The sequence below is a fragment of the Chloracidobacterium sp. genome (assembly GCA_016715795.1).
GTDB lineage: Bacteria > Acidobacteriota > Blastocatellia > Pyrinomonadales > Pyrinomonadaceae > OLB17.
Genome location: JADJXP010000002.1, coordinates 1,895,017 through 2,010,359, shown reverse-complemented (window position 1 = coordinate 2,010,359; position 115,343 = coordinate 1,895,017). Strand labels below are relative to the sequence as shown.

Annotated in this window: 96 protein-coding genes and 2 pseudogenes (1 of these 98 running past the window's edge); 63 read left to right on the top strand and 35 right to left on the bottom strand. The window is 56.4% G+C overall.

Annotation, left to right across the window (positions count from 1 at the left end; translation table 11 throughout):
- The 9 genes from ctaD to IPM59_14240 form a co-directional block, all read left to right on the top strand.
- A protein-coding gene (ctaD, locus tag IPM59_14280; protein MBK9216734.1) for a cytochrome c oxidase subunit I crosses the window boundary here: on the top strand, positions 1 to 10 show its end. Its footprint begins 1,658 nt before the window's first position; 10 of the gene's 1,668 nt are visible here — the last part of the coding sequence; the start codon falls outside the window, past its left edge; it ends in the stop codon at positions 8 to 10.
- A gap of 246 nt (positions 11 to 256) precedes the next feature.
- Positions 257 to 970: a cytochrome c oxidase subunit 3 gene (locus tag IPM59_14275; protein ID MBK9216733.1), complete on the top strand. Its 714-nt coding sequence runs from the start codon at positions 257 to 259 to the stop codon at positions 968 to 970.
- A 9-nt stretch (positions 971 to 979) separates the two neighbouring features.
- The gene (locus IPM59_14270) at positions 980 to 1,303 is read left to right on the top strand and encodes a cytochrome C oxidase subunit IV family protein (protein ID MBK9216732.1); all 324 of its coding nucleotides are present in this window, start codon (positions 980 to 982) and stop codon (positions 1,301 to 1,303) included.
- Positions 1,304 to 1,473: 170 nt separating this feature from the next.
- The gene (locus tag IPM59_14265) at positions 1,474 to 2,550 is read left to right on the top strand and encodes a hypothetical protein (GenBank protein ID MBK9216731.1); all 1,077 of its coding nucleotides are present in this window, start codon (positions 1,474 to 1,476) and stop codon (positions 2,548 to 2,550) included.
- Positions 2,551 to 2,553: 3 nt separating this feature from the next.
- Positions 2,554 to 3,225, top strand: coding sequence for an ABC transporter ATP-binding protein (locus IPM59_14260; protein ID MBK9216730.1), 672 nt, complete (start codon positions 2,554 to 2,556; stop codon positions 3,223 to 3,225).
- A gap of 22 nt (positions 3,226 to 3,247) precedes the next feature.
- Positions 3,248 to 3,445 carry a hypothetical protein gene (locus IPM59_14255; GenBank protein MBK9216729.1) on the top strand — a complete coding sequence of 66 codons (198 nt, stop codon included), beginning with the start codon at positions 3,248 to 3,250 and terminating at the stop codon, positions 3,443 to 3,445.
- 7 nt (positions 3,446 to 3,452) lie between these two features.
- Positions 3,453 to 4,145 carry an outer membrane lipoprotein carrier protein LolA gene (locus IPM59_14250; GenBank protein ID MBK9216728.1) on the top strand — a complete coding sequence of 231 codons (693 nt, stop codon included), beginning with the start codon at positions 3,453 to 3,455 and terminating at the stop codon, positions 4,143 to 4,145.
- A gap of 64 nt (positions 4,146 to 4,209) precedes the next feature.
- Entirely contained in the window at positions 4,210 to 5,235 is a 1,026-nt protein-coding gene (locus IPM59_14245; GenBank protein MBK9216727.1) for a radical SAM protein, read from the top strand.
- A 2-nt stretch (positions 5,236 to 5,237) separates the two neighbouring features.
- The gene (locus tag IPM59_14240; GenBank protein MBK9216726.1) at positions 5,238 to 5,930 is read left to right on the top strand and encodes a VIT family protein; all 693 of its coding nucleotides are present in this window, start codon (positions 5,238 to 5,240) and stop codon (positions 5,928 to 5,930) included.
- On the opposite strand, the gene pyk is transcribed toward IPM59_14240, so the two are convergent.
- The 3 genes from pyk to IPM59_14225 are packed head-to-tail and all read right to left on the bottom strand — an operon-like array spanning position 5,927 to position 9,980.
- Positions 5,927 to 7,441, bottom strand: coding sequence for a pyruvate kinase (gene pyk, locus IPM59_14235; protein ID MBK9216725.1), 1,515 nt, complete (start codon positions 7,439 to 7,441; stop codon positions 5,927 to 5,929). The two genes, IPM59_14240 and pyk, sit on opposite strands and share 4 nt — an antisense overlap.
- Before the next feature lie 10 nt (positions 7,442 to 7,451).
- On the bottom strand, positions 7,452 to 9,404 hold the full coding sequence (locus IPM59_14230; GenBank protein MBK9216724.1) for a glycoside hydrolase family 15 protein: 1,953 nt from the start codon (positions 9,402 to 9,404) through the stop codon (positions 7,452 to 7,454).
- 3 nt (positions 9,405 to 9,407) lie between these two features.
- Positions 9,408 to 9,980, bottom strand: a complete 573-nt coding sequence (locus IPM59_14225) for a TlpA family protein disulfide reductase (protein ID MBK9216723.1) — start codon at positions 9,978 to 9,980, stop codon at positions 9,408 to 9,410.
- A gap of 144 nt (positions 9,981 to 10,124) precedes the next feature.
- Here IPM59_14225 and IPM59_14220 point away from each other — a divergent pair, with 144 nt between their 5' ends.
- The 7 genes from IPM59_14220 (at position 10,125) to IPM59_14190 (ending at position 16,282) form a co-directional block, all read left to right on the top strand.
- The gene (locus IPM59_14220) at positions 10,125 to 11,528 is read left to right on the top strand and encodes an HlyC/CorC family transporter (protein MBK9216722.1); all 1,404 of its coding nucleotides are present in this window, start codon (positions 10,125 to 10,127) and stop codon (positions 11,526 to 11,528) included.
- Between the two features lie 67 nt (positions 11,529 to 11,595).
- A complete protein-coding gene (gene eno / locus IPM59_14215; protein MBK9216721.1) occupies positions 11,596 to 12,882 on the top strand; it encodes a phosphopyruvate hydratase in 1,287 nt (428 codons plus the stop codon).
- 34 nt (positions 12,883 to 12,916) lie between these two features.
- Complete coding sequence (locus IPM59_14210) at positions 12,917 to 13,423, top strand: hypothetical protein (GenBank protein MBK9216720.1); 507 nt, start codon at positions 12,917 to 12,919, stop codon at positions 13,421 to 13,423.
- A 41-nt stretch (positions 13,424 to 13,464) separates the two neighbouring features.
- Complete coding sequence (locus IPM59_14205) at positions 13,465 to 13,731, top strand: type II toxin-antitoxin system ParD family antitoxin (protein MBK9216719.1); 267 nt, start codon at positions 13,465 to 13,467, stop codon at positions 13,729 to 13,731.
- Positions 13,724 to 14,011, top strand: coding sequence for a type II toxin-antitoxin system RelE/ParE family toxin (locus IPM59_14200; GenBank protein ID MBK9216718.1), 288 nt, complete (start codon positions 13,724 to 13,726; stop codon positions 14,009 to 14,011). The genes IPM59_14205 and IPM59_14200 overlap by 8 nt, the downstream gene beginning before the upstream one ends.
- 117 nt (positions 14,012 to 14,128) lie before the next feature.
- Positions 14,129 to 15,646 carry a 2,3-bisphosphoglycerate-independent phosphoglycerate mutase gene (locus tag IPM59_14195; protein ID MBK9216717.1) on the top strand — a complete coding sequence of 506 codons (1,518 nt, stop codon included), beginning with the start codon at positions 14,129 to 14,131 and terminating at the stop codon, positions 15,644 to 15,646.
- A gap of 18 nt (positions 15,647 to 15,664) precedes the next feature.
- The gene (locus IPM59_14190; protein MBK9216716.1) at positions 15,665 to 16,282 is read left to right on the top strand and encodes a thymidine kinase; all 618 of its coding nucleotides are present in this window, start codon (positions 15,665 to 15,667) and stop codon (positions 16,280 to 16,282) included.
- Between the two features lie 96 nt (positions 16,283 to 16,378).
- Here the strand turns inward: IPM59_14190 and IPM59_14185 are convergent, their stop codons facing one another.
- Complete coding sequence (locus tag IPM59_14185; protein ID MBK9216715.1) at positions 16,379 to 17,035, bottom strand: hypothetical protein; 657 nt, start codon at positions 17,033 to 17,035, stop codon at positions 16,379 to 16,381.
- 320 nt (positions 17,036 to 17,355) lie between these two features.
- On the opposite strand from IPM59_14185, the gene IPM59_14180 reads away from it, so the two are divergent.
- The 4 genes from IPM59_14180 (at position 17,356) to uvrA (IPM59_14165) (ending at position 24,425) form a co-directional block, all read left to right on the top strand.
- A complete protein-coding gene (locus IPM59_14180) occupies positions 17,356 to 20,031 on the top strand; it encodes an SBBP repeat-containing protein (GenBank protein ID MBK9216714.1) in 2,676 nt (891 codons plus the stop codon).
- 316 nt (positions 20,032 to 20,347) lie between these two features.
- Complete coding sequence (locus IPM59_14175; GenBank protein MBK9216713.1) at positions 20,348 to 21,136, top strand: M50 family metallopeptidase; 789 nt, start codon at positions 20,348 to 20,350, stop codon at positions 21,134 to 21,136.
- Position 21,137: 1 nt separating this feature from the next.
- Positions 21,138 to 21,413 carry a hypothetical protein gene (locus IPM59_14170; protein MBK9216712.1) on the top strand — a complete coding sequence of 92 codons (276 nt, stop codon included), beginning with the start codon at positions 21,138 to 21,140 and terminating at the stop codon, positions 21,411 to 21,413.
- Positions 21,414 to 21,482: 69 nt separating this feature from the next.
- On the top strand, positions 21,483 to 24,425 hold the full coding sequence (gene uvrA, locus IPM59_14165; protein MBK9216711.1) for an excinuclease ABC subunit UvrA: 2,943 nt from the start codon (positions 21,483 to 21,485) through the stop codon (positions 24,423 to 24,425).
- Here uvrA (IPM59_14165) and IPM59_14160 read toward each other — a convergent pair.
- A complete protein-coding gene (locus tag IPM59_14160) occupies positions 24,422 to 24,727 on the bottom strand; it encodes a DUF2695 domain-containing protein (protein ID MBK9216710.1) in 306 nt (101 codons plus the stop codon). The two genes, uvrA (IPM59_14165) and IPM59_14160, sit on opposite strands and share 4 nt — an antisense overlap.
- A 143-nt stretch (positions 24,728 to 24,870) precedes the next feature.
- Here IPM59_14160 and IPM59_14155 point away from each other — a divergent pair, with 143 nt between their 5' ends.
- From IPM59_14155 to IPM59_14145, 3 genes are read left to right on the top strand one after another with little or no spacing between them, the layout of a single operon-like run.
- Positions 24,871 to 28,062 (top strand): 6-bladed beta-propeller, encoded by a 3,192-nt coding sequence (locus tag IPM59_14155; GenBank protein ID MBK9216709.1) that lies wholly within the window; start codon positions 24,871 to 24,873, stop codon positions 28,060 to 28,062.
- Positions 28,063 to 28,077: 15 nt separating this feature from the next.
- Positions 28,078 to 29,139 (top strand): glycosyltransferase family 2 protein, encoded by a 1,062-nt coding sequence (locus tag IPM59_14150; GenBank protein ID MBK9216708.1) that lies wholly within the window; start codon positions 28,078 to 28,080, stop codon positions 29,137 to 29,139.
- A 19-nt stretch (positions 29,140 to 29,158) separates the two neighbouring features.
- Positions 29,159 to 31,459, top strand: coding sequence for a hypothetical protein (locus IPM59_14145; protein MBK9216707.1), 2,301 nt, complete (start codon positions 29,159 to 29,161; stop codon positions 31,457 to 31,459).
- A 33-nt stretch (positions 31,460 to 31,492) separates the two neighbouring features.
- Here IPM59_14145 and IPM59_14140 read toward each other — a convergent pair whose 3' ends face one another.
- The 3 genes from IPM59_14140 to IPM59_14130 all read right to left on the bottom strand — a co-directional run bounded on the left by IPM59_14140 (position 31,493) and on the right by IPM59_14130 (position 34,729).
- Positions 31,493 to 32,467, bottom strand: coding sequence for a glycosyltransferase family 2 protein (locus IPM59_14140; GenBank protein MBK9216706.1), 975 nt, complete (start codon positions 32,465 to 32,467; stop codon positions 31,493 to 31,495).
- A 1-nt stretch (position 32,468) separates the two neighbouring features.
- Positions 32,469 to 33,359, bottom strand: a complete 891-nt coding sequence (locus IPM59_14135; protein ID MBK9216705.1) for a class I SAM-dependent methyltransferase — start codon at positions 33,357 to 33,359, stop codon at positions 32,469 to 32,471.
- A gap of 80 nt (positions 33,360 to 33,439) precedes the next feature.
- A complete protein-coding gene (locus IPM59_14130; GenBank protein MBK9216704.1) occupies positions 33,440 to 34,729 on the bottom strand; it encodes a putative DNA binding domain-containing protein in 1,290 nt (429 codons plus the stop codon).
- Between the two features lie 221 nt (positions 34,730 to 34,950).
- Here IPM59_14130 and IPM59_14125 point away from each other — a divergent pair, with 221 nt between their 5' ends.
- The 9 genes from IPM59_14125 to IPM59_14085 all read left to right on the top strand — a co-directional run bounded on the left by IPM59_14125 (position 34,951) and on the right by IPM59_14085 (position 46,763).
- On the top strand, positions 34,951 to 39,117 hold the full coding sequence (locus IPM59_14125) for a M36 family metallopeptidase (protein ID MBK9216703.1): 4,167 nt from the start codon (positions 34,951 to 34,953) through the stop codon (positions 39,115 to 39,117).
- Positions 39,118 to 39,475: 358 nt separating this feature from the next.
- A complete protein-coding gene (locus IPM59_14120) occupies positions 39,476 to 40,450 on the top strand; it encodes a TRAM domain-containing protein (protein MBK9216702.1) in 975 nt (324 codons plus the stop codon).
- Positions 40,450 to 41,142: a 2-C-methyl-D-erythritol 4-phosphate cytidylyltransferase gene (gene ispD, locus IPM59_14115; GenBank protein MBK9216701.1), complete on the top strand. Its 693-nt coding sequence runs from the start codon at positions 40,450 to 40,452 to the stop codon at positions 41,140 to 41,142. The genes IPM59_14120 and ispD overlap by 1 nt, the downstream gene beginning before the upstream one ends.
- A gap of 39 nt (positions 41,143 to 41,181) precedes the next feature.
- Entirely contained in the window at positions 41,182 to 41,655 is a 474-nt protein-coding gene (locus IPM59_14110; GenBank protein MBK9216700.1) for a 2-C-methyl-D-erythritol 2,4-cyclodiphosphate synthase, read from the top strand.
- A 101-nt stretch (positions 41,656 to 41,756) separates the two neighbouring features.
- Entirely contained in the window at positions 41,757 to 43,070 is a 1,314-nt protein-coding gene (locus IPM59_14105; protein ID MBK9216699.1) for a thymidine phosphorylase, read from the top strand.
- A gap of 40 nt (positions 43,071 to 43,110) precedes the next feature.
- Entirely contained in the window at positions 43,111 to 44,169 is a 1,059-nt protein-coding gene (locus tag IPM59_14100; protein MBK9216698.1) for a BMP family ABC transporter substrate-binding protein, read from the top strand.
- On the top strand, positions 44,170 to 44,811 hold the full coding sequence (locus IPM59_14095) for a histidine phosphatase family protein (protein ID MBK9216697.1): 642 nt from the start codon (positions 44,170 to 44,172) through the stop codon (positions 44,809 to 44,811). It begins immediately after the preceding gene.
- Complete coding sequence (locus tag IPM59_14090) at positions 44,804 to 46,297, top strand: ABC transporter ATP-binding protein (GenBank protein ID MBK9216696.1); 1,494 nt, start codon at positions 44,804 to 44,806, stop codon at positions 46,295 to 46,297. Before IPM59_14095 ends, IPM59_14090 begins: the two co-directional genes overlap by 8 nt.
- Positions 46,298 to 46,388: 91 nt before the next feature.
- Positions 46,389 to 46,763, top strand: a complete 375-nt coding sequence (locus IPM59_14085) for a GxxExxY protein (protein MBK9216695.1) — start codon at positions 46,389 to 46,391, stop codon at positions 46,761 to 46,763.
- Positions 46,764 to 46,853: 90 nt separating this feature from the next.
- On the opposite strand, the pseudogene IPM59_14080 reads toward IPM59_14085, so the two are convergent.
- From IPM59_14080 to coaD, 3 genes and pseudogenes are all read right to left on the bottom strand, one after another.
- Positions 46,854 to 46,934, bottom strand: a pseudogene (locus IPM59_14080) (antibiotic biosynthesis monooxygenase).
- Entirely contained in the window at positions 46,931 to 48,136 is a 1,206-nt protein-coding gene (locus IPM59_14075) for a pyridoxal phosphate-dependent aminotransferase (GenBank protein ID MBK9216694.1), read from the bottom strand. Before IPM59_14075 ends, IPM59_14080 begins: the two are co-directional and overlap by 4 nt.
- Positions 48,137 to 48,235: 99 nt before the next feature.
- Positions 48,236 to 48,727 carry a pantetheine-phosphate adenylyltransferase gene (coaD, locus tag IPM59_14070; GenBank protein ID MBK9216693.1) on the bottom strand — a complete coding sequence of 164 codons (492 nt, stop codon included), beginning with the start codon at positions 48,725 to 48,727 and terminating at the stop codon, positions 48,236 to 48,238.
- A 186-nt stretch (positions 48,728 to 48,913) separates the two neighbouring features.
- Between coaD and IPM59_14065 the strand changes: the two genes are divergently transcribed.
- From IPM59_14065 to IPM59_14010, 12 genes are all read left to right on the top strand, one after another.
- Entirely contained in the window at positions 48,914 to 49,588 is a 675-nt protein-coding gene (locus IPM59_14065) for an HAD-IB family hydrolase (GenBank protein MBK9216692.1), read from the top strand.
- A 64-nt stretch (positions 49,589 to 49,652) separates the two neighbouring features.
- Positions 49,653 to 51,254, top strand: a complete 1,602-nt coding sequence (locus IPM59_14060; protein MBK9216691.1) for a DUF2088 domain-containing protein — start codon at positions 49,653 to 49,655, stop codon at positions 51,252 to 51,254.
- Between the two features lie 52 nt (positions 51,255 to 51,306).
- Positions 51,307 to 51,537, top strand: a complete 231-nt coding sequence (locus tag IPM59_14055; GenBank protein ID MBK9216690.1) for a type II toxin-antitoxin system Phd/YefM family antitoxin — start codon at positions 51,307 to 51,309, stop codon at positions 51,535 to 51,537.
- Entirely contained in the window at positions 51,524 to 51,886 is a 363-nt protein-coding gene (locus IPM59_14050; GenBank protein MBK9216689.1) for a type II toxin-antitoxin system VapC family toxin, read from the top strand. The genes IPM59_14055 and IPM59_14050 overlap by 14 nt, the downstream gene beginning before the upstream one ends.
- A 20-nt stretch (positions 51,887 to 51,906) precedes the next feature.
- Positions 51,907 to 52,731, top strand: coding sequence for a methyltransferase domain-containing protein (locus tag IPM59_14045; GenBank protein MBK9216688.1), 825 nt, complete (start codon positions 51,907 to 51,909; stop codon positions 52,729 to 52,731).
- A gap of 4 nt (positions 52,732 to 52,735) precedes the next feature.
- A complete protein-coding gene (locus IPM59_14040; protein ID MBK9216687.1) occupies positions 52,736 to 53,374 on the top strand; it encodes a hypothetical protein in 639 nt (212 codons plus the stop codon).
- Positions 53,371 to 57,792, top strand: a complete 4,422-nt coding sequence (locus IPM59_14035) for an AMP-binding protein (protein MBK9216686.1) — start codon at positions 53,371 to 53,373, stop codon at positions 57,790 to 57,792. The genes IPM59_14040 and IPM59_14035 overlap by 4 nt, the downstream gene beginning before the upstream one ends.
- A 54-nt stretch (positions 57,793 to 57,846) precedes the next feature.
- Positions 57,847 to 58,113 (top strand): type II toxin-antitoxin system Phd/YefM family antitoxin, encoded by a 267-nt coding sequence (locus IPM59_14030; GenBank protein MBK9216685.1) that lies wholly within the window; start codon positions 57,847 to 57,849, stop codon positions 58,111 to 58,113.
- A gap of 3 nt (positions 58,114 to 58,116) precedes the next feature.
- Complete coding sequence (locus IPM59_14025) at positions 58,117 to 58,380, top strand: Txe/YoeB family addiction module toxin (GenBank protein ID MBK9216684.1); 264 nt, start codon at positions 58,117 to 58,119, stop codon at positions 58,378 to 58,380.
- Between the two features lie 3 nt (positions 58,381 to 58,383).
- Positions 58,384 to 59,412 (top strand): NAD-dependent epimerase/dehydratase family protein, encoded by a 1,029-nt coding sequence (locus tag IPM59_14020; GenBank protein MBK9216683.1) that lies wholly within the window; start codon positions 58,384 to 58,386, stop codon positions 59,410 to 59,412.
- Positions 59,413 to 59,634: 222 nt separating this feature from the next.
- Entirely contained in the window at positions 59,635 to 60,216 is a 582-nt protein-coding gene (locus IPM59_14015; protein MBK9216682.1) for a sigma-70 family RNA polymerase sigma factor, read from the top strand.
- On the top strand, positions 60,217 to 60,981 hold the full coding sequence (locus IPM59_14010; protein MBK9216681.1) for a hypothetical protein: 765 nt from the start codon (positions 60,217 to 60,219) through the stop codon (positions 60,979 to 60,981).
- Here IPM59_14010 and IPM59_14005 read toward each other — a convergent pair.
- Positions 60,978 to 62,486 carry a hypothetical protein gene (locus IPM59_14005; GenBank protein ID MBK9216680.1) on the bottom strand — a complete coding sequence of 503 codons (1,509 nt, stop codon included), beginning with the start codon at positions 62,484 to 62,486 and terminating at the stop codon, positions 60,978 to 60,980. The genes IPM59_14010 and IPM59_14005 overlap by 4 nt on opposite strands.
- Before the next feature lie 39 nt (positions 62,487 to 62,525).
- Here IPM59_14005 and IPM59_14000 point away from each other — a divergent pair, with 39 nt between their 5' ends.
- The 8 genes from IPM59_14000 to IPM59_13965 are packed head-to-tail and all read left to right on the top strand — an operon-like array spanning position 62,526 to position 68,656.
- Positions 62,526 to 64,193 carry an amidohydrolase gene (locus IPM59_14000; GenBank protein ID MBK9216679.1) on the top strand — a complete coding sequence of 556 codons (1,668 nt, stop codon included), beginning with the start codon at positions 62,526 to 62,528 and terminating at the stop codon, positions 64,191 to 64,193.
- Complete coding sequence (locus IPM59_13995) at positions 64,193 to 65,632, top strand: amidohydrolase (protein MBK9216678.1); 1,440 nt, start codon at positions 64,193 to 64,195, stop codon at positions 65,630 to 65,632. The genes IPM59_14000 and IPM59_13995 overlap by 1 nt, the downstream gene beginning before the upstream one ends.
- A gap of 47 nt (positions 65,633 to 65,679) precedes the next feature.
- On the top strand, positions 65,680 to 66,234 hold the full coding sequence (locus tag IPM59_13990; GenBank protein MBK9216677.1) for a DUF4920 domain-containing protein: 555 nt from the start codon (positions 65,680 to 65,682) through the stop codon (positions 66,232 to 66,234).
- 4 nt (positions 66,235 to 66,238) lie between these two features.
- On the top strand, positions 66,239 to 66,466 hold the full coding sequence (locus IPM59_13985; GenBank protein MBK9216676.1) for a hypothetical protein: 228 nt from the start codon (positions 66,239 to 66,241) through the stop codon (positions 66,464 to 66,466).
- Positions 66,467 to 66,511: 45 nt separating this feature from the next.
- Positions 66,512 to 66,790, top strand: coding sequence for a hypothetical protein (locus IPM59_13980; GenBank protein ID MBK9216675.1), 279 nt, complete (start codon positions 66,512 to 66,514; stop codon positions 66,788 to 66,790).
- Positions 66,771 to 67,148, top strand: a complete 378-nt coding sequence (locus IPM59_13975; GenBank protein MBK9216674.1) for a type II toxin-antitoxin system VapC family toxin — start codon at positions 66,771 to 66,773, stop codon at positions 67,146 to 67,148. The genes IPM59_13980 and IPM59_13975 overlap by 20 nt, the downstream gene beginning before the upstream one ends.
- Complete coding sequence (gene dusB / locus IPM59_13970; protein MBK9216673.1) at positions 67,145 to 68,227, top strand: tRNA dihydrouridine synthase DusB; 1,083 nt, start codon at positions 67,145 to 67,147, stop codon at positions 68,225 to 68,227. The genes IPM59_13975 and dusB overlap by 4 nt, the downstream gene beginning before the upstream one ends.
- Positions 68,228 to 68,656 (top strand): hypothetical protein, encoded by a 429-nt coding sequence (locus IPM59_13965; protein MBK9216672.1) that lies wholly within the window; start codon positions 68,228 to 68,230, stop codon positions 68,654 to 68,656.
- A 44-nt stretch (positions 68,657 to 68,700) separates the two neighbouring features.
- Here IPM59_13965 and IPM59_13960 read toward each other — a convergent pair whose 3' ends face one another.
- Together IPM59_13960 and IPM59_13955 are read right to left on the bottom strand one after the other, a co-directional pair.
- The gene (locus IPM59_13960) at positions 68,701 to 69,846 is read right to left on the bottom strand and encodes a hypothetical protein (GenBank protein ID MBK9216671.1); all 1,146 of its coding nucleotides are present in this window, start codon (positions 69,844 to 69,846) and stop codon (positions 68,701 to 68,703) included.
- Between the two features lie 111 nt (positions 69,847 to 69,957).
- A complete protein-coding gene (locus IPM59_13955) occupies positions 69,958 to 71,010 on the bottom strand; it encodes a peptidyl-prolyl cis-trans isomerase (GenBank protein ID MBK9216670.1) in 1,053 nt (350 codons plus the stop codon).
- Between the two features lie 200 nt (positions 71,011 to 71,210).
- Between IPM59_13955 and IPM59_13950 the strand changes: the two genes are divergently transcribed.
- Complete coding sequence (locus IPM59_13950; GenBank protein ID MBK9216669.1) at positions 71,211 to 71,813, top strand: hypothetical protein; 603 nt, start codon at positions 71,211 to 71,213, stop codon at positions 71,811 to 71,813.
- A 3-nt stretch (positions 71,814 to 71,816) separates the two neighbouring features.
- Here IPM59_13950 and mfd read toward each other — a convergent pair whose 3' ends face one another.
- On the bottom strand, positions 71,817 to 74,822 hold the full coding sequence (gene mfd, locus IPM59_13945; GenBank protein ID MBK9216668.1) for a transcription-repair coupling factor: 3,006 nt from the start codon (positions 74,820 to 74,822) through the stop codon (positions 71,817 to 71,819).
- A gap of 791 nt (positions 74,823 to 75,613) precedes the next feature.
- A pseudogene (locus IPM59_13940) lies at positions 75,614 to 76,764 on the bottom strand (ISNCY family transposase).
- Between the two features lie 336 nt (positions 76,765 to 77,100).
- Here IPM59_13940 and IPM59_13935 point away from each other — a divergent pair.
- On the top strand, positions 77,101 to 78,810 hold the full coding sequence (locus tag IPM59_13935; GenBank protein MBK9216667.1) for a lysine--tRNA ligase: 1,710 nt from the start codon (positions 77,101 to 77,103) through the stop codon (positions 78,808 to 78,810).
- Positions 78,797 to 79,522 carry a hypothetical protein gene (locus IPM59_13930; GenBank protein MBK9216666.1) on the top strand — a complete coding sequence of 242 codons (726 nt, stop codon included), beginning with the start codon at positions 78,797 to 78,799 and terminating at the stop codon, positions 79,520 to 79,522. The genes IPM59_13935 and IPM59_13930 overlap by 14 nt, the downstream gene beginning before the upstream one ends.
- Positions 79,523 to 79,558: 36 nt before the next feature.
- Here the strand turns inward: IPM59_13930 and IPM59_13925 are convergent, their stop codons facing one another.
- Together IPM59_13925 and IPM59_13920 are read right to left on the bottom strand one after the other, a co-directional pair.
- Positions 79,559 to 80,302 carry a pyridoxine 5'-phosphate synthase gene (locus IPM59_13925; GenBank protein MBK9216665.1) on the bottom strand — a complete coding sequence of 248 codons (744 nt, stop codon included), beginning with the start codon at positions 80,300 to 80,302 and terminating at the stop codon, positions 79,559 to 79,561.
- A gap of 70 nt (positions 80,303 to 80,372) precedes the next feature.
- A complete protein-coding gene (locus tag IPM59_13920) occupies positions 80,373 to 81,122 on the bottom strand; it encodes a glycosyltransferase family 2 protein (GenBank protein ID MBK9216664.1) in 750 nt (249 codons plus the stop codon).
- 82 nt (positions 81,123 to 81,204) lie between these two features.
- On the opposite strand from IPM59_13920, the gene IPM59_13915 reads away from it, so the two are divergent.
- Positions 81,205 to 82,854 (top strand): S41 family peptidase, encoded by a 1,650-nt coding sequence (locus tag IPM59_13915; GenBank protein MBK9216663.1) that lies wholly within the window; start codon positions 81,205 to 81,207, stop codon positions 82,852 to 82,854.
- A gap of 164 nt (positions 82,855 to 83,018) precedes the next feature.
- Positions 83,019 to 85,994, top strand: a complete 2,976-nt coding sequence (locus tag IPM59_13910) for a VCBS repeat-containing protein (GenBank protein MBK9216662.1) — start codon at positions 83,019 to 83,021, stop codon at positions 85,992 to 85,994.
- Between the two features lie 192 nt (positions 85,995 to 86,186).
- Here the strand turns inward: IPM59_13910 and moaC are convergent, their stop codons facing one another.
- Genes moaC through IPM59_13890 form a run of 4 tightly spaced genes read right to left on the bottom strand, consistent with a single transcriptional unit; the run spans position 86,187 to position 88,484 of the window.
- Positions 86,187 to 86,639: a cyclic pyranopterin monophosphate synthase MoaC gene (moaC, locus tag IPM59_13905; GenBank protein ID MBK9216661.1), complete on the bottom strand. Its 453-nt coding sequence runs from the start codon at positions 86,637 to 86,639 to the stop codon at positions 86,187 to 86,189.
- A gap of 38 nt (positions 86,640 to 86,677) precedes the next feature.
- Positions 86,678 to 87,865: a molybdopterin molybdotransferase MoeA gene (locus IPM59_13900; protein MBK9216660.1), complete on the bottom strand. Its 1,188-nt coding sequence runs from the start codon at positions 87,863 to 87,865 to the stop codon at positions 86,678 to 86,680.
- On the bottom strand, positions 87,862 to 88,266 hold the full coding sequence (locus tag IPM59_13895) for a type II toxin-antitoxin system VapC family toxin (GenBank protein ID MBK9216659.1): 405 nt from the start codon (positions 88,264 to 88,266) through the stop codon (positions 87,862 to 87,864). Before IPM59_13895 ends, IPM59_13900 begins: the two co-directional genes overlap by 4 nt.
- Positions 88,263 to 88,484, bottom strand: a complete 222-nt coding sequence (locus tag IPM59_13890; protein ID MBK9216658.1) for a hypothetical protein — start codon at positions 88,482 to 88,484, stop codon at positions 88,263 to 88,265. Before IPM59_13890 ends, IPM59_13895 begins: the two co-directional genes overlap by 4 nt.
- A 98-nt stretch (positions 88,485 to 88,582) precedes the next feature.
- Here IPM59_13890 and IPM59_13885 point away from each other — a divergent pair, with 98 nt between their 5' ends.
- On the top strand, positions 88,583 to 89,803 hold the full coding sequence (locus tag IPM59_13885; protein ID MBK9216657.1) for an acyl-CoA dehydrogenase family protein: 1,221 nt from the start codon (positions 88,583 to 88,585) through the stop codon (positions 89,801 to 89,803).
- Here IPM59_13885 and IPM59_13880 read toward each other — a convergent pair whose 3' ends face one another.
- Positions 89,804 to 90,334, bottom strand: a complete 531-nt coding sequence (locus IPM59_13880; protein MBK9216656.1) for a DUF4878 domain-containing protein — start codon at positions 90,332 to 90,334, stop codon at positions 89,804 to 89,806.
- Positions 90,335 to 90,387: 53 nt separating this feature from the next.
- Here IPM59_13880 and IPM59_13875 point away from each other — a divergent pair, with 53 nt between their 5' ends.
- Positions 90,388 to 90,942: a hypothetical protein gene (locus IPM59_13875; protein MBK9216655.1), complete on the top strand. Its 555-nt coding sequence runs from the start codon at positions 90,388 to 90,390 to the stop codon at positions 90,940 to 90,942.
- Between the two features lie 2 nt (positions 90,943 to 90,944).
- Here IPM59_13875 and IPM59_13870 read toward each other — a convergent pair whose 3' ends face one another.
- The gene (locus tag IPM59_13870; protein MBK9216654.1) at positions 90,945 to 93,176 is read right to left on the bottom strand and encodes a bifunctional diguanylate cyclase/phosphodiesterase; all 2,232 of its coding nucleotides are present in this window, start codon (positions 93,174 to 93,176) and stop codon (positions 90,945 to 90,947) included.
- 211 nt (positions 93,177 to 93,387) lie between these two features.
- Positions 93,388 to 95,943: a S8 family serine peptidase gene (locus tag IPM59_13865; GenBank protein MBK9216653.1), complete on the bottom strand. Its 2,556-nt coding sequence runs from the start codon at positions 95,941 to 95,943 to the stop codon at positions 93,388 to 93,390.
- 654 nt (positions 95,944 to 96,597) lie between these two features.
- On the opposite strand from IPM59_13865, the gene IPM59_13860 reads away from it, so the two are divergent.
- Together IPM59_13860 and IPM59_13855 are read left to right on the top strand one after the other, a co-directional pair.
- Entirely contained in the window at positions 96,598 to 96,774 is a 177-nt protein-coding gene (locus IPM59_13860) for a DUF4160 domain-containing protein (protein MBK9216652.1), read from the top strand.
- Between the two features lie 6 nt (positions 96,775 to 96,780).
- Positions 96,781 to 97,077, top strand: a complete 297-nt coding sequence (locus tag IPM59_13855; protein ID MBK9216651.1) for a DUF2442 domain-containing protein — start codon at positions 96,781 to 96,783, stop codon at positions 97,075 to 97,077.
- A 119-nt stretch (positions 97,078 to 97,196) separates the two neighbouring features.
- Here the strand turns inward: IPM59_13855 and IPM59_13850 are convergent, their stop codons facing one another.
- From IPM59_13850 to IPM59_13830, 5 genes are all read right to left on the bottom strand, one after another.
- Entirely contained in the window at positions 97,197 to 99,341 is a 2,145-nt protein-coding gene (locus tag IPM59_13850; GenBank protein ID MBK9216650.1) for a S9 family peptidase, read from the bottom strand.
- Positions 99,342 to 99,468: 127 nt separating this feature from the next.
- On the bottom strand, positions 99,469 to 100,614 hold the full coding sequence (locus IPM59_13845) for a citrate synthase (protein MBK9216649.1): 1,146 nt from the start codon (positions 100,612 to 100,614) through the stop codon (positions 99,469 to 99,471).
- 306 nt (positions 100,615 to 100,920) lie between these two features.
- On the bottom strand, positions 100,921 to 101,973 hold the full coding sequence (locus IPM59_13840; GenBank protein ID MBK9216648.1) for a hypothetical protein: 1,053 nt from the start codon (positions 101,971 to 101,973) through the stop codon (positions 100,921 to 100,923).
- Positions 101,974 to 102,148: 175 nt separating this feature from the next.
- Positions 102,149 to 104,686 (bottom strand): carbohydrate binding family 9 domain-containing protein, encoded by a 2,538-nt coding sequence (locus tag IPM59_13835; protein MBK9216647.1) that lies wholly within the window; start codon positions 104,684 to 104,686, stop codon positions 102,149 to 102,151.
- 120 nt (positions 104,687 to 104,806) lie between these two features.
- Positions 104,807 to 106,615: a hypothetical protein gene (locus IPM59_13830; protein ID MBK9216646.1), complete on the bottom strand. Its 1,809-nt coding sequence runs from the start codon at positions 106,613 to 106,615 to the stop codon at positions 104,807 to 104,809.
- 186 nt (positions 106,616 to 106,801) lie between these two features.
- On the opposite strand from IPM59_13830, the gene IPM59_13825 reads away from it, so the two are divergent.
- The gene (locus IPM59_13825; GenBank protein MBK9216645.1) at positions 106,802 to 107,638 is read left to right on the top strand and encodes a hypothetical protein; all 837 of its coding nucleotides are present in this window, start codon (positions 106,802 to 106,804) and stop codon (positions 107,636 to 107,638) included.
- Entirely contained in the window at positions 107,639 to 108,736 is a 1,098-nt protein-coding gene (locus tag IPM59_13820; protein MBK9216644.1) for an ABC transporter permease, read from the top strand.
- A gap of 111 nt (positions 108,737 to 108,847) precedes the next feature.
- Here IPM59_13820 and uvrA (IPM59_13815) read toward each other — a convergent pair whose 3' ends face one another.
- The 5 genes from uvrA (IPM59_13815) to IPM59_13795 all read right to left on the bottom strand — a co-directional run bounded on the left by uvrA (IPM59_13815) (position 108,848) and on the right by IPM59_13795 (position 115,258).
- Entirely contained in the window at positions 108,848 to 111,745 is a 2,898-nt protein-coding gene (gene uvrA / locus IPM59_13815) for an excinuclease ABC subunit UvrA (protein ID MBK9216643.1), read from the bottom strand.
- 108 nt (positions 111,746 to 111,853) lie between these two features.
- A complete protein-coding gene (gene gpmA / locus IPM59_13810; GenBank protein MBK9216642.1) occupies positions 111,854 to 112,594 on the bottom strand; it encodes a 2,3-diphosphoglycerate-dependent phosphoglycerate mutase in 741 nt (246 codons plus the stop codon).
- Positions 112,595 to 112,632: 38 nt separating this feature from the next.
- Positions 112,633 to 113,922 (bottom strand): bifunctional folylpolyglutamate synthase/dihydrofolate synthase, encoded by a 1,290-nt coding sequence (locus tag IPM59_13805; protein MBK9216641.1) that lies wholly within the window; start codon positions 113,920 to 113,922, stop codon positions 112,633 to 112,635.
- Positions 113,919 to 114,359, bottom strand: coding sequence for a DinB family protein (locus tag IPM59_13800; GenBank protein ID MBK9216640.1), 441 nt, complete (start codon positions 114,357 to 114,359; stop codon positions 113,919 to 113,921). The genes IPM59_13805 and IPM59_13800 overlap by 4 nt, the downstream gene beginning before the upstream one ends.
- A 26-nt stretch (positions 114,360 to 114,385) precedes the next feature.
- Positions 114,386 to 115,258: an acetyl-CoA carboxylase carboxyltransferase subunit beta gene (locus IPM59_13795; GenBank protein ID MBK9216639.1), complete on the bottom strand. Its 873-nt coding sequence runs from the start codon at positions 115,256 to 115,258 to the stop codon at positions 114,386 to 114,388.
- Between the last annotated feature and the right edge of the window lie 85 nt (positions 115,259 to 115,343).

Genomic DNA, 115,343 nt, shown 5'->3' with positions numbered 1-115,343 from the left:
GCAAGCGTGAATTATGAATTTCAAATTACGAGTTGCGAATTCGTAATTGCCAATTCGTGATTCGTAATTGAATACGATGTCGTCACATTACTCAGACAAATTCGTTTACCATGAGCCGGGGCTGCAGCATCAGTTCGGTGACATGGCTCAGCAGGAGGAGAGCGTCGCGATCGGGATGTGGATGTTCCTCGCGCAGGAGATCATGTTCTTCGGCGGCCTTTTCACGGCATATTTGGTCTTCCGCTGGAAATTCCCGATGGCGTTTGCCGCCGCCAGTAATCATCTGGATGCGTTCTGGGGCGGATTCAATACGCTTGTGCTGATCGTCAGTTCGCTGACGATGGCGCTGACCGTTTACTTTGCGCAAAAGGGCAAGCGCAACATGCAGGTCATCATGATCTTGCTGACCATGCTCTTCGGCGCGGCGTTCCTCGGCGTAAAGGCGATCGAATATACCGACAAATACAACCATGCTCTCGTGCCGGTGACGGGCTGGAACAAGCGGGCCAAAGAGGACAAGGTCGCAAGTCACGCGGCTGAGCCAGCGAAACCATGCTGGGAGGTCGATCACAGCCCCGCCGCGGCCTCGGCCCATAAGTATGTCAATCCGCGCGGCGATTTTCAGTGGACTGACTGCTCGCTCGTCAAACTGGGCCAGGAGCATAACTTCCTGACCACGGATGAAAAGGCCGGCTACTTCTCGAATGGTGAGATCGACGTCAATAAATTCCGCGATAAGGTCCGCATCTTTTTCTACCTGTATTTCGTGATGACCGGGCTCCACGCTCTGCATATGATCGTCGGGCTCGCGGTCATGGCTTGGCTCCTGTGGACGGCATGGAAGGGCTATTACACGCCGGACTATTATATGCCGGTCGAGATGTCGGGCCTCTACTGGCACTTTGTCGATATCGTGTGGATATTTCTGTTCCCGCTGCTGTACCTGCTGGGTAGGCACTTTATGCATTAGGAGAGTTAAATGTCGGATAACCATTCAGAAGGGCAGCATATCGGAATTCCGGGTTACCTTGGCGTGTTTGCCGTACTCGTGGTTGGTACGGTGCTGACCTATGTCGTGGCAACCGTTGACCTCGACTTCATTTTCCCCGGGGCCAACACGCTCGTCGCGTTATTGATCGCATTTACCAAGATGACGTGCGTCATGCTCTTTTTTATGCACGTTCGGTGGAGCCCGAGACTCATCTGGATGGCCGCGGTCGCGAGCTTTTTCTGGCTTGCCATCATGTTTGCCTTTACGATGGGAGACTATTTTACACGGGCCACAGGTGTCTTTTCCGGTTGATACTTTCTTCGACCTTTGAAGAAACGCGGAGCGGGGAGTATTTTCCACTCGTCTCCGCGTTTTTGCATCGTTGGAATTGCCGTATTTGGCGTGTTATTATTTTCGATTCGCACCTTTATCGAGCCGGTTTTGATGGCAACGACGCGGTGTGATCGCTACATCCGATTCGAATGAGGTTTTGGTCTTCCATAATACGCTCCGCTGCATTTTCGGCCATGGTCGTCGGGGTCGCTGTGTCGGCGGGCTGTATCAAGGTCAAGCAGGATAAGGCCACCGCTCGCCTGCTGAAGACCGAGAACGCTTCGCGGGCCGACCTGATGCGCGAGGTTGACCGTTTTGCCCGCGTTGATTCGATGCGGGCCAAGATGGACCTCAAGTTCGAAGACAATTCGTTTGCAGAGTTTGGCAGTAAAGAAGTATATCGGCAGGCCGACGGTGAGGTCGTCGTTCAGCGGCCGGGCATGATCCTGCTAAAGGTCCAGGTGCCGATCATTAAATCGGACGTCGCGCAGATGAGCTCAGACGGCGAGAAATTCCGCGTAGCGATCCTGCAGGATGGCGGCTCGGGAAAGTATAAGAAGTTCATCAAGGGAACGAACGACGCCGACTATTCGAAGCTGCAAAGGGGACTCTCGACCACCGCGAACGGCGATGTGAATGTCGCCAAAGAGAACGTCAATGCCTTTGCGAACCTGCGCCCTCAGCACTTTACAGACGCAATGCTCGTCAGGCCGACCGGAGATGACCATCTCTATACGCAGAGCACCATCTACGAGGTCGAAGAGGATCGGAGCGTCGAAAAGAAATCTCCTGTTCGCACCGTCACCCGCGGCTATTATCTGCTCGATGAATTTGCAAAGATCGGCGATGAACTCCGCATTACGCGTCGCTTTTGGTTTGACCGTGTCGGCGCCGTACGGCTGGCCCGTCAGCAGATCTTTGATGCATCGGGCGAGATCGAGTCTGACATTGTTTACGGGAAGGAAGGCAACCTGACCGATACCGGCAACTTTGCAAACCTGCCGCTCGAGATACAGGTGACGAGGCCAAAGGAACGCTATTCGATGAAGCTCACCTATCAGTCGCCGCAGGAAGTGATGATCGGCAAGAAGTTTCCGCTCGATGCCTTCGTACTGAAGAATTCATGGCGGCTTCAGGAACTGGACCTCGATCAAAAGCTGGCCGAGGGCGTGAATGCCGCGCCGACGGCCCCCACTAACGCTGCTGCAAACCACTTTCAGCCCTGAGCAATGGAACCCATCGTTCGCACTGTAGATCTCACGAAATCGTACAAAGTTGGCAAGCTTGACGTGCCTGCACTGCGCGGCATTACGCTCGATGTCAACGAGGGCGAATTCGTGGCCATAATGGGCCCGTCAGGCTGCGGCAAATCAACACTGCTCCACTTGCTTGGCGGCCTGCTGTCACCGACCACGGGCAGCATCGTTATTGACGGCGAAGACCTGTCAAAGGTCTCGGATGCACGGCGGACGGACATTCGCCGGCGCAAGATCGGCTTTGTCTTTCAGCGGTTCAACCTTTTCCCGACGCTGTCCGCTGAAGGCAACCTCAAGCTCGCTGAGAAGATACACACCGGCAACGGAGCAAAAGGGTCGGACCGCCGCCGGGAAGTTTTGCGGCTGCTGAAGCTCGAGGATAAAATGCACCATAAGCCGGTCGAACTGTCGGGTGGCGAACAGCAGCGTGTCGCCCTGGCCCGTGCGATCGTCAACGGCCCGGCGATCATCCTTGCTGATGAGCCGACGGGCAACCTTGACACCGAGAATTCGCAGATCGTGCTGGATATGTTCAAGGAGCTGAACGAGAAATTCAACCAAACGATCATTATGATCACGCATAATCCTGAGGCTGCGGCGGTTTGTTCGCGGACGATCCAGATGCGTGACGGGCACGTAGTGTAGGCAGTCGGCGAACCCTCAGACGATGAAGAAGATCATCAACTGGAACTATGAACGGGCGTCATGGCAATGGGATCTGCTCTGCGTGCTCATCATGGCATTCATTTTCCTGACGCCAAAGGTGTGGTTCAATAAGGCGGCAGCTTTGGCGGCAACCCAAACGGCGGTCTCTGCCGTCGAAACCGGGAATGGCGGCCGCAGACTCCTGCCACAAGGCCGTTGACCTTTTTATGAGAGCTTTAAGAGTTGTTTTTTTTGTAGGAGTTTTTGTGTTCATTGCCGGCTTTGCGTCTGCAACGAATGCCGATGCGCAGATCATTCGCGAGATCTTGAAGCGGATGGACCAGCACAACAAGTCGCTGACGTCGCTCAAGGCTGACGTGACGATGGTCAAACACAATCCGCAGCTGAATGTGTCCGACACGAGCATCGGCGCGACGAGCTATCTGCCGGCCAGCGGCAAGCGTGGCCGCTACGTCAGGATCGACTGGACACGACCGGTCGAGGAGCAGATCTCGGTGATCGGCGACGATTACGAACTGTACCGCCCCAGGCTCAATCAGGTGATCGTCGGCAAGGTCGGAAAGGCGAAGAATAATGCCTCGGTAGGCGGTGCTCTCTCGTTCATGAACATGAACAAGACGCAGCTTGAGGCTAACTACGACGTCGTTTATCTCGGCGAGGAACAGATCAGCGGCGGTGTGCGCACATGGCACCTGCAGCTGACGCCAACGGCGGCGACAAGCTACAAGGTGGCAGAACTCTGGGTCGATGCCGACGGCATGCCGCGACAGGCGAAGATCGTCGAGCAAAACAACGATACCACGACCGTCCTGCTCTCAAATCTTCAAAAGAACGTGACGCTAAACGGCAGCATCTTTAAGCTGAACTATCCGAAGAGCGTGAAGAAGATCAAGGCTTGATCGGTGCGGACCTCGGCGTTGAATCTCGGCCATTCCACTTCTATAATCTAAGGCTGAGTTTGTAATGCCAAAGGCGAGCAGTTTTAGCAGATTCACAAGAGGCGTGAGGCACACAGTGCGTGCTTTTGCGTCCACAAAGCATCCCGTTCTGGTGCACATTGTGCCGATGCGGCGATGTAATTTGGCGTGTACATACTGTAACGAATACGACAAGACGAGCGAGCCGGTGCCGATCGAGACGATGCTTGAACGGATCGACAAGCTCGCGGCATTCGGCACTTCTGTCATTACGATCTCGGGGGGCGAACCGATGCTGCACCCTGAGATCTACGACGTTATCGCCCGAATACGCCATCACGGAATGATCGCGGGCCTGATCTCGAACGGCTACTACTTTCAGGTCGACAAGATCAAGAAACTCAACGAGGCCGGCCTCGATTATCTGCAAATATCGATAGACAACGTCACGCCCGACGACGTGTCGAAGAAGAGCCTTAAAGTGCTCGATGCAAAACTCGTAAACCTCCGCGATCACGCCAAATTCAAGGTCAACATAAACTCGGTCGTAGGCGGCGGCGTGGCGAATCCGGAGGAAGCTTTGCAGATCGCGAACCGCGCGAGGGAACTAGGCTTTTCATCGACCGTCGGCGTCATTCATGATGGCGACGGCCTGCTCAAGGGGCTCACGCCTCGTGAAAAGGAAGTTTACAAAGAGATCAAGAGCAAAGGCGCGCGATCCTATGCTCGCTGGAACTGGTTTCAGGACAACCTCGTCGATGGCGGCGAATACGACTGGCGATGCCGCGCCGGCGCTCGTTACCTCTATGTCGATGAGGCCGGCATCGTCTCGTGGTGCTCGCAGCAGCGAGGCACGCCCGGCATCCCGCTGATGGAATACACCCATGCTGACATGCACCGCGAATATCACACGGAAAAATGGTGCGCCCCAAATTGCACCATCCAGTGCGTCCATCAGGTAGGCCACCTCGACGCTTGGCGCGATCCACAGGTTTCGCTTGCGGAGTACAAAAAACGCAATGGCGACGGCTTAAATCCCGAAACGGTTGCACACATCGTAAACGCCGAGTAGGTATGACCTCTCACAACGAAATGCATCGCGTCCACCGCATCGGGTGGCTGCGCGCGGCCGTTTTGGGTGCGAATGATGGGATCGTCTCGACGGCGAGCCTGGTCATCGGCGTGGCCGCGGCGCAGGCCGAGCATTCGTCGGTAATGCTGGCCGGTATTGCCGGATTGTTTGCAGGTGCGCTCTCGATGGCGGCGGGCGAGTATGTTTCGGTCAGTTCGCAGGCGGACACTGAAAGGGCTGATATCGAACTAGAGCGTCGACATTTGCGCGACGATCCTGATTTCGAGCTGCGTGAATTGGCGGCGATCTACGAACAGCGCGGCCTTGCTCCAAAGCTGGCGGCAGAGGTTGCCAGACAGATGACTGAACACGACGCGCTGGCTGCCCACGCACGCGATGAACTGGGCATTTCAGACGTTATGAGCGCGAAGCCGATACAGGCCGCCGTGTTCTCGGCCGTGAGTTTTTCGATCGGCGCCGCCCTGCCGCTCGGCGTTGCCGCACTTGCGCTTGGAGCGTTACTAATTCCGACGGTTGCTGTCTCGTCACTGGTATTTCTGGCGTTGTTGGGTGCGGTTGCCGCACGGGTCGGCGGCGCACCTGTTGTAATGGGCCTTGCGAGAGTGCTCTTTTGGGGGGCGATCGCGATGGCGGCAACCGCACTGGTTGGCCGGCTGTTTGGGACTATTGTCTAGCGGTTGGGAACCTTTTCACCGACGGTCCAGACGATAACTGAGCTCGACAGGCCATGGCCTGAAAGGCGGCCGGCCATCATGACCATCGTCTCGCCGGCCGAGGCGACCTCGGCGTCGAGCAACATCTTCTCACCCGTTCTGAGCATTTCTTCAGTCGTTCCAGATTCAGCATTGAGGAGATCGAGCGAGGTTCGGCCGCCTGCCTCCTCGGCTTCCACGGCAGAGTGCAAGTCCTTATGACAGAATGGCTTGACGCCCCAGATAAGAGAAAGCTGGTCGTGAACATTCTCAGACGCTGTCAATGCAAACGTCTGCAGGCCAGAACGAAATGATGACAAACGCCGTGCCATCAGTCCTGATTCGGTAAAGACCGCTACCTTCTCTGTCCCGACCTCCTCCGCCGCATAGACGGCCGCCTTGCAGAGGGCCTGGCTCGTGCGGCCCGACGGCGGCTGCGAGAGTTTGATCGGGCGTTTTAGCTGGTCGCCCTTGATCGTTTCTGCCGATTCGATGATCCGGACCATGGTCCTGATAGTCTCGACCGGATACTTGCCGGTCGCGGTCTCGGCCGAGAGCATGACAGCATCGGTACCGTCCCAGACGGCATTAGCAACATCAGATGCTTCGGCCCTTGTGGGATAGGGATTCGTGATCATCGATTGCAGCATCTGCGTGGCGGTGATAACAAACTTGTCATGGGCGATCGCCGTTTCAATGATCCTTTTTTGGTATACGGGCACAAGTTCGACGCTGGTCTCGACACCGAGGTCGCCGCGGGCGACCATCAGGCCGTCGGTCTCGGCGATGATGCCGACGAGGTTCTCGATCGCCTCCGCCTTTTCGATCTTCGCGACCAACAGTGCCCGGCCGACCTCCCGCTTGTTAAGCTGCTTGATCAGGGCCTTGACTTCTTTGCAGTCGGCCGCGGTACGAACGAATGACAACGCGATGTATTCGACGTTCTGCTCGATCGCCCATTCGAGGTCCTGACGGTCCTTCTCGGTCAGCGACGGGATCGGCAGGGACGTATTCGGCAGGTTGATGCCCTTTCGCTCCAGCAAGGTCCCGCCCGTTACTACGCGCGTTACGATGTCGGTTTCGGTCTCGGACTCGACGACCAGCTCGATCGCACCGTCGTCGATCAGGATGCGTGTTCCTGCCTCGACCGCCGACGGCAGATCCACATAATTGGTCGCAACGCGTGCGCTGTCGCCCGTAACGTCATTTGTGGTTATCGTGAATCGCTGGCCCTCAACAAGCTCGACGGGCTCGCCGCCCGCGAGGCTGCGTGTCCGTATCTTTGGCCCAGCCAGGTCGACGAGGATCGCTAATGGCCGCCCGACCTTCGCGGCAGCGGCCCGGGCGGCAGCGATCGTCGCGGCGTGTTCATCGCGCGTGCCGTGCGACATATTTATTCGCACGGCATTGGTGCCCGCGTCGAGCATCTTCTCGATCATCGGCTGAGAAGCGGACGCGGGGCCGAGCGTGGCGAGGATCTTTGCTTTTCGCATCTAGTAAATTTTATCGCATCGAGCGAAGCGAGCTAAGTTTTGCTATATATGCGTTGACCATCGCAACATAGGTCGCATGCGACCAGGTGAGGGGCGATACGGATAGCGGTTCCCCCGTAAATGGATCAAGCTGTTCCGCCAGCACGCCTGACGGTAGAGCACGTTGCACGGTCCAGTCGAGCGCATCTGCCACGGGGCCGAGATCATGCTCGGTCTTCGCCGCCTGAAGATAATACTGGGCCAGCCACAGCGTGCAGATGAACCATGGATTGCCCGTGGCCCGAGGCGATGCACGGACATAACCGTCATCCTGAAACCGAGCGACGCCGCCAATGTCAGACTTTATCGAGAGGGCGTCGGCGATCGCTTTGACCGTGTTGACAACGATCTCGTCATCGGTCTCGAAGCATCCAAAATAGAAGATGCCAAACAACGACGCATCAACGGTCGTGTCCATCTCAAATTTACCGTTTCGCAGTTCGAGCGAGCGGCAAAATCGACCTAACTCTTTGCTGTAGAGGTGCTGTCGCATGGCCGCTACGATCTCGTCGGCCGCCGCTTCATACCGGATCGCGCGCTCGACCTCGGCGAATAGCCGTGCAAACCTCGCCGCCGCCCGCAGTCCCGCGACGACGGCAGAACAGGTGAAGGTATGTATCCCCGACCGGTCCTCCCAAAGATTCCAGCTCGATTTTGGAAGTTTGAGAGCGTCATCGCGAAAATCGGCCATAAACTCCGCGCAGTGGACGGTCAGCAACCGATAAACCCTGTGGGCAAATTCGATGTCGCGATAGCGGTCATAATGCTGCCAGAGCGACCAGAGGACGAGGGCCGTTTCGTCTTCTTGGATCGGCAGCAATTTTTGGCGTGTCGCGGCATCCCACGAGGCAAGCCAACCGGAAGCTACCGAGCCGTCGGGATTATATTTTTGGCAGAAATAGCCGTCCTTGTGCACGATGCGGCTGCACAGGTCGAAAAATGCTCGGGTCACGCCCGGATAGCCGGCCGTGTCGAGCGCGTTCGCGACAAAAGCGCCGTCGCGTGTCCAAAGGTAACTGTAGTTATCCGTTGCACGCTCGGTGACATCCGAGTCATTCGCTGCGAGTATCGCCCCGCGGTAGTCTATCTGAGTATGAATGATGAGCAGCGAGCGTTTATAAAGATCGACCACCTCCGGCTTCAAACAGGCCATATCGCGGTCATTCTTGTTGACCCACGCGTGCCAGTAGTTTGCCGTATAGTCCAGGTAGAGCTGAGGCTGCCGTTCGAGAATGTGGCTGTTGAGGCTGGCCACCTCATCGCGTGTCGTCCCAACAGCGATCCAGTAAAAGAACTCATAGCTCCCGCTTTTTTGTAGTTCGAATTCGACGCCGATCGTTGAATCCACCGAGCCCTCTGTGACCGGGGCTCCCTGCAGTTCGCCGTCCTCGGCATCGCGCCAGGTGCCTTCCTTCTCGTGAAATGCCTTTCTGCCCGTGGCGAAGGTCGTGAAATGCGGTTCCGTATTGATGAGGAAATAGCGATGTTTCTTGTAATGGATCAGTGACCGGGCATCCGGATCGTAATAGGCCGTATCACCAAACTTGTTCTCGTAGATGCGAAAGTCCTGATGGAGAAAAACGCGGACGTCTCGCGGCCGATCCTTTAAGTTCTCGATGCGAATTCGCCGCAGGAAGATATTGTCGTGGCTCGCCACCGTATCGTTGCTCACGATCCGCAGGCCGAGTTCTTCGCTGGTTACGGTAACATCTGTGACAAGCGTTTCGGGAACGTATTTCAGCTCACGGGTCCATTCGTCGGAAGCGATCCATGAGAATTCACCGTCAACCCAGACACCGAAACGCGACGGATAACCCTCGGTGTGGTTCTCCTGCCCGACGTGCGGAAAGTAGATGTCTCGGATCTGGTATTTGTCATCGAAATTGACCAGCAGGCTGCCATTTCCGACGGGAATATCGCGCATAGGTCAGTTCGAGGCGACAACCGTCGCAACGGCATCGTCCAGTTCCTTCTTGATCGCGGCGTTGTAGCCCATGAACTTCTTCACCAAGTTGCCACTGCGGTCAAAGACGGCTGTCTGCGGTATTTCAGTCCGGCCGGCGAAGATAAATCGGCTCAGTTCGTCCTCGGGCAGGGCGATCGGATAGTCGATCTTTGTGATCTTGGTAAACTCCGGCACCTTGTCCATGTCCTCTTTGCCGCCGACGTTGAGGCCGACGATGCTGAGGTTATCGCCGCCGTGCTTGGCGAGGAGCGAATTGAGGTGCGGTATCTCTTCGCGACAGGGGCCGCAGTAGGTCGCCCAAAAGTCAAGGATGACGGCCTTGCCTTTCAGATCGCTGAGCTTGTGAACTCGGCTGTCCGGGTCAGTCCAGCTCATGTCGGCGAGCGGCTTTGACGGCGGCATGGGAAGGTTGGTTACCGGGCGACCATTGATCGACGAAGGCTGGTTCGATACGGCAATCGGCGTCGCGGCCGGTCGGCACGCGATCGAAAGGGCAAAGGCGAAACCCAAAAAACAGGCAGCACTAGACTTCACACAGCTATTTTACACAATGTGGACGGAACTGGCGGTTAGCCCGGCGGCTGCGGGTAGCAATTCGATGGGCGGGCGGTAAGCGATATAGCTGTGATATACTTCTCCGTCAGGCGGCCAACTAGGTGCCGTTGTCAATGATCCACGATGGATGATCCTGCCAGTTTGCTCTTGCTCTTGCTCTTTGCGGCCAATACCATTCCTGCTGACGCGCCGTCGGCGCCGATGAGCATCTTTAACATCTTTTTGGTACTTCTGCTGGTTCTCGCTAACGGGTTCTTTGTGGCGTCAGAGTTTGCGTTCGTTGCGGTTCGCAGATCGCGTATCGAAGCGCTCGCCACCGCAGGCAGTGGTTCTGCTAGCCGCTTGGTGGACGTTCTGAATGACCTGAACGCCTACATCTCAGCGACCCAGCTTGGTATCACTCTCGCATCGTTGGGACTGGGTTGGATCGGCGAGCCCGCGGTTGCCCGCCTCATCGATGGCCCGTTGTTTGCCATTGCGGATTCGACAGGGTGGGCGTTTTTGGCATCGCCGGCCGTGCTTCATGCCATCTCATTTGCGATAGCATTTTCGATCATTACTTTCCTGCATATCGTGTTTGGGGAGCTTGCCCCGAAAACGATGGCGCTCGAGATCAGTGAGCGGATGGCGCTGCTGCTCGCGTTGCCGATGCAGGTCTTTTATAAGGTCTTTTACTATCCGATCCGCATTCTCGACTGGACGGGGACCAGAACGGTGCGACTGTTTGGGCTCCGAGCGAGTTCCGACCATGGCTCGATCTATACCGAGGACGAGATACGTCAATTGATCAACCTCTCCGAGGCGAGCGGGCACCTGAACTCTGAAGAACGTCAACTCATTCACAGTGTCTTTGAATTCTCAGAAACGACGGTCAAAGAGGCGATGATACCGAGGACCGAGATCGTCGCTGTCCCGGAATCGGTCTCACTTGACGAACTGATAAAGGCTTTTAGCGAGAGCGGCTTTTCGCGGCTGCCGGTAACACAAGGCTCGCTCGATGAGATCGCAGGCTACGTCCACACGCGCGATCTCGTTAAATACATCGGCCGCCCCGAGGCGTTCGATCTCGCTGAGATCATTCACAAGGCGAACTATGTAGTTGACAATGCACGGCTTGAGGATGTGCTGCGGCAGATGCAGGGCGAAAAATTTCACTTTGGGTTTGTCGTTGACGAACACGGCGGCATCGAGGGCATCATCACGCTCGAGGACCTGCTCGAGGAGATCGTCGGTGAAATATCGGACGAGCATGATGCTGAGGTCAACCGTCAGATCGCAAGGCAGCCAGACGGGAGCTGCATCCTTGATGGCGGCCTGGCTGTGCGCGACCTGAATCGCAGGGAGAAGCTGAATCTGCCTGTTTCCGAGGCCTACACCACGCTCGCCGGCTTTATGATGTCGCGGGCCGGTCAGGTGCTCGCGGTCGGCGACACGGTCCCGTTCAACGGTCACGTTTTCGAGGTCGAAAAGATGGAGAAACGTCGCATTCGCCAGATCAGGATGCGGAAGGCCGACGAGTCGGCGTAGTCCGCCCGCCGGCTTTTGGTATCGTGGTGCGGTCGGTTACGATATTCCTTTCAGCGCATCAGAACTTATGAGCTTCATTGAACAGGTCCATGCACGCGAGGTGATGGATTCGCGTGGTAATCCAACGGTCGAAGCCGAGGTGATCCTCGAGGATGGCATTCAGGGCCGTGCGATGGTGCCGAGCGGCGCCTCGACCGGCGAGAACGAGGCCGTCGAGCTTCGCGATGGCGATATCCATCGTTATCTCGGCAAAGGCGTGCTCAGCGCGGTCAAGAACGTCAACGAGGTGATCGGCCGCGAGCTTGAAGGCCTCGATTGCCTCGATCAGACGATGATCGACCAGACGATGATCGAGTTGGACGGAACAGAGAACAGATCAAAGCTCGGAGCAAATGCGATCCTCGCGGTTTCGCTGGCGAATGCACGCGCGGCCGCATCGGTGCTCGAGATGCCGCTCTACCGCTATATCGGCGGCACGAATGCCAAGACGCTGCCCGTGCCGATGATGAACATCCTCAACGGCGGTGCTCACGCGGACAATAATGTCGATTTTCAGGAGTTCATGGTAATGCCGGTCGGCGCCGGATCGTTCGCCGAAGCTCTCAGGACCGGTGCCGAGATATTTCACAATCTCAAGGACGTCCTAAAAGGCCGCGGCTATTCCACGGGCGTCGGCGACGAAGGCGGCTTTGCTCCGAACCTCAGATCCAACGAAGAAGCCGTCGAGACCATCCTCGAGGCAATAGAAAAGGCAGGTTACAAGGCCGGCGACAATGTCATGCTCGCCCTCGATCCCGCATCGAGCGAATTCTATAAGGACGGCAAATACATCTTTAAGAAGAGCGACAAGCGCGAGCTTTCGAGCGAAGAGATGGCCGCATACTGGGCCGACTGGTGCTCGAAATATCCGATCATCTCGATCGAGGACGGCATGGCCGAGAACGATTGGGACGGTTGGAAGAGCCTCACACAGCAGGTCGGCGGCAAGGTGCAGTTGGTCGGTGACGACCTGTTTGTGACCAACACGAAATTCCTGCAAAAGGGTATCGACGAGAATGCCGCGAATTCGATCCTCATTAAGGTCAACCAGATCGGCACGCTCACGGAAACGCTTGATGCCATTGAGCTTGCACGCACCAATAACATGACCGCCGTCATCTCGCACCGCTCCGGCGAGACCGAGGACAGCTTTATCGCAGATCTAGCCGTCGCCACCAACGCGGGCCAGATCAAGACAGGCAGCCTCTGCCGCAGCGACCGCATCGCTAAGTACAATCAGCTTCTGCGCATCGAAGAGGACCTCGGCGACTCGGCTCGATATCCGGGACGCAGAGCTTTCTACCAGATCGGTTAGGGCAATAGTTCGCATAGGGCCTACGAGGCCTATTATGGATATCCGCGAAGCTCTTCTCGTGAGCCACTCAAAGGCCAACACGCAGAGGATCGCCGACTATATCGGCAACGATCCTGATCGGTTTGCCGAGCTAATGAAGTGCATGCTCGGGCCTGTCTATCGCGTGTCGCAGCGTGCGGCATGGCCGGTGAGCTACTGCGTTCAGCGTCATCCGCGTCTCATCGAGCCCTATTGGGGCAAGCTCGCAGTCCAACTCGAACGCGACGACGCTCATGTCGCTGTCCGCCGCAATGTCGCGCGGCTGCTGCAGTTCGTCGATATCCCGAAACGTCATCAGGGCCGCATTTTTGACGCTTGCTACGCGCTGCTCGCCGACATATCTCAGCCGGTGGCCGTTCGATGTTTTTCAATGACCGTGGCGGCGAATATCGCGATAAATGACCCGTCATTGATGGACGAATTGCGACTGATCGCGACCAGGCATCCGGAGGTCACGACTGCCGGCTTTCGGAGCCGCCTCCAAAGGATCTTCGGAGTATAACGATTATTGCTATGGATACTAATAATTGTTATCGTAAAGTTATGAATGTTTCACTTTCACCAGAACTAGAACAGATGATCCTGGCAAAGATCCAGAGCGGAATGTACAACACCGCCAGTGAGGTCGTCCGTGAAGGGCTCAGGCTCATTCAACAGCGTGACGAAATACGAGCGGAGAAACTCGCGGCGCTCAGGTCGGATGTCAGGCGTGGACTCGACGACCTCGAGGGCGGGCGTTACCGGGATGGCCAGGAGGTAATGGCCGATCTGACAGGGCGGCTGACGGACATCAAACGACGGAATGGCTAGATACATCGTAAGCAGCGAGGCCGAACAGGACATCACCGAAATAGTTCTCTTCATCGCGGAAGAAAATGTCGATGCTGCGATCGGTCTTAAAGATCGCTTCCATAAGGTTTTCGACGTGCTTGTGGACAACCCAAGGGCGGGGCGAGAACGTGATGAACTCGCTGAGGGGCTTCGGAGTTTCCCTGTGGGCAGCTATATCGTATTCTATCGACTCTGGGCCGGCGATATAGCGATCGCCCGCATCATTCATGCTGCCCGCGATTTCAATGAGATCTGTTAGGAGCCGAATGGGGGCCATACTAGCTCCGACTCCGCACAATGGAGATGTCACCACTCGCTTTGCGTCGGTTATAATGGGTTCGGCCTTATTTGTCTCTCAATGGATTCTGCAAAGCCCATGAACGACCGCCCCGTGACACTCGTGATCCTCGACGGCTGGGGTTATGCACCGCGGACTGAGGGCAATGCCATTGCGATGGCTCACACGCCATATTACGACGAGATATGTCGGTGTTTCCCAATGACGACGCTGTCGGCGACAGGTGCTGACGGGCAGAGCGGAAATGCCGAGGTCGGGCATCTAAACATCGGCACCGGCCGCGCTGCGCGCACCGAAGCGGCCAGGATCAATGCGGCAGTCGAGTCAGGGGAATTCCTCGAGAATCCCGTGCTCAATCGCTCATTTGCGCGTGCGAAGGAAAAGGGCTCAGACGTGCACCTGATCGGCTTGGTGAGCGACGGCGGTGTGCATTCATCGACCGAGAACCTCTTCGCTCTGATCCGTCTTGCAAAGACCAACGGCCTAAAGAACATCTTTGTTCACTGCATCCTTGACGGCGTAGATGTGCCGCCGCGAACGGCAGACGTGTATCTCGAGGCGCTCGAGATCAAGCTCGCGGATATCGGCATCGGCCAGATCGCCTCGCTGTGCGGACGATTCTTTGCGATGGACACGGCCGAGAACTGGGAACGAACGGCCCGCGCGTTTACAATGCTCGTGCATGCCGAGGGCGAACGCAGCCGCGATGCTGTCTCGGCGATCCGCAATTCGTTCTTGCGTGGCATCGCTGATGAATTTACATCACCGATAGTCATTGAGGAGGCGCCCGATATTCCCCTTGCAACGGTCAAGAACGGCGATCTGGTCGTTTTCTTCAACCACCGTGCCGACGGCATGCGCCAGCTCGTCCGGTCGCTGTGCATCCCCGAGGGCGCGAGCGGAGCTAAGCCGGACATCGACACGGTCGGGCTGGTGGAGTACGATCCCGGCTTCAATTTGCCCGCTGCATTCAGACACGAGCCTGAAACGAATTCGCTCACTGACGTCCTGGCAGCGAATGAGGTCCCGAGCGTGAAGATAACCGAGTACTCTCGATATCCGCATCTGACGTGGTTCTTTAATGGCGGAGTCGATTCGCCGTCGCGATGGGAGCAGCAGGTATTGGTTGGCGATCCGGGCAGCCGTTTGGCCGATACTCCGCCGGAATCGGAGAGCTTCAAGATCGCGGACAAGCTCCGTCGAGGCATCGAGACGGCTCCGAACGGCGTCTTTGTCGTGAACATTCCGGCCGCCGGGCTGATCGCCGAGACCGGTGACGTTGGCCGGACGGTGGCAGCGATCCAATATATCGACACCTGCCTTGGTGGTATCTGCGAACGTGTCGCCGAGGCCGGCGGCGTCGCTATCATTACGTCAACGCACGGAAATTGTGAGGCCATGCTCCATGCCGACAGTGGCGAGCCGAGCTACTCGGCGACCGACAATCCGGTGCCGTTCCATTTCATGGATTTCCGCTCGAACGGCGTCACCCTGCGTGACGAAGGGACCTTAGCCGATGTCGCACCGACAATTCTGGGCATCCTCGGCCTCGAAAAGCCCTCCGAGATGACCGGTTCGGACCTTAGGATGTTGTAGAATCATCCTTTTGGTCATATGGTTGAAGAATTGGTTTTTGACAGTGCCGATGAGCGGCGTAAGGTGCGTCACAACGGCACGGGCTGGATCGAGGTGATCGCCGGTTCGATGTTCTCGGGCAAATCCGAAGAGCTTATCCGTCGCCTGAACCGTGCCCGCATCGCGCGGCAAAAGGTGCAGGTTTTCAAGCCCGTGATCGACGCCCGTTATTCGGTCGAGGAGATCGCGTCGCACTCAGGGCAGAAGCACGTTTCCGTCCCCGTCGCCGACACGGCCGAAATGGTCGCCCTGATCGAGAGCGACACCGAGGTCGTTGGGATCGACGAAGGGCAGTTCTTTGACGAGGCCATCGTAAAGGCTGTAAATGAACTGGCGGTAAGCGGCCGCCGCGTAATTATCGCCGGCCTCGATCAGGACTACACCGGCACACCGTTCGAACCGATGCCGCGGCTGCTGGCTATCGCCGAGTTCATCACAAAGATCCACGCCATCTGCGTCAAATGCGGCTCGACCGCGAACTTTACCCAACGCACCGTCGAATCCGACGCCCTCGTCGAGGTCGGCGCGGCTGATAAATACGAGGCCCGCTGCCGCCGCTGCTTCGTCCCGCACGCGGATGCACCGACGCTTGATTAAGAGTTATTCGGCAGTGTCTTAAATTCGTGCATTCGTGGCTAATAATGCCTGGCAAAGAATTAGCCACGAATGCACGAATAGACCAAACACTACTAGTTACTTCGGTATCTTGACCGAATACATCACCGCTGCAAAATCGTCGCGGTGCTTATCGAAATTTGAGCCCTTTGTAGAAAGGATCACGTTTAGCTGCTGATTCTTGCCGTTTCGCTCGCGAAAGGCTATCCATTGATGTCGCCGCGGATCGTCACGCTGTGAGGGCATTGCTTCGGTCCACTCAGCGCCTCGAAGGCCATCTATCTCCAGCATTCTCGCCTTTTCGTACTCGCCGGACTCGGTCCTGCCGACGGCGCTCTCATACGTTCCTTTTAGGCTGAGGTCGGCGGGGAATGAATCGGGAAGCTCAGAGACCGACACGATGATAAAGGCATTGTCCGCCGAGCCGTAGTTGAACATCCGCTCATCCACCTTGATCTTTTCCCAGCCGGCCGGCAGCTTCCACGAGATATCCTGCGCCTCCCATTTGGTTTCGGTGCCGGCGTCGGCGATGGCCTGCTGGGCAGGCGTCATCGATGCCTTCTCCGCCTCGCCCGGCGGCGTGCGGCCGCCGTCGGCCCAACCGCCCGGCGGCGCGTTAGGGTCCGAGCTGGCGGGCGAATTAGCATTCCCGCCCGTAACGCTCTTTAGCCGCTCCTGCAGCCCGCAGAACGTCATTGCAAACATCAAAACACCAATAGTGAGCACCACCTTCATCTTTCTGCCTCCGAGTTGTTGCCCTATTGTTACAGCGAAAAGAGGCGAATGCAATAGCCGTAGATTTCTTCGCGCGAGGCGTTGAAAAATTCGCGCCGGGCCGAGCGCAGCCGCCGCTTTCCTGCTGTAAACACGGCTGCTTACAGACCGCTTTTCCGGCACGCCTCTTGCACAATTCGTAAGATTGCCCGGCGGCGACCACGCTGCCGAATGATCGTAGGTGTCTTTTTGACGACATTGGACGCACTGTACTTATGGAATAACAACCAAAGGGCATCGGTTGACGACGCCGGTTAGCCTTATCCAAACCGGAGGCAGACATGATGCAACAGTCCTATTACATTTCAATTCTGTGCCGCAACGCTCTGGCGGCTGTCGCGGCCATTCTCTTTATTCTCAGTTTCGGATCGACGACACAGGCGCAGGAGGTTCCGTGTCTCAAGCCCCGTGTCGAGCGGACCGTCTTCGTCAACACATCCGACCGTTCCATTCGCGATGAGTGCACCGGCCGACGCGGGCTGCCGCGAAGAACAGAGGGCGGCTTTGGCGAGCCGGTAATGATCTCAGGCCACGTCACGCACCAGAACGGCGTAAGGATGTCGGGCGTCACGATGACGCTGAGAGACCTGAATAACAACACGACCCGCACCGTTATCACCGACCAGACTGGGAACTATCTCTTCGACAATATCCCATGGGGCAGCCGCGTCGAACTTGCTCCATCGCTTGAGAATTATGAGTTCTTCCCGCCGTCCGTTATTTGGGAGGGCATTGTCGAGGACGAGGTGTGGAATTTTATCGCGGTCGGCCCGCCGCCACCGCCACCGCCTCCGCCGACAAACCAGCCGACCCTCGCATGGACAAGCTATTTTGACAATACGCCCGCTCTTGCTGACTACAACGCGATGATAGGCCGCGACGCCGCAGGGAATATCTACACCGGCGGCACCTCCTATGTCGACGCGCAGACCGAGGACACGGACATCATCGTCTTCAAGACCGACCCGAACGGCAACCGCGTGTGGTCACGCTCCTGGGCCGGCGAAGGGCTTTACAAGGACGCCTTGCGCGATATGGCCGTCGATGCGGCCGGCAATGTTTACCTGACAGGCTACACATACAGCATACCGGAGGGTACATCACAGCTTCGCAGCTATAACTATGTGACGATCAAGTACAACACCGACGGTGATGTCGTTTGGACTAGGTTTTACGGACCGAATCCCGGCTACGATGACTTTCCCCGAATTCTCAAGATCGATGCGGCGGGTAATACCTACGTCGCGGGCTATTCCTGGGGCGTCGGCACCTATGCGAATTACGCGACCGTCAAATACGACACTCAGGGTAACGAGGTCTGGGCCAGAAGGTTTGCCGGCGGTTTTGGCGAGATCCTGAACGACCTCGACATTGATACGAGCGGCAATGTTTATATCACCGGGTATTCAAACAATTCGCTCGCGGGCGGTTCGGAGGATATCGTCACGATCAAATATAACTCGGCTGGCGAGCAACAGTGGCTGGACCGATACGCGACAACTGCTCCTGAGATGTCCGATGAGGGCTATGAGGTCGAGATCGACGGCGACGGGAATGTGCTCGTGCTGGGCGAATCGCATGATTCCGAGGCCGGGACGACGTTCATCCGTAAGATCAACGGCCAGACCGGCACGGCCGTATGGACGCGTCCGATCACCGAAATCAGCCAGACTCAGAGCGTTTACGCAACGTCAATGGCGTTTAACAGTAATGGCGATATTGTCCTAACCGGAATGCTTTACGACCAGCAAAGTTACGACGTTGATGCGTTTGTTGCAAAGCTGACGCCCGAGGTCGTTACCGCGTGGGTCAGGACTTACGATGGCCCGTCGGACGATGACTTTGACGGCGACCCGAAGATCGTGATCGCACCGGACAACAGCATTGTCGCGGCGTTCACGTCCGAAGGGTTTGCGAATGCCGACATTCAGGCCGTCAAATACGCCGCGGACGGCACCGAGGACTGGACGTATCGATTCGGCAATCCGTTCTTTGGCGACGACGTGATGCTCAGTTGGGAAGCCGAAGCGGCCCAGAAGACAATACTGCTCGACGCGCAGGGCCACGTTTACGCGGCCGGAAGCTCATTTATTCCTGAGCAATCGACCGACCTCGTCGTTTTCAAACTCGAACCCGTCGGCCAGACGCGGGCCGCTCCGTTCGACTGGGACGGTGACCGAAAGGCCGACATCGCGGTCTTCAGGCCGTCAACCGGCGACTGGTTCATTCAAAAGAGTACCGACGGCACGGTCGGCATCATGAACTGGGGCGGTGGGCGTGACAAGCTTGTCCCGGCCGATTACGACGGCGACGGACGGTTTGACGCCGGCGTTTATCGCGACGGTATGTGGTACGTCCGACGCAGTTCGAATGGCTCACACCTTATCAGCCAGTTCGGGCTCGCAGGTGATAAGCCGGTGCCGTCCGATTACGACAACGACGGCAAGGCCGACCTGAGTGTCTTTCGCAACGGCAATTGGTACACGGCGCAAAGCTCGAATGGTGAGGTCAATACCAAACAGTTTGGCACCGCCGAGGACACGCCTATTCCGGCGGATTTTGACCATAACCGCCGTAGCGACGTGGCCGTCTATCGGGCCGGGACCTGGTATGTTCAATACGAGGAAGGCCTGCCGATGGTGACGCTCCAGTTCGGCTCCGTAGCCGATAAGGTCGTACCCGCCGACTACGACGGCGACAAGCAGGTCGATCACGCCGTATTCCGCGACGGCACATGGTACATCTGGCAAAGCTGGTTCCAGGCACCGCGGGCCATCCAATTCGGCCAGAGTGGCGACGTCCCCGTGCCCGCCGACTATGACGGCGACCGCAAAGCCGACCTCGCCGTCTATCGCAACGGCGTTTGGTACATCTGGCGAACGTCCGACAACGGCTTCACCATAACCCAATTCGGACTCGGCACCGATATCCCGCTGCCGGCGGCGTATATCAAATAGCCGTGATCGCGGTTGCTTCTAAGGAGGGAATCCTGCCGGTATCGGGGTTCCCTCAATTTCACTGCGGCCGAACCGCCTTCGCTTGCCTCTTAATCGACTGTTTCACCGCAGCGCGTGTCAGTAGCCCGTCAGGGAGGGCGCCGCCGAGATAACATTGCGTTCGAGTTTTTGCACTAGCCCTGATGCTCGCGAAGCGGCGCCCTCCCTCACGGTCGGGCTACTGACAAGCGGGCTACCGACGGGGCACGACTGACACGGCCTGAACTTTCGGATAGAATGGACGTATTCGCTTGTAGCAACTATTTGAGGTGACGCTATGAGATACACCCTTGCCGAAGACGCCAAGCCCAAGGCTGCATTGCTGCTGATCGCGACGCTCGCGACGGTTGTGTTGTGGTTCATTCCGTATGCCGAATATCTGGTGTATCCAATACGGCTGTTTGTGACGTTTATCCACGAGGGCAGCCATGCACTGATCGCGGTGCTGACGGGCGGATCGGTGCAAAGCCTGACGATAGCGGCCGATGGGAGCGGTGTCGTCTATTCGGCGTCGTCCGGCCTTATTGGCCAGGTGCTTACATCGAGCGCCGGCTATGTCGGGGCAGCCGTTTTTGGCGTGGCGATGCTCGGCCTGATGCGCAAGAATGTGTCACCGCACAGGATACTGTTTGGCTGCGGCGTTTTTGTCGGCGTGATGACGCTGGTCTTTGCGATAGTGGCTCCGATATTCAATTTTCTGTCGCTCAACGTGCCGTTTTCGAGCGTTGTGTTTACGGTAGCTGCGGGCCTGGTGCTGACCGGCATTCTGCTGGCGATGGCGCGGTTCGCCAGCCACCGAGTGGCCGACTTTGCGGTAGCATTTCTCGCGGTCCAGTGTCTGATGAACGCCTTGTCAGACCTTAAGACAGTGCTATTCATCAACGCTCCGCTGATCGGTGCGGACATCCAGACTGACGCCGGCAATATGGCCGCCGCTACGGGAATTCCCGCGTTTCTCTGGGTCGTCGTCTGGATCGCGATCTCGCTCGTTGTGATAACGATCGGCCTGCGAATGTACGCGAATGTGAAAGGCGTCTCGAAGGGCGAATCCGTTTTTAACGACTGACATGGCGACTGCGAAGAGCGTCAGGACCACACTCGATCAATTTATGATCGGGACCCGGCTGTTGGTCCGCTCTCGCACGGATTGGCGTTTCGCCGCCGTTTCAAAGATAGCCGAAGAACGCGTTGTTTTGACGGTCTGCTCGCCCACGGGCCGCACCTATCGGCTCCGCCGCGACCTCGATACCGAGGTCATTCTCGAGGGCAAGCTCGCAATCATTCCCAACGAAGCCGACGATACGTGGCGAGACAATTTTGGCCGCTACGATGTTCGCTGGTAACGGCCCTTTTGTCCGCGATTTTCCGATTTGCTAAACTGGATTTTTGCCCATAGCGGCAGATCTCCGTCTATGCCGGCTGCGAAGCAGAAAGAGGAAGCCATCCACGTCCGCGGGGCCCGCGTTCACAACCTCAAGAACATCTCGGTCTCGATACCGGTCAACAAGCTGACCGTTATCACGGGCATTTCGGGCTCAGGCAAGTCATCGCTCGCATTTGACACGCTCTATGCCGAGGGGCAGCGGCGCTATGTCGAATCGCTCTCGGCTTACGCCCGACAATTTCTAGAGCGCATGGACAAGCCGGACGTTGATGAGATCGTCGGCATCGCGCCGGCCATCGCTATTCGGCAAAAGAATTCGACCAAGAACCCCCGCTCGACCGTAGCAACTCAGACTGAGATATACGACTATCTACGTCTGCTATATGCCCGCGCCGGCCAGACGTTCTGCCACGCCTGCAGCAGGGAAGTTAAGAAGGATTCACCGGAATCAGCGGCCGATGAGATATTGGCGGAACTGTCCGAGGGCACGCGGTTCTATGTGCTGTTCCCTATCGAGAGTGATGAGTCCGCGCGTGTCCGCAGCCGACACGCAAGCAAGGGCTCAGCATCGAAAGCCGGGCGTTTGAAAAAGAGCGAAAGCCTCAGCACACAGGCATTCCTGATCTCCATGCTGCAGCAGGGTTTTTCGCGCCTTCTCCGCAGCGGCGAGATCATCGAGCTGCAAAAGCCGGAAGATTATCCGCACGGCGACTTTGCGGACACATACGTCCTGATCGACCGGCTCAAGGCATCGGCAGACGTTCGTCAAAGATTGGTCGATTCGCTTGAGACCTGCTTTCGCGAAGCTCATGCCGCCGTCGTACTGCAGGCGGAACCGCCCGCGTCAGCGGGTGGCGCGGCCAAAGGTGAGGCGGGCGTTGGAGCTAACGAGAGCGCTCTGCCACCTGCTTACGCAGGCGGTTCTGCCCTGCGGTTCTCAGACGGTTTTATCTGCAAATACGACGGCACTCGCTACGATGAGCCTGAGCCGGCATTGTTCAGTTTTAACTCGCCTTACGGTGCATGCCCAACGTGTCAGGGTTTCGGCAATACGATCGGGATCGATTACGGGCTGGTGATCCCGAATCCATTGTTGTCATTGGCTGACGGTGCGGTCGATCCCTTCACGCGGCCGCAGCACGCGTGGGCGCAAAAGGAGCTATTGAAATACGCCGCGGCTGCGGGCATTTCGATGAACATTCCGTTCGCTGATCTCGACGATCATCAGCAAAACGCCATCATCTACGGTGACGATGGCTGGCGAGGCGTCAAGGGTTTCTTCCAATGGCTTGAGACAAAGAAATACAAGCTGCACGTTCGTGTATTTCTTGCCAAGTATCGCGGATATACGCGATGTCCCGATTGTGACGGACTGCGGCTGCGGCGGGAGGCACGCGACGTAAAGATCGGCGGCCGCTCGCTGCCCGAGATCGTCGAGATGTCGATCCGCGATGCATATGAGTTCTTTGAGCAGCTAGAACTTGACTCTGAGCGAACGCAGATCGCTGAAAAGGTCCTGCTTGAGATACGCCGACGGCTGAAATTCCTCGTCGAGGTCGGCCTCGATTACCTGACACTCGGCCGACTGGCGGCGACACTTTCCGGCGGTGAGGCCCAGCGGATACAGCTTGCAACAAATCTCGGCTCGCTGCTCGTCGGAACGCTGTATGTGTTGGATGAGCCGAGCATCGGCCTGCATCCCCGAGACAACGCTCGACTGCTCGCGATACTTGAGAACCTGCGTGACATTGGCAATACAGTGGTTGTCGTCGAGCACGACGAAGACACGATGCGTGCCGCCGATCACATCGTGGACATCGGCCTGCACGCCGGTGAGTCTGGCGGCGATGTCGTCTTCGAAGGGCGTTTTGATGGCCTCTTGGGCGATGAGCGTTCGCTCACGGCGAAGTATCTTCGCGGCGAGGCCGAGATCAAGCTGCCTCGGTCGCGACGGCCCGTGACGAAACGAAAGCTGGAGATCATCGGCGCCCGCGAGCACAATCTCAAGAACGTCTCGGTCAAGATACCGCTCGAGATGCTCGTATGCGTCACCGGCGTTTCCGGCTCGGGCAAATCGACGCTGGTGCATGACGTTCTGTATGCCGGGCTCAAGAAGAAGCGAGGCGAATGGAACTCGCATGTGGGCTTCTTCAAGGAGATCAAGGGCGGAGAATCGATCGACGACGTTATACTGGTCGATCAATCGCCCATCGGCCGTACGCCAAGGTCAAATCCGGTGACCTACATCAAGGCCTATGACGCGATCCGCGAAGTATTTGCCGCGACCAATGCCGCAAAGACGAAGGGCTACAGCTCCTCGCACTTTTCGTTCAATGTGCCGGGCGGCCGGTGTGAGATCTGCCAGGGCAGCGGCGTTGTCACCATCGAGATGCAGTTTCTCGCCGATGTCGAACTGACGTGCGAAGACTGCCGTGGAAAACGCTTCAAGTCCGAGATCCTCGATGTCAGATACAAGGGCAAGAACATCCACGAGGCCCTCAAGCTGACCGTTAGAGAGGCGATATTGTTCTTTAAGGACGTGCCAAAGATCGTGACGCGCCTAAAGGTGCTGGACGCCGTAGGCCTCGGCTACCTTCGTCTTGGCCAGTCCGCAACGACGCTCTCCGGCGGTGAGGCACAGCGTGTGAAACTTGCGTCGCATCTCGCTCAAAAGACGGCCGACCGAACATTATTCATCTTTGACGAACCGACGACGGGGCTGCATTTTGACGATATCAACAAGCTTTTGTCGGCATTTCGCGCATTGATCGATAACGGCGGCAGCCTGCTCGTGATCGAGCACAATCTGGATGTGATAAAGACGGCCGATTGGGTGATAGACCTCGGCCCAGAAGGCGGCGTTGGCGGCGGCGAGATCGTTGCAGCCGGCACGCCGGAGGCGGTCGCCAAGGTGGAAGGTTCAATTACGGGACGATATCTCGCGGGATTGGTCGGTGAGCATGATAATTAGTCGTCTCCAAACTTCGCCCGCCATGCAGGCGCTATCTGCTCCATCACCTTGCAGTCGCAGTAGCCGCCGTTCTCATTGAGCCAGGACGTAAGGCGTGGAAAGTCGAGCCGATTATCCATCATGAACTTCATCGCGTGCCGCAGATGATGGTCACACTCGGCCTCGAACAGTTCGTCCTCTACAAAATCGAGCAGAAGGCTTATCGTCTGCTGGCCCGCGGGCAGGCTTTCGAGGAATGCACGCAATTCCTCGCCGCTCTTTTGTTCGAGATTTTCGATCTGGCGTTTACGGACAACCGGCATATGATCGGGATTCCTGCCCATTTTAGCACTGTTGCCGTTGGTTCAGAACGCGATAAATCTGGTATCTTTATCTCTGTCGAATAGCTGTGATCAATTGAAGGACTGTTGAGTGGCCGTGCCTTGGGTCGCTTAGTATTGAGATAGTGCTCGCAATCATCTACCTGATCCTATTGCTCCTGCTCGGTGACGCCCTGTGTCGTCGCTTCTTTAAGTTTGCGTCGGGGCCGCATCGTTTCGGTGCAGCGTTTCTTACCGGGGCACTTATCGGGAGTTGGTGGACGTATCTGTGTGGATTTCTCTTTGCAGCTACCAATTCGCCGTTGCTCTGGGGCAACCTCCTCTTCTTCGTGATGTGTGGAGGGCTGATCTACTGGCTCTGGGCAAATCCTTCAAGCCAGGAATTCCAGACGCGGATCGACAGCGATCAGGTCGGGTTTAACCGATGGGACTGGGTCGCGGCGGGACTTTTTCTGGCATATGCGTGCTGGCTTACGTTTGCGACATTCTCAATGGATGACGGCAAGGTCCGCATCGCGACACATCAATGGAGCGATTTTGGCTCAACTGTGTCGATCATGCAGTCATTTGCGAACGGGCATAATTTCCCGACTGAGTATCCACACTTTTCAGGCGACCGGATCAGGTATCATTTCCTGTTCTATTTCCTTGCGGGCAATCTCGAATATCTCGGCCTCAGCCCGTCCACAGCCAACAATGTGCTGAGCATCCTGTCGCTGCTCTCGATGCTCTTTCTCGTGATGGCCCTCGGCGTGGTGTTGTTTGCCTCGCGCTTGATCGGGCGGATCGCGGCTTGTTTGTTCTTCTTTCACGGCACGCTGTCATTCATACCATACGTCTATTCGCACTGGCCGTTGGGCAGCGTGATTGACTCTGTCTGGAAGATGCGCGACTTCCTGCCATCGGGCTTCAACTATCGAGGCGAATTGTGGGGCGTCTGGTCGCAGGTCGTTTACGCCAATCAGCGGCATCTGGCCAGCTCCATCGGCATCCTGCTGCTGGTGATGTTCTTTCTGATCGACCGCTACCGCGAGGCAGATCGTCAGAAGCAAGCAGCACGGGCCGCATCTCTCCCCGCCGAACCGGAACCTGTGGCAGTCGATGTGGCAGGGGAAGAGCCGTCTGCCGAAACTACTGCGGAGGATGCTCCTGCAAATGGTGATCTTGCCGAGGTAATTGACGCTGCTTCGTCGTCCGAGCAGATCGATGAGGCGTTGGAGGTGAGAAACGAAGAACCGACTGCCGTCGGTGATTTGCCGGATGCTGAGGCATCGCTGACGAACGAAGTTGAGCCGGCAGCTTTTGAAACCTCGGAAATAGCGGCACACGGGCACGAATCTCTCGACAGTAGCGAGGATATTGATATTTCCGCTCTCGTTAGGAAGCTCACCGCGAACCTCGGCCGCGTCTCCCCATTCATATTCGCCGGAGCTCTCCTCGGCCTGATGCCGATGTGGAACGGCGCCGTATTTACCGCCGCCTTCGCCATTCTGGCGTGCTTTTTCGTCCTCTTTCCTTATCGCAGGCAACTGATCATTCTTGGTGTAACGACGGCCGTATTTGCGCTGCCGCAAATCATTTACCTAAAAACGGGCAACATCCCACCCGGGCCGTCGCTCGTTGGTTGGGGATACACGCTGGGTGGAAACGCCTCCTTCTATGACGTTTTTTATTACCTCGGGTGGACGTTTGGCGTTAAGTGGCTGCTGATCCTGATCGGTGTTATCGTCGGAACCTGGCTGCGGAATCGCGTATTGATGGCGGTCTCCACACTGATAGCGGTCACATTTTGCCTCCAATTTAGCCCGGAGGCCCTGGCAAACCATAAATTCCTTAATATTTGGCTCGTCGTAGCCAACCTGTTTGCAGCCGCGGGTCTTTGGTGGCTTTGGAGCTTTAAGGGGATAAAGACGACTATCCCGGGCCGCATCCTTGCGATAGCTCTAACCGCGACGATCGTTATCGGCGGGGTCATAGATCTGTTCCCCATAAAGAACAGCACATGGATGTACATGGGGTATCGTGACGACGCGCTCGTCAAATGGGTAATGGAGAATACCGACCCAAATGCGATCTTCTTGACCAATCGGCATGTCAACCACCAGATACTCCTTGCCGGCCGGCGCCTGTTTTACGGTCATCCGTACTACGCGTGGGGCGTGGGGTATCCGACCGGCGAACAAGAAGCTGCATACAAGAAGATGCTTGAGTCACGCGATCCGAATGAGGTTTTGAGCCTCCTAAAAGCCAAAAAGATCAGCTATGTGGCCTTCGATAATGGGCTGCGAAAAAGCGACATCATCAAGAACCCGAACGAAGTGCTCTACCAGGCATATTTTAAGGTAGTATTTGACGATACGGAGAACAAATACGACGGGCTCAAGATCTACAAGGTTCCGGAGGCTCTCGGCCCGCCCGACCCGGCGGTGGAAATTCCGCCAGCCGTTCCTACACCGACGCCCGGCTCTGCCACGGCTACGGCATTCACGGGCGGCGAAGGTGTCGGAGGCGGCCAGTTCTCGAAGCCGCGCGGCCTCGCGACTGATTCGAAAGGCAATATCTATGTGGCAGATACGGGAAACGATCGGATCCAGAAATTTGACCAGACGGGAAGATTCATCCTTTCTTTCGGCAAGTCGGGGGCCGGTGCGGGCGAGATAAAAACTCCGAATGGAGTGGCGATTGATAGCTCCGGCGCGATCTTCGTTACCGATCCGGCAAATCACAAGTTACTGAAGTTCACTGCCGACGGCACTTTTCAAAAGGAATGGAAAGGGCCTGAACCTGGCTTCTATGGCCCACGTGATATCGCCTTCGGGCCTAACAACGACCTCTACATTATCGATCAGGGAAACACGCGGATCGTCCGCTTTGAGCCTTCAACTGAGAAATTCACTTCGTTTGGGAGCATTGGTGCCGGGCCATCTCAGTTTCGGGAATCAACAGGCATCGCGACCAGCGACCGGTTTGTCTTTGTTGCGGACAATGGAAATAACCGCATCCAGGTTTTCGACCTTGAGGGTAATTTTGTTCGCGAGTGGGAGGTGCCAGGTTGGGAACGGTATGTTTGGAACTACCCAGACGTCGTATTCGACCCGGCTACGAAACTCCTCTATGTGACGAATAGTTGGAAGAATGAGGTCCTGGCGTATGATCTCGAAGGCAATAGCGTGGACCGCGGTTTTCGGCAGGATGGAAACACCAGATTGAGCAATCCGACATCGATCTGCATCACGACCGAGAATCGCGTGCCGTCCCTGTTGGTTTTGAACAACAGTGGGGCGAATTTATCCAAGCTTACCTTGGCGGCAAAGTAGCAATTAGGCTTTTCCATGAACAGCAAGCTTGAAGCGATCTGCCGCGAGAACCCGGAGCTAGCCAAGGAACTGGCGGCGGAACTACTGCGATATGCGGGGACATCGTCGAACGGGCCGATTTTCGCAGGAAGCGTAGGCGAGAAAGTCGAACTCTCGCTCGTTTTTCCAACCTTCAATGAAGAGGAGAACATTCCGGAACTATACCGACAGGTAGCATCAGTCCTCGATCAGAATCAGATCACGAATGCTGAATTTCTCTTCGTTAATAACGGCAGTTGGGACAGGTCGGAGGAGTTGATTCGCGAATTGAAGAAGAATGACCCACGTATCAAGTTGATCAACTTCTCTCGGAATTTTGGCCATCAGGCGGCGATCACCGCCGGGATCGACTTCAGTTCCGGCGATGCTACGGTCCTGATGGATGCCGATCTGCAGGATCCGCCCCATGTGATAACCGAAATGTTAAGAAAATGGAAGGATGGAGCTGAGATCGTGTATGCCGTCAGAGAAAGACGCGGAAAGGAGCCGATCTGGAAAAAGGTCTTTGCATTCTCATTTTACAGGATGCTGCAATATGTCTCCAGCATTGAAATACCGCTTGATACAGGAGATTTTTGCTTACTCGACAGAAAGGTCGTCAACTATCTCAAGGCCCTCCCTGAGAGGAACCGATTTCTTCGGGGGCTGAGAAGCTGGCTTGGATTTAGACAGGTCGCGGTCAGCTACGAACGGCCGGCAAGGTTTGCGGGAACAGCTAAATATAATGTTCGTCAATCGGTGAGGCTGGCAATCAACGGGATCGTCGGTTTCTCTACGGTGCCGCTCCGAGTTGCCGTTTATGTGGGCTTTCTTTCGTGCTTTGTCGCCGTATTACTTTTGATCTATGCGCTCGCGGTGCATTTCGTCGATCCCACTGTGTCCACCCTGGCACGTGGCTGGGCTTCTCTGATCGTAGTCATACTCGTGATCGGCGGGATCCAATTGATCCTCTTAGGATCGATCGGGGAGTATATCGGGCGTATCTATGACGAGGTGAAACAGCGGCCTAACTACGTTATTCGAGACATCGCAGACTGATCGGCCGAAGAAGAAAACGATGGACAAAAAACAAGACACGTCACCTGCGAGAAGCCGATCTAGCAACATGAAGGAATGGCTGCGGAGCCATCGCGTTCTGATCGCCATGACAGCGGGGTTGATCGTCCTGATGTGGCTGCCGTTCTATGGCAACTTGTATCCGCCGCTCGTGGACCTGCCTGAGCATCTGCTGGTGAGCAAACTTCTCTGGGAAACCCTTGCGGGAACATCTACTCTAGACCTTCAGTTGACATCGTTCCTCGGCTACAAACTGTTCCCATATCTCTCATTGGGCTTCATCGGACTGTTCAAAGCTTTTGGCATCTCGCTCATATACCTTCCGAAAGCCATTTCGGTAGCCCTGATCGCACTCTTTTCGGCTATCGTGGCGGCGATAGGTGTTGCCGAGCTTGAGGATCGACAGTGGCGTTCGGCGGGCATCGCGGCGTGCATTATTCTGCCGGCGGCAGTCGGCATGTACGTGGCCTGCTGGTTCATCGGCTTCGTGAACTATACGTTAGGCATCACTTTCATTATTCCCGCGATCTATTTCAGCGAGAAATTTCTTGCCGACCGGAAGTTCCGGCCGGCGATATGGACCTTTGCATGTTTGTTGTTGGCCTACCTCGCCCACCCTTTCGTGCCCGCCTTTTGGCTGATCTGGTGTTTTGGCCGGGCGGTCGCGTCGCTAGTGCTGTGGCGGTTGCCGAAGGAATGGATCGGGTTCCCGATGCTTGGCGCTGCCTTTGCACCGATCGCGATCTATCACATTGCGGCGACGGCGGGTTCGCCGCTTGCACCGGCGACCGATATCATGACGAGGGAATCGCCATTCCTTCCTTTTGCTGAGTGGACAAAGAATAGGTTTTGGCCGCTGCTGGACGGAATGTATCTCAAGGCTGACGATGTGGCGGACGGTTCGATGTTTGCGATCTTCGCGATCCTATTTGTCCTTTTTGCGGTGTTCGTTTCCTTTTGGTTCAAGCGGGAAGACAGTTCTCGAAGCCTGATATTAGCCGGCATTTTTGCTGCGATCACCGCATCGGTGATAAATGAGAAGTTCATCCCTGTTCCGGCAGGGCATTGGCTGGCTTACGACTACAGATTTGCCTCCACGACCTATGCGATCTGCCTCGTGACGGCCGCGATCGTGATCATTCGCCATCTGCCGGACATGCTGGCTAACGCCCGGTTCAGGGTCGTCTGCGGCGGCCTTGCGTTTGCGGCCCTCATCGCTTCGCTAGGGCATCTCGTTGGCGTCCGTGCCGCTTATTCACGATTCGATACAAGCGCGCGGCCCTATATGGCGAAGGTCCTAAATGGCGAGCCGCCTACGGGACTTACCTTACCGCACAGCCGCTGGCATCCGGACGGGACACTGATAAAGCTCTACGTGTGCATGGTTCAACCCGACTGTAATTTGTGGGGCACGACCTTCTACCACGGCTATTCTGGTGATCTTTATCCGGTCAAATACGGCTCAAAAAGGCCGCCACCCACGCCGCCCGAAATGGCCCCGACCTCGCCTAGGGGCGCACTCGCTAAGCCGCGCGGCATCGACGCCGATAAAGCCGGCAATTACTACGTCGCAGACACGGGCAACGGACGGATCCAGGTATTTGACCGGGCCGGCAGGGTGACCTCGGCTTTCGGTGAAGGACAGCTTAAGGAACCAAACGGTATAGCGACCACCGGTGACGGTGACATTTATGTTACTGACGCCCAACTGAATAAGCTCTTTAGATTCGATCCCAACGGAAGGTTTGTTAAGGACTGGTCGGGGCCCGCACCCGGATTCTATGGCCCCCGCGATGTGGCAACTGGCCCGAATCGTTCTCTTTTCATCGTCGACCAGGGGAACGGGCGCATCGTTCGGTTCGATACGACTACCGAGAAATTCAGCGAATGGGGAAGTTTGGGCGATGGAGAAGGCCAATTCCGTGAGGCGACCGGAATTACAACCGCCGACGGGCTTGTTCTGGTAACAGATAATGGCAATGGACGCATCCAGGTCTTTGACCTTGACGGAAAGTTTGTCCGCCAATGGAATGTACCCGAATGGGAAAAGTATGTGTGGCATTATCCTGACGTCGCATATGATGAAAGCCGAAAACTCGTTTACGTTACCAGCGGCACCACAAAGGAGGTCATAGCGTTCGACCTGAAAGGGAACCGTTCCACTCCGCTCGGCCCGGATAGCCAAAACGGGCTCGACAACCCATCGTCCCTTGTCATTACCAAGACAAACAATGACCGGACGCTCCTCGTCCTCAATACGGGGAACTCGACGGTGGTCCGTTTCCCATTATCGGGTCCGTGACGGTGCTCATTTTTCGCATTCCGGCAATGAATGCTATTTTTGCGAAGACGCGTCGCGTGCCATGCCTTCGATCGTTTCTGCGATCACATATCGAGGCCGGCGTTTGACCTCATCGTAGATGCGTCCCAGATATTCGCCCATGATCCCAAGGCTGAACATCAACAGGCTTCCGATAAACAGCAGCAGCAGGATCACCGTGGCGAAACCCGTCATCGCATGGCCGCTAAGGAACATGTAAAGGGTCTGCGCTCCAAAGACCAACGCAAACAGCATAAACACAAGGCCCAAGACAGTAATTATCTGAAGCGGAACGGCCGAAAATCCGGTGATTCCGGTCAACGCAAGGTTGACGAGGAGAAAGAACGACCAAGTCGATGTTCCGCCCTCGCGACCCGCGACTTCAAAATAGACCTTTGCTCGAGAAAACCCCAGCCATGCTGTCATGCCGCGAAAAAAGACATTTCGCTCGCCCATCTGGAGGTAGGCCGCGACTGCCTGACGACTAAGCAGCTTGAAATCTGATGCAGCTGCCAGGTCGAAGCCCGATAGCCTGCCCCAGATCCAGTAAAAGATCCGTGCTCCGAGTTTGCTCAGTATCGATTCCTTGCCGCGCGTCTTCTTGACCGCATCGATGATCTCTGCGTCGCCGCTAAGCCAGATGGTCAGCATCTCGGATATCACTTCCGGAGGGTGCTGGCCATCCCCATCCATCACGATCACGGCATCGCCGCGCGCCCGTTCCAAGCCCGCGCAAAGGGCCAATTCCTTACCAAAATTTCGGCTCAGCCGCACGGCACGGATGGGCAGCTTCTCAGCGCAGGACGACAGTGTCGTCCAAGTCCCATCGTGCGAACCGTCATCGACCACGACGATCTCATATGCGATATTTCGGGGTTCGATGCTGCTCGCTATTCGTTCGAGAACGGTGCCGATATTCTTCTCTTCGCAGAAGACGGGCACGACGACCGAGACCAGTTTCTTGTAATCTTCTGTTCTTTCTTCACCCATGCTAGATCTTTCCGCTTAGCGCGATCGTCGTTGCCGGGACCCAAATATTCCTTCGTGCCAGGACCGAAGGGATGCGGATCCCGAATTTCGATGCTATCAGGCCGAGCGGGAAGGCATGCGGATACGGGATCCGTCGGATCTCATTGAGGCCCCCAAGACGCATTAACCGCTCCAGCGATCTCGCATCAAAGTAATGAATGTGTTCGGGCACTTTATACGACGCCCATCGCTTGCCCATTACTTTTCTCAAAAGTCCGCCCATGTCCGGGGCCGCAAGGATAAGCGTTCCGCCCGTCTGCAGCCTGTTCACCAGGTTTCCTACGAACTGTATCGGATCATAGACATGCTCGATCACATGCGTAGCAATAATGCAGTTAAACGTCTCGTTGCCCTCCAGTCCATCGACGCCTCCTGGATACACTCTGTCTGCAACCTTTGAGGCAATCGTGGCGGCCTCAGGCGAATACTCCGTACCGACCCGGCGGGCAAAGTATCCGTTTGCCGCATTCAAAAGGTATCCATAGCCACAACCGACTTCGAGAAGGGCGCCGCCGGTCATATTGCGCTTTTCTAGATTGCCGACGAGCCGGTCGAAGGTGGCCCCCAACGCAGATTCCTGATCTGAATAGCTGGTATCAGAGTAACCTGAATCTCCGCCCCCGAAGTAGGAGCTGTCCTGATAAAAGCGCTGCATAGCCTGCTCGTTCAGGCGTGGATAGAGATAATACATTGAGCAGGCCCGGCAACGCACAACACCGTGAACCCCGAGCCTGACAACAGGATCGTCACGATCAGATGCGCTGCACAGCGGGCAGTCCGGATACTCCATCTCGCTCACGGCATCTGATACACGACCGTTAGTTTTGTCGGAAAGTTGAAGATCGTCCATCATTCTCAACTCAATACGATATCATTTTCACACAGTCTCAGATGAGGCGGCCAGCCCGCTTGCTGACTGGCAAAAAACACAGTTCAGACCGCATACATCTTTAGCTTGAACTCATCATTCGCGATGTATATCTCGGGCTTGCGGCCTGAGAAGCGGAGCGATTGTTTGAGCACCATCGGCAGGCCGCCGTGCGGGACGGTGATGCCGTATTCGCGGCGTGTGAATATGGCCGCGATCTGCGGATTGAGCCGCTGGGTGATGCCGTAGCGAATGGCCCGCGACGCCGGCGGCGAGAAGCCCATCGTCCGACGCGGATTGATGATCTCGATAGCGTTATCGTAGATGTTGATACGCGTGCGGATGTCGCGCAATGCAAGGTCGCGGTGCATCAGGGCGTTGATGATCGCCTCGACAACGGAATAGTGGTGATAACGCCCACGCGGCTTTGCTACGGCATCACCGACGAGCGCCAGTTTGCGTTTCGGCGGATCCTTGTCGAGATCGACGTAGCGTTTTACGAACTCGATCACAGTCTCATACTGAGTCAGCAGATTGCCCTTGGTCTCGAGGGCCTCGATGAGCTGAGCGGAGCCGTTCTCACCCGAAAAGCGGGCCACGGTCACGTTTGAGCGCGGCAGCAACTCTGCTACGCGGTCGTTCTTTCCGAACAGCAGCAATGCAGCGACGGTGGGAAAGAACTCATCGCCTTGGCCGACCGCCAGCATCAGATCCTTTCGCAAAAAATCACTTGTCGAATAGAGCGTCCTGTTCGGTGCCTCGGTGTCAAAAGCGTTCGCAAATGACCACAACAGGGCATCGTCAAAATCGGCTTCAGTCGCGGTCTGCATCGGGATGTTCTCAAAGCCCAGCGGTCTCAGTTCGTCGAGCCACGATGACAGCTCGTCCCGAGCGACCTCGCGCTTTTCCGCGCCAAACCGCATATAGAATCGCCCGTCGCGCGTCCGATATGGCCGCCGACGGCCGTCCACGTCGAGGGCGACGATCCGCTTGCCGCTGTCAAATGCGATCGTGTCGATCATCGGCACAAGCGGCGGCGTGACCTCGTCGCGACAGATTCGCGAGAGTTCCTGAACGACCCATTCAGGATTGCTGACGCCCTCGATCCTGAGCTGGTCATTGACGCCGAAGATGATGGTTCCGCCGTCGGTATTGGCCAGGGCGACGATGCCCTGCGTGATGCGTTCGGGATTTGAGAGCTTTACCTTTAATTCAAGATAGGTGTCTTCGCCGCCGCGGATCAGTCGGAGCAACTCGGTGCGCGTTGTTGATTGCAGGGGCTGGTTGTGCAGGTATTCCTGAAAGGAATGATCACTTGCGGGCGGGCGTGTATGTCGAAACTTCCTTCTCGGCATCTCTTTTAGGTGCGGGCCGGAATGTCAAAATTCGCTACGTCCCAATTGAACCACCGAATGGCGCCAATGTAAACCACGTCGGTTCAAGTTGGCGAAATTGCGTGTACTCGTCTAAAATGAAAGCTTTCTAAGTTGACACTCGCTCCTATTCCGTCGCCGCGTTCTCAGAACGTGATGGGTGGTCTTGTGCGAGGGTTAGGATCCCTGAGGAACAAAATTAAATGAGAAAAGAGAACCGTTCGGCCGTTGGCCGCAGTATTTGTTTGACGCTGGGGCTGCTTGCCCTGATCACGGGCGTTATTGCCCTGCCGTTCAAGTTCGCTAACGCTGCCGGTGCCGGTGGAGCGGGCCTGTTCCCGCGGACCGTCAGCCACGAGCCGGAACTGCCGTATTACGACATCCGCAGCGACGCAAGCGCGGCGGCGATCGGTTTTCTTGTCGAGGCGAGGGCCGATTCGGCGGTTGACGCTGGGCGCGTAGCAGATATTCGCGATCGGTTTGTCCGAGCCGAAGGCGAACTCAGGACACGCGTGCCAAAGCTGGTGGTGGAATACAATCAGGACATCCGCACGCCCGAGGTCATAGCTACGGGCGTATGGACGGACAGTCTCGCATACCTGGCCGAACGATCGGTCGGTTCGCGCTCAGACGCGCTGCGCAGTTTCATTCAACAGAACAATGACCTTCTTGGCGTAACCGACCAGCAGGCGGCCGCGCTCAAGGTGACGGCTGATTACGCCAATCCTAACGGCGATCTTTCGTTCGCTCACTTCGAACAGTTCATCAATGATATTCCCGTCTTTCGCGGCGAGATCAAGGCCGGATTTGGCAAGAACGGCCGGATGTTTCGTGTCATCAATAATCTCGCTCCGGGCCTTGATCAGGCACGGATCGCAACGGATTTTGGCGATGCGTCGGCCGCATTAAGGGCGGCTGCCGGCCACATAGATTATCAGATCAAAACTTCCGATATGGCCGTGGATGAGACTCGGAGCACGGACAAGGCAACGTACTTCGGCACGAACGATTTCGCTCCCGCAGCCGAAAAATTCTATTTCGCGACCGAGCCGGGCGTGGCGCGTGCCGCTTGGCGGGTCTTTATCGATAAGGGTTCTGCGGCATATTACGTGATCGTTGATGCCGCAACCGGCACGATGCTCTGGCGCAAGAATCTGGTGAACGATCAGACACAGCCGGCGACCTACAATGTCTATGCCAATCCGAATTCGCCGATGGACATCTCGGAAAACCCAAATCCGATCACGCCGGGTCCGACATCGCCGAGCGGCGTTCAGGGCGTCCAGATCGCTCGCGTCAACCGGACGCTGATCGGCAACGAAGGCCCGCTTGCGTTTAATAATCTCGGATGGATCACCGACAGCACCGGCCCGTCGGGCTGCCCGACGTGCGGCTGGACCGACGGAAATGCGGTCGAGGCAGGGCTGAATATCGTCCCACCCGACGATGTCGATGCGCCTCAGCCGGGAGTTGACCGGGTTTTCAATTTTGCGTACAATCCGCCGCCCGGAATGCCGCCGCCACCCGACGACCTCACAACGGCGAATTCGCGCTCCGGTGCGGTAACGCAGCTTTTCTACACGACTAACCGGTTTCACGATTACCTTTATCAACTCGGCTTTACTGAGGCGGCCAGGAATTTTCAGCATGACAATTTTGGGCGCGGTGGTGTTGGGTTCGACAGGATCAAGGCACAGGCGCAGGATTTCGCCGGCACCAACAACGCAAACTTTATGACGCCGTCAGACGGCGGCCGCGGCCGGATGCGAATGTATGTATTCACGCAGGTGCCGGCCCGCGATGGCTCGCTAGATACCGAGATAGTTGTGCATGAATTGGCACATGGCGTCTCAAATCGCCTCCACGGCAACGCCAGCGGCCTCGGGACGGAACGTGCCCGGGGAATGGGCGAAGGTTGGGGTGACTTTTACGGGCTAACCGGCCTGTCCGAAGCTACAGACCCGGCGAATGGCGTCTATGCGGCGGCGTCATACTCGACATTCGGCGTGTTCGGCCTGGGAGCTACGAATTCGTATTACGGCATCCGGCGATTTCCGTATGCGGTGCTGTCTTCGACAGGCGGTCCGAACAATCGGCCGTTCAATCCGCTTACGGCCGGCGATGTCAACACTCCCTGCGTGCTCACCGACGGGGCCTATCCGGCATCGCCGCCATTTGCCGGCAATGCGTGTACCGAGGTACACAATCAGGGCGAGGTTTGGGCGTCGCTGCTGTTTGAGGCAAGGGCACTGTTTATTGCCCGGCTTGGATTCGAAACAGGCAATCGCCGTCAGATCCAGTTTGTGACCGACGGGATGAAGCTGGCACCGCTTAATCCGACATTTGTCCAGGAACGCGACGCGATCATCGCGGCAGCTCTGGCATCGTCCATCGGGCCTGAGGCCGAGGCGGATGCGGCGGATTTTCGTGAAGGATTTCGAATTCGTGGCCTTGGCTTTGCCGCAACGGATACCGGCTCTGCTCTGACCGAGTCGTTCATACGTCCTAATGCGACCTATGTACTGCCATTCTCGGTGAGTGACCTGCCCGGTGACAATGACGGCTATCCCGAGCCGGGCGAGAACGTGCTTCTTAACATTTCCGTTCGGAACCCCACGGCGGCACCGCTTACGAATGTAACGGTAAGCGTTCCGGGCGGCGGCAGCGTCAATTACGGCACGATAGCCGCGGGAGCGACCGTGCAGCAGGGCGTGCCATATACGGTTCCCGCAGGGTCGCCGTGCGGTAGTCTCGAGTCGGTCACGATCAATATCAGCAGTGACGCCGGGACGCAAATACCATTTACGCAGACCTTCAGGCTTGGCGTGCCCGAGGCACCGGTCACATTCTCAAACACCGCCGCGATAACTATTCCGAATGGCGCCCCGACAACCACGAACGGCCCGGCATCGGTCTATCCCAGCGGTATCGCCGTCTCGGGCCTTACCGGCTTGCGGACGATCAAGGTCCAGTTCAGCCAGCTTTCGCATACGACACCGGCGGACATGGATATCTTGCTCGTCGGCCCCGGAAACAAGAAGATGACGATCATGTCCGATCAGGGCGGGCCAAACCTTGTCACGAATGTGACGATGAATCTATTCGATTCGGCACTGACGCCTATTCCCACAGTGATCACGTCGGGCGACTACCGCCCGACCGCTGACGCCGGCCAGGACTCTTTCCCGGCCCCGGCCCCGCCACCGTTGTATCAACTGCCGGCTCCCGGCGGATCTGCAACTTTTGCGTCCGTTTACGGCACAAACAGTGCGAGCCTGAACGGCACATGGAACCTCTTTGTCGTAGATGACGCCGCGGGTAACGTCGGCGAGATGGCAGGCGGCTGGTCGATCACCTTTGAATCTGCTGACTATTCGTGTCAGATCGGAGGAAACCCAACTCCGACACCTACGCCGACGCCAACACCGACACCGACACCTACTCCGACGCCGACTCCGACACCGACACCGACACCGAGTCCTTCTCCGAGCCCAAGTCCGAGTGTCTCGCCGACGCCGTTGTATACGCGGGGTGATTATGACGGTGACAACAGGACGGATACTACCGTGTGGCGGCCGACGGCGTTTGCACCGAATCTGAGTGCGTTCTATACGCAGTATTCGGGCAACGGCAGCTTCTTTGGGATACAGTTTGGGAATACGGGCGATGTTGCCATCGCAGGTGACTTTGATGCCGATAATAAGACGGACTTTGGCGTGTCAAGGTTTACGACGGCCGATGGCGTTGATCTGATCTATCTCGAAAGCTCGACAAACACGGCAAAGTTCCCTGTGTGGGGCAACACCGGAGACATCTTCGTCTCAGGCGATTATGACAGTGACAAGAAGACAGATGTGATGGCGTGGCGGCCATCGGACGGCACCTGGTACATAGTGAATTCGAGCGGTGCGAATGGCGGCTTTACGTTTATCACGCACGGCCAGAACGGCGACAAACCGTATGCGATGGACACGGACGGCGACGGCAAGTCGAATCTGGTGTACTATCGCCCGTCAACCGGCGACTGGGTTGTCCGCAACAACGACGGCAGCAGCACGACAACAAACTTCGGCCTCCCGGCTGACGTTCCTGTCCCTGCGGACTACGACGGCGACAACAAGGACGACATCGCCGTGTTCCGTGACGGGTTGTGGATCGTCAAGAGAAGCTCTGACGGCCAGGTCGAGTTCCAGCCGTTTGGCACAACGGGTGACATCCCGATTCCCGGCGACTACGACGCGGACAACAAGTACGACCGTGCGGTCTACCGTGCCGGCATCTGGCACATGCTCCGCTCGACGCAAGGCTACACCGGCGTCCAGTTCGGTGCCCCGACCGATACGCCTATGCCGAAGGCTTATATACCGTAAGGAAATTAGCCGCGGATCACGCGGAGAAGCGCGGATAGGAGAAGATTTGAAATAATCTTCCTTATCTGCGTTATCCGTTTTATCTGCGGCTGATCTGCTTTCGCCAAGCTCGATCCGGGGGCATATTCCACGGCTAACCTCGCTCCTATATTTTGTGGTAACATTTCCTGCTGTGAGACTGGACGTTCTCATTATCAGGATAGCGTTCGTCGGCTTTCTTGTTCTGCTCGGTTATTTGCTTGTCCCTTTTGAGAGAACGCAGCGGTTCGGGCTGAGCAATATCGGGGACGAGAGCACGCGGCGTCTGCTTTCGGGTGTGCTCGGCGGCGTGATTGCCCTGCTCATTATAGGCTTTGAGATGCGTGTGCGGCGGGCGTCGCTTAAGACGCTGATCGGTGCCGCAGTGGGCTCGATATTAGGCATTATCGGGGCCTTCCTGATTGGGGTGCTCATCTCGATCCAAAAAGAAGCGGCTGTGTCGGCAGAAATGCAGACGTTTCTTACGATAACGCTGGCCTTTTTTATGGGCTACGTCGGGCTGATGGTCGGAGCGGCAAAGGGCGATTATCTCGACCTCTCTGCGCTCGGCGGCATATTTAGCGACAAATCCTCCACTCGTGATTACAAGATACTCGATACGTCCGTGATCATCGACGGCCGCATCGCAGATGTCGCGGAGACGGGCTTTCTCGGCGGCTCATTGATCATTCCCAACTTTATCCTGGCTGAATTGCAGCAGGTGGCGGACTCGCCTGATTCGTCAAAGCGACAGCGTGGCCGGCGTGGGCTCGATATGCTCCAGCGGCTGAGGAGCAATACAAAACTCGACGTGCAGATAGTAGAGACCGACTTTCCGGCCGTCAAGGAGGTCGATCTGAAGCTGATCGAATTGGGCCAGCAGCTTGATGCCGTGATCGTGACGAACGATTTTAACCTGAATAAGGTCTCGCAGCTTCGCGGCGTTGAGGTCCTGAATATCAACGAGCTGGCTAACGCAATGCGGCCCGTCGTACTCCCCGGCGAGGCAATGCGGGTCTTTATTCTCAAAGAGGGCAAGGAATACAATCAAGGCGTCGCATATCTCGACGACGGCACTATGGTCGTGGTTGACCATGCCCGCCGTCTAATCGGTAAAACAGCCGACATCGCCGTGACCAGCGTGCTCCAGACCACTGCAGGCAAGATGATATTCGGCCGCCTTTGGGAAGAGCGTGACGAGCAGAATGGTAACGAGAATTCATCGGCATTCAGTATTCACGATTCGCGTTCGCTGGGTTTTAGAAAAGCAACTCGCGAGCTACGACAGACGACAATAATCGAAGAGATCGAATAGTGAATATCGCCATCATCGTTGCCGCCGGCAGCGGCTCGAGATTCGCCGCCGACAAGCCCAAACAATTCACAGAACTCCTCGGCAAGCCCTTAATAATACACACTTTAGAACGATTTGAGGCCTGTCCGGCGGTGGACGAGATCGTGCTTGTGTTGTCGGACGAAGGGAGGGCGGAATTTGAGATCTTAAATTTGAAATTTCAAATTAAGAAGATTAAGACAATTGTCAGTGGCGGGGCTACTCGGGCGGAATCTGTCTTGAATGGGCTGTCGGTAGTTTGTCAAAACAATGATGCGTCTGTCGTTGCCATACACGATGGGGCACGTCCTTTAGTCTCGGTTGACGAGGTAGAAATGGTCGTCGCTAAGGCACAGGAAACAGGGGCCGCTTGCCTGGTCGCTCCCGTGACGGATACGATCAAGTCGCTTCGCGGAGACGAGATAGGTTCGACACTTGACCGCAACAAGCTGCGTCGTGCACTGACGCCTCAAGCGTTTCGTGTTGAACTGCTGATGAAGGCCTATAGTGAATATGGGCCCGGAGCGATTCTCGACACCGTTACCGACGAATGTTATCTCGTGGAAAAACTCGGCGTGCCCATTGCCGCCGTAGAGGGCAGTTCGCGAAATATCAAGATCACACGGCCGGAGGATCTTGTGTTTGCTGAGGCGATTTTGAAAAGTAGCTATTAGCTGTTAGCTATCAGCTACTAGCTACTTTTGTAAAGAATTGTGAGAGTTGGATTTGGCACAGATATTCATCGGCTGATCGCCGGACGGCCGCTGGTTATCGGCGGGGTCGTGATCGAGTCGGACCTCGGTGCGGACGGGCATTCCGACGCGGATGTGTTGATGCACGCGGCCGCGGACGCAGTGTTGGGCGCGTTGGCGTTGGGCGATCTCGGCAGGCATTTTCCGAATGACGAGAAGCGTTGGCGAAATGCGGAAAGCTCGCAATTCCTGCGATACGCGGTCGATTTGATCAACGAAAAAGGCTATTCGGTCGGCAATCTCGATGCGGTCGTGCACCTCGAACGTCCCAAGCTGCGTCCTCATATCGACGCGATGCGAGCCAATCTCGCCGATGCTCTGGGCGTCTCGATCGATCAAGTTAGTGTCAAAGCAAAGACCGGCGAAGGCGTCGATTCAGTCGGCGAACGGCGTGCAGTATCGGCGGAGGCGGTTGCACTTCTTCAGAAGAATTAACCACAGATGAACACAGACAAACACAGATAGGAACAAAACAAATATCTGTGTCCATCTGTGTATATCTGTGGTTTATTCCTTTCCTGCGGTAAAATACATCGATGCGTCCACAGGAATTGATCGCCCGCAAGCGTGACGGCAAGGCATTGTCGGATGCCGATATTGGCGTTTTTATCGACGGTGTTACCTCGCGTGAGTGGGCTGATTATCAGATCACCGCAATGGTGATGGCGATGTTCATCAACGGGCTCAATCGCCGCGAACAGTACGCCATTACGCGGGCGATGCTGCATTCGGGCACGGTGATGGACTTTTCCGACATCGATGCGCCGAAGGCCGACAAGCATTCGACCGGAGGTGTCGGTGACAAGACATCGCTGATAATCGCTCCTCTCGCGGCCGCCTGTGGCATCGCGGTCCCGATGATCTCGGGTCGCGGCCTAGGGCACACGGGCGGGACATTGGATAAGCTCGAATCGATCCCGGGCTACGACGTAAATCTATCATTTACACGACTTAAAGAGGTGATGCGGGCGTGCGGATTTGGCCTGATCGGCCAGACCAAGCAGATCGCGCCGGCCGACAAGAAGCTGTATGCACTGCGTGATGCGACGGCGACGGTGCCGTATATTCCGCTGATCGTGGCCTCGATAATGTCAAAAAAACTCGCCGAAGGCCTCGATGCATTGGTGCTCGACGTTAAAACAGGCTCGGGCGCGTTCATCCAGAAATATCCCGAGTCGGTCAAGCTTGCAAAGGCCCTCTGCGAAACGGGCCGGTCATTCAAGGTCGATACCCGCGCACTCATCACAGACATGAGCCAGCCGTTGGGCAAATATGTCGGGAATGCTCTCGAGGTGTATGAATGCCTGAAGATACTCCGCGGCGAGGCTGAACCCGCAATGGCGCAGACGCTGGAGTTGAGTATCGAATTGACGGCGTCGATGCTGGTGCAGGCAGGCGTTGCCGACACAATTCAAAATTCGAGATTCAAGATTCAGAATGCCTTGCGGTCAGGCGAGGCGTTGGAACTGTTTCGTCAGAATATCGAGTTGCAGGGCGGCGATCCCCGGATCTGTGACAGGCCGGAAATGTTGCTGGCAAAGGGTTTGAAGAAGGTCGAGGTGGCGGCTGTGGCGAACGGTTATGTATCGGCTATCGATACTTTTGCGGTCGGGCGAGCGGTTTGTGATATCGGCGGCGGGCGCGTAAAGGTGGAGGATGGCGTCGATCATGCGGTAGGTTTTGAGTGCTTCAAGAAGATCGGCGACCGTGTGCGAAAAGGCGAGCCGCTCGGCCTGGCGCATTGCCGCTCTCGTTCGCAAGGGGACGCGATTAGTGAAAATCTGCGGAATGCATATAAAATATCGAAGGAAATCCCAAAGACAACCAAGCTGATCCGAGCTGCGGTCTAACAATCATGAGTTCAGCGTTTAGAGTTCGGAGTTTCGAGTTATGAAGAGCGGAAAGTCCCTTTTTTTGGTGTTGTTTGCTGTGGCGGCGTTTGTCTCATCGTGTGCGAATCATGCTGAGGCGCGGCGCGAGGGCTGCAAGATCAAGGTCGGCATCGTTTTTGACATCGGCGGCAAGAATGACCGGTCGTTCAACGCCGCGGCTTGGGAGGGCGTCAAGCGTGCTCGCGAGGACATGCACATCTGCCTATATGATGTCGAGCCGGGAAATCCAAACTCGATCGAGCCGGCGATGCGGGCATTTGCCGAAGAGAATTTTGACCTGATCTTTGGCGTCGGTTTTGCCCAGGGGCCGATCATGCAAAAGGTCGCGATGGACTATCCGAATATCAAGTTCGCGATTGTTGACGGCGTGATATTCGAGGCTGACGGCAAAACGCCCAAGCAGAACGTTGCCTCACTCATCTTTCGCGAACACGAAGGCTCATACCTCGTGGGGATGATCGCCGCGGCGAAATCGAAAACAGGCGTGCTCGGCTTTATCGGCGGCATGGACATTCCGCTGATTCATAAGTTTGAGACGGGCTACGAGGAAGGGGCCAAGAGCGTAAATCCGGATATTCGCGTCATTGACAACTACGTTGGCGTGACCGACGGTGCGTGGAACAATCCCGGCAAGGGCAAGGAACTCGCGCTTGCGCAGATCGAGAAGGGCGCGGATGTGATCTTTACGGCTGCGGGCAATTCGGGTCTTGGCGCATTTGATGCCGTCGAGCAATATGGCCGCGACCCGAAGACCGGCGAGGCGAACAAATTCGTGATCGGTGTCGATTCAAACCAGAACATGGTCAAGCCGGGCTTTGTGCTCACCTCAATGGTCAAGCGAGTCGATAATGCCTGTTACGATGTCGTCAAAGAGGTGCTCGCGAACGATTTTCACGGCGGCTTTCACGTCTTTGGCCTCGACAAGGATGGCGTTGCGTATGCGATGGATGCGAATAACGACGGCATCATTCCGCCGGACGTGATCGGCCGCGTCGAAGAAGCGAAGAAGAAGATCGTCGCCGGCGAGATCAAGGTTACCGACGCGATGGCAAAGTAGATGCGAGCCGTTTGGTTTATCCGTCATGCAGAGAGTCTTGGTAATATCGGGGAAGCGACCACAACTCCGCGCGAGATACCCCTTTCCGAGCTCGGTAGGGCACAGGCGGACCGGCTGGCTGAGACCTTCCCGATCAGGCCGGACTTGATAGCGATTTCTCCGTTTGATCGAGCGCGTTTCACCGCGGAACCACTGATTCGAAGGTTCGAGGACGTCCCGACATTTTCGGCGAACATTCAGGAATTCACGTATCTTGCAATCGAGAAATGTCGCGGCACTAACTCGGCACAGCGCAAACCATTGGTGGATGAATATTGGGGCCGTAGTGATCCCGAGTACTGTGACGGCGGCCAGGCGGAATCGTTCTCGCAGTTTCTATGCCGCTTGGACGGCTTCATTTGTGACCTTTTGTCGCGGGAGTTTGCTATCGCGGTAGCCGTGACACATGAACAGGTTATCAAGGCCCTTATGTGGATGCGGATCGCCTTCGCTACAGAAGTTACGTCTGCGTCGATGGCGGGTTTCTATAAATTTATGACATCGTTTAAGATACCGAACATTGCGATAGTTCCTTGCTTGTTTGACGAAGAAGGTCAAAGCTTCTTCGGCAAGTTAACGAGGCCGGAGTCAGTAAATGCTTGAACTAAGAAATATCCGCAAAACATTCGGCGAAACCGTCGCTAACGACGACGTCTCGCTAACGGTGCATAAGGGCACGATCCATGCGGTCGTGGGTGAGAATGGCGCGGGGAAATCGACGGCGATGAAGATCGTTTACGGTTTCTATAATGCCGATAGCGGCGAGATCATACTCGACGGCAAGACCGTGCCGGTACGGAATCCGCACGAGGCGATCGGGCTTGGCATCGGCATGGTGCATCAGCATTTTATGCTGGTCGATACGATGACCGTGGCCGAGAACATCATTCTCGGTGCCGAGACCGGTTCGGCGGCAAATCTTGATCTCGAAAAGGCAAATAGCGACATTCAGGCCCTGTCAGACGAGCTAAAGCTCGGCGTCAATCCTCGTGCGATGATCGAGGATCTGTCCGTCGGGCAGCAGCAGCGTGTGGAATTGCTCAAGGCGCTGTATCGCAATGCTAACCTGCTCATTCTCGACGAGCCGACGGCCGTACTCTCGCCGCAGGAGGTCGAAGAGTTTTTTGGCATTCTTCGCCGGATGAAGGAGCAAGGCAAGACGATCGTCATAATTACGCACAAGCTCGACGAGGTACTCGCGATCTCAGACGAGGTCACGGTGATGCGTGACGGCCGCACGGTCGGGCACGTCAAGACGAGTGAGACCAATGCCAAAGAACTCGCCCGCATGATCGTCGGCCGCGACGTGCTGCTGCGTGTCGACAAGCCGAATTCTTCGCCGCACGGCATCGTGCTCGAGGTCAAAGGGCTAAAGGTCCATGGCCGGCATGGGCTGGCAGTTGATGATGTCTCGTTTCGGGTTCAGGCCGGCGAGATCGTCGGAATTGCGGGTATCGAGGGCAACGGACAGACCGAGCTGATCGAGGCTTTGGCCGGCCTTACGAGGGCGTCGAGCGGCTCGTTCGAGTTTGAGGGCCGCGACGTCACGCGCGTGTCGGCTCGCCGACTCAAAGAGCTAGGCATCGCACACATTCCCGAGGACCGCCACAAACGTGGTTTGCTGCTGTACTCTGACCTCGCCGAAAACTCGATCCTCGGTGTGCACTATCGCCCGCCGATCGCGGCTGCGACCGGACTTATGAATTCTGCTGCCATCCAGAAACGCGTCGGCGAGATCATCGAGAATTTCGACGTTCGCCCGCCTGACGCTACGCTCACCGCAAAGTCGCTATCAGGCGGCAATCAGCAAAAACTCATCATCGGCCGCGAATTTGAGCTGAATCCCAAACTCTTGCTCGTCTCGCAACCGACGCGCGGCGTCGATATCGGCGCGATCGAATTTATCCACCGCAAGCTCATCGCCCTTCGCGACGCAGGCTCGGCCGTCCTGCTCGTCTCCGCCGAACTCGAAGAGGTCACCGCCCTCGCCGACCGCCTGCTCGTCCTTCGCGAAGGCAAGATCGCCGGCGAGGTCGATCCGAAGACCACCTCAGTCGAGGACATCGGCCTGATGATGACGGGCGGATAATGAAATTAAGGAATTAGCCACGAATGCACGAATAAACTGCTTCTTTCTGGCTCTTATTCGTGCATTCGTGGCTATTCTTTTCTTGTAGATCATGAACGACCTGATCTTGAAAGACGAAGCCTATCGCATTATTGGTCTCTGCATGGAAGTTCACAACAATCTCGGTGCCGGGTTCCTAGAGATCGTTTACAAAGATGCCCTTGAACTCGAATTTCGCCGGGCCGGCATACTTTATGAGCGAGAGAAGGAATATGTGGTCAACTATAAGGGTGTAATACTACCTCATAAGTTCTACGCCGACTTTGTTGTGTTCAATCAGGTAATTTTGGAGGTCAAGGGAATGAGCGGCATCGCCGATGAATTCATTGCGCAGGCTATAAACTATCTGAAAGTATCTGGAAATAGACTTGCTTTGATTGTCAATTTTGGCGAGGAGAAGCTCAGCTATCGGCGAGTTGTGCTATAAGAAAGAAAAATAGCCACGAATGCACGAATATGAACGGAATGTCTTCTCTTATTCGTGCATTCGTGGCTAATTCTTATATTCTCCATGCACAAATATCTCATCATTGAGCAGCCGTTCGTAAGCGGCGGCATTCTCAACGGTCGTCCAGCCATGCCAGATGCGAGCGATCATGTCGATTCAGCCGTTTGTGATCCAAAGATACTCTTCATAGCTGCGACCGCCCTTTCAAGGTTTTTCATCGAAGTCGCGTACGAGAACCTGAGATAGCCGTCCGCACCGAAGCCCTCGCCGTCGGTAACGACGATGTGGGCTTCTTTTAACAGCAGGTCGGCAATGTCGGCGGACGCTCTGAATCGGTCGCCGAGCATATCACGCACATCGACGAACGCATAGAACGCACCCTCCGGCATCGCGCATTTGAAGCCGTTTATCTCGTTGAGAGCAGGGACGAAGTAGTTCTTGCGGCGTTCGTACTCGCTCGTCATCGCGTTGACGGCGGCGATGGTGGCGTCGGCGTCCTGCAGGGCTTTGGCGCAAGCGTATTGGACGAATGACGTCGGGTGCGTGGCCGAATGGCTTTGCAGCTTGACCATTGCTTTTGTCCAGGTTTCGTTCGCGATCGTGTAGCCGATACGCCAGCCGGTCATGGCGTAAGTCTTCGAAAAGCTCCCCGCGACACAGACGAATTCACGCAATTCCGCAGGCAGCGACGCCGATGTGAAAGGCTCGGCCGGCGGATAGGCAAAGAAGAGATAACATTCGTCGGTAAGGACATAAATGCCGCGCTCAGCACAGACCTCGACGATCCGACGCATCTCGTCGGGCGGTATCACGCGGCCGGTCGGATTGTTTGGCGAATTGATAATTAGGAGACGTGTCTTGTCCGTGATGGCCGCAGCCACCTGATCGGCGGTGAGGACGAAATCGGTCTCGGCTGTCTCGATGAGGACGGTATTTGCCCGGCAGAATGCGGCTATTGCCGGAAAACTTACCCAATACGGTCTCGGAATGAGGACGTCGTCGCCCGCCTCCAGCAAGGTGCATGCTGCATTGAACAATGCCTGTTTGCCGCCACACGACGCCGCGATCTGGGCCACCGAGATCTCCGCGCCAAACCGCGAATGATAGAACGCCGCGATCGATTCGCGAAATTCCTTGAGGCCTGCGGCCGCGGTGTATTTTGTGATCCCGCGGGCGAGGCCTTCGGCGGCGTAGGCTTTAATAAACTCCGGCGTATCAAAATCCGGCTCGCCGACCGAGAGGTCGATCACGTTGATGCCCTCAGCGCGCATCTCGGCGGCCGCCTGCGCCGCGATCAGCGTCGATGATCCCTGCATCGCTGCTACATTGTCTGAGACGGGGAAAGATGTCATCGGCGTTATTTTACCGCAGAGACGCAGAGACGCAGAGAACCAAAAACAGGTAATTGAAGGTTTGTGCTTGCCTTCTCTGCGTCTCCGCGTCTCTGCGGTTCATCGTCTCCTTGCTCGCATTCGAGCCTCGACGAGGTCGGGGATCAGGCCGGCGACACGGCCGCCTAGTTCAAAGACCTGCTTCATCAGCGTCGATGAGACATAGCTGTACTCCTCACCGGCCATCAGAAAGACCGTTTCGATGGTTGGCTCGAGCCGGCGATTCATCAATGCCATCCTGAGTTCGTATTCGTAATCGCTGACCGCTCGAATGCCGCGAACAATCGCCGTCGCGTTCTTATCTTTTGCGAATTGGGCAGTAAGGCCCGAGAAGCTCTCGACCAGCATCGTGCATCCGGCGGTTTCGACGGACGGCAGAACCTCGCGGATCATGTCGCAGCGTTCCTCGACGGTGAACATCGGATGCTTGTCGGGATTATTGAGCACCGCGACGATCATCTCGTCAAAAAGCGGCGCTGATCGGCGGATAATATCGAGATGTCCGTTGGTCAACGGGTCAAATGAACCCGGAAATATCGCTCGCCGCATAATCTGTAAGCACAAAGTAATTACAATTTGTAATTAACTTGTAATTCTATTCAGTTTGCCCTTGCTTTTTGGTCTCGTTGCTATCATCATTCCTTCTATAGGGCCAGAAACCGAATTCCCGTCTAATTAGAAATTAACTAATTAGTAATTACTAATTAAAGAAGTGTCAATAACATAGCATAGCCTAAGATGAGCAAAAAGGGACAAGCCGCGGCTTTCTACGATCTCGAGGGCACGCTGGTCAGCACAAACCTGGTACACACGCTGGCGTTCTACGCCAAGCGACAGCAGGGGCTGTGGCAGACGGCGAAGAAGACCTTTGGCACGGTCGCGCGGCTGCCGCTGTTTGGCGTCGCGGAGTTGTACTCACGCAATGTCTTTAACACTGTCTTTTTCAAAAGCTATGAGGGGCTCTCATACGACCGGCTGCGGTATTTTTCGGACGAGCTGTTTGAGGAAGTGCTAAAGCCCGCGATATTCGATGGCACGGCAGACCTGATCGCCGCCGGCAAAAAGATAGGCCAACGCCAAGTAGTCATCACCGGCGCACTGGACTTCACCATCGAACGCCTGATGGACCACCTCGGCATTGATGATTTCAAGGCGAACCATATGGAGTTCGTCAACGGCTACTCGACCGGCCGCATAATCCCGCCGGTGATGGCGTCAGCGACCAAGGCGACATGGATGCGAGAATACGCCGAACGCGAGAACATCAACCTGTCGGACTCATATGCCTACTCGGACAGTATTTCCGATCTGCCGATGCTTTCGATAGTTGGTCATCCAGTTGCTGTCTGTCCGGATATGAGACTGAAACAAACGGCCATGCAACACGATTGGCCGGTCCTAGATTTGAAATAGAAAGAGAAAGCCACGAATGCACGAATAAGAAGGCTTTCATTCGTGCATTCGTGGCAAAACGCTTATGGCTCTTCAACTAAGGCGAAAGACACACGAATCCATTGTCTATATAGATAAAGACAGCGCGCCGCGGATCATGCCGTTTGGCGAGGATTTTATTATCAATGACATTCCGATCGGGACGCGGGTGATATATCCGAATCCGCCGATCAAGGGGCTGCCGAATCGGGAAGCCGCGATTCGGTATGCGGTGAATCATCCGCTCGAGATGGAGCCGCTCTATGCGCTTCTCGAGCCTGGGATGAAGGTGACGATCGCGGTGGACGACATTTCGCTGCCGTTGCCGCCGATGGCGACGCCTGATCTGCGGCAGACCATGCTTGAGGTAGTGCTGGATATGTGCGCGGCGAATGGCGTCGACGACATTCACATAATCATCGCGAATTCGCTCCACCGGAAGATGACCGAGTGGGAAATGAAGCGGATGGTCGGCAGCAAGATCCACAACGAATACTATCCCGACCGCTACTACAACCACGATGCTGAGGATGAGGACGGCCGCGTCACGCTCGGGCACACGCGGCACAACGAGCCGCTGCGGATCAATCGCCGGTGCTTTGAGAGCGACCTGCTGATCTATTGCAATATCAATCTCGTCCCGATGGATGGCGGGCACAAATCGGTCGCGGTCGGCCTGTGCGATTACGAGTCGTTAAGGGCGCATCACGAGCCGCAGACGATTCGCGACAGTCATTCGTACATGGACCCGCCGGCATCGGAGCTGAATCATAAGGTCGTTCGGCTCGGCAAGCTCGTCGACGAGCAGATGAAGGTCTTTCACATCGAGACCGCGTTGAACAATCGAATGTTCGGCGAGGGCTACGACATCCTGACGCGGAACGAGGACGAGTTCTCGTTCGCCGACCGGCTGAAATGGGAGGCGATGAAACGCACGTTCTCCAAGATGCCGCGCGGTGCTCGGCGCAAGATGCTCCACGCCATTCCCGCACAATATGAGCTGATAGCCTGCTACGCCGGCTCGACAGAGCCTGTTCACGAAAAGATCCTCGAGATGAACTACCGGCAGTACGAAATTCCGGTCAAGGGCCAGTGCGACATCATGATCACGGGCATCCCGGACATCTCGCCGTATAACGTCTATTCGGCGTTAAATCCTTTATTAGTGCAGGTTATGGCCCTTGGGTATCACTTCAATATGTACCGCAACAAGCCGCTGCTGCGAAAGGGCGGGACGCTGATATTGACGCATCCGTGCTTTGACGAATTCGACCATAACTTTCATCCGAGCTATATCGAGTTTTTCCATCGGCTGCTGCCCGAGAGCCGCGATGCGTTCTTTTTGCGTGAAAAATACGAACGCGAATTTGCCTCGAATCCGGCCTACGTCGAGATGTACCGCCGCGGCAACGCCTATCACGGCGCTCACCCGTTCTTTATGTGGTACTGGGGCGAGAACGGCCGCCAACACGTCGGCCAAGTCATCGCCGCCGGTGCCGAAAACGCCCACGTCCCCAACATCCTCGGCTGGGACCGCGCCGACAACTTAACCGAAGCAATAGCAATGGCCCGTTCAAAACAAGGCCGCAACGCCGAGATAACAATGCTGCACCAGCCGATAATCGGGTTGTGTAGTGTGACGGATTAATTTTAATAATATAACTGGTCATCTGACTGGTCATTCTGATATAATTCGTGTTATGAAAACTAGAACCCGAACAATCAGCGCAACGGAATTTAAAGCAAAATGCCTCAATATTTTCGATAACTTGGACAGCAACGGGATCATCGTTGAGAAACGTGGCAAGCCGGTCGCCAAAGTTACGCCGATCAAGGATGACGATTTTGAGATAATCGGCTGCTTGAAGGGAGAAATGGAGATACTGGGTGACATCATGTCGACGGGCATAAAATGGGATGCTGAATCTTGACACGAACATACTCTTGGCCACGGTCAACGACGAACTGAAACAAGGAGAAGAGGAGCTGATTCGAGGCGGCGATCTCGCAATCTCGGATGTCGTTTTGTGGGAGTTGGCAAAGCTTGTTCAACTTAAGCGGATAAGGCTCGACCTAGATGGCACGGTCTTTAAGCGAGTTCTGAGACAGTTGACGGTGTACCCCATAACACTTGAGATCGCCCGTCAAAGCACGGCTCTGGATTTTCGCTCCGATCCCGCCGACGAGATCATTGCGGCGACGAGCGTTGTCGAGGGAATGCCATTGCTCACCCGCGACCGTAAGATCCTGAAGTCGCGGCTCGTTCCTATCGCAAGATGACCGACAGACAGGAGATAGATATGTCAGCACCAGAAATGTCACAGGAAATGGAAGCCCTCAAGGGCAAGCTTCGCGGCATGTGGATCGCGGGCGATTTTGGCGTGATCGCGCGGTCGATCGAGCACGGGGCACGAGAATTCGTTGAACGATTGAACGTACAGCCGGGAATGAAGGTGCTCGATGTCGCGTGCGGAACGGGAAATCTCGCTTTGCCTGCGGCCCGTGCCGGTGCAGATGTAACCGGCATCGATATCGCCCCGAACCTGATCGAACAGGCGGTCGCTAATGCCGCGAGAGCGGGCCTCGACGCCAAATTCGAGGTGGGCGACGCTGAGGATATGCCGTATGCGGACGGTGAGTTTGACGTGGTGATGACGATGTTCGGTGCGATGTTTGCACCGCGGCCGGACGTGACGGCGAGCGAGCTGAAACGCGTTTGCAAAAGCGGAGGCGTGATCGCGATGGCAAACTGGACGCCCGAGGCGTTCACCGGCCAGATGTTCAAGACCGGAGCCAAACACGTGCCGCCGCCGCCCGGAATGTCGCCGCCGCTCCAATGGGGAATTGAAGACATCGTCCGCGAACGCCTCGCCGACGGCACAAGCGATCTGCAGATGACGCGGCGAAAGATCATTTTCCATTTCGACATGTCGCCGGAAGATGTCGTCGAACACTTCCGGCTATATTTCGGCCCGACGCAGAAGGCGTTCGAGGCACTCGACCCTGACGGTCAGGCGGCGTTGCGTGCCGACCTTGAGGCTCTCTGGAGCGAACACAATCAGGCGACGGATGGGACGACTGAAGTTGAAAGTGAATACCTCGAGGTAAGAGCAATCCGAACCTAGGGTCATGGAGAATCGCGAATTCGTAGAACGCGTTGCGAACATGTATCGCGATGCGCGAGTGCCAATCTTCCCGCACCCGAGCATTGTTCGCGGTCGAAGTCACTCAATTGCGAGCAAGGTCGAAGATCTATTCGCAAGGTTTGTTGTCGATACGCTCGGAGACGACGCAGAGGGCGTCACTATCTTTGTGGATCAACCGATTCGCCCGACATGTACGAACAAAACATTTTACCCGGATGTTGCTCTTGCGCGTGGAGACCGACTGGTTCAGATGTGGGACCTGAAGACCGATCTCGGATATGACCGGGGAGGGTTTGCTCAGAAATGTCGCGAGAAAGCCGACCTGTTAGGCGAAATTCGAGGGAACGTCGGTTTCTTGAGCAATAGGCAAATCAACTTCTCCGAAAACCTGATGTATAACGTAGTAGTCGTAAGCAAGAGAAATATCCAACAGAACTTGGTCGAACAGCACATCGACGAGATTCGGGTAATCGATGGTGTCGACGCGTTTTTTCTCACAGACGACGTCCATCCGAATTTTAACCACTGGCCAGTCGCAGAGATAATGGGGGCGATCAACATCCTCGATGAGGAATTTGATCGCGTACGACAACGTGTGCGGGAAGCGGTTACGCAGAGATGAGACTTTCACCAACAGAAATATTCAAGGGCAAGAAGATCTTCTTCATCGGCGGAACGGGCTTTGTGGGGAAGGTCACTTTGTCGATGCTGCTCAATAACTTTCCGGATATTGGGAAGGTGTATGCGACCGTGCGGGCACGGGATGAGAACGAGTCGCGGACCAGGTTTTGGACGTCGATAGTGACGTCGCCGACGTTTGATCCGCTGCGGGAGAAGTACGGCGACGGGTTTGAGGATTTTATTAAGTCCAAGGTCGTTCCCGTGAACGGCGACGTCGGTAACGAGTTTCTCGGGCTCGATGAGAAGGAAGCGGCCAAGATCATGCGGGACACCGACATCATCATCAATGGTGCCGGTAATGTGACGTTCAATCCGCCGCTTGAGTCAGCTCTCAGGACGAATGTCGTCGGGTCAAACAACATAATCAAGCTCGCGCGGATGATGAAAAAGCCGCGGCTGGTGCATGTTTCGACGTGTTTTGTTGCGGGCAAGCGTTCCGGGCCGATCTGGGAGAATGAACCTGTCGTCGGGTATTTTCCAAGGAAAGACGAGCTGGTGGGGACGACGTTTGACGTCAATCGCGAGGTCGAGGACTGCGCTCGCCTATCCGAGCAGGCACGGCAGGAAGCGGATGACGCCGTGCAGGCGGCGAAATTTCGCGAGCAGGCGAGAAAGCGTTTTATCGAAGAAGGCCGCGATCCGGACGACGAGACCGAATTGAAATCGGCGATATTTCGCGAACGAAAGATGTGGATACGCGAGCGCACCACCGAGCTTGGGGCCGAGCGGGCCGAGTATTGGGGCTGGACGAATATCTACACGTATTCCAAATCGCTCGCCGAGCAGATCATCGCTTCGCAGGACGATATCGTAAAGACGCTTGTGCGCCCGAGTATAGTCGAGTCGTCGAACCAATATCCGTTCCCGGGCTGGAACGAAGGGTTTACGACGACTGCACCGCTGATACTGATAGCGCTCCGCGGTCAGCCCGTGATCCCTGTTAACGAAAAACTCATCCTCGACATCATCCCGGTCGATATGGTCGCTGGAGCGATACTCGCGGCGGCGATGAATGTGCTGGTTGATGATAATCCGCCGCTCGTTTTTCAGGCATCATCGGGCGACTCGAACCCGAACGATATGAAACGCATTGTCGGGCTGGTCGGGCTGTATAAGCGGCAGCATTTCGAGGAAAAGGAAACGGGCAACAAGCTCGCGAACAAGCTCGCCGGCATGGTCGAGGCGACACCCGTCAGGCAGCGGACCTATGAACTCGCGTCGGCGCCGATGCTCAACAAGGTCGCGAAGCGTGCCGACGACCTTATGGACCGTGTGACGCCGCGTTGGGGCGGCGGGCGGATCGGCAACATTATTGCGGACCTCAAAAAGACGACTGAGGGTTTTAAGGACACAACGCAGGCGACGATGGACGCGTTCGCGATGTTCAAGCCGTTCATGATCGATAACGAATATCTGTATCGGTCCGACAATGTCCGGGCTCTACAAGCCGTCATTAAGGACAAGGAAAAGCATCTGTTGCCGTGGTATCCCGAGCGGCTCGATTGGTACGACTATTGGCTCAACGTCCATTTCCCGGGCATGCGTAAATGGGTGCTGCCGACGCTCGAGGAAGAGTTAAAGGCAGTTGAGAAGAGGAGTTACACCTACAAAGACCTGCTTGATCTTTTCGACACGTCGGTCAAGCGTTTCCCGACCCGTGTCGCGATGCGCATCGAGCGCGATGGGCGAAAGGAGCAATACACTTATCAGGACATTGCCGAACTGACGCTTCGCGCGGCGGGCTTTTTTGCAAAGAACGGCATTCAGTCGGCCGAGCGTGTAATTCTCTTTTCTCACAACATGCCTGAATGGGGCATCACCTATTTCGGCATTCTCAAGGCTGGTGCGACTGCCGTGCCGATCGATCCGGCGTCGTCGGTGGATGAGATCGTCACCTTTGCAAAGGCGGCGGAGGTGTCGGCGATAGTTTTGAGCCCGAAACTCGCAGACGAGAACCCTGAACTCGCGAAAAAGTTGAAGGCGGCGAAATTGAAAGTTGCCGTGTGGACGTTTGACGACGTTTTTGAGATGCAGCCGGAGACCGAGGAGGCAAAGCGCAACGCTCTGCTGCCCGCAAAAGTGCATTCCAATTCTATTGCATCGCTGATCTTTACGTCGGGCACGACAGGCAAGCCCAAGGCGGTGATGCTGTCGCATAAGAATTTCGTCAACATGATCTCGATGCTCTCGTCCGTGCTCGACATGGACATCACCGATGGCGTGCTGAGCGTGCTGCCGATGCACCACACATTTGAGTTTTCGGCGGGCTTTTTGACGCCATTCTCAAACGGGACACAGATCACCTACCTCAACGAGCTGACTGCCGAAGACCTCTCGAAAACTATTGAGAACGGGCATGTTACGGGCATGGTGGGCGTACCGGCGTTGTGGGAGATGCTGCATCGCCGGATCAAAACGCGCCTCAGGGAACGCGGCGATTGGATAGCCGATCTCGCCGACAACGTGATCGAGTTCAACGCCTGGATCCGCGACAACACGCCGTTCAACCTCGGACCGATCGTGTTTTTCCCGATCCATCAGGGTATGGGCGGCAAGATGCGTTACCTGATCTCGGGCGGCTCGGCGTTGAGCGAAAAGGTGCAGAAAGACCTTCACGGCCTCGGCTTCACCGTGCTCGAAGGCTACGGCCTGACCGAGTCTTCGCCGGTGCTCACGGTCGCTCGGCCCGGCAACAAACTGCTCAAAGGATCGGTCGGCAAACCGCTGCCGGGCGTCGAGGTCAAGATCGATTCGCCGGACGAGAACGGTGTCGGCGAGGTGCTCGCGCGCGGCCAGAATGTAATGGCCGGTTATTACAATAACGAGGAAGCGACCGACGCGGTGCTCCGGGATAGATGGCTGCGAACCGGAGACCTTGGGCGTATCGACGATGATGGCAACTTGTTTATCGTCGGCCGTTCGAAGGACGTAATAATCGATTCTAACGGAAAGAACATTTATCCGGACGAGATCGAGGATATCTATGGCAAGACGTCTATTATCAAGGAGTTAAGCGTGGTCGGTCTGCCCGATGCTGACGGAGGCGAGAAGATCGCGGCCCTCGTCGTTCCTGATTACGAACACGAGATCTCGCTTTCGCGGACCGATGCGAACAAGCGGGTTGAGGAGTATTTTAGGCAGGTTTCTGCCGGAATACCGTTCTTTAAACGTGTAAAAGTGCTGCACCTGACTCCGTTCGAATTGCCACGCACGGCGACGCGAAAGGTCAAACGGCCCGAGGTCGTCGAGATGCTTCAGAAGCTAGAGGAGCGGGCGAAAACAAAGACCAACGAGATCGTCGAATCAAAGACCGATGACAACGCGCTGTGGATACGCAAGATCGTAGCGACCGTTTCGAGCCGTCCGCTCGGCGATGTGGCGATGGAAGACCGGCTGGCGGATCTTGGATTTGATTCGCTGATGTTCGTCGAGCTACAGGCGGCGGTCGAGGATGCGGGCGGGCGCGTCTTATCGCCGGACACGCTGAATGAGGTGCAATCGGTTCGCGAACTACTTGCGGCGGTTCAACGCGTCGATCGGTCAAAGAAGCTCGCGGATGAGCCGCGTCTAGAGGAAAAGAAGGACGACGACGAGTTTTACATTCCAGGAATTATTCGCCGCGTCGGCAATGCCGTGGTCGATCTGGCGCAGGACACGCTTTACTCGACGGTGCTCGACACGTCGATCGAGGGTGGGTCGAACGTGCCGCAGCACGTTAACTTTATCGTCGCACCGAACCACACGTCGCACCTTGACACGGGCCTTGTGAAACGGGCCCTGGGTAAAGATGTTGCCGAACAGACCGTCGCGGTCGCAGCCGCTGATTACTGGTTCGACACAAAATACAAGCGGGCGTATATGAACAACTTTACGACGCTCGTCCCGATCGAACGCAGCGGCAGCCTGCGGCAATCGCTGCGGCATGTGCTGCAGATATTGAATGACGGCTACAATGCGTTGATCTTTCCCGAGGGCGGCCGGCAGGAGAGCGGGCAGATCGCGGAGTTCAAACCGATAATCGGCTATCTTGCCCTCAATCAAAAGATCGGCATCCTGCCGATATACATCTGGGGCACGTACGAAGCTTTTCCAAAAGGCATGGTCATTCCGCCAACGAGCAGCCTCGGGGCGAGCGTCGGTGCAAAGGTAGGGCGATTTCTCGACTACGACGAGCTCAAACGGATGACTGAGGGCGTTCCAAATACGGAGTCATACCGCCTGATCGCCGCCCGCGTGCAGCACGAGATCGAGAACATGCGCGACGGGACGCGGCGGGAATTCGATGTCGATAGCTTACGAAAACAATGGAAAGCCGAGCGGCGACGGTCGCGCAAACAGGAACCGGTAATCGATGACTAGAATTTTGACATTCTGAGACGACTTGTGCATAATCCTGCACAGGTATTTTAGGAAATGAAAGTGATAACCGCGACCGCAGCAAGAGCACGATTCTTCAGCCTTATCGATCAAGTAGCCGATGAGCACGAGGAAGTAATGATAACAACCAAGCGCAGCAACGCTGTTTTGGTGAGCGAGGACGACTGGCGTTCGATACAGGAATCTTTGTTCTTATCGTCAATACCGGGCTTCATCGAGTCACTCGACGTTGCTTCAGAAACGTCCGATGACGAGTGGGTAAGTCACGACGATATCTTGGCAACTTTGAAAGGCGAGGAATAGCGATTGGGTTGGACGCTGAGATATTCGAAAGAAGCTCGAAAGGACGCCGAGCGTCTTCACCGTGCCGGATTAGGAAAGAAAACGGCCAATCTACTTGAGATTCTTGCAATAAATCCGTTTCAAAATTCGCCACCCTATGAAAAGCTGTCAGGTGAACTCAGCGGCAGGTTTTCACGGCGAAACAACATTCAGCATCGAATTGTTTATGAGGTTATTAAGAAAGAGAAGATCGTGAATGTGCTCCGCATGTGGACCCATTACGAATAGCGAATGGCGCGAAAATCAAGCGAAAAGATCGGGAGTAAGATTCTGATAACCGGCGGCACCGGTTTTCTGGGTACGCATATCGTGCGGCAGATGCTGGATGCGGGTATTAAGAACCTGCGCGTGATGGCGTCGCGGGTGCCGGCGTGGATGACGGACGCGGGCGTTGAGGCGAGCGAGGGGTCGGTCACGGATCGTGAGAACGTCGCTAACGCCGTCAAGAATGTTTCGGCGATCTTTCATCTCGCTGGCAAGGTCTCGCGTGACAACGATGATGCCGCTGATATGAACCGAGTGCATCTTGAGGGCACGCGGCTGTTGTGCGAGGCGGCCAAAGAGGCCGGCGTGGGTACGATTGTCCTTGCATCGTCGAGCGGGACGATCGCTGTGAGTGAGACGGACGAGGTCGTTGACGAGACCTACCCACAGCCGGTCGAGATCATTTCGCGTTGGGCATATTACGCGTCAAAGTATTACCAGGAGCGCACCGCTATTGAGAACTTTGACGGCAAAGAGCGGCGGCTGGTGATAATGAATCCGTCGCTGCTGCTTGGCCCCGAGGATGATCGTCTTTCTTCAACAAAACCGGTGCTTGATTTTCTCGGCCGCAAGGTGCCGTATTGCCCGAGCGGCGGGCTGAACTTCGTCGATGCCCGCGATGCGGCGACGGCGTTCATAGCGGCGTTGGAGAAGGGAAAGCATCAGGAGAAATACCTGCTCGGTGCGGCGAATATGACCTTTGCCCGGTTCTTTGGCCGCCTCGAGCGTCTTTCGGGAGTTGCCGCTCCGGCGATGAAGGTGCCGAAGAAACTTGCAATGGCGGGCTCGTCGATGATCAGCTCGCTCTACAAGAACTGGAGCCGCACCTCGCCGGTTGCTCCGAACGAAGTTGAGCAGGCAGAGCACTTCTGGTATTTCTCGTCAGCAAAGGCTGAAGAACAGCTTGGCTTTGCTCCACGAGACCCGCAAGAGACACTCCAGGACACGATCAACCACCTCCGCCACAATTTCCTCGGCGAGGGTGTCTTCAAGTAGCGGTTGTATCTTATTCGTGCATTCGTCGCTATAACCCGTTATAGAGAATTAGCCACGAATGCACGAATTGAGATTCATGCATTTTCGCAACCTTTGCGCCTGTCCGGACGTGAAATGGATCGGTGCGAGGCTTTGTTTTTGAACGAGGTCTGTTGAAAATAGAATGAATGCGGGAAAGCGGACAGCGGCGAAAACTCAGCTTCAGGGGGCATGCGCGCGGCCATGCCTGAAGACAAGCTGTCCGACCACGCCCTGATCGAGAACATTCGTGCGGGCGACGATGACGCCTTTGGCGAATTGATGTCGCGATACCGCGGGCCGATCACGAACTATCTCTATCGTTTCCTGAACGACTACGAAGAGGCCGTTGATCTGGCCCAGGAGACGTTCGTTCGCGTGTATTTCGCTCTCGACCGCTACCATACGGGCTACGCGTTCTCGACCTATATTTACCGTATCGCGACGAACCTTGCGATAAGTGAGATCAGGCGGCGAAAGCGGCGGCGGGTGTTGTCGCTCACTGGGCTGTTTCAGGGCGACGAAGGGAGCGACGCCGAGTATCAGCCGCCGGACAAGGCAAAGCTTGCCGATGCGGCACTGGTCGAGGATGAACGAAGCGAGGTCATCGGCCGGGCAATTGCGGCCTTGCCCGAGAAGTATCGCGTACCCGTAGTTCTTCGAGATATCGAGGGCCGTTCGTACGACGAAATCGCCGAGATATTGAAGCTCGGCCTCGGCACCACAAAATCGCGTATCAGCCGCGGGCGAGGGCTGTTAAAAGAGAAGCTGCAACATTATTTTTAGATGCGACGGGACGAGAACAATTTTGACGAGGTAGGCAAGCTGCTGGGCACGCTTGGCCGGGTCGATCCGCCGGGCGATTTCGACGTTCGAGTGCGGGCGCGTATCGCTGCCGGGATACCTGCAAGACGCAGCTTGCTGCCTTTTGCCCGCATTGCGGTTCCGGCGGCATTGCTGCTGGCGGTCGGCGGATACTTTGGCTACACATCGTTTTTCGCTCCGGCAGATGTTCCGCCGGTCGCCGAGACGCGAGCCGCGCCTGATTCACAGCCACAGTTACCGTCGATGCCGCCGGATAATACGCTGGCCGTCCGGCCGGATGAGGTCGCGGTGCGGGCCCCATCGCCCAACAATTCGTTATCGACATTACCGGGACCGAAGACGCCTGAGGCCGTTCGGCCGTCGGACGAGCAGGGCGGCGGTTCGCTCGATTTTAGCTTCCCGACGGCCCGCCGACGCCTGCCGCGAGGGCTCGATCCTGACCGCGTGATCACAGACGCAAACATTGGCTCCGACGCGAGGCTTTCGGCGGCGACCGTGATGGGAATGCTTGGCATCTCGGCCGCATGCTCGGCCTCGGGCTGCCGCGTTCGAGCCGTTTCACCAAACAGTATCGCAGCCAATTCGGGCGTTGTCGCAGGGGACGTTATCGAGGCGGTTGACGGGACTGCGCTCAACGCGGGGACGAGCTTTAGCGGACAATTTTCGGCCGCGAATGTCCGTGTCCGGCGTAATGGTTCGACAATGACGATCTCGCTCAGGCCTTAAGGTTTTTGCGGTTGGCCCACGGCCGCGTCCTTTACCTCGGTCTGGAACTTACTGTATCCATACGACTTAACGACCTGATTGACGTTGATCCCCTTGACTAGAAGGACTCGCACGGCCAAGTTTATCTCGGCCTCTGACGGCAGCCATATCTCGCCGCCGACCCGTTCCTGATCGAGTACGAACGAGGCACCTTTCTTCAGTTTTGCTACAACACCACCGCCGACATTGAAGCTGTCCGCCAGCGAGGCCTCGATTCGGGCGACCTGCTTGTCCTCTTCATCGATCCACATCACTCCGGCCGTTTTGCCAAAGAATTTGAGCAGGCTCTTGGCGTTTTTCATATCAAAACCCGGATCAGGCTCAAAGTCGAAGACGACAACATCGCGCCCGCGAAAGCGCTCGCGGCGCGGATTCATAAGCTTCGACGCACGCAGGACCTCGGCGATCGAGATTCGCCGTTCGTCGCCCCTCGCCGGGCCGCGTCCGGCCTCGCTGGCCTCGCTTCTGGCAGCGTCTTTCTCTATCTCGTCGATCCGTTTTTCTACGTCTCGGTCTGCATCGGCTTGGTCCTTGGGGCTGAGCGGACGGCCGTTCTTTTCGATAAGGCGCGAGACTCGCCGGCCCTTGTGGAACGACATCTGGAACGTCTCAGACTCGGTCTCGCGCAGCACCCCGTCCTTGCCGAGTTCGCGTTTGACGACCTTTTGCGTGAATGAATAGCTGTCGAGCAAGGCCTCGACCCGGTCCTCGTTGGCCTGGAGTTCTCTCAGCAGGGCAGAAATGTCGGGCAGCGGCTCGTTCGTCCGCACGGGAAAGTCAAATGTCGAACGAGCGACAACGGTATTCAACCGGATGCTCTCAAGCCTCACCTCATAACGCTCGCCGCCAGATGCGAGATGGACAAGAAAAGGCCGCTTGAGGCCGTCGATATCACGATAGTCGCTGTATTCAGCCGTCTCGTCACCGATCTGATCGCGAACAGGCAGGCCTGTGACCGCGTCAAACCAGATCCTGATCGTTATTCCTTTTGGCGTCGTCAGCACAACGACATTTGCGGGTTTGCCGTTTACATTCTCGATGCCGCCCGATGATAGCTTTACCTTTTGCTGTTTGTAATTGAGCCACAGGCTGTTGCGAAAAAGTGCCGTCGCCTGCATGGCGGCGCTATCGGCACCGGTCAGTGTCCGCAGGCCGTCGCGCGAATTGCGGGCCCAGCCCGAACGGCCGTTGTAGCCGCTCTCGCGCTCGAAACCCGCGAGATCATAGCTGATATTCAGCAGGTTCGGCTGCTCTGTCTGAAACCGGTATCGGCCTACGGCACCGTCGCCCAGCCGGGTGATCGTCCCTGTCTGCACCGAGGAGCGGACAGAACGGACCTTCTTGCTACCGCCAAGCGCCTTCTCGGCTTGTTTGAGGACCTTTGCCGGTGATTGAGCCGCGGCCTGCAGTGCAAGAATGCCGAGAGCCAGCAAACACAAGCCGGAATGGATGACAGCCTTTCGCATTGGTATAATCGAGGTTTAGTGTCGCAGATGAATGTTGTTATGAAAAGAGTTGCACTCCTCTTTGCCTTATTGCTCGGAGCCTGTGGGGCGGCGGCGTTCGGGCAGGCCCCTATCTCAGCGGACCTTGTCGTGACGAATGCAAATATCCGGACGATGGACGCAAAGCGAACCGTCACGAGTTCACTGGCAGTGTTGAACGGCCGGATCGTCGCGCTCGGCGCCGATACAAAGGGCCTGATCGGCGCAAGAACAAAGGTGATCGATGCCAAAGGCAGGACGATCATCCCTGGCCTTAACGACGCACATCTGCACTTTATGGCTACGGGCGCGCAGCGCTCGCAAATCGATCTTGGGAAGGGTGTGACGAGCTCGGCTGAGTTCATCAGGCGTTTGAAGGAATTTGCCGCAAAACTGCCCAAGGGCCGCTGGATCGAAGGCGGCCGTTGGGACCATGAGAACTGGACGCCGGCCGAACTGCCGACGGCGGCGATGATCGATGCCGTGACACCGGACAATCCGGTCTATGTCAGCCGGCTCGACGGCCATATGTCCCTTGCGAACAGCCTCGCGATGCGGCTCGCAGGCGTTGACAAGCACACAAAGGATGTCGCCGGCGGCGAGATAGTTCGCGATGCGGCGGGAGATCCGACGGGGATCTTTAAAGACGCGGCCGAGGCCTATATCGAACGGGTCATACCCGAGGCGAATTTCGACCAGAAAGTGGAGCAGGCCATTGCCGCGACCGAATACGCAGCCAGTCTCGGCATCACGAGCGCCCAGGACATGGGCTCGTCGGCGCTTGACGTGCGTGCCTATCAAGAGCTGTTACGCCAAGGCAAGCTGAAGACGCGGCTATATGCCTGCACGCCCATGGCGGACTTTGACAGATGGCGTGCGGCGGGCATCGCCGCTGCGTTTGGCACTCCGATGCTTCGTGTCGGCTGCGTCAAGGGTTATGCCGACGGCAGTCTCGGATCGACGACCGCCTGGCTCTTCGAGCCCTATGCTGACGCGCCGAATACGTCGGGACTTCATCGCGCCGACGTGACGACGACCATGAAGCAGAACATCATTGACGCCGACAAGGCAGGGCTTCAGGTCAATATCCACGCGATCGGCGATCGAGCGAATGCGACGATCCTGGACTATTATGCGGGCCTCGATGAGGTGAACGGCGCGCGAGATCGGCGTTTTCGCATCGAACACGCGCAGCATCTGAGGCAGCAGGACATTCCGCGATTTGGGAAGTCAAAGGTTGTCGCATCAATGCAGCCGATGCACGTTTACGACGACGGCAAGTGGGCCGTAAAACGCGTCGGGACTGAGCGATTGAAGGGCACGTATGCGTTTCGATCACTGCTAGATACCGGAGCAGTCATCGCATTCGGGTCCGACTCGCCCGTTGCGAATCTAAATGCCATTTTTGGTATTTACGCAGCCGTGACACGCCAGACGAGCGATCTGAAAAACCCGACGGGCTGGGTGCCGGACCAGAAGATAACGGTTGACGAAGCTGTTCGGGCGTTCACCTCTGGCTCGGCGTATGCGGAGTTTCAGGAGGGCGTTAAGGGCACGCTGGAGGTCGGCAAGCTGGCGGACTTTGTTGTGCTCTCTGACGACATCTTTGCGATCGATCCTGCAAAGATCCGCGATGTTCGTGTCATGACGACCGTGGTCGATGGCCGGGTCGTGTTTGAGCGAAAGTAATGCGCGCCGCGGCGATCATAGTCTTTCTGGCGGCCGCCGCCGCTGCACAGCAGCGAGCCGATCTCATAATCACGAACGCAAACGTCAGGACGCTTGATCAACGCCGGCCGCGGGCACAGGCGATAGCTGTTTCGGGCGACAGGATCACTGCGGTCGGGGATGCCGCCGTTCTCAAAACGCTGGCGGGCCCCAAAACGCGCGTCCTCGATGCCGGCGGACGGCTCGTCATTCCCGGATTCAACGACGCACACGTCCATCTGACCGCGATCGGCAATCTTTTCTCGCACATGGATCTCAGCGACATGACCGGTGCCGAAATTTCGGCGGCCGTCGCCAGATGCGCCCGTCTCATCCCAAAGGGTCGATGGATACTCGGCCGCGGCTGGACCGACGCAAAGGGCCTGCCAACGGCGGCCGACCTCGACGCTGCCGCGGGCGAACATCCGGTCCTTCTTTACTCGAAGGACTATTCCTTCGGCTTGGCAAACTCGCAAGCCCTCCGCGATTCACGCATCACGGCGCCCAATGGCGTCATCAGCGGTGCCGAGCTCGAAAAAGTGCGTAGCCGAGTGCCTGCCGATTATGCGTCAAACTGGGCCGAGATCATCGAGACTGCGGGCAATTACGCAGCATCGCTCGGCGTTACAAGTGTGCAGGACGTTCACTCCGATGACCTCTTTGATGTCCTGACACGCCTGAACCAGGCCGGCAGGCTCAATGTCCGGGTTTACGATTGTATTGGCATTAGTGACCGGCAGAAACTAATTAAGGCGGGCGTGCGGGCGGCCGGCGGCTCACCGATGGCCCGGCGCGGTTGTCTCAAAGGCATGGCCGACGGCGAAGACGGTGAGATCGCGGAGCTTGGCGAAGCCGTTACCGAAGCCGACCGCGCCGGCCTGCAAGTAATGGTCCACGCGATAGGGCCGCTCTCGAACGCAAACACGCTTGCGGCGTTTGAACGCGTGATCGTTGCCAATGGCACGCGCGATCGGCGCTTTCGCGTCGAACACGCCGCCCGGATGCGCACGGCCGACATTGGCCGACTCGCGCGAGCCGGCATCATTGCGTCGATGCAGCCATTTCTTTTTTACAGCGGGCCAAGACTCGGTGATGAATATCGACACATCCTGAATGCAAGAGCGCGGGTCGCCTTCGGTTCCGATTCCTCAATGATCGATCTCGACCCGCTGCCCGGCATTCACGCCGCAGTCAACAGCGGACGGCGCTCGATCTCGGTGAATGAGGCGGTGACGGCCTACACGCTCGGTTCGGCCTACGCTGAGTTTCAGGAGCGAGAAAAGGGGACGATCGAGACTGGGAAACTCGCTGACATCGTTATCCTCTCGGAAGACATCTTTATGATCGATCGTTCGAGGATCAGGGATGTTACGGTCGTCACGACCGTTATGGGCGGCCGGATTGTGTACGACAGCCGCTAAGGTATAATGACAAAAGGGCTTTATTGAATTAAAGCACATTCAAAATTATGAAAAATATCATCGTATCTATCGCATTTATTTTGGTGTCAGCAGGCTTGTCGTTTGCTCAGGACTCGCACGGCCATGCCAAGGCGGAAGTCAACAGCAAAGGTGAACCGGTCGTGAAGTCTAAGGAGAACGCACCGGTCGAGCTCAAGGCGGGCGAGTCGATCACGCGCGGTGAAGCACTTGCCAAGGGCGTGATGAAGGTATCGGTCGAGAAGGTGCTTGCCGCTCCTGACAAATACGTGGACAACACCGTCGAGGTCGAGGGCGTAATCGTCCGCTCTTGCAAGAAAGAAGGCTGCTGGATGGAGATGGCCGATAAGACCGACGGGAAAACGGTCCGCGTCACCTTCGGCGACCACAAGTTCTTCATCCCGCTCAATTCAGCCGGCATGAAGGTCAAGGCTCAGGGCCAGTTCAAAACCAAAGTGTTAGACAAGGAACACGTCGAACATCTCATTAAGGATGACGGCGCAAAGTTCGACAAGCGCAACGCCGATGGGACTGTGACCGAAGTGTCGTTTGACGCGACGGGTGCAGTCCTGACCAAGCAGTGATCGTATGGGTATCGTCGGCAAGATCGTGCTTGTAATTGGCATTTTGGGCGTCCTGCTCGGTGCCGCAGTCACGGTCGTTTCGATGTTGCTCGTGCCGCTCACCAACGGCCGCACAAGCTGGGAGGAAGCGATGCTCGGGGTCATCCCGGGCATCCTTGTCTTCCTCGCCTCGTTCGTCATGACCGTGGTCGGCATCATTCTGATCGTGGTCGATCGCAAGAAGGGTAAATAGATACATCGCAAGGACGTGAGCGTTGCGTGGTATACTGACCGCGTTATGGGTGTGATCACCATAGAAATACCGCAGAAGGTTAAGAGGTCCTTTCATATCGATTCGAAGGCCAAAGCGCGGGAGATCCTTAAGAGCCTCGATGACATCAATAGTCTGCGGCACGGGATTGATCCGAACGGTAGTAAGAAAGCCTCGGTTGACGAGTTTGATGCCGCCCTCGACGCTGTTGTCGGTATGTGGTCGTATCGCGAAAAATCAACCCAAGAGATAGCGAATGAGCTAAGAGACGGCTGGAACCGAACCAATGGCAGGCACCTTGGCTGATACGAACGTATTCATTGCCGTTTTCAAAGGCCATCGTCGCTTAGGTGAACGAATAAAAGTTGACCGTCCTGCACTCAGTACCATTGTCTACTTAGAACTGATACAAGGGTCGAAGAACAAGACTGAAGTCAGGAAGATCGAAAAACTTCTCAGATTCTTCAAGGTCATTCATTTTGACGAGGCAATCGGGCTTCGGGCCATCGATCTTATCCGCAAATATTCGAAAAGTAACGGCTTGCTGTTGGCGGATGCGATCATTGCTGCGACCTGCCTCGAAAATGAGCTCAGACTCGTTACGTTCAACGCAAAGGACTTTCATTTCATCCAAGGCCTAGCAATAGACGTTCCAAAACCGTGAAGCCGTTCAAGATTCGAGACATTACGATCGATCCGCCGCTGATCCTGTCGCCAATGGCGGGCGTGACGGACTACACGTTTCGGCGGCTCATCAAGCGGCGCGGCGGAGTTGGGTTGGTCGTGTCGGAGTTTATCTCGGTCGAGGGGCTGACGCGCGGCAATCCGAAATCAAAGCGGCAAATGCGTTTTGATGAGGAGGAGCGGCCGTTTGCCGTTCAGATCTTCGGCGGGCGGCCCGAGCGGATGGCGATGGGAGCGGAGATGGCCGAGGAGGTCGGCGCCGACATTCTAGATGTGAATTGCGGATGTCCGGCCCCGAAGGTCGTCAAGAACGGCGGCGGTTCGGGCCTGCTCCGCGAGCCGGAGCTTCTCGAGACGATCCTCAAGGAGATCAAGAAGGCGATCACGATCCCGCTGACGCTAAAGCTCCGCACGGGCTATACCGAGGCATCGATCAACGTCGTCGAGGTCGCAAAGATGGCCGAGCAGTGCGGCGTCGAACATATTCAGGTCCACGGCCGCACGCGCGAGCAGGGCTATAAGGGAATGGCCGACTGGGATCGTATTGCCGCCGTAAAGGCAGCCGTCAGCATTCCCGTTTCGGGCAACGGCGATATCACGACGATAGAATATGGCATGCGACGCTGGCGCGAAACGGGCGTTGACGGCATATTGATCGGCCGCGGTGCGATGCAGAATCCGTGGATATTTCGGCAGTTTGCGGACGTGCTTTCTGGCCGTGAGGCGTATCAGCCTGACCTCGCGGAAAAGAAGGACGTGCTGCTCGAATTCTTTTCGATGTGCCGCGAAGAGATGCCTGAGATCGTCGCTCTCGGCAAGATGAAGCAGCTCGCCGGGCAGTTTACCAAGGGCCTGGTGGGCGGCGCTCAGTTTCGCCAGACACTGTATCATTCGCACTCGGCCGACGAGATACTTGAGAACATCACCATGTATTTTGAGACGCTTTCGAGCCGTGAGACGTTCGGTGACGGCGTGGTCGAGGCCGACGCGGATCTTGAATTTGCTTCGTGCGAACCAGCTGTCGTGCCACAGGCCGCAGGCCGCGCTATGTCAGTATAAATGAAACAGAATCAACTACTTATCGCAGTTCTGACCCTCGTTTTTTCGACGATCGCGGCATTCTCTCAGAACGATGCCGGCCCGATCCGTTCGTCGCCCGCTTACGCTGAGGTATTGCTGAAAAAGACCGAACTGCTCGCCGACCTTGACGCCATGTCGGAGCAATACACCGAGCAAAATCCCCGGATCATCGACCTGCGCTTTGAGCTCGCCGCGCTCGACAAGTCGCTGGAGAAGGTCTACGGCGTAAAGCCTTCCGAAACCGGAAAACTCACGCTCGCCCTCGGCAAACTGATCGTAAAAAAGGCCGAACTCGAGACGACGCTCAACCGCCTCACCCGCTCATATAACAAAGACCACCCCGACGTAAAACGCGCCAAACGGCGCGTCGATATCTTCGAAAATTCGATAAACGAGATCCTAAAATAACGGGACGCATTATTAGGGAAAGCCGCGAATCCCAGTCCGATTCTTCACTCACAGCGCATAAATGTGCCGCTGCCGCCGACGCCGGCGGGGACGATGCCTTTTGCACCGCGGCCGACGACGAAATCCTGCATCTGGCAGAATGGCCGGCCCGGTATCTTGAGCAACGCCGTGCCGCGTTTATACGAGTTGTAGCTCACCTTGTAATAGCGAAACAGATCGTCGCTGGCGACGTAATCGAGGCTCTTGCGCTGCATCCACGTCTTATACTCAAGGCCGATATGCAGCACCTGAGCTCCCGGATACTCTTTCGCGAACTGAGCTTTTACCACTGATTCGACGGCCGCGTCGTGATAGGGCGGCTGTTTGTATGACCGATTCGGAGCGTCGCGCATCACGATCGTTTTGAGCGCGTCGGCCCTCGATTCGGCCGCAGACGTTGCATCGGCGGGCACTTCGACCTTGTAAACGGCGTATTTTGGCCGCAGCCAGGCGATCTTTTCCTTGCGCCACTTGTCGCGCTCCCATATCAACTGCTGAGTTTCCCAACGGACCGGATTGTCCGGCTCATTGAATCCAAAGTTCAGATTCTCGTCCGTGTAGCCGAGATTGACCAACGTTTTAACCACGTTGACCCGCGCCGTTCTTTCTACAGCGACGCGATTCGCCGCGATCTCGCACCACACGCCAAAGCGATAATCGACCGAACCCTCGCGAATATAGCCCGGGCTGCGATAGTCGCTCAGCCCGCGATAACGCCCGCGGCACAGTCCGTCAAGCTCCGCGAGATCTGCCATCGACTTTGTCCATATCGCTGAGTCAGGAACGGCGCCGCCGCCTTGGAATTGTGGGTCATAGCCCGGGGCGAATATCTCAACCGCCTTTATGAATCGCGGCCTTGCCTCGTCCATAAAGGCCCGCTGCACCTGATCCGGAGCGACCGGCTCGAGCGGATTGCGCGCGGCCGCGCCGAGGCGCAGCTTTGGCGAATTGATCGGCAGCGTCACGACCTGATCGTCCATATTGCCAAAGCGGACTCGCACCTTGCTGCCGTCCACGCGTTCTATGGTCGCCTTGACCCATTCCTGGCCAAAGCAAAAGCACTGATATCGCACCTCGTCACCAACTGATTGTGCCGCCACGCCTGCGGCCGCGAGAATTACAGCAACAGCCAGTTTCCAGATCCTGATCATTATAGATGTCCCCCTAAATGCTGTTTGATTTTTGTGGAATTCTAGCACAGATCGGCGCTCATCGGCGCATCAGAGCGTCGAGGCCGAACCTGCGGTCATTTTGGCGTGAGGTCAGTTTGCGGTCTTTTCTTTTCGCTCGTCGGCAAAAAGGATCGGCGAGACGACGGGGCGGTAGGAATCGCTGATCCTGATGAGGGCGTCCTCGCGGAGCTTTGACATGAATTTTTTCTGTTCGAGCGGAGCCCGCTCCTGCGTGATAGCGAGGCGAACGGCTCCTTCGTCAAAGACCGATTCACTGCTGGCGGCCTTGCGCCCATCAACGTGCAGGATCACCATACCCATCTGGTCCAGTTCGAAGGGTGCGGTCACGTCGCCGGCTTTTACGCCCTTGAGCGGTTCGCCGATCTTCGAGTTGAGGTCGGCCACGTTGAGGTCCTCGGCCTTGCCCGTCCCCTGCGTGATGAGGCCCGGATCGGAGTTTTCTTTCACAACCTTGGCAAAATCCGCCCCTGCCTTTAGCGCGATGTGAAGCTGACGGGCCTTTTCGCGAACTGCCGCTATATCGCGGCCCGCAAATCCGAGGAATAACTCTGAGAACGACACCGTCTCGGGCTTGGTGAATTTTGCCTTGTTCTTCTCGTAATAGTCCTTGAGGTCCTTGCCGTTGAGGCCCCAGTAGATCTTTGATTGCACTTCGCGCTGGACGACGCGTTCGCGCACGGCGGCCTTTCGCCAATTTTCACGCAGTTCCTGTGGATGAGCCCCCTGCTTTTCCATCTCGGCATAGAGCGCCTCGACGGTCTTGAAGCCGTATTGCTTCATCAGGTCGGCCACACGCTGATTGAGCGATGCCTCGATCTCGCTGTCGAGGCCGATCTCTTTTGATTTCTGTATCAACAGCTCCTCATTGATGAGGCTGGCGATAAGCTCGCCTTGTTTCTCATCGACCAGCTTCTGCGCATCCTCGCGCGTCTTGCCTTGCTCGACGAGAGAATCGACCGCGTCCTTCATCTCACGTTTAACGCGCGAGAGCGTGATGACGTCGTCGTTTACCTGCGCAACGACCTCGTCAACCACTCGAGTTTGGACCTCCTGGGCAATGGCGCCGGTTCCCGACACGACAAAAACAGCGGTAAGAACGAGTATCTTGGCAATTAATCTCATATTCGATCTGGCCCGTAACAAAAGGAAATCTTATTATCAGGCGAAAGTGTTTGCAAACCGTGTAATTGGATGCCTGGCGCCGCGAGAGAGTTTATCGCATCGCGGCGCAAAATAGCGGGAATATCGGGCGAATTCACAATTTCTAATATGTAAGGCGCCGTATGCCGCCCCTGCATGTACAACAAAATTACGAACATTCCATGATCGATGGCCGGACTGTCAGCATTAGGCCGCCAACGAACGCCTCGCGGCGAGCAAAAGGTATGCGGCGCGTGATCGTCCGAGCGGTGATCTGTGTCGCTGTTTGCGTAGCGATGGTCCTTGCATTTTATGTATCGCTGATCGCGTCGGCGGGCCCGCTCACTATCGACCAGAAGCACACGGTCCGTCGCGCCATTGCGGTGCTTCGAGATAAAGGCTTCGCGGCCGACATCGTATTACTCGAGAACGTCACGGTCTTCCGAGCCGATGACAACTGGCTGAATGCGACCGTTGCGAAGGAGAATGCCTTTGCCGCAACGAATTTCCCGTTCGCGATCATCACTCTTTACTCAGATTTCTTTGCCTATCCGATCGACGATGTCGAACGCGCCGCGATACTCCTTCACGAGTCAAGGCACCTGCGCGGTGAGGACGAGCATGCCGCATACCGCTACGTCTGGCTTAATCGCAAGCAGCTCGGCTGGACCGCCGATAAGTACGCTCATTCTCAGGTCTGGGACAATATCCGCCGGCAAACGCGCGAGCACGTCCCGGAGCTCTTCAACTGTCCTCAACGCCGCAGCACCGATTGTACTGAATAGCCATCAGGCACGGATCGCATCGAGGGCATCGGCTGCCGTCCTGATCGGATCGGCCGTGATGATATCCACGCGCAGGATGCCGCTCGGCGAGAAGTTCGATCCCTGATCTTCGGCAAGATAAGACATCAGCTTTTCCGGCGACACGCGGGCCGATTCGCCGAGCTTGACCGCGACCTGCGAGCCGCTCTTATCGATCGAAACGATCGCCATCGACTCGGCCAGCTTTCTCAGGCGAGCATATTCAAACAGATTCTCGACCGAACGAGGAATCCGTCCGTAACGATCCTCGATCTCGGCGTGGATCGCGATGAGTTCGTCTGCTCCGGCAGACGAGATGCGTTTGTAGGTGCGCAGCCGTTGGCCGGCCTCGGCGATGTAGTCTTTTGGGATTGCGACATCGACGCCGAGGTTGATCGAGACGCTTACTTCGTCGGCGATCTCGTCGCCACGAAGCTCGGCAATTGTGCGCTCGAGCATCTTTGTATAGAGGTCGAATCCAAGCGCGTCGAGATGGCCCGATTGTTGTCCGCCGAGGATGTTTCCGGCACCGCGCAGTTCGAGATCAAGTGCAGCGAGGCGAAAACCGGCGCCCAGGTCCGAGAATTCGCGAATCGCCGATAATCGCCGCCTTGCTATCGGCGTCAGCTCTAACTCGCTTGGTATCAACAGATACGCATAGGCACGCCGATTCGATCTCCCGACTCTGCCGCGCAGCTGATAGAGCTGTGAGAGGCCGTAATTGTCGGCGCGATTGATGATGATCGTATTGGCACGCGGGATGTCGATGCCGTTCTCGATGATCGTCGTGGCGACGAGAACGTCGTATTTGTAGTCGATAAAATCGAGCATCGCCTGCTCCATTTCTTTTTCGTTCATCTGGCCGTGGCCGATGGCGATGCGGGCCGCGGGGACGATCTTTTGGATCAGGGCGGCGATCGATTCGATCGATTCGACGCGATTGTGGATAAAAAATACCTGGCCGTTGCGCGACATTTCGAGTTCGATCGCCGAGCGAATGACGCCCTCGGCAAACTGAACGACCTGCGTATTTATCGCCAGCCGGTCGCGCGGCGGCGTTTCGATCACGGACATATCGCGCATGCCGAGCAGCGACATATTGAGCGTGCGCGGTATCGGCGTCGCAGACAGCGTGAGCACATCGACCTTTTTCTTCCACTGCTTTAGCTTTTCCTTGTGGGCGACGCCGAAGCGCTGCTCTTCGTCAACGACAACGAGGCCAAGCTTTGGCAGCTTGACGTCGGTCGAGAGCAGTCGATGTGTGCCGATCAGCACGTCGATCTCACCCTTTCCTGCCGATTCCGCAACCGTTTTTTGCTCCTTTGGGCTTCTAAATCTCGACAACAGATCGACCGTAACCGGAAATGCCGAAAAGCGTTTCTTAAAAGTTTCGTAATGCTGATACGCGAGCACGGTCGTCGGCGTCAGCACGGCGGCCTGCTTGCCGTCCATCACCGCCTTAAAGGCCGCACGCATCGCGACCTCGGTCTTTCCGTAGCCGACATCGCCGATTATCAGGCGGTCCATCGGGACGGCCGTTTCCATATCGGTCTTGACGTCCTCGATCGCTCCGGCCTGATCGGCCGTCAGGTCATAGGGAAAGGCGTCTTCGAATTCGTGCTGCCAGGGAGCGTCGGGCGGAAAGGCGTGGCCGCGCACGAGTTTGCGTTCGGCGTAGAGCTTCAATAGCTCGTCCGCCATGTCGCGCATCGCGCGTTTTGCTTTAGCCTTCGTCTTTTGCCAGCCGATGCCGCCGAGCCGGTCAAGCGCGGGCTGTGTCGCCTCGCCCGACGAGTAGCGCGAGACGAGGTCCATTCGCTCAACGGGCACGAACAACTTCGCCTCGTCTGCATACACGAGCAGCATGAACTCGCGTGCGGAGCCTTGTGTAGTGATCGTCTGCAATCCATCAAATCGCCCGATGCCGTGATCGACATGGACGACGTAGTCGCCCGGCTTGAGGTCGCGGAAATCGGAGATGAACGCGCCGAGGCGGGATTTGGGCCGTTGGCCTTTGGTCTTAGGCCTTTGGCCTTCCTCGGTTGACTCGCCAAATATATCGCTCTCGGCGTAGATGATCAGGTTTTCGCTTGGAAGTTCAAAACCACACGACAGGCCGCCCAGCTTGATCGCGTCGAGCGGGAGATATATGTCATAGTCGCGAAGTATCTCAGCGACCCGTTCCGCCATGCCCGACGTGCCAACGACGATCTGCCCCTTGCGGTCAAATTCGGCGAGGAATGCAGCTATGTCGCCGTGAAACCGCCGCGTCGAACGCGATTGGATCGTGACCTCCTCGGCTTCCTCAGCGGTTGGGAAGAGAAACAGGGCAGAACCCCCTGCGTAAGCCGGCGGCAGTCGGTTGCCATCTCGCTCAAACTTGTGAAGTCCATCCGACATCGGGTTAAGTTCAGCGTCCCGGCCACCCGCTAACGCGGGCGGTTCTGCCCTTATAGCCATCTCTTCGTCGGTTTCGGCCGCGGTTCGCCCGAGTGCACGTAGCTCGACACGAGCAGGCGCGTCGAGACCGGCCCGTAGGTGCTCGCCCGACAGAAACAACTCACTCGGCTCAAGCGCAACGTCCCCCGCCTCGATCGTGCCCTCGTAATTCGCCTGCAGATGCTCGTATAGGCTCGTTAATGTCTGCTCGACCACGGTCGGTTCGTCGATGACAAATATGTGGTCACCGAGATAGTCGAAAACGCTTGCTTCGAGCGGTTTAACGAGCGGCAAATGAAACTCCCAGCCCGAGAACGTCTCGCCCTCGGCGGCGTGGTCGGTGCGGTCCTTCAGATTGCGGCGAAACCGCTCATCGCCGAATTGTTCCTCGGCAAAGAACGCCCAGTCCTTCATATCCTGCGGCGTGACGGCAAATTCGCGCATCGGCGCGATGGAGATGTTCTTTAGCTGCTCGACCGAAAGCTGCGTATCGGCATCAAACGTCCTGATCGAATCGACTGTGTCGCCAAAGAACTCAACGCGCACAGGCATCTCTGCGTCCGGCGACCACACATCGATAATGCCGCCGCGAAGCGAGAATTGCCCCGGCCCAAAGATCGGGTCTTCGCGAACATAGCCGCCGGCCGCGAGCCGATCAATAAGCTGCTCTGGCGGGAAGGCCTCGTCCCGAATAAGTTCTGCCCCGAGTTTCGCTATTGCCGACGGCCCGACCGTCTTTTGCACAAGCGAGCGGGCCGAAAGAACGACCATCGCCGCGCCGCCGTGTGCCATCTGCCACAGCGACAATGCTCGCCGTTCCTGCGTCTCAGCATGCGGCGACGCGCCTGAATATGGATCTGTCTCGAACGACGGAAGGACGAGAATTTCGGATCTTAGATTTGAAATTTGAGATCTGAAATCTGAAATTTGAGATCGAAAGAACTGAAGGTCGTCGTTCCACGCATCGGCGTCGCTATTTGTGTCCGTGACAACGGCAAACTGTTTCCCGGTTTCGGCCGCCAGGCGCGAGAGGACATACGCCTTTGCCGAGATCGACGTGAGGCCGCTGATGCTGATGATGCGTTGCCCGCTATCGATGCTGCGTTTCAACTGTTCGAGTCCGCTTGCCACAAAACACACTTAGCCGCAGAGAACACGCCTGCCCGGGGCGTTCTCATGCGGTTACGGCTATTTTCTCACATTGTGCACAAAAAAGCCCTGTTGATAGCAAATGAAGATGTCCGGTTTTGTTAGCACATCAAATGTCCGGTTTGTGTTTGTTGCAGGAAAGGGGCGCGCCCGTTTCCTGCAACGGGCCGTCTGAGCCGCTCACCTCGGGCAGATGGTTTTCCATCGGCTGAATATCGGCCGATCTGCCTGGGCCCGTAGCCGATCGAGATAAAGCCGTCCAAGTGCTGATATACGGTGACGCGGCAGCCGTCGAGGGAGGAGCGCCATATTTGGCGGTCGATCTGGAGCACCAAGTTACGATATTTGACGGTGTTGTCTCGATTAACGGTCCTCTCGGTCTGGATCGAGAAAACACGGTCGAGATCGTCCCTCAAACATGGCACAAAAGCCGAAGCACCAGGCTCGGCGGCCACGACGGTGAACTTTCGGTTGAACTCGCGAATATAGCTTCTTTTCAAGAATCTGTTTGCCTCCTCAGGCGTTGATATCCCTCGAAGCCTCAGTTCCTGCGGAAGACGCCCCTGCCACGTCTTGAAGCTGCGTTCGCTGCGCCCTCGTGCCTGCGGCGAGTAAGCCGGGATCATTGTGATCCCGAGCTCGCGCAGTGCACGTCCGACCTGCGTGAGTGTTTGTTTATCCACCGGTTCTCCCGCCTTTGGCGTCAGCCAGAAATGACTTCCACGATCAGAGTAGAGACTGCAGAAAACGCCTTCTTTTTCAACAACTTGCCTGATCGCCCTCATGATCGTCGAAGTCGATTCCGCATCGACCAGAGCGGCATAATAGATCTCGCCCGTGGCGTCATCGAGTATCACGATCAGATCGTGCCAGCTCTCATCGCCAAACCACTGGTGATGTGACCCGTCGATATGCGCGAAGATCCCCTTTAGAGGCTTTCTGTCCCGCTTTCTCCGGTGCTTCTTTCGCACAGCGTCTTTCGCCACCAGACCCGCTCCCTCAGCCCCTTGACCCATGTGTAGCTCACCTCGATCTTGTGCTCCTCGACGAGCTTCTCGTGATAGTGCTTTACATTCAGATCAAAATACTTGTCCCGATAAAGCCCCATCACCTGCTCTACCACTTCAACTGGTATCCGCTTCGGACTCGCTTTGCCTACTCGCTTGTCAAACAGCGCACTATACCCCACCTCTTCATACTTCTCCCGTATCCTCCGTAAATGCCGGCAACTGATATCTAATATCTCTGCCGCCTCTATCCAACTGATCTTCTTTGCAAACGCTCGCAATATGATCTCCTGTCTTGTCATCGCCTTCTCCATCGCGACATCCGGGTATCTTCTCATAGCTCCATTCAAGCTACTTACCCTCTGCCGCCGAAAGCGGACATATCACCTGCTACAACCACCGGACATATGATGTGCTACTTACATGTGCACAAAAAAGCCCTTGTGTCGAGTGCGAATGCGTGCTATCCTTGCAACAATCGTGCCGCAAGGCGTGAATTTCGACGTTATTTCGTCCGTTCGATCAAAAATGTGCGTGGGACAGTGGGACAGCAGGAGAAATCGACGGAAGTGTCTTGTATACAATGAGTTACGCTGCCCCACGACTGTCCCAAAGTGTCCCAAAATGGGACAAAACTAGAGTTTAACGGAGCCAGAACCTATAATCGTGAGTAAATGAGCATTCCGGAATTTGACGAGATCGTCGAGCAAAATGACCAGACGGCGGCACGCGCCGAGCACCTGGCGGCTCTGCGCGAGCTGATCGGCAACGCCTATCCGAACAAATTCGACCGCAGCCGTCTGACCGGCGGCGACGACACGATCACGGCGATCAAACGCCATCAGCCCGTTGTCGATGTCGAGCACGAGATGGGCATCGTCAAAGAGAACCTTGCCGAGGGCGAGCGGCCGCCGGCGGATATCAAAGATTCCTTCAATGAACGGCTGCTCAACCTCGGCCGCGTTCGTATCGCCGGACGGCTGACGACGCCGCCGCGAGGTAACTTTGTCCATCTCACTGACGGCATCAGTAAGCTCCAGGTCTACAGTAAGAAAGGACAATTTGCCCTCGTTAAGAACGACGGCAACGATACGGTCGATGAAGAAAATGGCTGGGCGGCGTGGCAATTGATCGATCACGGCGATTTTGTCGGCGTTGAGGGCTATCTGTTTGTCACCAATACCGGCGAGGTTTCGGTCCACGTCGAGAAACTCCAATTCCTCGCCAAGGCAATGCTCCCGATGCCCGACAAGATGCACGGCATCGAGGACGCTGAGATCAAGCAGCGGCAGCGTTACGTTGATTTGATCGGCTCGAGTCTCAGGGCAGAACCCCCTGCGTCAGCGGGGGGCACTCGCGTGCCTGATGGTGACGCGGCAGGACAAAGCGGACCTTCGGGCGAGGCAATGCCACCCGCTCACGCGGGCGGTTCTGCCCTGTCTACCCGCGAGGTTTTTGAACTCCGGGCAAAGGCCATCTCGTCGCTTCGGCGTTTTCTCGAAGACCACGGCTATGTCGAGGTCGAGACGCCGATGCTTACCGCCAAAGCGACCGGCGCCGCCGCGAAGCCGTTCAAAACGCATCACAACGCCCTCGATATCGACCTATACGCCCGCATCGCTCCCGAGCTTTATCTCAAACGCCTCGTCGTCGGCGGTTTTGAAAAGGTCTATGAGCTAAACCGCAACTTCCGCAACGAAGGCATTTCCTATAAGCACAATCCCGAGTTTACGATGCTCGAATTCTATTGCGCCTACATGGACGTCAACGGGATGATGGAATTTTGCGAGGGATTGATGCAGGAGGCGATCCGCAAGGCCACGGGCGGATTGGTTGTCGAGTATGAGGGGAACAAGATCGATTTTGGCAGTTTTCAACGCGTGACGATGAGCGATGTCGTCGAACAGGCAGGCGGAAACCCGAGCATCAGCGAGGGTGCCCTGACGGCGAGCGGACTCTTAGAGTATTTTGAGGAGCACGTCGAACACACGCTGATCCAACCAACCTTCATCATCGACTATCCAAAGTCCATCTCGCCGCTTTCAAAAGCCGACCCGACCAATCCGGCCGTAGCCGAACGTTTCGAGCTGTTCATCAACGGAATGGAGGTCGCGAACGGGTTTAGCGAGCTTAACGACCCACGTGAGCAGTATGACCGTTTCATCGACCAGATGGCAGAGCGTGAACGCGGCGATGACGAGGCGATGGTGCTTGACGAGGACTACGTCCGAGCCCTCTCATACGGCATGCCGCCCGCCGCCGGCATCGGCATCGGCATCGACCGCCTCGTGATGCTGCTTACCAACAAACACTCGATTCGCGACGTGATCTTGTTCCCGCACATGCGGCCGGAAAGGAAAGATAGTAACGATGAATCCGATTGAAGCATTTTCAGGGTCTGATTATTACTCAAGATTCCTCGATAGCTTCTCGGCCCCGGGCAAGATCGAGTATGACAGATCAGGAGACCAAGTAAGCAAGGCGCTTTATCTCCATATCTGCAAAATGAAATTCGCCGCATGGCGTCACCGGGTACAATTCAAGAGAAATCGTAAATCCGCCTTCGCTGACATCTTTCAGGATCTTATCGCATTTTATCTAATGAAATGTCTTCCCGAAGGCTTTGAAGTTCAACTTGAACCGAGACGGGATGGGATGCAGCCGGACATTGCAATTTATAAGAACGACGTCCCGGTATTCTTGGTAGAGATCAAGACGAACATCGGCTGGAATCGCCCGGATTTTCGTTCGGAAGATCCTTTTAGTGCGTTTAGCCAGAGAGTCGAGGCTTTGGCAGCTACGTTTGAAGTCCCGCGTGAGAATATTATTTACGTTTTTGAAGACGCTGGAAATCTTACAGGAGAATTTAGAAATCGTTGCTCTGAGCGCCCGAGATCAACGGAATTCCCATATTCCATTATCTTTGCGTTGTTTGAATACAGTGATCCGTATTATTGGAAAGGTTTCGTCACCAACCGAAGCGAAGAACCTCCGCAAATCACCGATCAGGAAATACTCGATCGTGCGGAAAGGGAAAAGTACATCATAACGCGCTTCGAAGAGGTGTTGTACCGAATCGAACAGAGCTGCGCTTGAGATTTATCTCAGGGAACTCTGTCCTCTGCGGCTGATCTACGCGATCGCCTCGATCATCTCCTTGACGGCGTCGCTCAGGCCGACGAAAACGGCACGCGAGATGATGTTGTGGCCGATGTTGAATTCGGTGATCTCGGGGATCGCGGCGAGGGCGCCGACGTTGCGATAGGTCAGTCCGTGGCCCGCGGCAACGATCAGGCCGAGAGAGACAGCGTGCGAGGCTGCAGCGGCGAGGCGAGAGACTTCGCCCGCGGCTTTCCGGGCACCTTCGCCGTGGGCGGCGCGAGACGAGAGCGTCATCTCGGCGTATTCGGCGGTGCAAAGCTCGACCTGCTGGGCACCGGCACGTTTTGCAGCGTCGATCTGGGCCGAATCGGGATCGATAAAGATGCTGACAAAAATGTCGGAAGCTCGCAGCTTGTCAATTGAGCTTTTAACCGCGTCAAAGTTGCCGACAACGTCAAGACCGCCCTCAGTAGTGACCTCGTTGGGTTTTTCGGGCACGAGCGAGACGGCGTCGGGCATGGTGGCAACCGCAATGTTGACCATCTCGTCGGTCGCGGCCATCTCGACATTGAGATACGTCGTGACGACGTCGCGTAGCAACTCGATATCGCGATCCTGAATGTGCCGCCGGTCACCGCGAAGATGAACGGTAATGCCGTCGGCCCCGGATTGTTCGCAGATCACTGCCGCCGTGACGATGCTCGGCTCGATCGTCTTGCGGGCCTCGCGGATGGTGGCGACGTGGTCGATATTGACGTTGAGCTTTGCTGGCATATGCAGATTTTAACAGGATGGACAGGACAAACAGGATAGATACAGAAAAATCTTATCCTGCTTATCCTGTCTATCCTGTTTGAATATTGTCATAGACACCCGTGCGGGCGTTGCGGCGGATCTGGTTGAGTTCGCTGATCATTCGACGCGTATCGCGCAGGACACTGACCTTTGAGCCGAGAACGTCGTTCCAGCGGACAGGTATCTCGGCGAGACGCAGCCCGTGGTACTGGGCGACGAAGAGAAATTCGACGTCGAAACCGAACCGGTCGATGGTCATCACGTCGAGCAGCGGCCGGAACTTCAACATATTAAAGGCCTTAAAGCCGCATTGCGTGTCGGCGAAATTGAGGCCGGACATCTTGCGAATGATAAAGTTCATCACCTTGCCGCCCTGTTCTCGCTGCCACGGCTGGTGCGTGCCGATCAGCGAGCGGTCGAGCGCACGCGAGCCGAAGGCGACATCGATCTCGCCGGAGCGAATCGGTTCGACGAGCTTTGACATCTCCTCGATCGGCGTTGAGAGGTCAGCGTCGGTAATGACTGCGGTATCGGCGGATGCAGCCAGCAGCCCCGTCTTAACGGCGAAACCTTTTCCGCGGTTCGCTTCGTACCTGATGACTTGTGACGGCACGCCCGGAACTGCGGCGAACGCCCGCTCAGCAACCGCTGATGTATCGTCAGACGAGCCGTCATCAACGACGATGACCTCGGCTCTGAGGCCATTATTTGAGACGTGGCTGAGTATGATGCCGAGCGGCTGCGAGATGCGTTCGCTCTCGTTATACGCCGGAATGACTATGGATACGTCGAGGTTCATCGCAAATAGCTAATGGTAAGTTTTTGCCCTCGAAAAGTAAATTTTGCATCGAATCTGACGTAAGATAATCGTGAGCGAGAGAATGAAGAACAAGTTCTTATTGATAGCGGTCCTCGTCATCGGCATTGGGGCCGTGCTGGGCGGCGCATTTGGCCGGATGCCTGAGCGGACGTCGGCTGAGGCCGGGACAACGGCTGAACGCATAGTTGCGGACTACAAGGATGCTCTTCGCCTGATCGATGAGAGCTACGTCACATCGGCCGACCACGATAAGCTGACCGATTCCTCAATGCAGGCGATGTTGTGGACGCTCGACCCGCACTCGTCTTACTTCACGAGCGAGGAATTTCGAAAGCTCGACGAGGAGCAATCCTCACAGTTCTACGGTATCGGCGTCTCGATATTGCAGCACCGCGACGGCGTGTATGTTCAGTCCGTAGTGCCGAATACGCCCGCCGACAAGGCCGGGCTTCGTTACGGCGACCGATTCCTCACCGTCGAGGGCAAGGACGCACGCGAATGGACAAGCGCCGATGTCTCGCGAAATGTGCGCGGGCCAAAGGGCACACCTGTCCGCATACAGATCGACCGTGCCGGTTCGGCGACGCCGGTCGATTATGAGATCACCCGCGGCGGCGTTCCGCTGCCGTCGATACGGAATTACTTTATGCTCCGCGACGGCATCGGCTATATTGGCCTGACCGGCGGCTTTCAGACGACAACCTCCGAGGAACTCACGACCGCAATGGCCGATCTGAAGAAAGAGGGAATGAAGAGCCTGATCCTTGATCTGCGCGGAAATCCGGGCGGCATTCTGGAGCAGGCTGTTGCTGTGGTCAGCAAGTTCATCCCCGGCGGCGAGACGGTCGTGTCGGTCAAGGGATCAAAAGATGCACCGCAGCGAGAGCTTCGTGCGACGGGCAGCAATGTCGATACCGAGCCGCTTATCGTGATGATCAATGGCGGTTCGGCGTCAGCCTCCGAGATAGTCGCGGGTGCTATTCAGGACTATGACCGTGGGCTGGTGGTCGGCAGCGACAGCTTTGGCAAGGGCCTTGTCCAACGTGTCTTCAGACTGCCATACGGGACAGGTTTGACCCTGACCACGGCACGCTATTACACGCCATTTGGCCGTTCGCTCCAGCGGGAATATTCGAGCGGCTCGATCTACGATTACTACACGCACGGCGACGACCGGCCCGAGAATGACGGGCTCGACGCACCGCCAAAGCCGCCCGGCGTTCCGGTGACAACACCAAGTGGCCGCACGCTCTACGGCGGCCGTGGTATCGAGCCGGATATCGCGGTTGCTCCGCTGGCCCCGTCACCTGCGCGTGCCCGGATCAGTGAGGCTGTGTTCTTCTTCGTTCGCCAGCTTGTGGCCGGCCGGATCAATGGCTTTGACAGCTTTAGGGTCGAAAAGCAGAACTATCGTCAAACGCTGCAGCCAAATGAGTTTAGCGTCTCAGATCGTTTGTATGAGGCATTTCGTTCCCACGCCGTGTCTGATCCAGCTAACGGCCTGACCATTGCCAACATCGACAGCATGGCTGACTACGCTAAGACACGACTGCGCCAGGAAATTGCCACCGCAAACTACTCAAGCGAGGCCGGCGTCCAGGTGCTCCTCGAGAACGACCCTCAGATCCTCAAAGCCATCGAATCAATGCCCCAAGCCGGCACAATGATCGCCCGCGGCCGGCCGTTTGACATCCAAAACGGTTCGAGGTAGCATTTACCAACTTTTTTCAAAACTTCCATAATCACGGCTCAGAACCGCAGATGACCCTGCCGGTGTGCAGAAAGGAGACTAACATGAGATCAAGTACTCGTTCGCGAGAATGTTTATACTCGGTACCCGGTTTGACAGGGGCCCTTTGTAGTTTTTTATGCGTTGTGCTGTTTGTGTTCTCAGCTCCGGCGCTGGATCTGGCCGTTGATCCCGGGTTCGCGCCGAGCCTGACCGATGGCTATACGCGGGTCGAGGCTGTCGCGGTGCAGCCGGACGGCAAGACGTTGGTTGGCGGTTCGTTTCCCATCGCTAATGGCGTTGCACGTGCCTTGATAGCCCGTTTCAATGCCGACGGCACACTCGACAATACCTTCAATCCCGTTTCGATCGGCGGCATCGGTTTTGTCCTCGATATTGTCGTTATGACAGACGGCCGGATACTCGTTGGTGGGGCTGCACCCGGCGTTGCGCGGCTAAATGCTGATGGCTCGCTCGATGCGACATTCAATCCCGGAACGGGGGCGAGTAGCGTGAACGATGTCCTGCTTATGTCCGATGGCAAGATCATCGTCTCCGGGGGATTTACGCAATTCAACGGGACGCCGGTTAGCCGGATCGCGAGACTGAATTCAGATGGGTCGCTCGATAGCTCCTTCACGCCGCCGACGATAAATTCGTCGATCCAAGAGGCGGCCGTCCAATCCGACGGAAAGATAGTGATGGTTGGTGGATTCACCTCTGTGGCGGGCAATACTCGCCGAAATTTGGCAAGGCTCAACAGCGACGGCTCGTTTGACGCGAGTCTCGATGCCGGAACCAATTCATCGGCGATGCAGCCATCGGTTGCCATTCAGCCTGACGGGAAGATCCTCGTTGGCGGCACGGACACTCAGAAGGGCATCACGCGGTTTACGTCAACGGGAGCCGTGGATGGCACATTTACATCGCCCTACGATCCAAACTCCGAACCGACGGTCCACAGCATGATCGTATTGCCCGGCGGATCCATCATCGCTGGTGGCGGAGGGTATGGGCCGCTGCCCGGTGGTGGCCATCCGTGGGGTGTCGTAAAACTTACGCCTAATGGCAGCCTCGATCCCGGCTTCACCCCTGTGCCTGTTATCGACGGTGGGATGGAGATATTCTCTATTTCGCTTGGCCCCGACGGAAAGATCTTTGCAGGCGGAGATCTCTACAAGCTTGGCTCCTTGGCGACGCCCAGCAAACGGATCGCACGCCTCAATACAAATGGATCGATCGATACGGGTTTTACCGGCACGGTCGAAGGGTACGGAGCGGTAAGGGCTATCAAACAGCAAACGGACGGCAAGATTCTGGCGGCGGGTAATTTTGAGACTGCAAACGGCACGCCCAGGCGAAACATTGCCAGGTTCAATGCGGACGGCACCCTCGACGCCTCGTTTTCTGCTGATGTGGATTTTGATATCAATGCTATCGCGATACAGAACGACGGAAAGATCGTAATTGTCGGTATGTTTTGGGCGGTCGCCGGTGCCGAGCGTCTTGGCATTGCGCGGCTTGATGCGAATGGCGCGCTCGATAGTTCGTTTGTGCCGGGTAATATCTCCGTGCTGGGCTACAGCTGCGTGATTCAGCCGGATGGAAAGATCATCGTGGGAGGTTTGATATTTACCCAGACAGGGAGCGTTGGCATTACCCGGCTAAACTCAGATGGGTCGCAGGACAACGGCTTTGCACAGCCTAATTCGTCTTATGTATTTGACATTGGTCTTGCGGCGAATAATCAGATCTATATTGGCGGAGCTTTTTCAAACTACGCGGGCAGCGGCCGCAGCAAGGTCGCCAGACTGAATACTGACGGAACCGTTGATCTGGCCTTTAACGCAAACACCGTCACGACCGTCAGAAAATTAGCGATCCAGCCTGATGGAAAGCTTATGATCGGCGGCGACTTTACAAGTGTAAACGGTTTCCCGTCAGCAAGGATCGCGAGGCTGAATAGCGATGGTGGTTATGACTCTGCCTTTGCCGTTGGAACGGGCTTCAACGCTACGGTAAGCGGCCTCTATCAAAGGCCCGACGGTCAAGGCGGGCTTAAGACGCTCGCCGGTGGTTCCTTCTCCTCTTACAACGGAACTGCGAAGAGTTACTGGGCAGAACTGAATTCAACCGGAGGCCTGACCAGCGTTGACGCCCCTGCGAACAGCACAGTCTCCGTTATCACAGGCCAGGCCGATGGGAAGGTCCTTGTCGGTGGAGTCTTTACATCTATGGATGGACAACCGAGACTGGGAATTGCCCGCCTCCAGGATCAAGAGCCCAGTGCGGCACCGTTCGACTACGACGGCGATGGTAAGACCGATTTCTCCGTATTTAGGCCGGCCGATGGTGCGTGGTATCTGCAAAGGAGCACGGCCGGGTTTCAGGGGCTGCAGTTCGGGGCGAATGGCGATAAGCTGACGCCGGCGGATTACGATGGTGACGGTAAGACGGATATTGCGATATATCGGCCTTCGACGGGATTGTGGTATATCCTGAACAGCTCGAATGGGACGGTGTCGTATCCGGTGTTTGGGGTGGCTGAGGATCTTCCTGCTCCGGGTGACTATGACGGGGACGGGAAGGCTGACCTGACGGTGTTCAGGCCAAGTCAGGGGACGTGGTATCGGACGAACTCGTCCAACGGCTCTACGTTTGGGATGCAGTTTGGTGCGAATGGCGATGTGCCGACGGTCGGTGACTTTGACGGTGATGGTAAGAACGACCTCGGCATCTTCAGGCCGTCGATAGGCGACTGGTACAACATCCGTAGCTCTAACGGCGACGTATTCGGCGAGAGGTTTGGCCAGACCGGTGATCGGATCGCACCGGCTGACTACGACGGCGACGGCAAGACCGACATCGCGATCTATCGACCTTCGACGGGCCTTTGGGTGGTGAGGAATTCGGCGACGGCGACGTATTCGTATGAGGTCTTCGGCGCACCGGCGGACATTCCCATCGCAGGGGACTACGACGGCGACGGCAAGGCAGACATCGGTGTATGGCGGCCTTCGGATGGGACCTGGTACATCAAGCGCAGCGACAACAGTCAATTCATCGTCTTCCCATGGGGCCAGAATGGCGACAAGCCGACACCGTCTGCCTACGGCAATTGATTGCCGGAACGCGGGCACTTTGCCCGCCAGTAGCGAACGTCATTTTGGCCGCGGATAACGCGGATCGGGCGGATAAGGACGGATAAGATAATGGGTCTTCATATCCGGTTTTTTCCGCTTGATCCGTTTATCCGCGTTCTATTTTGGGAACGCCACGCGCGGGCAGGGTGCCCGCGTTTCGCCGCGGTGAGCCTAACTCTTTCCGCCGGTTTTGGAGTCGAGGCGGATGTCGGTTATTTGGATGTCTTTTTGGACGGCTTTGAGCATGTCGTAGATGGTCAGGGCGGCGACGGAGACGGCGGTGAGGGCTTCCATTTCGACGCCCGTTTGGGCATTAGTGACGGCTTCGGCGGTCAGAGCGACGCCATAGTCGGTGATCTCGGCGGCCACGTTCACCTTTGACAGGTTTAGCTGGTGGCAGAGCGGGATCAACTCGGATGTCTTTTTTGCCGCCATGATGCCCGCGATGCGGGCTATTTCCAAAGGGTTCCCTTTTGGGGTTTGTTGAGTTTGTAGGGTTCTTAGAGTTTCGGAGTTCAAAAGGACGCGGCCCGAGGCGACGGCGCGGCGTGCGGTGACGGCCTTTTCAGACACATCGACCATCCTGATCTTTCCTGCGTCGTCAAAATGTGAAAGCTCGCTCATAAGAAGGGATTCACCACGGAGGCACAGAGTGCACAGAGCTACAAGAATGAGATATCAACAACTTCTCCAATCTTATAGGTTTTTCCGGCCGCGATAAAGATTAGGGCTTCGGCGCGGGCGAATGAGGCGAGGTCGGACGAGCCTTGGGTCTTGAGCGGCGTGGCGATGAGGTGGCCGGTTGCGTCCGTATCTAGTCGTGCAGCGGTGTAAGTGTCGCGGTCTTTGGCGGCCTTTACGTTTGCCCCGACGATCGCATGGCCGGCGCGAAGGCCGGTCGTTGCCGCTCCCTGCATCAGCATAAGTGCTTTGCGGACAAAGAGATAAAATGTCACCGCAGCCGAAACCGGATTGCCGGGCAGTCCGAAGACAAGCATTTTTCCGAGCCGGGCAAAGACGGCCGGTTTGCCCGGTTTGAGCCGGACCTTTTCAAAGTAGATCTCCGCTCCGAGTTCGATGAGTGCTTGTTTGGTCAGGTCGTACTTTCCGACCGACACGCCGCCGGTGATAATGAGCACCTGCGATCTGCAATTTGCGATTTGAGACTTGAGTTCTGCGAGGCTGTCTTTGGCCATTGGCAGGATCGACGTTTCGGCACCGTAATGGCGGGCGAGGACGTCGAGCATCACGGAATTTGAGTTGCGGATCTGGTCGCGGCCGGGGCGTTTGGCGATATCGACGATCTCGCTGCCCGTGCCGAGTATCGCCACCCGAGGGCGACGGCCGACATCGACCTTGGCATAACCAAACGAGCCGAGGGCGGAGATCATGTTGTCACTAATGATCTCGCCGCGTTTGAAAACGACTTTACCGTGTTTGATCTCAGCGGCGCGACGCACTACGGACATGCCCATCCTGACCGGCTCAAAGACCGTAACGGAGCCGTTCGATTCCTGTGTGACCTCGACTCGCTGGACCGAATCGGCACCGGCAGGCACGCGTGCCCCTGTCATGATCCTGACGGCTTGGCCTCGTTTCAGGCGGCCATTCCAGCCGTGGCCTGCGGACGACTCGCCCACGATCTCGAGAGAGACGGGCGTTTTCGCGATGTCGGCGGCGATAACTGCAAAGCCGTCCATCATTGACCTGTCAAACGGCGGCAGATCACTGTCAGCAACAACCGGGGCGGCCAGCACACGGCCGACCGCGTCGGCGAGCAGAACTTTTTCGGTGCCGAGCGGCGCAGTCTGTACCGCAATAAGTTTGAGGGCTTTTGAGATAGGGATCATTCGGCATGACGCAGGTGAGCCCGAAACCCTGCCTGTATAAAGTGGACATCGTTCGTCAGAGCGTCGAGACACTGATGGTCCTGCATAACGATAAACGAAACACAGTCGATCAGGCCCCACGTCTTATCAGTTCGGGATCGATACAGGTTGAACGCTCGGAAGAATAGGTCGGCGTCCATGGTGACTATTGTCGCATCTTCATCGCCAAGGATCGTTTCGATAACCTCTGCGGCCTCATGTCGAAAGTGACGTGAAAGCGAGTTGCCGATCTCAAGCAGGACGCTGTCCGTTGTTAGCCAAGGCTCGTCGTGAAATCGGTCGAGCACCGTCATCGCTCGTCCATGCAAGAAATCGTTGGGGTTAACCCAAGCGACCACAAACGAGGTGTCCAGGAAGATCATTTTTCCATTTCTTTACCGAAATAAAGATACTCGTCCAAATTGGTCGCAAGATCAGCAGGAGCGTCGATTCGGATCGAATTCAACCTTTCAATCGTTTTTTGGCGGCTCTGTTTTGCTGGCTTTACTCTTGCAAGACCGCGAACATACCTATAGAGCCCATCCAGTTTATCGGCTGGCACTAGGTCAATTTCTCGCTTGAGTTCTTCGACACTTATCACAGGACGATATTACCTGAATCGCGCCTGTTAGTCTAAACCTTTTGTGAATGGTAAGATAATTGTTTTTTAGTAGCTTAGCGAGGGATAATTTAAACGTGATCGAATTTCAATTAACCGAAGAACAAATTGCCCTGCAGAAAACCGTCCGCGAATTTTGCGCTGGCGAGGTAGCACCGCATATCAAGGAATGGGACGAGAAGGCGTTCTTTGAGCCGAGTGTTTTCACCAAGATGGCCGAGCTAGGATTGCTCGGCGTATGCATTCCGGAGTCGTATGGCGGTGCGGGATTTGATTATATCTCGCTTGGTTTGGTGTGCGAGGAACTGGAAGCCTGCGACACATTTTTGCGCGTTGCAATGTCGGTGCATGTTGGGCTCAATAGCCTGAGCGTGTATTCGTGGGGCACCGAGGAACAGAAACAGAAATACCTGGTGCCGCAGGCAAAAGGTGAGAAGATCGCCACGTTTGGCCTTACCGAACCGAATGCGGGCAGCGATGTCGTCGGCATGCGTTCCTACGCACGGCGTGACGGAGATGATTGGATACTGAACGGCGAGAAGATGTGGATCTCGCTGGCCGACGTGGCGGACCATTTCCTGTTCTTTTGCTGGACCGATCAGGAGAAACAAAAAGTGCGCGACCATAGCGGTATCTCGTGCTTTATTGTTGAACGCACGATGCCGGGCTTTTCGAGCGGGACGCTGCATGGCAAGTTGGGCATTAAGGCAGGGAATACGGGCTATTTTTCGCTTCAGGACGTTCGCGTGCCGCATTCGAACATGCTCGGACAGGAAGGTGAAGGATTCAAGATCGCGATGTTCTCGCTCGAGAATGGGCGATACACGGTCGCGAGCGGAGCGACGGGGGTGATACGAGCGAGCCGCGATGCGTCGGTCGCGTATGCGAATACACGCGAAGTGCAGGGGCAGCCGATCGCTAACTTCCAGCTCGTCAAACAGAAGATCGCCGAGATGGAGGCCGACTACCAGATGGCCCACATGCTCTGGCTCAAGTGCGGTTGGCTAAAGAACGAAGGCCTGCCGTCGGCGAAGGCCGCCTCGCTGGCGAAATGGCAGGCGACGACGCGATCTGAAACGGCCGCGTCGATGGCGATCGAGGTGCACGGAGCCAACGGCTATACGAACGACTATCCCGTTGAGCGTTATCTCAGAAATTGCAAGGCCGCCGTCATTTACGAGGGGACGCGTGACATTCACACGCTGATGCAGGCTGATTGGGCACTGGGGCTGAAAAAGGAAAAGGCGGCACGCGTTACGCTGCCGCCATATCGTCCCGACGCGAAAGGCATCGCGGGCTAGTTATTTCGCTGTATTCGTATTCGGTGCGGGCTGTGCCTTCTTAACGGCATCAAAATCAGGCATCTCGTTGGTGAGCTTCCACTCGCCATTTTCCTTGACAAAAACGAGCTTGATGCCGGTCGGATACTTGTCGGCCTTGAATGTCACTACGGCTCGATCACCGGTAATCTGCTCATTCGATGCCTCGCATGTTTTTCCCGTGATCTTGTCAGATTTCAGGAAATCAACAAGGCTCTTGGCCTTTTCTGCTTTCATGTCGGCCTCAAATGCCTTAAGGCTAGCCGCCGAATACACCTTTCTGAGCGCCGCATCATCGCTCTTCGCCCAGGCTTCGCAATAGGCCTTGATGACCGGTGTCATCGTAGGGGCATTGTTCTTCGTCTCTTCCGGCTGTTTTTTGGTGGTCTCAAGCGGATTATTCGCGTTGCTTGCAGCCGTATTGGTCGCGTTCGCGTTCGGCGTCGTTCCGCCACAGCCAATCAGGCCAAGCGAGGTCAAGGCAATAGCCATCAGTATCAACAAGGATCTCATAGTGCAAAACTCCTAACAGAACTAAAGTCCCGAGTATAGTAAACTTGCCAAAGATGAACAAAACTGCCGAGACCGAATTGCACCGATCGTTCCTGATCGAAGGGCTGCCTGAGCCGCTCACACCGGCAAGCAGCCACGTGCAGATATTCGATGGTTACATTCCCGGCACCCGATTGCGATTGCGGCAGATGCGCGATCCGTACTCGAATGCCTGGACGCGATTGCTGCAGCAGCGCTTTGCGACTCACGACGACGATCTGGCCGAGACCAAGCTGGCCGAGATGCATCTGGATGACGCCGAGTTCGGGCTGCTCGAATCGCTTGCGCGCAAGGAGATCCGGAAGAACCGCTACTTTCACGAGTTCGATCGGGTGTCATTTTCGTTCGACGTATATCTCGGGCCGTTGTGGGGATTGAATACGGCAAAGGTCGAGTTTCAGGGCCGCGATGAAATGGAACGCTTCGTTCCGCCGCCCTTCGCCATCTATGAGATAACGAATGATCGTTACTTTGACGGAGCAAACCTCGTCACTCTGGAGTTTGCAGATATCCAAAAAAAGGTCACGCTGCTTACGGCCTTGCAGGGATCGCCCGAACCAGACGAATGATCTTATTGGGCAAGCCTGAGCGGCGGAATTTCGAGCTGCGGCGGCGGTATTGCCTGAGCCTGAGATGATGGAAGGATATTCTGCCAACGGGTGCTGTCGTTGAGCAGCCGAGCAATGTCGGCGACCGGCAATGGCTTTGAGAAGAGATATCCCTGACCGTATTCACACCCTAGAACGCGAAGTTGGTGAAATTGGTGTATAGACTCGATTCCCTCGGCAACCACCTTTAGATTCAATGCTTTAGCGAGAGCGATGACGGTGCGGACGATCTCGCCGTTTTCGGTATTCTCCTCCATCGCCGAGACGAATGAGCGGTCGACCTTGAGCAGGTCGATCGGGAAGCGGTGCAGGTAGCTCAAACTCGAGTAACCCGTTCCGAAATCATCGATCGAGATCCGGACGCCCGTTTCCTTGATCTGTTTGAGCATGAGGATCGCGGTCTCAGCATTTTCCATGACCGCGCTCTCCGTCAGCTCGAGCTTGAGGTTCGCGGGGTCAATGCCGGTTTCCGAGATCACGGTCGTTATCTGCTCTACAAGCGCCGGATGGCCAAAGTGCTTGCCGGACAGGTTGACTGCGATGCTCAATGGCTTTGCACTGTCAAACGTCTGCTGCCATGCGACGATCTGAGAACATGCCGAATGAAGTATCTGGACCGTCATCGGAATGATGAGGCCGGTACTCTCAGCGATCGGTATGAATTCGTTCGGCGGCACCAGCCCACGCTGCGGATGGTTCCATCGGACCAATGCCTCAAAACCGTCGAGCGTTGCAGAATCAAGACTGATGATCGGCTGGTAGTACAACTCAAACTCGCTTCGTTCGATCGCGAATCTCAGATCGGTTTCGAGTTGAAGCCGTGTGACCGCGCGGACGTGCATCTTCTGGTCAAAGATGACGTAGTTTTCCTGATTCTCTTTTGCATAATACATCGCGATATCGGCATCGCGGAGAATGTCCTCGGCCTCGGGGTATTTCGAGTTGCCGTAGGCAATACCGATCTTAGCGCTCGTAAAGACCTGCCGGCCGTCAAGCGTATATGGCTCTGACAGGCGGCGCGCGAGGCGGTCGGCAAAGGCTGTCGCTTCGTCGCGGCTTAGCAGGTCGCTGAGAACGACGCCGAATTTATCGCCGCTGAATCGAGCGGCCATGTCGTCCTCGCGGATCGTGCTCGATAGCCGCTTTGCAACATTCCTGATCAGACGATCGCCCATCGAATGGCCGAGGCTGTCATTGATCGTTTTGAAGCTCTTGAGGTCCATAAGAAGGACAGCAAAATTGCTCTCTGTATCATCGCGGGTCCCCTGCAGCAGTCCCTTTAGCGTGTCGAGGAAGTAGTTGCGGTTCGGCAATCCGGTGAGGGCGTCGTGGTAGGCAGCATGCCTGAAGTTCTCGTGGCTTTCCTGCAGTGCCTCGCTGCTGCGCTCCAGCTCCTCCACGTAGTGCTTGAGTTCCTGAACGTGCTCCTCGGCCTGCTCGGCACGTTCGCGCTCTGCATGTTTTGCCGTCTCAATGCTCCGCTTTAGGTCCTCAACAAACCGTCGAAATGTAAGGTAGATCACCCCGAAAAAGGCCACGACCGCGGCGATCATGAAGATATTGACCGACTCGAGAGCTTCGACAACGATCCCGGCGACGACGGCGCCGGTCAGATAGATGAGAACGGCCGAGAAGCAATTGCCTGTCCAGACCTTCCAGAATGAAATGTCCTTTCGTATTGAAGTATAGACCGCTACAAGGCCGGAATTTACAACGAACAACGACATTGACAACACCGTCAGCATGACGACAAAGCTCGTGGTGTCCTTGCGCTGCATGATCATCTCGATCGGGAATATCCCTCGCGTTACGATGGCGGCAAAGAAAACCGATATCACAGCAATCTGGACATTCGCGAGTATAGCCTTTGCACTGAATGGTGTCCCTTGACGTCTGATCTTGAGGGCAGCGACCGCCGTTTCAATGGCCGCAATGAGCAACGCCACCTGGCCGCCGTAAACGATCAAAGCGAGCATTATGAGCCCGTCGGAGATCGTGAGGTGCATGTTTACGCGTGGCAGCTGGACTTTCAGGTAGCAGCTGCAAAACACGGTCAGAACGGTCAACGTGATTACGCCCGCGTCGATCTTTTGCGGATCCAGCCCGAAAAACGCCCAAACGAGGCCGCCGACCGCAAATGGAGAAAGAGCGGCGATAAACAGGCTGACGGATCTTTCCTTGGAGGGCGTCAACATTGGACGAGCGATCGGAAGGCTGGTTGCAGGAGACGGGCGCGGCCCGCGCCAAATAGGATGGGCAGTTGTCGGGGTCGAAACCCGACAACGTCTATTGTAGGACAATCATTCGGCCATGTGCAATAAAAATATTTTAACAATGTAAAAAGCTAAGAGGCCCGATCAGGCCCCTTAGCTTCCTTCAGAATACATCAGTAATGCGATAGCCCATCTATTGCATTCCCGGCGTATTGTCCCCATTTGCCATGATCGAGTTGCTCATCGCCTGAGCTGCGTCACCGACGATGATGCCGTCGCCTACCAGTATGCCGTCGCTGACGAGTATCCCGTCCGCGATCGGGAAATAGTTAGTCATCGCGGGCGAGTTACCAAATAGGATGTTCGATCCGTAAAGTGTTGAGCCCCGGCGAATCGTCTGGTACCCATTAGGTGCGGCGCCGTCAGGCAGCACGGCGCCGTCGCTGACAATGATACCGTCGCCGACAATGATGCCGTCGCCGACAATGATACCGTCTCCGACAATAATACCGTCTCCGACAATGATGCCGTCACCGACGATGATGCCGAGTCCGTAGATGCCCTGGTACTGCATTATCAGGTTGGTACCGGTCATCGTCCCATAATTCGGCAGGATGCCGCCGGCCCACTGGAACCGCGTTGTAGCGATGGTCGATGTGTGGTCAGGTATCTCGTTCGTAGTCAAAAGGGGCGTTCCGACCGGTGTCGGATTTGGCAGATCCTGACGAACAAGCTTTGCAATGCGGACCGCACCCTCAACATTGAGTTGTCCCGCGCCCTGCTCAAACATGTTCGCGTCGGCGATCGGCTGTGCTGTATATTCGAGCAGCATCTTGATCATGTTCGGCGTCAGTTTCGGATTTGCCTGCAGGAGCAGGGCGGCCGTGCCTGACACGATCGGTGTAGACATCGAGGTGCCCGAGAGGTACATCAATGTGAGATTGTCATTGTTCGAGTTCGTCGGATAGACCGCGAGCCATGGATTTGCGTCGAGTATCTCGCTGTCACGGCCGACGGCCGAGATCAACTTGTTTCCGGGTGCAACCACGTCAGGCTTGATCAGGTGATCATAGACCTTTGTGCCTGCCGCGTCGGTATAGAACGAACGCGTTGGCCCGCGTGAGCTAAATGTCGTGATGCCGTCATCAGTCCGCGGGTCTGTGCCAAAGGTATTTGTCGCCCCGACCGTGATCACGGACGGATCATTGCCCGGCGAATGGATGGCGCCGTACATCTTCTGGCCCTGAGCGTTCTTACCGTTATTGCCGGCCGCGGCGACGACGACCATGCCTGCGTCAACCAGCCTGCGGGCCGCACGGCACAGCGGATCGTTGCGCCAGGTCTCGACTGCGGGCGTTCCGAGGCTCATGTTTACGACTTTGATGTTGTAGGTGGACCTGTTCGTATAGAGCCAGTCGAGCCCCTGCAGCAGGGCAGACGTCGTTCCCGTTCCGCGATCATTCAGGACACGGACATTGATGAGCTTAGCATTCGGAGCGATACCCCTGTATCGTGCTAGTTCGCCCGATCGGCCATTCCCGCCTGCGAGCAGACCTGCGACATGTGAGCCATGGCCGTACGGATCGCGGTTCGTTGACGAACTTCCGCTCGAGTTATTCGTTGTGAAATCCATGTGCTTGATCACGCGGTCGGTGAGGGCATTGTCGAGGAAAGAGTTGTGTCCTTCATAGATGCCCGAATCGACGACCGCCACTGTCATGCCCGTGCCGTCGAGCTGATAGGGTGTGTTTACCGGTATGCCCAGGGCATTGATCACTGTCGTTGACTGATTCCGAACGAGTGATGTTCCCGTCGTCTCCTCAACGTGGCCAAGCAGCTTTACCTCGTTATCGAGCGACAGATGCTTTGCAGAGCGGACCGCAGCTACAGCCTCGGCCACATTCAGCGGCAGGTCGATAAAGAGCATGTTTAGGGCGTTGGCACGTCCGCCGATGTTGATATTGTTCTTGCGAAGGACATCGATGAGCTGCGGATTTTCTATATCATCCGACTGGAGAATAACCTTAACGGTCCTATTCTTGTCGGCACCAGCCATCAATTCCCTCAGTTCGGGCGAGATCTTGTCGCCCACAAAGCCGTCATTGTCGCCCTCGATCAAGCGGACCATCTCGAACTTCGCCCTAAGCCTTGCGTCGGCGACGATCTGGCCCCGGAAGTTCGCTAGATCGGAGGCCGAAAAAACCTGTATCTTGCCCTGAGTCAGTGCCGCGTAGAGATTCTGTGCGATCTCGCGGCCCATCATCGGTGCGACGGTCGAGAAGCCCGCGATGTCGTCCAGATAGATCGCGGTCTTGCTCTGTGAAGCCGCGACGTGGCCGAGGATGCCATTTATCATGGCGTCCATCTGGGCTTCGGTCTTGGCCGCGGCAAAGATGGCGTTCCAATTGATGCGATACAGGCGTTTGTCGCTGCGGGCCGCGAGTTTCGCAGCCGCTGACTCGACGACCATATCGCGGGCGTAGCCACTATCGTCGATCAGGACGGCGTTCTTACCGCCCTTGCCGGCGAGGATCGCCGCAACGCGGTCGGCCTCTTTGGCATAGCCGTTGTCGACCGTTGTGCCGGTAACCTCGATCAAGAATACCGCGAATGGATTGTCGCTCTTTGCCGTCTCAGCGGTCGCGGCCGGAGCCGTCTTTACGGCTGCCTGGCCAAACGCAAGGGTTGACGACAGCATCACCCAAACAAGGGCGGTAGTCGCGATCCGTGCGAAGTTCGTATTTCTCATAACATTTCGGGTGCTCATCATAAGCGTCCTAATTTGAACGGGCTTTTGCCCGCGACCTATTTAGCAACGTCCGTGCCAAACATCAGGAAAGCATTTTGGGCCGTATTTATGGGCTTTCGGTGGAGGAAGCTCTTGGGATGCGATTCCCATCGGGGTCAAGCATCGGTCATCCTGACCGAACCTCTCAAGTCTGATTGACCGACACGCATCGATTTTCGCCGCAATCCGCTGGAACGCGAGCAAATCTGCCAGCAAGACCGCGAGCACATCTGCCTGCAAGACGATAGACTGTATAGACAAGATCGGCCGACTGTATCGGCAAAATTGGTGAGTGTATCGACAAGAACGGGCCCGTGTATCGACAAGATCGACCCATTCAACCGCGAGAGAAATACACGGCAAGCGCCGCGGTACCTCATGTCTCCGCAACCGCCGGAAAGCACCAGGTTTCCGCTGTAGCTGTGAGAACCGCAGTGGCTAATAACGGCCGTCAACGCTACCAAGCTATGCGAAAACCAATTTGATCTCCTCATCTCAAGGTCAGGAAGGGGCCTCGGCCCCGCTGACTTGAGCGTCTATGATTCGCGCATTGCCGATATCAAAGACACTCTGAAGCATTTCTATGTTGCGATTCATCTCGTATAATTACAGGCCATGCCCGAATTGAGCAGGTTTTTTGGCATAATAATCCGCATGTACTGGGAGGCGAATGCACCGCATCACGCGCCGCATTTCCATGCCTATTATCAGAATGACGTGGCCGTTTTCACGATCGAACCGATCGAGCTAATTGCCGGGACGCTGCCAAAGCCAATCGCGCCGCTGAGCTAGTAGAATATGAGACACGAAATCTATCGCGTAACGTCTGTTGATATCGTCCGTCCCTACGTACTGAGGGTTGAATTTGATGACGGACTTGTGAATGAGATCGATCTTGAGCCTGTCCTGGCCGGTGAACTGTATGGGCCGCTGCGAGATATTGAATTGTTCGGCCAGGTAACGCTCGATCCTGAGGTCCATACGCTCGTGTGGCCGAATGGTGCTGATTTTGATCCCGAAATCCTTCACGATTGGCCGGAGCACGTCGAGGCGATGAGACGCGAGGCGGCGAAGTGGGAATTGGTTGCGGCATGAGCAGCTCGTTAACCACTATTATCTCAAGGTAAGGAAGGGGCCTCGGCCCCGCTGACTTGAGAGGTCACTCAAGCCGGGGGGGCCAAGGCCCTTTCTAACTGCGCCTGATTAAGTTTCGCCTATTTTGTAATGCCCACTTGCGAGAGAGCATAGGCGCATTCAAATGCAACCTCTTTCAGCCTGTCGTAGCGGCCTGAGGCACCGCCGTGGCCGGCGCCCATATTCATCTTCAAGAGCACCACGTTGTTGTCGGTCTTTAGCTCGCGGAGCTTGGCTGCCCATTTGGCGGCTTCCCAGTATGGGACCTGGCTGTCATTTAGCGAGGCCTCGATGAGCATATTGGGGTAATTCTGTGCCTTGACGTTGTCATAAGGCGAATAACTCGCCATGTAATCCCACGCTTTCTTGTCGTCACGAGGATTGCCCCATTCGATCCATTCCTGCGTGGTCAGCGGCAGGCTGTCGTCGATCATAGTGTTCATCACATCAACGAACGGAACCTGTGCGATCACGGCCTTGAACGTCTCGGGCGACTGGTTCGTGACCACGCCCATCAGCAGCCCGCCGGCCGAACCGCCCTGAATGACGAGACGGTCGGACGAGGTGTATCTATTTGCGATCAGCCATTTGGCAGAGTCGATAAAGTCGTGAAAGGTGTTCATCTTCTTGAACATCCTTCCGTCCTGTCGCCATTTCTCGCCAAGCTCCGAGCCGCCGCGGATGTGCGCAATGGCGTAGATCATTCCGCGATCGACGAGGCTGAGGCGGTTTGACGAGAAGTTCGGCGTCATCGAGAAACCATAAGAGCCATACGCGTATAACAGCATCGGGGCAGAGCCGTCGAGTTTCGTTCCTTTCTTCATCAGGATCGAAACGGGAACCTTTACGCCGTCGCGAGCAGTTGCCCAGACGCGTGTCGTCTCATAATTGTCCCTGTTGTGGCCGCTTGGTATTTCCTGCTGTTTGATGAGTTCGCTCTTGCGTGTCTTGAGGTCGAATTCATATGTCGAATTCGGCGTGACCATCGACGAATAGTTATAGCGAACATAGGGCGTATCATATTCAGGGTTACCCGTCAGCCCCATCTCGTAAACGCTCTCGGGTGTCGGGATACGCATATCGGCCCGCCTGGTCTTGCGGTCGATCACGCGCAGATATTCCAGCCCGTTCTCGACCTCGGAGACGACCGCGTGGCCTTTGAAAAAGCTGATGTCATCGATCTTGATCGCCGGGTTGTGGGCGATAAAGTCGGTCCAGTTCTTCTCGCTCGGATCGTTTGCCGCGGCATGGACGACCTTAAAGTTCTCTGCGTCTTTGTTCGTGACAATATAGAACTCGCCACGGTCAAACGTCGCAAAATATTCGTGGCCTTCGCGTCGCGGGCTGATCATTTTCCATTCGCCAAGCGGAGTTTCGGTCGATAGGTAGCGACCTTCGCTCATGGTCGCGGCGCCGGACTGCAGGAAGAACATCTTCCGGTCGCGCGAGCGATAGATGTTGATGTTAAAGAGGACATCCTTTTCCTCGAATACCATCGGGTCGGCCCCGGTCGTGCCGACCGCGTGGCGAAAGAGCTTGTCGTTGCGCTTTGAAACGGCGTCTTCCTGCACATAGAAGAGGTATTTACCGTCAGGCGACCATTCCGTCGAGGTTGTGCGTTCTATACGGTCGGCGAGCATCTTGCCGGTCTTGAGGTCCTTGAACTGAAGCGTGTACTGCCGATAGCCGTTCGTGTCAGTTGAGAAGGCGAGCATGTTGCCGTCGTCGCTTACCTCAAACGCGCCGATCGAGTAGAACTTATGGCCCTTCGCCATTTCGTTCACATCGAGCAGCACCTCTGCGTCGGCCCCGTCGCGGGTCTTGCTGCGAAGGAACGTCGGATACTGCTTGCCCTCTTCGGTCTTGTTGAAATACCAAAAATCGCCGATCTTTGTCGGCACGCTCAGGTCGGTCTGCTTGATGCGGCCGAGCATTTCCTTATAAAGCGCGTCCACAAACGGCTGATGCCTGTCCATGTGAGCGGCCGTGTATTTGTTCTCGGCGTTCAGGTAGTCGATGATCGCCGGGTCGCCGCTCTTTTTGCCGTCAGGCTGCCGGTCGCGAAGCCAGCCGTAATTATCTGTGATCTCGTAGCCGTGGATCTTGAGGACCTGCGGGACCTTTTTTGCGACAGGTGGTTTCATATCTGGTTGGGCGACGATTACAAAGCGGCCTATCACGATGATTATAAAGACGAAAGCCGCCGAGACTAGTACTGACTTCATAAGACAAACTCCGGTTGAAAGACAATTTGCGTGCCTTGACTGATACGTGCTCGTGGTCAGGCCGGTTTCACAAAGGAGAAAGGGCGAGTTCGTCGTGTCTCGCCCTTTTCCCTCGGATCTAATAATTCTAGCGTTCCGCTATCGGCACGTATTTTAGGTCGCGTTCGCCGATGTATTCCGCACGCGGGCGGATGAGCTTGTTGTTGCCGTACTGTTCGAGGATGTGGCCCGTCCAACCAGAGATGCGGCTGACGGCGAAGATCGGCGTAAACAGGTCGAGCGGTATGCCCATCAGGTAATAGGTCGAAGCAGAGTAAAAATCGACGTTCGGGTGCATGCCTTTCTTTTCGAGCATCAGCTTCTCGATACGCTGCGACATTTCGAACCACTTTGACTCGCCCGTCTTCTCAGCCATCGCCTTTGAATAGCGACGCAGCCAGGTCGCACGCGGGTCTTCGGTCTTGTAAACCGCGTGGCCGATGCCCATGATCTTGCGTTTTTCTTCGAGCGCCTTGTCGAGCCACGAATCGACTGATTCGAGATCACCTATCTCGATGAGCATTTTCATCACGGCCGTATTCGCACCGCCATGGAGCGGGCCGGCGAGGGCGGCGATCCCCGCCGTAACGCAGCCGTACATGTCGGCGAGCGTTCCGGCGACGACGCGCGTCGTGAACGTCGAGGCATTCAACTCATGATCGGCGTGTAGGATGAGGCACACGTCCATCATGCGCGATTCGTCGGCGTCAGGCTTCTCGCCGCGAAGCATATACAGGAAGTTGTCGGATATGGACAGACTCTTATCGGGAGCGATGACATCCTTGCCCTTGCGAATGCGTTCCCACGCCGCGACGATCGTGCCGAGCTGGCCCGTCAATTTGATGGCGGCACGCATCGCCGATTCGCGGTCGGTGCCGCGTCCGTCCTTATCGTAGAAGTCGAGGGCCGAAACGCAGGTGCGAAGCACGTCCATCGGATCCGCGTCCTTGGGCATATACTGCATGCCCGCGATGATCTCAGCCGGAACGGCATAGTTCGTCTTGATCTCGCTCGATAGTTCGTCGAGCTCGGCCTGGTTCGGAAGACGGCCGTTCCAGAGGAGGAAAACTACCTCCTCGAATGTCGAATGCTCCGCGAGGTCGTGAATATCGTAGCCCTGATAGATCAGCACGCCCTGCTCGCCGTTGACGTCGCCGATCTTGCTCTGCGCGGCTACGACGCCGCGTAACCCCGCCGCTGCCGCCCCTGCTGATGATGCTTCTGTTGTGCTCATTTTATGTAACTATGACCTTCCAAAATCAGATATAAAATCACCGTATCTGAGATGTCTTGACGAGGAGTTGCGGCTGCCTGCAAGTTTAGCCGTCACCTTATCAAACCTATATCTTATCCAACGCGGGCAGGCGTGACAAGCAAGGCACCACTCAGCTCTCGGCGATCTTTGCGTCTTTCTCTCGGCGCCCTCGGCGTGGGACCGACTTTCCACGCAGAGAACGCTGAGATAGGAACGCGTTGAACGCAGATAAAAAAAGGCCGCGGTGATAAGCCGCGGCCGAAAAACACAGGAGGCAGTCAGTGGTCATCTAATCTGTGTGTCGTATGAGGTCCTGATCCGTAGCTGTTGGTTGCGATTTAGGCGAATGTGTTTGCCGCGTTCGATGACGATGGCCCCGACGCCAAAGGCAGCTCCAACGCCCGCTCCGACGGCCGCGCCGACCGGGCCGCCGATGATCGCACCGGCGATGGCCCCCGCACCGGTCGCACCGCCAACCTTGATCGCATCGCCCTTGAGCGAGCTCTGCCCGATGGCGGTGCCTTCGTTGTCAACACGCTTGACGTTGTCGCCTTTTACAGGCATGACCTCGGTCAGGACAGCCGCGAAATTACTCCATCGATTGTCAGTCAGCACGATCCGGTCAAATGACAGCACCATCTCGCTGCGGCGTTTGATGCGGCCCGGCGATTTGACCTTTGAGATGCGGCCCTCGACCATTGCACCGGCGATCTCGCTCGGCCCGACGACGCGTGCCGCGAATTTATCGCCCTCACGCGACTGCTGCGTGCTGAGGTCGCTGTCCAATTCGAGCAGCAATTCAGTTTCTTTGGGAATAATGATCGTCGCCCCCTGATAGTTTTGGTGTGCGCTGTCAGGCTCGTCCTGAGGGCTTGTCGGCTGCTCCTCATTATTGATCCTTACGGGCTCGGTCGTCGAGGACGTTCTGATCGGTGCCGTCTGGGCGACCAATTCCTTGTTATCGCCGACCACAACGCCGCGCTTTGCGAGGCTTGCCGGCAAGGTGGCCTCAAATGAACGGCGATCAAATCCCGTGTCATATCCGGCCTCAAACCCCTGCTGATAGCCGTCGCGATATTCGGCGATCGTGCCGTAGTCCTTGCTGTAAGCACGGTCGGCCTTGCCGTATTCGGCATGGCGACTGTAGTTGCGGGCGATCCTGTCGATCGAATCTCGGTATCCGGCCATATAGCCATCGGAATATCCCGTCCGATAACCTCTCTGTATCGCGAACGGGGCCGAACTCGTCTCATTTGCGGTCTGGGCGGTCGCGACGGCAGGACCGCCGCAGAGCAGGACAATAAATAGACCTGTGTTCAAAAGGTTGCTTAACTTCATTCTGTTTCTCCTGATTTGGCCGGAATTTGCGGAAATGCAATAACATCAAGAGTTATATAGCAGAATCTAAGAAATTGCAAGAATTTTTTGCTTAAAAAGTTTAATAGAGTGTTTAAAAAAACGGCGACGGAGCCATTCTCCGTCGCCTAGGCAAATGAACAAGGAGGAACCAGTGTTAAAAGCTCTTTCGGAACAGGTATGATGCCCTGATGAAAAAAGTTCGGGATGACCGGTTAAAGCCAGGCTCATAGTGGCCGGTAAAGTCGCTCAGGCCGTTGTATTTGAAGGCGTCGTTATAGCCCACATAGAATGCAGTCCCCGGGCTTGGGTTCCAGCCGAAGAGGGCTTGTCCGCTGAAACCATTTGACTGGTCGTCGTAGTCCAGCCGAAATCTGGTAAATACAAACCGCGAAAATTGATACGTCGAGCGGATCGTAACGAGGTCGGAATCCAGCCGGATAGATCTGTTGTCGTTACGCACGAGGCGTCTCTTGGAATAACTGATCGACGCCCGGAATGGATCGATCGGCTTAACCTCGGCATAGATCTCGGCATCGAACTGCGTTGCAGGGCCCGGATTCTGCAAAACGGCATTAGCCGCGGGTGAATACTCAAAGTAAAAGAAGTCAAACGCATTCCGAATGCCGCCGACGAAGAGCCCGTAGTTAAAGTGCTTATTCAGCGTCTGGTTGATATTGCCCGAGACCCATTGTTGTGAAACGGAACGGAACGGTTCGCCGAGAAATGTTCCGTAGGGCCGCGTCGGCGAGCGTTTTACTCCGAACTCTTCTTCGTACAGCTTTTCGCGGCCTGTACCTGCTTCGAACCGCACATATGTCTGCTTCTGAAGGTTGAAGCTGACCTCCGACTGAGCATTCCAGCCCTGCAGGCGGCCCTTGCCGTCGTAGTTGTAGCCGCCCATCTGGTTCCACTGTGTGCGGATGATCTTGGCGTCAGGCTTTGATTTGGATGAGAAACGGTTAAAGAAGAAGATGTTATGGGTATCCGTCCGCCGCGTAAATCCGGCGTCGGCGCGATAATATCTTGTCCGCCCGCTCGCCTCTAGGAACCAGCCGTGTCGCTCGGTGGTGTAGTCGAGATTGGCATAGTAGCCGAGGCCGTTACCCGTCCTGTATTGATTGAACGGGCTGCCTTGGACGGTCACGCCATTGTATGTGCCGCCTCCGCACGTCGCAGAATTGACCGCCGCTTGGCCCGGGTTCAGCGTGGGTTCAAATTCCGGATCAAAGAAACAGCGTTTCGATGTGGATCCGATCAATTGGAACTGCGTGACCATCTTGGAATTGAGCTTGAAGCGCCCATCGACGCTGGCGAGGATATTCTTCTGCTCGGGGAATGACCGATATGTGCCGAAGAACCCAATATTATGCTCTGAGCCAAAATCGCGTTTCAGCCGCACGACGGCAAAAGTAGCATTCTTTCCGTTAAACTCCTCGATCCGCGGCCGGATCTGCGGGTCGGCCAACTCCTCATCCGAGTAATTTCCCGGAGCCTTGTCGGTAGCAGCCAGAATGCCGAATGATGTCTTGCCCGTCTTGCCGGTCAGCTTGACCGCAACATCGGGATCGACGATCGTTCGTGAATAGAAGACCTGGAACGGAGAGCGGAAAATATCTACGCCTTCTAGAAAGAATGGCCGCTTTTCCTCGTAGAAAATAGGAAACCGCTGATTGGCCGTAATGACCGGCGCGTCCGCCTCGATCTCGGCAAAGTCCGGATTGATTGCCGCGTCGAGGGTGATGCTCGGCGTGATCGTGTACTTCATCGTCAGGCCAAAATCGGCTTTGATCGGCTGATTGACGAATCGCCCGGGATCAATAGATGTCGGCGTGACCATGTGTCTTGGGATGGTACGCATCTTGCGCCCTGTTTCCGACACCGTTACGCTTGGGACTAACTCAAGTGTTCGTTCATACTTCACGTCGTCGAGGCCCGTGATCTTGCCATGCTGGATCAGAAAGCCCGAGACATTGCGGTCATTCGGCAGCCACTGGTCAGATTCGTCGTTAAAGCGGTCGATATTCCTGGCGATGTTAAATCCCCACAACTTGCCTTTACCGGCCGTGTATCGCAGCGATTTGAATGGGATCATTGCCTCGACGGACCAGCCCCAGTCCTCGATCACGCCTTTCGATTCCATAACGATATCGACGGAGAAATCAGCCCCACTCCCTTCCGTGAGAATGCCGTCCTGTTGAATGCCAAGCGGATTGAACCCCAGCACATATGCGCGCCGCTGGTCATTGTAGGTATCGAGCCACATACGGACGTTGTCCTCGCCGAAGACATTATCGCGTTTGGCAACGGTGGCTCTGATCTTGTCCCTATCGTCCCAACACTTGAAAGCGACGTAGAGGTTCTTTTCGTCGTAGAGGATATATACCTCAGTCGGCTTGGACGGGGCGATGTTGTCTCCCGGATAGACCTGATAAAAGTCCTTAAAGACAGACGCCTGCTTCCACACGTCGTCATCGATCCGGCCATCGATGATCGGCATCTTTGCCGTCTTGGCGATAACTACCGGGCGACTTTTTTCGGGCGGGACCTCAACTTTGCCGGTTCGGATCGGCGTCGCTGTGCCATCGCCGGCACCAGTGCCGTTCGAATTTCCGCTCGGGGCCGAACCTCCCGCCTGGCCGAAGGCAAAACTTACCAGAGCAAGAGAGCTAAATATAATGAACAACTGCTTCATGACTGCACCTGAGGATACTAACACGGCCAAGGGACCGACGAGATATGACTAAAACGATGTAACGGTCAATTTGTTTCAAAAACAATGCCGGAGAAGGAAGATCTCCTCCGGCTCGTCCGGCTATCGGGCCTGGGTGATGCTGCGATTACCGCGCACCGAGATCGTGCCTTCTGTTTCGAGCTTGTAGAGCGGCCCTCCCTTTCCGATGCGGTAACGGCTGATCTGATCGCCGGAGCCGGCCCGAACAAGGTTGATACCGTCACCGATCATGTCAGGACAATTCGTCTCCAGATCAGCATTGGTGTCTTCGGCGAGCGTCAGAATGATGCTGCCATCGATCGCGTGGGCCCGGAGCCTTTCAAAATCACCCTCCAGGCTGATTGCCCCGTCGCCGGTCTCTGCATCGATCTCGCCGCGAAAGCCGATCACGCGTATACGGCCATCGGAGTTAACGACCCTTAGTTTACCCTCGGCGTCGCGGACGTTTATTGCTTCGTCATCGCCATCGAGCTGAATGTCGCCGGAAACGCCATCGATCCGTATCTCACCCTCGGTTGTGATCTTGACATCGGAGCGGACGGGGACAAAAACCTCGATCCGCACTTGCTTGCGTGCACTAAAGAACTGTCTCTCCCGGTCGTCACCGGCATTCTCGACGCGAAGCCTGACACTCGAGTTCGTATGAGTTTCAGTGACGTTGAGCGGCGGGCTCAGGCGTGGATCGGCGAGCTGCGTCACGCGATACTGCACCTCGCTCTTGTCCCAGCCGCGCACGGCGACAGCCGTATCGCCGGCCTCGATCGTCACGGCGGGCTTGGCTGACAGGACAAATGAACCGGTTTTACTCTCCATCCGCGGGGCCGATTGAAAGAAGTTTACGTCGAACATGCGCGCACCGATCTCGCCGCGACGAGCGGCTTCGCTTACAGCCTTGACGATCTCTTCGTCCTTCACGACCTGCTCGCTGATCTTGGCGGATTCGTTAGCGACTTTCTGAAGTTCCCGCAGGTCCATATCACGAACGAGCCGTCTGGCGTCTGCATCTTCGTCGTCACGTCGCTGATCCTTGTTCGTGAGCAGATTCGTCGCCGGGCTGAGCGGCTTGCCGTCATTCTTGCGGCTGATGGTGAGTCCGCCATTCACGCTGCTGAGCTTGATCTGAGCGTCGCCGGAACCGAGGCGGCCGTAAAGGTCTCGCCCGACAAAGCGGCCTTTCCGGACCGTCAGGCCAAAGTCATTCCGAATATCGCCGTTGAGCGAATCGGCCTTTATCACGGCGCTTGAGTCAGATGGAATGGTCACAAGGACCTGTCCGTTGACGGTTTCAAGTTCGAGGCTGCTGCCCGACGGAATCTCGTCCAGGTCGGCATTGACGCCGCCATTAACGGTCGAGAGCTTGGCCGTGCCGCGAACGTTCGTCACTGTGACCTGGCCATTGACCGCTGAGGCCTCGATCGAATTCGTCATTCCCGAGACGGTGACCGAGCCGTTGACAGTCTCTGCCTCGTCCAGCACCGCGCCGCGCGGCACCATCAGGCGGTATTCCACCGTCAGCTTGCCATTGTTTTTCCATCGGTGACCGTCCTTTCGTTCGCCGTAATCGGTCTCCACGCTAAAGGAATCTGCGCGGGCATCGATCTTGATCTCGACCTCGCTAAGGCGTTCCTTTGTGTCGGCGGTCTTGACGTATTCGAGCTTGACCTCGCTGCGGTCCCAGCCTTCTACAGCTACCGGCCCGTTGACGTTCGACACGTTCACACGGCCGTTCGCCGACAGAGGATAGGTCTGAGAAAAGCGTTCTGTCTCATCTCCGAGCGGGGCCTGTGCAGCCGGTGCGCTGACAACCTCAGGGATCGAGATCGCCGGCATATCGGCCTGGCCGGCGAATAGGAGTCCTGAAAATAAGATCGTATATATCCAACTCATCATGTAAATCTCCAAATCAAAGTTTTCGAGGTCAGTATCTATGACCAAAACACCGGCTAGGCGGCGTTTATGACAGGATTCTTCGGGAGGCCGGGGCGTAGAGCGGCCGCGGGTGTGCTAGTATTGACCTTTTCGTTTTCCCTCGTGAAAGCGTGTATTCGAGTAAGCAGCACGGAAGAGTCCCGCCGGATGTCATCAGACGAGCAAATTCACCACTCCATCTCCGATGCCGATGATATGGAGGAGGTGTGGGACGATCGGATCGAGGTCCGAGACGTTCTCAGCAACCTCATTCATCATCCTGCGCAGGTCCTTACGCGGTGGAACTGGAAGACCGCCGTAATGGGCGCGATCGTGCGGGGCTCGTTCTATTTTACGGTCTATCAGGCGAGCAGGCAGACGTGGCTGGTGACGCTTACCGCCGTCGTAGTGGAATTTGCCTTTCGATTTTTCACAACCGGCCTGGCCGGGGCTGTCGTCCAGTCGTTTCGTAAGGCGCAGCCCGTTTGGCAATCGAATGTCATTGTCTCGCTGCTGCTGCCCGCATTCAGCCACGCGGTCGAATTCGTGACGCATTTTGCGCAGGAGCGATATTTCGCGGATGTTCTTGCCGCCTCCGAGAATGGCGTTGCCAGGCAGCGTGCGTTTGCGATATCGGTGCTGTTCTCGGTTGTGGCGGTCTTGTTCAATCTGTACGCGATGCGGCATGGCGTCCTACTCGTCGGAGCTCATGAGGAGACCAGATCGTTTGGGGCTGATCTCAAGAGGATCCCGAGGCTCATCGGCCAATTTACGTCCTTTTTGCCATCGCGGATCGCGGCTTACCTGGAGAAAGGACGGCTGCTCAACGCGTTGGCGGCATTTGCGGCATTTGGCATCACGGTCGGAACGATCCTCGGCACCTTTCGCGGGCGGTGGACGTGGGTTTATCGAACGGCACTCGGGGCGTGGGCGTTTTTGCTGGCGGCAGTCCTGATCGCTCTGATCGGGCGCGCAGTCAGGCGGCGATACGGTAAGGTTTATTAGATGTTCGAACTTGTCATTGCAAACTTGCGCGTGAGGCCATTTCGCACGCTGATCAGCGTCGTGGGCGTCGCCTTGGGCGTAGCGTTGATCGTGCTGTTTACGGGCCTCGCAAGAGGAATGTCGAACGACCTTGCCAAACGCGCGGCGAATTGGAAGGCAGAGATCGTCTTCACTCGGCCCGGCGGCATGGACACGATGAGCTCCAACGCCGCGGTGCCCGTTGCATACGCCGACAGGCTCAAACAGATCGAGGGCGTCGAAGCAACGGTGCCCGTGATCCGTTACTTTTCACCGGATTCGCGCGGGAGCTGGGGCATCAGAATGCTCGAGGGCGTCGATTTCGCAGCGTTTGGCGAAATGAACGGCATCTCGCTGGTCGAGGGGCGTGCCCCACAGGCGGCCGACGAGATAATCATTGACGAGCGGCAGGCGACGGAGTCGAACCTAAAGATCGGCGGCACATTCGAGCTGTTTGGCGGCAAGCAGTACAAGATCGTCGGTATCTTTGCACCGCCGTCGGGAGCCAGGATCAAATTCTCGCTTGCGGGATTGCAGGAAGAGCTGCAGACTGACAAATGCACTTACATTCTCGTCAAGATCCGCGATGACGAGGACGACGCGGCCGTTGCACAACGCATCGCCGCAGAACTGCCCGGCAACAAGATCAGCCTCACCCGCGACCTCGTCACCGACGCACAAGAACGCATTCCGGGCCTCAACACTTTCCTCCGCATCCTCGTCGCACTCGGCGCATTCGTCAGCACGATCTTTGTCCTGCTGTCGATGTACACGACCATCACGGAACGCCGCAAAGAGATCGGCATCCTCAAATCGCTCGGTGCGTCGAAAGGGTTCATCATCTCGACGATCGAGGGCGAAGCATTCATGATCGGCGTACTCGGCATCGTCCTCGGCGGCATCGCGTCAGTCATCGCGTCGCTACTGATCAGCCGCGAGTTTGGCCTCGCCTTCGAATTCAGCCTCGGCTGGGTCGTCACCGCCATCGCGATTGCCATCGGCGGCAGCCTCTTCGGCGCATTCTACCCGGCCTGGCGAGCGTCGGGCATCGATCCGGTCGAGGTGATGGTCAACGAATAAATTGCGCAGTCAGGAAGGGGCCTTGGCCCCGCCCGACCTGAATGAGTTCTCACGTCGGCGGGGCCAAGGCCCCTTCCTGACCATGAGATAATGCAAGCCGAGTGGTCTTGCTTAACGGAGCACCGGTCTCAACGCCTGTCCGGTGTGACTTTTCTTTACACGTGCAACCTCTTCCGGCGTGCCGGTCGCGACGACTTTGCCGCCGCCGGAGCCACCTTCGGGGCCGAGGTCGATGATGTAGTCGGCGGACTTTATCACGTCAAGGTTGTGTTCGATGACGATGACGGTGTTGCCGGTGTCGACTAGTTTTTGCAGGACGTCGAGCAGTTTGTGAACGTCAGCGAAGTGCAGGCCGGTTGTCGGTTCGTCGAGGATGTAGATCGTCTTGCCGGTTGCTCGTTTTGACAGTTCTTTGGCTAGTTTGATGCGTTGGGCTTCGCCGCCGCTGAGTGTCGTTGACGACTGGCCGATCTGGATGTAGCCGAGGCCGACATCGAGTAGCGTTTCGAGCTTTTGACGGATCGCGGGGATGTTTTCGAGCAGCGGCAGGGCGTCCTCGATCGTGGTCGCGAGCAGATCGGCGATGGAGAGACCTTTGTATTTAACGGCGAGCGTTTCGCGGTTGTAGCGTTTGCCGCGGCAGACGTCGCAGGTGACGTAGACGTCGGGCAGGAAGTTCATTTCGATCCGCTTCAGTCCGTCGCCTTCGCACGCCTCGCAGCGGCCGCCTTTTACATTGAATGAGAAGCGGCCGGCCTTGTAACCGCGAGTGCGACTCTCGGGCAGCATCGCATAAAGGTCGCGGATCGGCGAGAATAGGCCGGTGTAGGTGGCCGGATTCGAGCGTGGCGTGCGGCCGATGGGCGACTGGTCGATCTCGATGACCTTGTCCACGAGGTCGAGCCCATCGATGCGGTCGTGTTCGAGCGGTGTAATGGCGGACTTGTAAACATGGCGATAGAGAGCCGGATAAAGGATCTCTTCGACAAGCGTCGATTTGCCCGAGCCCGAAACGCCCGTCACCACTGTCAACAGGCCAAGCGGGAATTCAACGTCAATGTTCTTCAGATTGTGTCCGCGGGCACCTTTGACGGTCAGACGATGTCCGTTTGGCAGGCGGCGGACGTCGGGAATGTCGATCTTGAGTTCGCCGCTCAGATAGCGGCCGGTCAACGACGAACTCTTTTCAATATCCGTTGGCTTGCCGGTCGCGACAACCTCGCCGCCGTGCGTGCCCGCAAGCGGACCGAGGTCGATGACGTGGTCGGCATGCTCGATGGTTTCCTGATCGTGCTCGACAACCAGCACCGTGTTGCCGAGGTCGCGAAGCCCGTGCAGTGTCTCAAGCAGGCGTCTATTGTCACGTGGATGCAGCCCGATCGACGGCTCGTCGAGAACATAAAGAACGCCGCGAAGCTGCGATCCGATCTGCGTTGCGAGCCGAATACGCTGGCCTTCGCCGCCTGACAACGTTCCCGAAGCGCGGCCGAGCGTCAGGTATCCGAGTCCGACGGCATCGAGAAATTCCAGGCGGCCACGCACCTCTTTTAGCACCAGCCCGGCGATCTTTTCTTCGCGGGCGGTGAGCTTGACCTTTGCGAACTTGTCGCACGCCTCAGTGATCGAAAGGTTTACGTACTCCGCGATGCCGAGGCCGCCGACCTTTACGGCAAGACTCTCCGGCTGAAGCCGCGCTCCGCCGCATGATGGACACGGCATTGGGGCGATCAATTCATCGAGAGCGGCCTTTATCTTGTCGGATGGCGGATTTTCGACGCGCTCGCGCATCGCCCGGAGCGCACCGCGCCAGTCGCGTTCAAACTTGTAATCGCCGTGCCGGAACGTCAACCGCCGCTTCGTGCCGTTCATAAAGGCGTCGCGTATCTCCTGCGGCAGATCGGCGAACGGCGTCGCCATCAGTGCATCAAATTCGTCACCGCCAACATCATCTTTGTTCTTGCGGCGGCGTGTCTTTTTGGTTTTTTCCGTGCCCGTCGGCGCGTCAAGTTTGTCGCCGCCCGTGAACTTCTCAATGATCGCGACAAGAGCGCCGCGCAGGAATGTCGCCCCTGCCTTGTCGGCGCCATTGAGAAAATCGATATTGGCCGCGGGCACGCTGCCGTCGGGAATTATCTTCGCCGCGTCGATCTCCATCACCGTGCCGATGCCCTGACAGCGTTTGCAGGCGCCGTAGGCCGAGTTGAACGAGAACGAACGCGGCTCCAACTGGGCAATATTGATGCCGCAGCTAACGCATGCCATTCGCTCGGAGTAGAGCTTTTCCTCGCCGTCGATCACGGAAATGAGCACGGCCCCTCCGGTGAGCTTTAGTGCGGTTTTGACGGATTCGGTCAGGCGGTCGCGGACGCCATTCTTCATCAGCAGTCGGTCGACGACGACCTCGATCGTGTGGTTCTTTCGCTTATCGAGCAGGATCTCTTCGTCGAGCTGGCGGATCTCACCGTCGATGCGGGCCCGGACAAAACCGTCGCGGTGCAGCTTTTCGAGCTCTTTCTTGAACTCGCCCTTACGGCCCCGCACGATCGGTGCGAGGATCATCACGCGTTCGCTCTCTTTAAGCTCGCTCACGCCCGCGACGATCTGATCGACCGACTGACGCGTTATCGGAGCTCCGCAGCCGCTGCAATGCGGCTGGCCGATCGACGAAAAAAGAAGGCGAAGGAAGTCGTAGATCTCCGTTACGGTCCCGACCGTCGAGCGCGGGCTGCGCGAGATCGTCTTTTGCTCTATCGAGATCGCAGGACTCAGCCCCTCGACCGAATCGACATCGGGTTTCTCGAGCTGATCGAGGAATTGCCGTGCATATGCCGACAGCGATTCGACATACCGCCGCTGCCCCTCGGCATAGATCGTGTCAAACGCCAGCGATGATTTGCCGCTGCCCGACAGGCCGGTAACCACGACAAACTTGTCTCGCGGAATATCGACGTCGATGTTCTTGAGGTTATGCTGGCGTGCCCCGCGGACGGTGATCTGCTTGATACTCATTACAGCCGAGAATTCCGGTGATGGCCGAAACGAGTATTTTATCAGATAGAAGAATAAGCCACGAATGCACGAATAAGAGGTCTTTATTCGTGCATTCGTGGCTTATTCCTATCGAGCCTTGCCCTGATTCGCGACCGCGTCCTGAGCGGCCTTTATGGCGTCGGCGTTGCCGAGGTAGTAGTTGCGGATCGGTCGCAGGTCGCTGTCGAGTTCATAAACAAGTGGAACGCCGGTCGGGATGTTGAGGTTTACTATCTCATCGTCCGGGATGCCGTCGAGGTGCTTGACCAAAGCCCGCAGGCTGTTGCCGTGGGCGGCGATGATCAGCCGTCTGCCGGAGGCGATCTTCGGTGCGATCTCGTTCTGCCAGTAAGGAACAACACGAGCAACCGTGTCCTTCAGGCATTCGGTCGCGGGGAACGGCCTAACATCGACATATCGCGGATCATTGCCCAAATATCGTTCATCGTTCTCGTCCAATTGGGGCGGCGGAATGTCGTAGCTTCGACGCCATATCTTGACCTGTTCTTCGCCATATTTTGCGGCCGTCTCTGCCTTGTCCAATCCTTGCAAACCGCCATAATGACGCTCATTCAGCAGCCAGGATTTTGTCTGCGGCACCCACATAAGGTCCATCCGGTCAAGAACGATCCAGAGCGTGCGTATCGCCCGCTTGAGCACCGATGTATACGCCTCGTCAAATGTGAAGCCCTCTGCCTCGAGCAGCCTTCCGGCCGCCGCCGCCTCTTCCTTGCCTTTGTCCGACAGGTCAACGTCCTTCCAGCCCGTAAACCGGTTTTCCTTGTTCCATTGGCTCTCGCCGTGACGGATGAGAACGAGTTTGTGCATACTTCCAATCTTAAATTTCAAATTTCAAATCTCAAATTTCAAATTTCAGATTGCTCGATCAAGATTCGCCGGGCCTCGCCGACGAGATAGAGCGAGCCGGCAACCAGGACAACGCCGTCGCCGGAGGTGATCTCGCGCGCTCGATCCAAGGCCTCTGCAACCGTGTTGGCCTTCGAGATGCGCACCGGCGTGATATCGGAAGGCATTTGGGCGAGAAGTTCATCGCACGACAACGCACGCGCATTTGACGACTGGGTCAGGACGAAGTTTTCAGCAAAAGGAGCCAGGATCAACAGCATCTCAGCGACGTTCTTATCATTCATCGCGCCGAAGACGAGCGTGATCGGACCCAGTTCAAATTCTGAGAGATAGGCAGCAAGAGCTTTTGCTCCGCCGACGTTATGGGCACCGTCAAGAAGAATATTGCCAATGTGTTCGAGTCGGCCGGGATGCGATGCGTTTTTGAGGCCGAGAATAATGTCGGCTCGCAGAATGTTGAACCTAGGCACCAGTTCCTCGGCGACCAAAATCGCCACTTTCGCATTCCCGATCTGGTGCCGTCCGGCGAGACCAAGCCGATCGACCTCGTAATCGGTAAGATCGGTCTGAAAACACAGTGAGGTCTTAGTCTCGCGGATCTCGACAAAGTCGGTGAAATAAGGCTTAACACCGACCTCGCGACAGCGGTCGAGAATCACATTGTTTGGTTCGCTCGACTGCTCGGCGATGGCGAGAAAGTGCGTTTTGGGGTGAATGATCGCGGCTTTTTCAGCCGCTATCTCCTCGATCGTTTCACCAAGATGCTCCTGATGATCGATATCGATGCGCGTGATGGCGGCGATCTCAGCACTTGCAGCGGTTGTCGCATCCAGCCGGCCGCCGAGGCCGGTTTCGAGGATGGCAAGTTGGACGTTTGCCTCGGCGAAGGCGAGTAGAGCGATGGCGGTGACCTGTTCGAAGAATGTTGGAGTGTTGTCGATCTCATTATTTGCCGATAGTTTTTCGGACGTTTCGCGGACGCGCGTGGCGAGTCTGGCAAAATCCTCCTCGCCGATGTCAACGCCGCCGATGTTAATGCGTTCGGTGATAGAGATAAGGTGTGGCGAGGTGTAGACGCCCGCCTTGATGCCCGCTTCGAGGCAGATAGAGCGAAGGAAAACGCAGACCGAGCCCTTGCCGTTGGTCCCGGCGATCTGGACTTTTAGGTAGTTGTTCTGCGGGTCGCCGAGCTCGGTGAGCAGGCGCCGGACGTTATCGAGGCCGAGTTTCATTGTCTCGACCTCGTTGCCTAATGAAAGGAGATAACTTTCGGCCTCGCGAAAATTCACAGCATCCGCCGGTGATAGCTGATCTGACCGAGGTGCCAGGTAAGGTGAGTGCTGAGATGCGTTAGGAACCAGCCGGTCGTCATCGGGTGGCCGAATACCTCGATGGGGAAGTTTTCGGCAAGGTCGTCATGGGTCAGTTTTGCGAGCGTATCCTTGACGACCGCTCGCGTCGTATCGATGTCGGCGAGCATCGTATCGCGCGGAACACCCGTTGTCGAGAATTCAGCGTCGCGGTCCCGGACGTAGTCTGTTCCGCCGATCACAGCGCCGAAAAAATGCTGCAGGTTGCCGTTCAGATGGAGACAGAGATTGCCTGCGGAATTCGGTGTGTCGCCGGGCTTTTTCCAGAGGTCAGCCTCGTCGGCGTATGCCGATATCTCCTCCTTCAGCTTGTTGAGGTCGCGTTCGTAGAGTTCACTAAGAATTTGTGTAAGCATCTCGGATCGTTAGGTTGGGCCCTTACCTACGTGCGGGCTACTGACACGGTGGGGTTCATCATGAAATCGAGCACGCGACAGATCGTGTCTCGCATTTCGCGGCGGTCGACGACCATGTCGAGCATACCGTGTTCGAGCAGGAATTCGCTGCGTTGAAAGCCTTTCGGCAGCTTCTGGCGAATGGTTTGCTCGATCACGCGAGGGCCGGCGAAGCCGATCAGGGCTTTGGGCTCAGCGATATTCACGTCACCGAGCATTGCAAAGCTGGCCGTGACGCCGCCCGTCGTTGGGTCGGTCAACACCGAGATAAAGGGTAGCCGAGCCTCGTGCAATCGCGATAGAGCGGCTGATATCTTGCCCATCTGCATCAGCGAAAGCGTGCCTTCCTGCATACGCGCACCGCCGGAGGCTGAGAAGACTACGACCGCACCTTTTTGGTCGAGTGCGTATTCGATCAGCCGTGTGATCTTTTCGCCCACCGCCGAGCCCATCGAACCGCCGATGAACGACATATCCATCGCACCGGCGAAAACCAAATGCCCACCGACCATGCCCTTGCCCGAGATGATCGCCTCGGGCAAGCCGGAGACCTCTTTTGCCTGTTCGATGCGGTCTTTGTAAGGCTTGGAGTCAAAGAATTCCAGGGGATTGCCCGAGGTGACATCTTTGTCCAATTCCTCGTATCGCCCGTCATCAAACAGGTCTTTGAGCCGTTCCTTGGCCGACCAGCGAAAGTGATATCCGCAATGCGTGCAAACCTCGTGCGATTCCGTCAGTTCACGGCCATATAGAGCACTCTCGCAGTCAGGACATTTTACAAAGATGCCTTCCGTCCTTACAGTTTGCTCGTCGGCGGAGTCAGAATCGATCTTTGGTTTGTCTCTGCGAAACCATGACATAAGTCTGCTAAATTAACGACTGATTAAGGTTAACACACGGGTTTATGACTGCGAAAGGTTCTTGCTGGTTACGGTCTCGCTAATG

What these genes read in the sequence shown, in the direction of transcription:
- IPM59_14275 (MBK9216733.1), top strand. Translation starts at nt 257, where the DNA reads ATGGCGTTTGCCGCCGCCAGTAATCATCTGGATGCGTTCTGGGGCGGA.
- IPM59_14270 (MBK9216732.1), top strand. Translation starts at nt 980, where the DNA reads ATGTCGGATAACCATTCAGAAGGGCAGCATATCGGAATTCCGGGTTAC.
- IPM59_14265 (MBK9216731.1), top strand. Translation starts at nt 1,474, where the DNA reads ATGAGGTTTTGGTCTTCCATAATACGCTCCGCTGCATTTTCGGCCATG.
- IPM59_14260 (MBK9216730.1), top strand. Translation starts at nt 2,554, where the DNA reads ATGGAACCCATCGTTCGCACTGTAGATCTCACGAAATCGTACAAAGTT.
- IPM59_14255 (MBK9216729.1), top strand. Translation starts at nt 3,248, where the DNA reads ATGAAGAAGATCATCAACTGGAACTATGAACGGGCGTCATGGCAATGG.
- IPM59_14250 (MBK9216728.1), top strand. Translation starts at nt 3,453, where the DNA reads ATGAGAGCTTTAAGAGTTGTTTTTTTTGTAGGAGTTTTTGTGTTCATT.
- IPM59_14245 (MBK9216727.1), top strand. Translation starts at nt 4,210, where the DNA reads ATGCCAAAGGCGAGCAGTTTTAGCAGATTCACAAGAGGCGTGAGGCAC.
- IPM59_14240 (MBK9216726.1), top strand. Translation starts at nt 5,238, where the DNA reads ATGACCTCTCACAACGAAATGCATCGCGTCCACCGCATCGGGTGGCTG.
- pyk (MBK9216725.1), bottom strand. Translation starts at nt 7,441, where the DNA reads ATGCGAAAAGCAAAGATCCTCGCCACGCTCGGCCCCGCGTCCGCTTCT.
- IPM59_14230 (MBK9216724.1), bottom strand. Translation starts at nt 9,404, where the DNA reads ATGCGCGATATTCCCGTCGGAAATGGCAGCCTGCTGGTCAATTTCGAT.
- IPM59_14220 (MBK9216722.1), top strand. Translation starts at nt 10,125, where the DNA reads ATGGATGATCCTGCCAGTTTGCTCTTGCTCTTGCTCTTTGCGGCCAAT.
- eno (MBK9216721.1), top strand. Translation starts at nt 11,596, where the DNA reads ATGAGCTTCATTGAACAGGTCCATGCACGCGAGGTGATGGATTCGCGT.
- IPM59_14210 (MBK9216720.1), top strand. Translation starts at nt 12,917, where the DNA reads ATGGATATCCGCGAAGCTCTTCTCGTGAGCCACTCAAAGGCCAACACG.
- IPM59_14205 (MBK9216719.1), top strand. Translation starts at nt 13,465, where the DNA reads ATGAATGTTTCACTTTCACCAGAACTAGAACAGATGATCCTGGCAAAG.
- IPM59_14200 (MBK9216718.1), top strand. Translation starts at nt 13,724, where the DNA reads ATGGCTAGATACATCGTAAGCAGCGAGGCCGAACAGGACATCACCGAA.
- IPM59_14195 (MBK9216717.1), top strand. Translation starts at nt 14,129, where the DNA reads ATGAACGACCGCCCCGTGACACTCGTGATCCTCGACGGCTGGGGTTAT.
- IPM59_14190 (MBK9216716.1), top strand. Translation starts at nt 15,665, where the DNA reads ATGGTTGAAGAATTGGTTTTTGACAGTGCCGATGAGCGGCGTAAGGTG.
- IPM59_14185 (MBK9216715.1), bottom strand. Translation starts at nt 17,035, where the DNA reads ATGAAGGTGGTGCTCACTATTGGTGTTTTGATGTTTGCAATGACGTTC.
- IPM59_14180 (MBK9216714.1), top strand. Translation starts at nt 17,356, where the DNA reads ATGATGCAACAGTCCTATTACATTTCAATTCTGTGCCGCAACGCTCTG.
- IPM59_14175 (MBK9216713.1), top strand. Translation starts at nt 20,348, where the DNA reads ATGAGATACACCCTTGCCGAAGACGCCAAGCCCAAGGCTGCATTGCTG.
- IPM59_14170 (MBK9216712.1), top strand. Translation starts at nt 21,138, where the DNA reads ATGGCGACTGCGAAGAGCGTCAGGACCACACTCGATCAATTTATGATC.
- uvrA (MBK9216711.1), top strand. Translation starts at nt 21,483, where the DNA reads ATGCCGGCTGCGAAGCAGAAAGAGGAAGCCATCCACGTCCGCGGGGCC.
- IPM59_14160 (MBK9216710.1), bottom strand. Translation starts at nt 24,727, where the DNA reads ATGCCGGTTGTCCGTAAACGCCAGATCGAAAATCTCGAACAAAAGAGC.
- IPM59_14150 (MBK9216708.1), top strand. Translation starts at nt 28,078, where the DNA reads ATGAACAGCAAGCTTGAAGCGATCTGCCGCGAGAACCCGGAGCTAGCC.
- IPM59_14145 (MBK9216707.1), top strand. Translation starts at nt 29,159, where the DNA reads ATGGACAAAAAACAAGACACGTCACCTGCGAGAAGCCGATCTAGCAAC.
- IPM59_14140 (MBK9216706.1), bottom strand. Translation starts at nt 32,467, where the DNA reads ATGGGTGAAGAAAGAACAGAAGATTACAAGAAACTGGTCTCGGTCGTC.
- IPM59_14135 (MBK9216705.1), bottom strand. Translation starts at nt 33,359, where the DNA reads ATGATGGACGATCTTCAACTTTCCGACAAAACTAACGGTCGTGTATCA.
- IPM59_14130 (MBK9216704.1), bottom strand. Translation starts at nt 34,729, where the DNA reads ATGCCGAGAAGGAAGTTTCGACATACACGCCCGCCCGCAAGTGATCAT.
- IPM59_14125 (MBK9216703.1), top strand. Translation starts at nt 34,951, where the DNA reads ATGAGAAAAGAGAACCGTTCGGCCGTTGGCCGCAGTATTTGTTTGACG.
- IPM59_14120 (MBK9216702.1), top strand. Translation starts at nt 39,476, where the DNA reads ATGCGTGTGCGGCGGGCGTCGCTTAAGACGCTGATCGGTGCCGCAGTG.
- IPM59_14105 (MBK9216699.1), top strand. Translation starts at nt 41,757, where the DNA reads ATGCGTCCACAGGAATTGATCGCCCGCAAGCGTGACGGCAAGGCATTG.
- IPM59_14100 (MBK9216698.1), top strand. Translation starts at nt 43,111, where the DNA reads ATGAAGAGCGGAAAGTCCCTTTTTTTGGTGTTGTTTGCTGTGGCGGCG.
- IPM59_14095 (MBK9216697.1), top strand. Translation starts at nt 44,170, where the DNA reads ATGCGAGCCGTTTGGTTTATCCGTCATGCAGAGAGTCTTGGTAATATC.
- IPM59_14090 (MBK9216696.1), top strand. Translation starts at nt 44,804, where the DNA reads ATGCTTGAACTAAGAAATATCCGCAAAACATTCGGCGAAACCGTCGCT.
- IPM59_14085 (MBK9216695.1), top strand. Translation starts at nt 46,389, where the DNA reads ATGAACGACCTGATCTTGAAAGACGAAGCCTATCGCATTATTGGTCTC.
- IPM59_14075 (MBK9216694.1), bottom strand. Translation starts at nt 48,136, where the DNA reads ATGACATCTTTCCCCGTCTCAGACAATGTAGCAGCGATGCAGGGATCA.
- IPM59_14065 (MBK9216692.1), top strand. Translation starts at nt 48,914, where the DNA reads ATGAGCAAAAAGGGACAAGCCGCGGCTTTCTACGATCTCGAGGGCACG.
- IPM59_14060 (MBK9216691.1), top strand. Translation starts at nt 49,653, where the DNA reads ATGGCTCTTCAACTAAGGCGAAAGACACACGAATCCATTGTCTATATA.
- IPM59_14055 (MBK9216690.1), top strand. Translation starts at nt 51,307, where the DNA reads ATGAAAACTAGAACCCGAACAATCAGCGCAACGGAATTTAAAGCAAAA.
- IPM59_14050 (MBK9216689.1), top strand. Translation starts at nt 51,524, where the DNA reads ATGCTGAATCTTGACACGAACATACTCTTGGCCACGGTCAACGACGAA.
- IPM59_14045 (MBK9216688.1), top strand. Translation starts at nt 51,907, where the DNA reads ATGTCAGCACCAGAAATGTCACAGGAAATGGAAGCCCTCAAGGGCAAG.
- IPM59_14040 (MBK9216687.1), top strand. Translation starts at nt 52,736, where the DNA reads ATGGAGAATCGCGAATTCGTAGAACGCGTTGCGAACATGTATCGCGAT.
- IPM59_14035 (MBK9216686.1), top strand. Translation starts at nt 53,371, where the DNA reads ATGAGACTTTCACCAACAGAAATATTCAAGGGCAAGAAGATCTTCTTC.
- IPM59_14030 (MBK9216685.1), top strand. Translation starts at nt 57,847, where the DNA reads ATGAAAGTGATAACCGCGACCGCAGCAAGAGCACGATTCTTCAGCCTT.
- IPM59_14020 (MBK9216683.1), top strand. Translation starts at nt 58,384, where the DNA reads ATGGCGCGAAAATCAAGCGAAAAGATCGGGAGTAAGATTCTGATAACC.
- IPM59_14015 (MBK9216682.1), top strand. Translation starts at nt 59,635, where the DNA reads ATGCCTGAAGACAAGCTGTCCGACCACGCCCTGATCGAGAACATTCGT.
- IPM59_14010 (MBK9216681.1), top strand. Translation starts at nt 60,217, where the DNA reads ATGCGACGGGACGAGAACAATTTTGACGAGGTAGGCAAGCTGCTGGGC.
- IPM59_14005 (MBK9216680.1), bottom strand. Translation starts at nt 62,486, where the DNA reads ATGCGAAAGGCTGTCATCCATTCCGGCTTGTGTTTGCTGGCTCTCGGC.
- IPM59_14000 (MBK9216679.1), top strand. Translation starts at nt 62,526, where the DNA reads ATGAAAAGAGTTGCACTCCTCTTTGCCTTATTGCTCGGAGCCTGTGGG.
- IPM59_13995 (MBK9216678.1), top strand. Translation starts at nt 64,193, where the DNA reads ATGCGCGCCGCGGCGATCATAGTCTTTCTGGCGGCCGCCGCCGCTGCA.
- IPM59_13990 (MBK9216677.1), top strand. Translation starts at nt 65,680, where the DNA reads ATGAAAAATATCATCGTATCTATCGCATTTATTTTGGTGTCAGCAGGC.
- IPM59_13985 (MBK9216676.1), top strand. Translation starts at nt 66,239, where the DNA reads ATGGGTATCGTCGGCAAGATCGTGCTTGTAATTGGCATTTTGGGCGTC.
- IPM59_13980 (MBK9216675.1), top strand. Translation starts at nt 66,512, where the DNA reads ATGGGTGTGATCACCATAGAAATACCGCAGAAGGTTAAGAGGTCCTTT.
- IPM59_13975 (MBK9216674.1), top strand. Translation starts at nt 66,771, where the DNA reads ATGGCAGGCACCTTGGCTGATACGAACGTATTCATTGCCGTTTTCAAA.
- IPM59_13965 (MBK9216672.1), top strand. Translation starts at nt 68,228, where the DNA reads ATGAAACAGAATCAACTACTTATCGCAGTTCTGACCCTCGTTTTTTCG.
- IPM59_13960 (MBK9216671.1), bottom strand. Translation starts at nt 69,846, where the DNA reads ATGATCAGGATCTGGAAACTGGCTGTTGCTGTAATTCTCGCGGCCGCA.
- IPM59_13955 (MBK9216670.1), bottom strand. Translation starts at nt 71,010, where the DNA reads ATGAGATTAATTGCCAAGATACTCGTTCTTACCGCTGTTTTTGTCGTG.
- IPM59_13950 (MBK9216669.1), top strand. Translation starts at nt 71,211, where the DNA reads ATGATCGATGGCCGGACTGTCAGCATTAGGCCGCCAACGAACGCCTCG.
- mfd (MBK9216668.1), bottom strand. Translation starts at nt 74,822, where the DNA reads ATGCCTGTGCGCGTTGAGTTCTTTGGCGACACAGTCGATTCGATCAGG.
- IPM59_13935 (MBK9216667.1), top strand. Translation starts at nt 77,101, where the DNA reads ATGAGCATTCCGGAATTTGACGAGATCGTCGAGCAAAATGACCAGACG.
- IPM59_13930 (MBK9216666.1), top strand. Translation starts at nt 78,797, where the DNA reads ATGAATCCGATTGAAGCATTTTCAGGGTCTGATTATTACTCAAGATTC.
- IPM59_13925 (MBK9216665.1), bottom strand. Translation starts at nt 80,302, where the DNA reads ATGCCAGCAAAGCTCAACGTCAATATCGACCACGTCGCCACCATCCGC.
- IPM59_13920 (MBK9216664.1), bottom strand. Translation starts at nt 81,122, where the DNA reads ATGAACCTCGACGTATCCATAGTCATTCCGGCGTATAACGAGAGCGAA.
- IPM59_13915 (MBK9216663.1), top strand. Translation starts at nt 81,205, where the DNA reads ATGAAGAACAAGTTCTTATTGATAGCGGTCCTCGTCATCGGCATTGGG.
- moaC (MBK9216661.1), bottom strand. Translation starts at nt 86,639, where the DNA reads ATGAGCGAGCTTTCACATTTTGACGACGCAGGAAAGATCAGGATGGTC.
- IPM59_13900 (MBK9216660.1), bottom strand. Translation starts at nt 87,865, where the DNA reads ATGATCCCTATCTCAAAAGCCCTCAAACTTATTGCGGTACAGACTGCG.
- IPM59_13895 (MBK9216659.1), bottom strand. Translation starts at nt 88,266, where the DNA reads ATGATCTTCCTGGACACCTCGTTTGTGGTCGCTTGGGTTAACCCCAAC.
- IPM59_13880 (MBK9216656.1), bottom strand. Translation starts at nt 90,334, where the DNA reads ATGAGATCCTTGTTGATACTGATGGCTATTGCCTTGACCTCGCTTGGC.
- IPM59_13875 (MBK9216655.1), top strand. Translation starts at nt 90,388, where the DNA reads ATGAACAAAACTGCCGAGACCGAATTGCACCGATCGTTCCTGATCGAA.
- IPM59_13870 (MBK9216654.1), bottom strand. Translation starts at nt 93,176, where the DNA reads ATGTTGACGCCCTCCAAGGAAAGATCCGTCAGCCTGTTTATCGCCGCT.
- IPM59_13865 (MBK9216653.1), bottom strand. Translation starts at nt 95,943, where the DNA reads ATGAGAAATACGAACTTCGCACGGATCGCGACTACCGCCCTTGTTTGG.
- IPM59_13860 (MBK9216652.1), top strand. Translation starts at nt 96,598, where the DNA reads ATGCCCGAATTGAGCAGGTTTTTTGGCATAATAATCCGCATGTACTGG.
- IPM59_13855 (MBK9216651.1), top strand. Translation starts at nt 96,781, where the DNA reads ATGAGACACGAAATCTATCGCGTAACGTCTGTTGATATCGTCCGTCCC.
- IPM59_13850 (MBK9216650.1), bottom strand. Translation starts at nt 99,341, where the DNA reads ATGAAGTCAGTACTAGTCTCGGCGGCTTTCGTCTTTATAATCATCGTG.
- IPM59_13845 (MBK9216649.1), bottom strand. Translation starts at nt 100,614, where the DNA reads ATGAGCACAACAGAAGCATCATCAGCAGGGGCGGCAGCGGCGGGGTTA.
- IPM59_13840 (MBK9216648.1), bottom strand. Translation starts at nt 101,973, where the DNA reads ATGAAGTTAAGCAACCTTTTGAACACAGGTCTATTTATTGTCCTGCTC.
- IPM59_13835 (MBK9216647.1), bottom strand. Translation starts at nt 104,686, where the DNA reads ATGAAGCAGTTGTTCATTATATTTAGCTCTCTTGCTCTGGTAAGTTTT.
- IPM59_13830 (MBK9216646.1), bottom strand. Translation starts at nt 106,615, where the DNA reads ATGATGAGTTGGATATATACGATCTTATTTTCAGGACTCCTATTCGCC.
- IPM59_13825 (MBK9216645.1), top strand. Translation starts at nt 106,802, where the DNA reads ATGTCATCAGACGAGCAAATTCACCACTCCATCTCCGATGCCGATGAT.
- IPM59_13820 (MBK9216644.1), top strand. Translation starts at nt 107,639, where the DNA reads ATGTTCGAACTTGTCATTGCAAACTTGCGCGTGAGGCCATTTCGCACG.
- uvrA (MBK9216643.1), bottom strand. Translation starts at nt 111,745, where the DNA reads ATGAGTATCAAGCAGATCACCGTCCGCGGGGCACGCCAGCATAACCTC.
- gpmA (MBK9216642.1), bottom strand. Translation starts at nt 112,594, where the DNA reads ATGCACAAACTCGTTCTCATCCGTCACGGCGAGAGCCAATGGAACAAG.
- IPM59_13800 (MBK9216640.1), bottom strand. Translation starts at nt 114,359, where the DNA reads ATGCTTACACAAATTCTTAGTGAACTCTACGAACGCGACCTCAACAAG.
- IPM59_13795 (MBK9216639.1), bottom strand. Translation starts at nt 115,258, where the DNA reads ATGTCATGGTTTCGCAGAGACAAACCAAAGATCGATTCTGACTCCGCC.